The organism is Sphingomonas sp. GlSt437 (assembly GCF_048015635.2).
Lineage (GTDB): Bacteria > Pseudomonadota > Alphaproteobacteria > Sphingomonadales > Sphingomonadaceae > Sphingomonas.
The window spans coordinates 57,672-170,295 of sequence record NZ_JBPGYA010000002.1; the positions used below are offsets into that span (position 1 = coordinate 57,672).

111 protein-coding genes, 2 tRNA genes and 1 pseudogene (2 of these 114 only partly in view) are annotated in these 112,624 nt (G+C 64.6%); 49 read left to right on the forward strand and 65 right to left on the reverse strand.

Annotated features, from left to right (window positions below):
• The 7 genes in view from ACLB0R_RS09755 to ACLB0R_RS09785 are tightly spaced (at most 29 nt apart) and all read right to left on the reverse strand, a layout consistent with a single transcriptional unit that may run on beyond the window.
• Positions 1-2,370, reverse strand: the 5' portion of a protein-coding gene (locus tag ACLB0R_RS09755) for a DEAD/DEAH box helicase family protein (protein ID WP_416643872.1). Its footprint begins 210 nt before the window's first position; only the first 2,370 of its 2,580 coding nucleotides appear in the window; it begins with the start codon at positions 2,368-2,370; the stop codon falls past the left edge of the window.
• Positions 2,371-2,384: 14 nt separating this feature from the next.
• Complete coding sequence (locus ACLB0R_RS09760; RefSeq protein ID WP_434953831.1) at positions 2,385-2,726, reverse strand: hypothetical protein; 342 nt, start codon at positions 2,724-2,726, stop codon at positions 2,385-2,387.
• A 29-nt stretch (positions 2,727-2,755) separates the two neighbouring features.
• Positions 2,756-4,315: an Eco57I restriction-modification methylase domain-containing protein gene (locus tag ACLB0R_RS09765; RefSeq protein WP_416643870.1), complete on the reverse strand. Its 1,560-nt coding sequence runs from the start codon at positions 4,313-4,315 to the stop codon at positions 2,756-2,758.
• A complete protein-coding gene (locus ACLB0R_RS09770) occupies positions 4,312-4,515 on the reverse strand; it encodes a hypothetical protein (RefSeq protein WP_416643869.1) in 204 nt (67 codons plus the stop codon). Before ACLB0R_RS09770 ends, ACLB0R_RS09765 begins: the two co-directional genes overlap by 4 nt.
• Positions 4,512-5,402 carry a hypothetical protein gene (locus ACLB0R_RS09775; RefSeq protein WP_434953832.1) on the reverse strand — a complete coding sequence of 297 codons (891 nt, stop codon included), beginning with the start codon at positions 5,400-5,402 and terminating at the stop codon, positions 4,512-4,514. Before ACLB0R_RS09775 ends, ACLB0R_RS09770 begins: the two co-directional genes overlap by 4 nt.
• A 6-nt stretch (positions 5,403-5,408) precedes the next feature.
• Entirely contained in the window at positions 5,409-5,744 is a 336-nt protein-coding gene (locus tag ACLB0R_RS09780) for a HigA family addiction module antitoxin (protein ID WP_416643868.1), read from the reverse strand.
• A 9-nt stretch (positions 5,745-5,753) separates the two neighbouring features.
• A complete protein-coding gene (locus ACLB0R_RS09785; RefSeq protein ID WP_416643867.1) occupies positions 5,754-6,044 on the reverse strand; it encodes a type II toxin-antitoxin system RelE/ParE family toxin in 291 nt (96 codons plus the stop codon).
• Between the two features lie 179 nt (positions 6,045-6,223).
• Between ACLB0R_RS09785 and ACLB0R_RS09790 the strand changes: the two genes are divergently transcribed.
• Positions 6,224-6,439, forward strand: coding sequence for a helix-turn-helix transcriptional regulator (locus tag ACLB0R_RS09790; protein WP_416643866.1), 216 nt, complete (start codon positions 6,224-6,226; stop codon positions 6,437-6,439).
• Here ACLB0R_RS09790 and ACLB0R_RS09795 read toward each other — a convergent pair.
• From ACLB0R_RS09795 to ACLB0R_RS09815, 5 genes are all read right to left on the reverse strand, one after another.
• Positions 6,424-7,650, reverse strand: coding sequence for a tyrosine-type recombinase/integrase (locus ACLB0R_RS09795; protein ID WP_416643865.1), 1,227 nt, complete (start codon positions 7,648-7,650; stop codon positions 6,424-6,426). The genes ACLB0R_RS09790 and ACLB0R_RS09795 overlap by 16 nt on opposite strands.
• 186 nt (positions 7,651-7,836) lie before the next feature.
• Positions 7,837-7,913 (reverse strand) — tRNA-Pro (locus ACLB0R_RS09800).
• Positions 7,914-8,044: 131 nt separating this feature from the next.
• Positions 8,045-8,121 (reverse strand) — tRNA-Ile (locus ACLB0R_RS09805).
• A 14-nt stretch (positions 8,122-8,135) separates the two neighbouring features.
• Complete coding sequence (locus ACLB0R_RS09810) at positions 8,136-9,185, reverse strand: polysaccharide deacetylase family protein (RefSeq protein WP_416643864.1); 1,050 nt, start codon at positions 9,183-9,185, stop codon at positions 8,136-8,138.
• A gap of 3 nt (positions 9,186-9,188) precedes the next feature.
• Positions 9,189-11,417 carry a histidine kinase dimerization/phospho-acceptor domain-containing protein gene (locus tag ACLB0R_RS09815; RefSeq protein WP_434953833.1) on the reverse strand — a complete coding sequence of 743 codons (2,229 nt, stop codon included), beginning with the start codon at positions 11,415-11,417 and terminating at the stop codon, positions 9,189-9,191.
• Between the two features lie 233 nt (positions 11,418-11,650).
• On the opposite strand from ACLB0R_RS09815, the gene ACLB0R_RS09820 reads away from it, so the two are divergent.
• Positions 11,651-12,121: an Lrp/AsnC family transcriptional regulator gene (locus tag ACLB0R_RS09820; protein ID WP_416643862.1), complete on the forward strand. Its 471-nt coding sequence runs from the start codon at positions 11,651-11,653 to the stop codon at positions 12,119-12,121.
• Positions 12,122-12,184: 63 nt separating this feature from the next.
• Here ACLB0R_RS09820 and ACLB0R_RS09825 read toward each other — a convergent pair whose 3' ends face one another.
• Positions 12,185-13,543 carry a hypothetical protein gene (locus ACLB0R_RS09825; protein ID WP_416643861.1) on the reverse strand — a complete coding sequence of 453 codons (1,359 nt, stop codon included), beginning with the start codon at positions 13,541-13,543 and terminating at the stop codon, positions 12,185-12,187.
• 283 nt (positions 13,544-13,826) lie between these two features.
• Here ACLB0R_RS09825 and ACLB0R_RS09830 point away from each other — a divergent pair, with 283 nt between their 5' ends.
• The 8 genes from ACLB0R_RS09830 to ACLB0R_RS09865 all read left to right on the forward strand — a co-directional run bounded on the left by ACLB0R_RS09830 (position 13,827) and on the right by ACLB0R_RS09865 (position 24,123).
• The gene (locus ACLB0R_RS09830) at positions 13,827-14,222 is read left to right on the forward strand and encodes a hypothetical protein (protein ID WP_416643860.1); all 396 of its coding nucleotides are present in this window, start codon (positions 13,827-13,829) and stop codon (positions 14,220-14,222) included.
• Between the two features lie 141 nt (positions 14,223-14,363).
• A complete protein-coding gene (gene gyrA, locus ACLB0R_RS09835; protein WP_416643859.1) occupies positions 14,364-17,096 on the forward strand; it encodes a DNA gyrase subunit A in 2,733 nt (910 codons plus the stop codon).
• Positions 17,097-17,123: 27 nt separating this feature from the next.
• Positions 17,124-18,302: an aspartyl/asparaginyl beta-hydroxylase domain-containing protein gene (locus ACLB0R_RS09840; protein WP_416643858.1), complete on the forward strand. Its 1,179-nt coding sequence runs from the start codon at positions 17,124-17,126 to the stop codon at positions 18,300-18,302.
• A gap of 21 nt (positions 18,303-18,323) precedes the next feature.
• Positions 18,324-18,671, forward strand: coding sequence for a DUF952 domain-containing protein (locus ACLB0R_RS09845; RefSeq protein ID WP_416643857.1), 348 nt, complete (start codon positions 18,324-18,326; stop codon positions 18,669-18,671).
• Between the two features lie 290 nt (positions 18,672-18,961).
• Positions 18,962-20,095, forward strand: coding sequence for a tyrosine-type recombinase/integrase (locus ACLB0R_RS09850; RefSeq protein WP_184107147.1), 1,134 nt, complete (start codon positions 18,962-18,964; stop codon positions 20,093-20,095).
• Positions 20,095-21,867: a site-specific integrase gene (locus ACLB0R_RS09855; RefSeq protein ID WP_184107145.1), complete on the forward strand. Its 1,773-nt coding sequence runs from the start codon at positions 20,095-20,097 to the stop codon at positions 21,865-21,867. Before ACLB0R_RS09850 ends, ACLB0R_RS09855 begins: the two co-directional genes overlap by 1 nt.
• Before the next feature lie 44 nt (positions 21,868-21,911).
• Positions 21,912-23,693 (forward strand): hypothetical protein, encoded by a 1,782-nt coding sequence (locus tag ACLB0R_RS09860; protein WP_240456262.1) that lies wholly within the window; start codon positions 21,912-21,914, stop codon positions 23,691-23,693.
• 58 nt (positions 23,694-23,751) lie between these two features.
• Entirely contained in the window at positions 23,752-24,123 is a 372-nt protein-coding gene (locus tag ACLB0R_RS09865) for a hypothetical protein (RefSeq protein WP_298674892.1), read from the forward strand.
• 172 nt (positions 24,124-24,295) lie between these two features.
• Here the strand turns inward: ACLB0R_RS09865 and ACLB0R_RS09870 are convergent, their stop codons facing one another.
• Positions 24,296-24,940 carry a lysoplasmalogenase family protein gene (locus ACLB0R_RS09870; protein WP_416643856.1) on the reverse strand — a complete coding sequence of 215 codons (645 nt, stop codon included), beginning with the start codon at positions 24,938-24,940 and terminating at the stop codon, positions 24,296-24,298.
• Positions 24,941-25,068: 128 nt separating this feature from the next.
• Between ACLB0R_RS09870 and trmFO the strand changes: the two genes are divergently transcribed.
• A complete protein-coding gene (trmFO, locus tag ACLB0R_RS09875) occupies positions 25,069-26,382 on the forward strand; it encodes a methylenetetrahydrofolate--tRNA-(uracil(54)-C(5))-methyltransferase (FADH(2)-oxidizing) TrmFO (protein ID WP_416643855.1) in 1,314 nt (437 codons plus the stop codon).
• Here trmFO and ACLB0R_RS09880 read toward each other — a convergent pair whose 3' ends face one another.
• Complete coding sequence (locus ACLB0R_RS09880) at positions 26,383-26,874, reverse strand: EF-hand domain-containing protein (protein WP_416643854.1); 492 nt, start codon at positions 26,872-26,874, stop codon at positions 26,383-26,385. It abuts the gene before it with no gap.
• Between the two features lie 67 nt (positions 26,875-26,941).
• Positions 26,942-27,601, reverse strand: a complete 660-nt coding sequence (locus tag ACLB0R_RS09885) for a squalene/phytoene synthase family protein (RefSeq protein WP_416643853.1) — start codon at positions 27,599-27,601, stop codon at positions 26,942-26,944.
• On the opposite strand from ACLB0R_RS09885, the gene ACLB0R_RS09890 reads away from it, so the two are divergent.
• Genes ACLB0R_RS09890 through ACLB0R_RS09900 form a run of 3 tightly spaced genes read left to right on the forward strand, consistent with a single transcriptional unit; the run spans position 27,574 to position 30,109 of the window.
• Complete coding sequence (locus ACLB0R_RS09890) at positions 27,574-28,248, forward strand: TadE/TadG family type IV pilus assembly protein (protein ID WP_434953834.1); 675 nt, start codon at positions 27,574-27,576, stop codon at positions 28,246-28,248. The two genes, ACLB0R_RS09885 and ACLB0R_RS09890, sit on opposite strands and share 28 nt — an antisense overlap.
• Positions 28,245-28,775: a TadE/TadG family type IV pilus assembly protein gene (locus ACLB0R_RS09895; protein ID WP_416643851.1), complete on the forward strand. Its 531-nt coding sequence runs from the start codon at positions 28,245-28,247 to the stop codon at positions 28,773-28,775. The genes ACLB0R_RS09890 and ACLB0R_RS09895 overlap by 4 nt, the downstream gene beginning before the upstream one ends.
• Entirely contained in the window at positions 28,769-30,109 is a 1,341-nt protein-coding gene (locus ACLB0R_RS09900; protein ID WP_416643850.1) for a TadE/TadG family type IV pilus assembly protein, read from the forward strand. Before ACLB0R_RS09895 ends, ACLB0R_RS09900 begins: the two co-directional genes overlap by 7 nt.
• A 19-nt stretch (positions 30,110-30,128) precedes the next feature.
• Here ACLB0R_RS09900 and ACLB0R_RS09905 read toward each other — a convergent pair whose 3' ends face one another.
• The 4 genes from ACLB0R_RS09905 to eno all read right to left on the reverse strand — a co-directional run bounded on the left by ACLB0R_RS09905 (position 30,129) and on the right by eno (position 34,316).
• The gene (locus ACLB0R_RS09905; RefSeq protein ID WP_416643849.1) at positions 30,129-31,502 is read right to left on the reverse strand and encodes a pyruvate dehydrogenase complex E1 component subunit beta; all 1,374 of its coding nucleotides are present in this window, start codon (positions 31,500-31,502) and stop codon (positions 30,129-30,131) included.
• Position 31,503: 1 nt separating this feature from the next.
• Positions 31,504-32,556 carry a pyruvate dehydrogenase (acetyl-transferring) E1 component subunit alpha gene (pdhA, locus tag ACLB0R_RS09910; protein ID WP_416643848.1) on the reverse strand — a complete coding sequence of 351 codons (1,053 nt, stop codon included), beginning with the start codon at positions 32,554-32,556 and terminating at the stop codon, positions 31,504-31,506.
• Positions 32,557-32,683: 127 nt separating this feature from the next.
• Positions 32,684-32,986 (reverse strand): FtsB family cell division protein, encoded by a 303-nt coding sequence (locus ACLB0R_RS09915; RefSeq protein WP_416643847.1) that lies wholly within the window; start codon positions 32,984-32,986, stop codon positions 32,684-32,686.
• Positions 32,987-33,038: 52 nt separating this feature from the next.
• Positions 33,039-34,316: a phosphopyruvate hydratase gene (gene eno, locus ACLB0R_RS09920; RefSeq protein WP_416643846.1), complete on the reverse strand. Its 1,278-nt coding sequence runs from the start codon at positions 34,314-34,316 to the stop codon at positions 33,039-33,041.
• Between the two features lie 145 nt (positions 34,317-34,461).
• Between eno and ACLB0R_RS09925 the strand changes: the two genes are divergently transcribed.
• From ACLB0R_RS09925 to ACLB0R_RS09945, 5 genes are all read left to right on the forward strand, one after another.
• On the forward strand, positions 34,462-34,884 hold the full coding sequence (locus ACLB0R_RS09925; RefSeq protein WP_416643845.1) for a hypothetical protein: 423 nt from the start codon (positions 34,462-34,464) through the stop codon (positions 34,882-34,884).
• A gap of 28 nt (positions 34,885-34,912) precedes the next feature.
• Positions 34,913-35,338: a phage holin family protein gene (locus ACLB0R_RS09930; RefSeq protein WP_416643844.1), complete on the forward strand. Its 426-nt coding sequence runs from the start codon at positions 34,913-34,915 to the stop codon at positions 35,336-35,338.
• Between the two features lie 68 nt (positions 35,339-35,406).
• Positions 35,407-35,736: a hypothetical protein gene (locus ACLB0R_RS09935; RefSeq protein WP_416643843.1), complete on the forward strand. Its 330-nt coding sequence runs from the start codon at positions 35,407-35,409 to the stop codon at positions 35,734-35,736.
• Complete coding sequence (locus ACLB0R_RS09940; RefSeq protein ID WP_416643842.1) at positions 35,729-36,232, forward strand: hypothetical protein; 504 nt, start codon at positions 35,729-35,731, stop codon at positions 36,230-36,232. The genes ACLB0R_RS09935 and ACLB0R_RS09940 overlap by 8 nt, the downstream gene beginning before the upstream one ends.
• Positions 36,233-36,298: 66 nt before the next feature.
• Positions 36,299-36,526, forward strand: a complete 228-nt coding sequence (locus ACLB0R_RS09945) for a DUF4170 domain-containing protein (protein WP_416643841.1) — start codon at positions 36,299-36,301, stop codon at positions 36,524-36,526.
• 9 nt (positions 36,527-36,535) lie between these two features.
• Here the strand turns inward: ACLB0R_RS09945 and ACLB0R_RS09950 are convergent, their stop codons facing one another.
• The 5 genes from ACLB0R_RS09950 to carA all read right to left on the reverse strand — a co-directional run bounded on the left by ACLB0R_RS09950 (position 36,536) and on the right by carA (position 42,722).
• Positions 36,536-37,096 (reverse strand): rhomboid family intramembrane serine protease, encoded by a 561-nt coding sequence (locus ACLB0R_RS09950; RefSeq protein ID WP_434953835.1) that lies wholly within the window; start codon positions 37,094-37,096, stop codon positions 36,536-36,538.
• A gap of 65 nt (positions 37,097-37,161) precedes the next feature.
• The gene (gene greA, locus ACLB0R_RS09955) at positions 37,162-37,638 is read right to left on the reverse strand and encodes a transcription elongation factor GreA (protein ID WP_416643839.1); all 477 of its coding nucleotides are present in this window, start codon (positions 37,636-37,638) and stop codon (positions 37,162-37,164) included.
• A gap of 88 nt (positions 37,639-37,726) precedes the next feature.
• Positions 37,727-40,972, reverse strand: coding sequence for a carbamoyl-phosphate synthase large subunit (carB, locus tag ACLB0R_RS09960; RefSeq protein WP_416643838.1), 3,246 nt, complete (start codon positions 40,970-40,972; stop codon positions 37,727-37,729).
• Complete coding sequence (locus tag ACLB0R_RS09965; RefSeq protein ID WP_416643837.1) at positions 40,972-41,553, reverse strand: DUF6680 family protein; 582 nt, start codon at positions 41,551-41,553, stop codon at positions 40,972-40,974. Before ACLB0R_RS09965 ends, carB begins: the two co-directional genes overlap by 1 nt.
• Positions 41,553-42,722, reverse strand: coding sequence for a glutamine-hydrolyzing carbamoyl-phosphate synthase small subunit (gene carA, locus ACLB0R_RS09970; protein ID WP_416643836.1), 1,170 nt, complete (start codon positions 42,720-42,722; stop codon positions 41,553-41,555). Before carA ends, ACLB0R_RS09965 begins: the two co-directional genes overlap by 1 nt.
• 133 nt (positions 42,723-42,855) lie before the next feature.
• Here carA and ACLB0R_RS09975 point away from each other — a divergent pair, with 133 nt between their 5' ends.
• From ACLB0R_RS09975 to ACLB0R_RS10030, 12 genes are all read left to right on the forward strand, one after another.
• Entirely contained in the window at positions 42,856-43,311 is a 456-nt protein-coding gene (locus ACLB0R_RS09975) for a GatB/YqeY domain-containing protein (RefSeq protein WP_416643835.1), read from the forward strand.
• Between the two features lie 20 nt (positions 43,312-43,331).
• On the forward strand, positions 43,332-43,661 hold the full coding sequence (locus tag ACLB0R_RS09980; RefSeq protein WP_416643834.1) for a hypothetical protein: 330 nt from the start codon (positions 43,332-43,334) through the stop codon (positions 43,659-43,661).
• A complete protein-coding gene (dnaG, locus tag ACLB0R_RS09985) occupies positions 43,658-45,538 on the forward strand; it encodes a DNA primase (RefSeq protein ID WP_416643833.1) in 1,881 nt (626 codons plus the stop codon). The genes ACLB0R_RS09980 and dnaG overlap by 4 nt, the downstream gene beginning before the upstream one ends.
• Complete coding sequence (gene rpoD, locus ACLB0R_RS09990; RefSeq protein WP_416643832.1) at positions 45,538-47,571, forward strand: RNA polymerase sigma factor RpoD; 2,034 nt, start codon at positions 45,538-45,540, stop codon at positions 47,569-47,571. The genes dnaG and rpoD overlap by 1 nt, the downstream gene beginning before the upstream one ends.
• Positions 47,572-47,702: 131 nt before the next feature.
• Positions 47,703-48,614, forward strand: a complete 912-nt coding sequence (locus ACLB0R_RS09995; protein WP_416643831.1) for a hypothetical protein — start codon at positions 47,703-47,705, stop codon at positions 48,612-48,614.
• A 120-nt stretch (positions 48,615-48,734) separates the two neighbouring features.
• Complete coding sequence (locus ACLB0R_RS10000) at positions 48,735-49,424, forward strand: DUF6975 family protein (RefSeq protein WP_416643830.1); 690 nt, start codon at positions 48,735-48,737, stop codon at positions 49,422-49,424.
• Between the two features lie 96 nt (positions 49,425-49,520).
• On the forward strand, positions 49,521-50,381 hold the full coding sequence (locus tag ACLB0R_RS10005; protein WP_416643829.1) for an AAA family ATPase: 861 nt from the start codon (positions 49,521-49,523) through the stop codon (positions 50,379-50,381).
• The gene (locus ACLB0R_RS10010) at positions 50,374-51,372 is read left to right on the forward strand and encodes a hypothetical protein (protein WP_416643828.1); all 999 of its coding nucleotides are present in this window, start codon (positions 50,374-50,376) and stop codon (positions 51,370-51,372) included. The genes ACLB0R_RS10005 and ACLB0R_RS10010 overlap by 8 nt, the downstream gene beginning before the upstream one ends.
• A 28-nt stretch (positions 51,373-51,400) precedes the next feature.
• Positions 51,401-52,723 (forward strand): glycoside hydrolase family 1 protein, encoded by a 1,323-nt coding sequence (locus tag ACLB0R_RS10015; protein ID WP_416643827.1) that lies wholly within the window; start codon positions 51,401-51,403, stop codon positions 52,721-52,723.
• Positions 52,724-52,727: 4 nt separating this feature from the next.
• Positions 52,728-53,159, forward strand: a complete 432-nt coding sequence (locus ACLB0R_RS10020) for a hypothetical protein (protein ID WP_416643826.1) — start codon at positions 52,728-52,730, stop codon at positions 53,157-53,159.
• Positions 53,131-54,021, forward strand: coding sequence for a DUF817 domain-containing protein (locus tag ACLB0R_RS10025; RefSeq protein ID WP_416643825.1), 891 nt, complete (start codon positions 53,131-53,133; stop codon positions 54,019-54,021). The genes ACLB0R_RS10020 and ACLB0R_RS10025 overlap by 29 nt, the downstream gene beginning before the upstream one ends.
• Positions 54,022-54,069: 48 nt before the next feature.
• The gene (locus tag ACLB0R_RS10030; protein ID WP_416643824.1) at positions 54,070-54,630 is read left to right on the forward strand and encodes a CHAP domain-containing protein; all 561 of its coding nucleotides are present in this window, start codon (positions 54,070-54,072) and stop codon (positions 54,628-54,630) included.
• A 3-nt stretch (positions 54,631-54,633) separates the two neighbouring features.
• Here the strand turns inward: ACLB0R_RS10030 and ACLB0R_RS10035 are convergent, their stop codons facing one another.
• A complete protein-coding gene (locus ACLB0R_RS10035; RefSeq protein WP_416643823.1) occupies positions 54,634-56,112 on the reverse strand; it encodes a methyl-accepting chemotaxis protein in 1,479 nt (492 codons plus the stop codon).
• Positions 56,113-56,212: 100 nt separating this feature from the next.
• On the opposite strand from ACLB0R_RS10035, the gene ACLB0R_RS10040 reads away from it, so the two are divergent.
• Positions 56,213-57,391 carry a vWA domain-containing protein gene (locus tag ACLB0R_RS10040; protein ID WP_416643822.1) on the forward strand — a complete coding sequence of 393 codons (1,179 nt, stop codon included), beginning with the start codon at positions 56,213-56,215 and terminating at the stop codon, positions 57,389-57,391.
• A 239-nt stretch (positions 57,392-57,630) separates the two neighbouring features.
• On the opposite strand, the gene ACLB0R_RS10045 is transcribed toward ACLB0R_RS10040, so the two are convergent.
• Genes ACLB0R_RS10045 through ACLB0R_RS10055 form a run of 3 tightly spaced genes read right to left on the reverse strand, consistent with a single transcriptional unit; the run spans position 57,631 to position 60,516 of the window.
• Entirely contained in the window at positions 57,631-58,779 is a 1,149-nt protein-coding gene (locus tag ACLB0R_RS10045; RefSeq protein ID WP_416643821.1) for an aspartyl/asparaginyl beta-hydroxylase domain-containing protein, read from the reverse strand.
• A gap of 7 nt (positions 58,780-58,786) precedes the next feature.
• Positions 58,787-59,983: an exo-beta-N-acetylmuramidase NamZ family protein gene (locus tag ACLB0R_RS10050; protein ID WP_416643820.1), complete on the reverse strand. Its 1,197-nt coding sequence runs from the start codon at positions 59,981-59,983 to the stop codon at positions 58,787-58,789.
• A complete protein-coding gene (locus ACLB0R_RS10055; protein WP_416643819.1) occupies positions 59,980-60,516 on the reverse strand; it encodes a DOMON-like domain-containing protein in 537 nt (178 codons plus the stop codon). Before ACLB0R_RS10055 ends, ACLB0R_RS10050 begins: the two co-directional genes overlap by 4 nt.
• Positions 60,517-60,569: 53 nt before the next feature.
• Here ACLB0R_RS10055 and rimO point away from each other — a divergent pair, with 53 nt between their 5' ends.
• From rimO to ACLB0R_RS10070, 3 genes are all read left to right on the forward strand, one after another.
• On the forward strand, positions 60,570-61,907 hold the full coding sequence (gene rimO / locus ACLB0R_RS10060; RefSeq protein WP_416643818.1) for a 30S ribosomal protein S12 methylthiotransferase RimO: 1,338 nt from the start codon (positions 60,570-60,572) through the stop codon (positions 61,905-61,907).
• A 69-nt stretch (positions 61,908-61,976) separates the two neighbouring features.
• Complete coding sequence (locus ACLB0R_RS10065; protein ID WP_416643817.1) at positions 61,977-62,984, forward strand: hypothetical protein; 1,008 nt, start codon at positions 61,977-61,979, stop codon at positions 62,982-62,984.
• A gap of 45 nt (positions 62,985-63,029) precedes the next feature.
• A complete protein-coding gene (locus ACLB0R_RS10070; RefSeq protein WP_416643816.1) occupies positions 63,030-64,418 on the forward strand; it encodes a leucyl aminopeptidase family protein in 1,389 nt (462 codons plus the stop codon).
• A gap of 48 nt (positions 64,419-64,466) precedes the next feature.
• On the opposite strand, the gene ACLB0R_RS10075 is transcribed toward ACLB0R_RS10070, so the two are convergent.
• Positions 64,467-65,333 (reverse strand): OmpA family protein, encoded by an 867-nt coding sequence (locus tag ACLB0R_RS10075; RefSeq protein WP_416643815.1) that lies wholly within the window; start codon positions 65,331-65,333, stop codon positions 64,467-64,469.
• Between the two features lie 165 nt (positions 65,334-65,498).
• Positions 65,499-66,242 carry a triose-phosphate isomerase gene (tpiA, locus tag ACLB0R_RS10080; protein WP_416643814.1) on the reverse strand — a complete coding sequence of 248 codons (744 nt, stop codon included), beginning with the start codon at positions 66,240-66,242 and terminating at the stop codon, positions 65,499-65,501.
• 130 nt (positions 66,243-66,372) lie between these two features.
• On the opposite strand from tpiA, the gene ACLB0R_RS10085 reads away from it, so the two are divergent.
• The gene (locus ACLB0R_RS10085; protein WP_416643813.1) at positions 66,373-68,334 is read left to right on the forward strand and encodes a peptidylprolyl isomerase; all 1,962 of its coding nucleotides are present in this window, start codon (positions 66,373-66,375) and stop codon (positions 68,332-68,334) included.
• A gap of 6 nt (positions 68,335-68,340) precedes the next feature.
• Positions 68,341-69,837, forward strand: coding sequence for an anthranilate synthase component I family protein (locus tag ACLB0R_RS10090; RefSeq protein ID WP_416643812.1), 1,497 nt, complete (start codon positions 68,341-68,343; stop codon positions 69,835-69,837).
• A gap of 4 nt (positions 69,838-69,841) precedes the next feature.
• Here the strand turns inward: ACLB0R_RS10090 and ACLB0R_RS10095 are convergent, their stop codons facing one another.
• Positions 69,842-70,315 carry a hypothetical protein gene (locus tag ACLB0R_RS10095; RefSeq protein ID WP_416643811.1) on the reverse strand — a complete coding sequence of 158 codons (474 nt, stop codon included), beginning with the start codon at positions 70,313-70,315 and terminating at the stop codon, positions 69,842-69,844.
• Positions 70,316-70,503: 188 nt separating this feature from the next.
• On the opposite strand from ACLB0R_RS10095, the gene ACLB0R_RS10100 reads away from it, so the two are divergent.
• From ACLB0R_RS10100 to lexA, 8 genes are all read left to right on the forward strand, one after another.
• Positions 70,504-71,580, forward strand: coding sequence for an alpha/beta fold hydrolase (locus ACLB0R_RS10100; protein ID WP_416643810.1), 1,077 nt, complete (start codon positions 70,504-70,506; stop codon positions 71,578-71,580).
• Between the two features lie 43 nt (positions 71,581-71,623).
• On the forward strand, positions 71,624-72,208 hold the full coding sequence (locus tag ACLB0R_RS10105; RefSeq protein ID WP_416643809.1) for an anthranilate synthase component II: 585 nt from the start codon (positions 71,624-71,626) through the stop codon (positions 72,206-72,208).
• A gap of 114 nt (positions 72,209-72,322) precedes the next feature.
• Entirely contained in the window at positions 72,323-73,303 is a 981-nt protein-coding gene (gene trpD, locus ACLB0R_RS10110; protein ID WP_416643808.1) for an anthranilate phosphoribosyltransferase, read from the forward strand.
• Positions 73,303-74,091, forward strand: a complete 789-nt coding sequence (gene trpC / locus ACLB0R_RS10115; protein ID WP_416643807.1) for an indole-3-glycerol phosphate synthase TrpC — start codon at positions 73,303-73,305, stop codon at positions 74,089-74,091. The genes trpD and trpC overlap by 1 nt, the downstream gene beginning before the upstream one ends.
• Positions 74,088-74,555 (forward strand): cyclic pyranopterin monophosphate synthase MoaC, encoded by a 468-nt coding sequence (gene moaC, locus ACLB0R_RS10120; protein ID WP_416643806.1) that lies wholly within the window; start codon positions 74,088-74,090, stop codon positions 74,553-74,555. The genes trpC and moaC overlap by 4 nt, the downstream gene beginning before the upstream one ends.
• A gap of 29 nt (positions 74,556-74,584) precedes the next feature.
• Positions 74,585-74,998: a GFA family protein gene (locus ACLB0R_RS10125; RefSeq protein WP_434953861.1), complete on the forward strand. Its 414-nt coding sequence runs from the start codon at positions 74,585-74,587 to the stop codon at positions 74,996-74,998.
• The gene (locus ACLB0R_RS10130) at positions 74,995-76,182 is read left to right on the forward strand and encodes a molybdopterin molybdotransferase MoeA (protein ID WP_416643804.1); all 1,188 of its coding nucleotides are present in this window, start codon (positions 74,995-74,997) and stop codon (positions 76,180-76,182) included. Before ACLB0R_RS10125 ends, ACLB0R_RS10130 begins: the two co-directional genes overlap by 4 nt.
• Before the next feature lie 57 nt (positions 76,183-76,239).
• Complete coding sequence (gene lexA, locus ACLB0R_RS10135) at positions 76,240-76,917, forward strand: transcriptional repressor LexA (RefSeq protein WP_416643803.1); 678 nt, start codon at positions 76,240-76,242, stop codon at positions 76,915-76,917.
• Here the strand turns inward: lexA and ACLB0R_RS10140 are convergent.
• Positions 76,829-79,069 carry a ComEC/Rec2 family competence protein gene (locus ACLB0R_RS10140; RefSeq protein WP_416643802.1) on the reverse strand — a complete coding sequence of 747 codons (2,241 nt, stop codon included), beginning with the start codon at positions 79,067-79,069 and terminating at the stop codon, positions 76,829-76,831. The two genes, lexA and ACLB0R_RS10140, sit on opposite strands and share 89 nt — an antisense overlap.
• An 86-nt stretch (positions 79,070-79,155) precedes the next feature.
• Here ACLB0R_RS10140 and gltX point away from each other — a divergent pair, with 86 nt between their 5' ends.
• The 3 genes from gltX to ACLB0R_RS10155 are packed head-to-tail and all read left to right on the forward strand — an operon-like array spanning position 79,156 to position 82,102.
• Entirely contained in the window at positions 79,156-80,610 is a 1,455-nt protein-coding gene (gltX, locus tag ACLB0R_RS10145; protein ID WP_416643801.1) for a glutamate--tRNA ligase, read from the forward strand.
• Between the two features lie 17 nt (positions 80,611-80,627).
• A complete protein-coding gene (locus tag ACLB0R_RS10150; protein ID WP_416643800.1) occupies positions 80,628-81,911 on the forward strand; it encodes a citrate synthase in 1,284 nt (427 codons plus the stop codon).
• Positions 81,911-82,102 carry a hypothetical protein gene (locus tag ACLB0R_RS10155; RefSeq protein WP_416643799.1) on the forward strand — a complete coding sequence of 64 codons (192 nt, stop codon included), beginning with the start codon at positions 81,911-81,913 and terminating at the stop codon, positions 82,100-82,102. Before ACLB0R_RS10150 ends, ACLB0R_RS10155 begins: the two co-directional genes overlap by 1 nt.
• A 24-nt stretch (positions 82,103-82,126) precedes the next feature.
• On the opposite strand, the gene ACLB0R_RS10160 is transcribed toward ACLB0R_RS10155, so the two are convergent.
• The 5 genes from ACLB0R_RS10160 to ACLB0R_RS10180 all read right to left on the reverse strand — a co-directional run bounded on the left by ACLB0R_RS10160 (position 82,127) and on the right by ACLB0R_RS10180 (position 86,468).
• Positions 82,127-82,318: a hypothetical protein gene (locus ACLB0R_RS10160; RefSeq protein WP_416643798.1), complete on the reverse strand. Its 192-nt coding sequence runs from the start codon at positions 82,316-82,318 to the stop codon at positions 82,127-82,129.
• Between the two features lie 56 nt (positions 82,319-82,374).
• Entirely contained in the window at positions 82,375-83,781 is a 1,407-nt protein-coding gene (locus ACLB0R_RS10165; RefSeq protein ID WP_416643797.1) for a PAS domain-containing sensor histidine kinase, read from the reverse strand.
• Positions 83,778-84,893, reverse strand: a complete 1,116-nt coding sequence (locus ACLB0R_RS10170) for a DUF2336 domain-containing protein (protein WP_416643796.1) — start codon at positions 84,891-84,893, stop codon at positions 83,778-83,780. Before ACLB0R_RS10170 ends, ACLB0R_RS10165 begins: the two co-directional genes overlap by 4 nt.
• 35 nt (positions 84,894-84,928) lie before the next feature.
• Complete coding sequence (locus ACLB0R_RS10175) at positions 84,929-86,110, reverse strand: hypothetical protein (RefSeq protein ID WP_416643795.1); 1,182 nt, start codon at positions 86,108-86,110, stop codon at positions 84,929-84,931.
• A 64-nt stretch (positions 86,111-86,174) separates the two neighbouring features.
• Positions 86,175-86,468: an Hpt domain-containing protein gene (locus tag ACLB0R_RS10180; protein ID WP_416643794.1), complete on the reverse strand. Its 294-nt coding sequence runs from the start codon at positions 86,466-86,468 to the stop codon at positions 86,175-86,177.
• Between the two features lie 98 nt (positions 86,469-86,566).
• Here ACLB0R_RS10180 and ACLB0R_RS10185 point away from each other — a divergent pair, with 98 nt between their 5' ends.
• Positions 86,567-88,912: a hypothetical protein gene (locus ACLB0R_RS10185; RefSeq protein WP_416643793.1), complete on the forward strand. Its 2,346-nt coding sequence runs from the start codon at positions 86,567-86,569 to the stop codon at positions 88,910-88,912.
• A gap of 6 nt (positions 88,913-88,918) precedes the next feature.
• Here the strand turns inward: ACLB0R_RS10185 and ACLB0R_RS10190 are convergent, their stop codons facing one another.
• The 27 genes and pseudogenes from ACLB0R_RS10190 to efp form a co-directional block, all read right to left on the reverse strand.
• The gene (locus ACLB0R_RS10190) at positions 88,919-89,197 is read right to left on the reverse strand and encodes a DUF1467 family protein (protein WP_416643792.1); all 279 of its coding nucleotides are present in this window, start codon (positions 89,195-89,197) and stop codon (positions 88,919-88,921) included.
• Between the two features lie 154 nt (positions 89,198-89,351).
• Positions 89,352-90,989, reverse strand: coding sequence for a ribonuclease J (locus ACLB0R_RS10195; protein WP_416643791.1), 1,638 nt, complete (start codon positions 90,987-90,989; stop codon positions 89,352-89,354).
• 143 nt (positions 90,990-91,132) lie between these two features.
• Entirely contained in the window at positions 91,133-91,915 is a 783-nt protein-coding gene (locus ACLB0R_RS10200; protein ID WP_416643790.1) for a type III pantothenate kinase, read from the reverse strand.
• A gap of 11 nt (positions 91,916-91,926) precedes the next feature.
• Positions 91,927-92,712: a biotin--[acetyl-CoA-carboxylase] ligase gene (locus ACLB0R_RS10205; RefSeq protein ID WP_416643930.1), complete on the reverse strand. Its 786-nt coding sequence runs from the start codon at positions 92,710-92,712 to the stop codon at positions 91,927-91,929.
• Between the two features lie 8 nt (positions 92,713-92,720).
• Complete coding sequence (gene nuoN, locus ACLB0R_RS10210) at positions 92,721-94,166, reverse strand: NADH-quinone oxidoreductase subunit NuoN (protein WP_416643789.1); 1,446 nt, start codon at positions 94,164-94,166, stop codon at positions 92,721-92,723.
• Complete coding sequence (locus tag ACLB0R_RS10215) at positions 94,166-95,692, reverse strand: NADH-quinone oxidoreductase subunit M (protein WP_416643788.1); 1,527 nt, start codon at positions 95,690-95,692, stop codon at positions 94,166-94,168. The genes nuoN and ACLB0R_RS10215 overlap by 1 nt, the downstream gene beginning before the upstream one ends.
• Positions 95,689-97,737, reverse strand: a complete 2,049-nt coding sequence (nuoL, locus tag ACLB0R_RS10220; protein WP_416643787.1) for an NADH-quinone oxidoreductase subunit L — start codon at positions 97,735-97,737, stop codon at positions 95,689-95,691. Before nuoL ends, ACLB0R_RS10215 begins: the two co-directional genes overlap by 4 nt.
• A 7-nt stretch (positions 97,738-97,744) precedes the next feature.
• A complete protein-coding gene (gene nuoK / locus ACLB0R_RS10225) occupies positions 97,745-98,050 on the reverse strand; it encodes an NADH-quinone oxidoreductase subunit NuoK (protein WP_416643786.1) in 306 nt (101 codons plus the stop codon).
• A 70-nt stretch (positions 98,051-98,120) separates the two neighbouring features.
• Entirely contained in the window at positions 98,121-98,732 is a 612-nt protein-coding gene (locus ACLB0R_RS10230) for an NADH-quinone oxidoreductase subunit J (protein WP_416643929.1), read from the reverse strand.
• A 175-nt stretch (positions 98,733-98,907) separates the two neighbouring features.
• Positions 98,908-99,393, reverse strand: coding sequence for an NADH-quinone oxidoreductase subunit NuoI (gene nuoI / locus ACLB0R_RS10235; RefSeq protein WP_416643785.1), 486 nt, complete (start codon positions 99,391-99,393; stop codon positions 98,908-98,910).
• A complete protein-coding gene (locus tag ACLB0R_RS10240) occupies positions 99,390-99,932 on the reverse strand; it encodes a hypothetical protein (protein WP_416643784.1) in 543 nt (180 codons plus the stop codon). Before ACLB0R_RS10240 ends, nuoI begins: the two co-directional genes overlap by 4 nt.
• Complete coding sequence (gene nuoH, locus ACLB0R_RS10245; RefSeq protein ID WP_416643783.1) at positions 99,932-101,056, reverse strand: NADH-quinone oxidoreductase subunit NuoH; 1,125 nt, start codon at positions 101,054-101,056, stop codon at positions 99,932-99,934. The genes ACLB0R_RS10240 and nuoH overlap by 1 nt, the downstream gene beginning before the upstream one ends.
• 136 nt (positions 101,057-101,192) lie before the next feature.
• A complete protein-coding gene (gene nuoG / locus ACLB0R_RS10250; RefSeq protein ID WP_416643782.1) occupies positions 101,193-103,208 on the reverse strand; it encodes an NADH-quinone oxidoreductase subunit NuoG in 2,016 nt (671 codons plus the stop codon).
• Between the two features lies 1 nt (position 103,209).
• Positions 103,210-103,683: a hypothetical protein gene (locus ACLB0R_RS10255; protein ID WP_416643781.1), complete on the reverse strand. Its 474-nt coding sequence runs from the start codon at positions 103,681-103,683 to the stop codon at positions 103,210-103,212.
• A gap of 252 nt (positions 103,684-103,935) precedes the next feature.
• Positions 103,936-104,559: a hypothetical protein gene (locus ACLB0R_RS10260; protein ID WP_416643780.1), complete on the reverse strand. Its 624-nt coding sequence runs from the start codon at positions 104,557-104,559 to the stop codon at positions 103,936-103,938.
• On the reverse strand, positions 104,556-105,860 hold the full coding sequence (gene nuoF / locus ACLB0R_RS10265; protein WP_416643779.1) for an NADH-quinone oxidoreductase subunit NuoF: 1,305 nt from the start codon (positions 105,858-105,860) through the stop codon (positions 104,556-104,558). Before nuoF ends, ACLB0R_RS10260 begins: the two co-directional genes overlap by 4 nt.
• A gap of 21 nt (positions 105,861-105,881) precedes the next feature.
• Complete coding sequence (locus ACLB0R_RS10270) at positions 105,882-106,040, reverse strand: hypothetical protein (RefSeq protein ID WP_416643778.1); 159 nt, start codon at positions 106,038-106,040, stop codon at positions 105,882-105,884.
• Between the two features lie 4 nt (positions 106,041-106,044).
• Positions 106,045-106,269, reverse strand: a complete 225-nt coding sequence (locus tag ACLB0R_RS10275) for a hypothetical protein (RefSeq protein ID WP_416643777.1) — start codon at positions 106,267-106,269, stop codon at positions 106,045-106,047.
• The gene (locus ACLB0R_RS10280; protein ID WP_416643776.1) at positions 106,266-106,934 is read right to left on the reverse strand and encodes a complex I 24 kDa subunit family protein; all 669 of its coding nucleotides are present in this window, start codon (positions 106,932-106,934) and stop codon (positions 106,266-106,268) included. The genes ACLB0R_RS10275 and ACLB0R_RS10280 overlap by 4 nt, the downstream gene beginning before the upstream one ends.
• Positions 106,935-107,057: 123 nt before the next feature.
• Entirely contained in the window at positions 107,058-108,293 is a 1,236-nt protein-coding gene (locus ACLB0R_RS10285; protein WP_416643775.1) for an NADH-quinone oxidoreductase subunit D, read from the reverse strand.
• Positions 108,294-108,413: 120 nt separating this feature from the next.
• A complete protein-coding gene (locus tag ACLB0R_RS10290; RefSeq protein WP_416643928.1) occupies positions 108,414-108,779 on the reverse strand; it encodes a cupin domain-containing protein in 366 nt (121 codons plus the stop codon).
• 11 nt (positions 108,780-108,790) lie between these two features.
• Positions 108,791-109,402 (reverse strand): annotated as a pseudogene (locus ACLB0R_RS10295) (NADH-quinone oxidoreductase subunit C); the annotation flags it as partial.
• Positions 109,395-109,943, reverse strand: a complete 549-nt coding sequence (locus ACLB0R_RS10300; RefSeq protein WP_416643774.1) for a hypothetical protein — start codon at positions 109,941-109,943, stop codon at positions 109,395-109,397. The pseudogene ACLB0R_RS10295 and the gene ACLB0R_RS10300, both read right to left, overlap by 8 nt.
• Complete coding sequence (locus ACLB0R_RS10305) at positions 109,940-110,479, reverse strand: NuoB/complex I 20 kDa subunit family protein (protein ID WP_416643773.1); 540 nt, start codon at positions 110,477-110,479, stop codon at positions 109,940-109,942. Before ACLB0R_RS10305 ends, ACLB0R_RS10300 begins: the two co-directional genes overlap by 4 nt.
• On the reverse strand, positions 110,470-110,856 hold the full coding sequence (gene ndhC / locus ACLB0R_RS10310; protein WP_416643772.1) for an NADH-quinone oxidoreductase subunit A: 387 nt from the start codon (positions 110,854-110,856) through the stop codon (positions 110,470-110,472). Before ndhC ends, ACLB0R_RS10305 begins: the two co-directional genes overlap by 10 nt.
• Positions 110,857-111,176: 320 nt before the next feature.
• Positions 111,177-111,989 carry an inositol monophosphatase family protein gene (locus ACLB0R_RS10315; protein WP_416643771.1) on the reverse strand — a complete coding sequence of 271 codons (813 nt, stop codon included), beginning with the start codon at positions 111,987-111,989 and terminating at the stop codon, positions 111,177-111,179.
• A gap of 149 nt (positions 111,990-112,138) precedes the next feature.
• A protein-coding gene (gene efp, locus ACLB0R_RS10320) for an elongation factor P (RefSeq protein WP_416643770.1) crosses the window boundary here: on the reverse strand, positions 112,139-112,624 show its 3' portion. The gene runs 78 nt beyond the window's last position; only the last 486 of its 564 coding nucleotides appear in the window; the start codon falls outside the window, past its right edge; its stop codon occupies positions 112,139-112,141.

The following is a 112,624-nucleotide window of genomic DNA, read 5'->3' on the forward strand; positions in this document are numbered from 1 at the left end:
CAGGAACAGCTCCGGCTCGATCTTGGTGATCACGTCCACCAGCGTATTCTCACGAAAATCGGTCAGATACATGAAGGCCGGGATGCGGGTGGCGAACTTGATCAGCTTTTCCTGAATCTGCTTTCGCTTCGATTTGTATTCGCGCTCCTCGTCGCTCAGCTCTTTCTTCTCGGCCTTGCTCAGGTCGCCATCCTTGGCCTTCTTCTTGAGTTCCTTGACCTTGTCGCTCTTGTTGATGATCGTCTCAATCACATTGTCACCAAGCGCGCGCCAGCCCTCGATCCGTTCGACCGCCGCCATCGCTTCGGGATTGTCGAGCACACGGCGGAGCGTGTCGTTATCGACATTAACCAGCATCGCCGATTCCCACTTGCGGGCCAGCAAGGTCGCCGACGTGCCCGCCATCGCGATGTCGAGAATGCCCCCGGCGTCGATCTGCATCATGTTCGCGCCGTCATAGGCGAGCACCGGAAGGAACGAGACCAGGTCGCGTACCGCGTTTTCGGGGTTCGGCTCGCCAGGCGACAGCCCGATGCCATATTCGGAAATCTGGCGCAGCGCCCGCGTGGGCGCGAAGTCGAACACGAAACACACCGGTTTCAAAATGTCCTCGCGGGCAGGATCGTCGCCGTCCGGGTTCTTGATCGACCACGGCGACTGCACGCGGAACGCTGCCTGGAAATAGGTTTCGGGCGATTTCAGATTACGCAGCATCAGGATCGACGACCATTGCGGCACGGTCACGCCTGTGGTCAGTTTTCCGCAGGACAGCGTGATGGTCTTGCTTTCGAAGCCGCTGCCGATCGCCTCGCGCACTGGCGGTAGCGCCTCAAGCCCGATCCCGGCTCCGGTCCCGGCTGCAACGATCACATCATAATCGTGCCAAAAGACGTTCTGCCGCTCTTCAAGCAAATTGGCCATCGCCTGACAAGCCGCGACATTGGGCAAGAACCAGAAGGCGTGATTGAGATAGGGCAGCAAGCGCGTATCCGAATAGGGCAATGGCGGCCGGACGCCGGATTTCAGGCTTTCAAGCGAGCGGGGCGCGTCCGGGGCGTTGCGGATGACGTTCAGCCACTTCTGCACCTCGTCCTTGTGCTTGAAGTTCGCCAGCACCCCGGTGCCGGTTGCTGCGAAAAACTCGTTCAGGTCGAACTCGTCGAACTGGCCGCCGCTGGCGATAGTGGTGATCTCGTCGGGCACCTTGTAGGTCAGCAACCGCATTTGAGGCAGCGCGGCATAGGGATTACGCTCGCCGGGATGGGCGGCGTCCCATTCCGCCCGCGCGCGCTGTTCGTCGGTGTAGGTCCAGTTGAAAATTTGCTCCTCGATGAACTCACCGGTGGCGAGCGCCTTGAACGGGGTGCCGGACAGATAAAGGTAGGCCCGCGTGGTGATCGGCAGAAACTCGGCTTCGGCCTCGGACAGTTCGCCAAGGTCTTCGTTCACAACCTCCAGCTCGCCCGCATATTCCAGCTTGGTTTCTGCCTTGGCGACCGCTGCCTCTTCGCCCTCGAACAGCTCTTTCGCGGTATCCCGCCAGGCACCGAAATGATATTCATCGAACACAACCAAATCCCAATTGATCGTGTGAATCCATTCGTTGCGCGGCTTGATGTTGCCGGTCGCGTCCTTGCCCAACAAATCCTGAAATGATCCGAAATAGACGAGCGGCTTGTCCTTCGGCACGCCGCGCGGGTCGCCGCCCGTATTGCGGGACAGATACTGCCAGCCATCGAAATCCCGGTGGTTCTCAAGGTCCGCCGCCCAGGCATCTTCGACCGCTGGCTTGAACGTTACGACCAGCACGCGCTTGGCGGCGAGTTTCTTGGCAAGCTGATAGCTGGTGAAGGTCTTACCGAACCGCATCTTGGCGTTCCACAGGAAGCGCGGCACGGCCTTGGCGTCCTGATCCCAGCGCGATCGGTAATAAGCATAGGTCTGCTCGACCGCTTGAGCCTGTTCCGCGCGCATGGGAAAATCGTCGTAGTGCGTGCCGGTGAAGCGAAGCCCGCTTTTCAGCTCGGCGATCGCGGTTTTCACATCGGCGGGCGAACAGCGCATCCATTCCCGCGATGCGCCGATGACGACATTTTCGAAACCTTTTTGGATCAGCCGTTGGCGCACGTCGCTATCGCGAAACGCGCTGCCATCCTGGCGCTCGGCAAGGTCACTGATGTGCAGCGTATAGGCCTGTTGCATCTGCCCTTGGCTCTGGCGGATGCGGTCGTTGACGTCCTCCTGCGTCGTCTGCCCGACCTTGATCAGCCCGGCATAGGCGGCAGGCGGATCGTTCGGCGTCCATGCATAGATGCGCAGCCGCGCTTCTGGCTTAGGCGTCAGAATGCCGTCGATGGTAGGCTTGTTCATTTTCGCTGCGACTGTCAGCTTATGCCAAGGCAGAGGCCGTGATCCTCAACGAATGCCCACCACAGCTTCTTTGAGTTCACGCGAAAACGGTAATTTTGTCCTTGATAGGCCTTGAGCGAGTTTTCCACGTGATAGCCTTCCACCGCGAGTGAAATGGCCATGCCGGGGTCGTTGAAGTAAACGCGCAACTCCGCGCCCCATTTGTTGGGCTGATTTTGATAATGAACCGGATTGCCTGTCGTTACGGCTTGACCCGTCGCGGCTTGGTATCGCTGCTCAAATTTTGCCTGGGCGCGAGGAGCGACCTCTGCCTCAAGCAATAAGCCATGCGTTCCCTGGATTGCATAATTGGACATCATTCACCCCCCAATTCGGACGACCAGCTTCAAGCGAAGGGTCTTATCTTCAAATCAATGAAGCTAATCTCTTCATCAGTGAGACCAAAACGAAGAGCGAGCGCACTGTCAGTCCAAGTTTCATTCATGTCGAGCACAGGAACAAAGTCATACGCCGACTTGGTTAAATGGTGCGAATAAATGAATTGGGAAACGAGAAAACGGAAAAACTTTGTTTTCATGTATTCGATAAGATTTCTAGCGTGCTCCTCTGATTCATACGCTCCAATGACGAGATACGTCTCGGTGCATATCATACCTGGTGGCATCACATCGATTTTCGAAAAGACCTTCCTTCGTCCGTCTTTTCCGGGGTTTCCGGCGTGATCGTATGCAACGTAAGAGGTAATGACCTTCCACTTATCAATTAAGTCGATACCTACGGTGATCTGGTCACGCTCATATGGCCCCTCGCCCTTTTCCCATCGAAGAACCAAATCTCCACTTTTCAATGGCCGGGCATTTGTCGGTAAGCCAAACGGCTTTCTGCTCGAAACTTGCTCGCTCATCATGCTTGTCGAGGCAGCAAGGACTTTACGGATAATCGGAACAGCAGCGCTATGTCGAACAAAAGTCGGAAACTCATCCAACTTGCGCTCAGCTTGGCTTTCGAAGGAGTCGCCAACAATGTTGGTGACGGTGCAAGGACCGCGCTCGTCTCTATCCCATAGAAAGTAACAAACGCCCCCAGCCAGATCGACTCCCGGAAACGCATCGGTCGCATTTTCAAAATCTACGAGTTTCCGCAGCCGGTCGTCGCCAAGCATTTCCGATCGAAAATCACCTAATCCCTTACCGCCTCCAAACCAACGTGAGGGCACGACCATAGACAGAAAGCGCGGCTCAAGCTGTTTCGCTTGAGCAATGAATTTCTGATAAATCGGAGAAGCGCTTACTCCGTGCCCGCCATCATTCAACTGATATGGTGGATTTCCAATTATTACGTCGAAATGCATTTTTCCTCCAAACAGTTGGCCTAGGCGCTGCCTGACATCGTCGGCGTGGATAAAAGCGTAAGCATGGCTTTCTTGATCATCGCCACGGTCGAATGCACTTTCGTTTGCGCCGCAAAACTTACACCTGCCGCCAGACCAGGTATGCTCCAACCGCTCGAACCAAATATTCCCATCATCATCGTCAAAGCTCTTGGCCACCGAATGCGGGCCGGTCGCGTGTTTCGAGCAATAGAGGCTCCGTCGCGCCAGCAGGCTGGTCAGCTTCGTGATGGCGATGCCGAACACCTGTTTTGTCAGGATGTGATCCACGCGGGTTTGCAGGTCCGGGATTTCCGTCTCAAGGCCCGCGATCAACCGCTTGGCGATCTCGCGCAGGAACACGCCTGATTTGGTGCAGGGATCGAAGAACGTGACCTTGCTATCCGCCCATATGTTTGCGCCGCCATTTGCCGCCGCCCACGCCTCTGCCAGCGTATCGAGCATCCGACCTGCAAATTCCGGCGGGGTGAAGACCTCGTCATTCGACAGATTGGCAATGCAACTCAGCACGTCGGGATTGCGCCCGGTAAGGATGAAGCGCGCCTGTTCCGTCATACTTGGCCTTCGCGTAGTTGCTGCGCAGAAATGAACACCGTCTTGCCACTAAGAACGACGACGATACCAGTGTCTGTTTCGATCGCTATTCGTCGGGCTTCTGCAGCGGCTCGCTTTAGAGCCTCAAGTGCGCCGCGCACAAATTCGGGAACGTCCGCCGCCGAAATGTCGCCGATTGGTGCGTTAACAGGATTACTCATCCGTTGCCATCCGCTGCCGCCAGCTCCGCCACCCGCATCGGCGGGTAACTTTCGACGGGCTGGAAAATCTCATGGCTCCCAAGATGCGCGAACAGCGTGCGTTCTTCGCGGAACGAGGACATGCCGGTGAGCACATCAAGCCGGAAATCACGGCGCTGGAACTTGCCCTTGCCGATATAGCCCCATTCGACGATCGTGATCGGGCCGCCGTCCGCATTCTTCATGGTCATCGCGTCGCCGTGGATCAGGTTCAGCGACAGGACGTGACCAGCGGCGCGATACAGCTCATCCTGTTCATCGAGCCGCAGATACTGCGCGAACACCGCGAGCATGTTGGCGCGGCATTCGACGATGTTGTCCGCCAACAGCTCGATCCCGTAGCAGCAGGTGAGCGCCAGCAACGCGAAGTGGCGCTTATCGAAATCGCTCTTGCCGTATCTGGCCTCAACGGCCGCCAGCTTGCGTTGCAGGATCGGCACAAGGAAATTGCCGCTGCCACAGGCGGGTTCAAGAAACCGGCTGTCGATCCGTTCGGTCTCGCCCTTGACCAGATCGAGCATCTTTTCGACCAGCCAGGGCGGGGTAAACACCTCGCCATGATCGGCGACGCGCTTCTTCGATTTGATCAGCTTGTCGGATTTGAACAGCGGTCCTTCGTCGCGAATGGCGTCGAATTCGGGTTGCTGCGGTTTGATGCCGACTGGTTCTACGGTCCGGCCAATCCGGTGAATGGTTTCAAGTGACCGGATGACGTGGGCGGGCGGCTTCGCTCGGCCATTTTCCCATTCACATACCAACTCGGGCAGCACGCCAAATTCCGTTGCGACATCGGCAACGGACAGCCCGGCTTCCATGCGGCATGTCGCGAATGTCGTGGTGTCGCTCATGCTGCCTTACAGCGTCGCAGCCGTGCTGGCGTCGTTCGGCAAACCCTGGAAACGCATCACCTTTATCTCCCCCTCGCGCTTACGCGCCTGGGCGATGTCATAGCTGTTCTGCATCCGCATCAACGTGTCCATCGACACGCCGAACGCCTTCTCGATCCGCAGCGCCATTTCGGAGGAAAGCTGCGAATGCTCGTTGAGCAAGGTCGAAAGCGTCGCGCGGGTAACACCTAGCGCCTGTGCTGCCGCCGTCACCGACAGGCCCAGCGGCTCGATAATCTCGGACTTCACGAACCCGCCCGGATGGGCCGGGTTCTTCATGCGGATTCCTGCAATCGCGCTCATGGCCAGCTCCTAATGGTAATCTTCATAGTCGAGGTCGATGATCTCGATCTCTTCCCGGTCGATCCGAAACGTCATCCGCCAGTTCTTCGTCACAAACAGGCTCCAGGTTCCTTTGCGGTCGCCGGTCAGCATATGCGCTTTCCAGCTCGGCACAGTCCGCAGTTCCTCTTCGCGCTCCATGTCCTGGAGGAAGGAAACGATGCGCTGAACCTTGGCAACGACGGCGGGCTGCAACCCGCTGGCGTCATCTTCCTCGATGAAGCGCCGCAACCCTTTGTGGATCACGTTCCTGATTCGCATCGCTTCTCCTACTGATTTCGGCGTTCGGCGTCAAGTGACGCTATACAGGCAATCCCGCCGGATGCACTTATCTCTTCGCTGCACTTCGATGCACCAGAAATGTCCTTTTCGTGCAGCGTGAAATGGCAAAGATTGTTCGCAGGGGGTGCCATCGACACGCAAGCAATGGAACCACGAACATGCCCGAACCAGACCGTATCATTCGCCTCAAAACCGTCCTCGACCGGACCGGCCTGTCCCGCTCGACCATTTACCGCAAAATCGCCGAGGGGACGTTTCCGCCGCAATTGCGGATCAGCGTCAACGGCGCTGGCTGGAGCGAGGCGGAAATCAACCGCTGGGTGTCCAATCCGGCGGCCTACCGCCCCGCATCGGCCAATCACCTGGCCGCCTGAACGTTGCCGCTCAGGCCTGCCTTCTCGGCGCGCTCGAGATAATCGGCCCACCACTGCATCATGATGCGCCGGTGGGCCAGATATCGGGCTGAGTTGTAGGCCGCGCGAACGCCGCGCGCGACATGCGCCAACTGTACCTCGATCCAATCCGGTTCAAACTCGCCGGACTCGTTCAGCACGGTGCTGGCCAAGCCGCGAAAGCCGTGAACGGTCGCCTTGCCGCGCAACCCCATACGATAGAGGATGTCGAGCATCCGGTTCTCGCTGATCACGTCGCTCTTGCTGGTGGCGACGGGGAACAGGAACTTGCCCAGCCGGGCATTGCCAGCGGTCCGAAACACGTTTGCGGCCTCGATCTCCTTGAGCAGGGCAACAGCCTGTCGCGACAGTGGCACTAGGTGCTCGCTCCGCATCTTCATTCGGTCGGGGGTTATCCGCCAAAGCGGCTGATTGCCGTCCAGCCCTTCAATCTCGTTCCAGGTCGCAAAGCGCGTCTCCTGCGTCCGGACCATCGTTAGCATGGTCCAGCGCAATGCCAGATGACTCATCCGCATCCCTTCGTCCTGCGCCAACTTGGCGAAGAACTGGGGCAGGTCGCGCGCATCGACCCTGGCCCGGTGCTTGACCGGTGCCGGACGCATCATTGCGGGCGCAATGTCACGGCTGGGGTCACTCCGGCACCGCTGTGTCGCGATCCCATAGCGGAAGACTTCGCCGACGTGATTTCTGATGCGATGGGCCATTTCAACCGAACCGCGCTGCTCGATCTTGCGCAACTCGGTCAGCAGCATCACCGGGTCGATGTCGCCGATTGGCACGGAGCCTAGCCCCGGAAAAATGTCCTGCTCCAGCCGGGTGCGGGTGATCCGCGCATATCGCTCGGACCAGACCTTCGACCGGGTATGGAGCCATTCGCGAGCGACGATCTCAAATGCGTCCTGGCCCTTTGCCGCCAGCGCTTTCTTTTCGGCTTTCCGGATGGCGCTCGGATCGCGTCCCTCCAGCAATTGTCCCTTGACCTCATCGCGCCACTTGCGCGCGTCCGCCAATTTCACAATCGGATAAGGTCCGCCAGAAAGCAGGTTTTGTTTGCCCGCATATCGATATGTCAGACGCCAGAGCTTTTTGCCGTTGGGCATGACGAGGATGAACAAGCCTCCGCCATCGGCGTGCTTGGTCGGTTTGGGTCCAGCCTTCAGGCTGCGGATCATTGCATCGCTAAGCATGCAGGTAACTTAGCGCAATGGAGGTTCAGCACCAAAATTCCTACCCACAAATTGCAGGTAACTGGTGAGATTGGCTGAAATCGCTTGAAAATGGATGACCCAACTAAGCAATTGAAAATAAACGTCTTTCAGGACATTGTGCGCAAAACTGGGACGTGCTGGGAAAGAAAATGGTCGGGGAGACAGGATTCGAACCTGCGACATCTTGCTCCCAAAGCAAGCGCGCTACCGGGCTGCGCCACTCCCCGACGCGGGGGGACCCTTAGGGGAGTGAGGAAGGGATAGGCAAGCAGCTTTACAAACCACCCCCGGCGTTCGCTTCGCTCACTTGGGAATTTTCGGCACGCCCGTGCCCCGCACGGGCTCTTCGGCCGAAAATTGGTGGGCCCGGCAGGACTTGAACCCGCAACCTAGCCGTTATGAGCGGCCAGCTCTAACCAGTTGAGCTACAGGCCCACGCCGCGCGACGGTTAGCCGAGCCGCCCCGCCCCAGCAAGGCCCGCATCCGCCGCGGCGATCAGCGCATCGAGCCCGATCGGCGCGATGCCGAGCCGCGCCATCAGCGCGAAAGTGGCGTCCCACCATGCCCAGAATGCCTTCAGGTCAGCGGCATCGCGGACATAAGGCGTGTGCCCTGGCACCAGCGACGGCGAGTGGAACGAAAAAGCGAGCACGCGCACCCCCTGCCCCACCGCCACCCGGATCGCTTCGAGCGCATCGGCAATCGGCATGCCTTCAGGCGTCAGCGCGATGCGGGAGGCGAGGCCTGTTCGAGCCAACAATCCGCGCGCGGCCGGAACGGCGGAGGCAGCGCGATAGAGCGACGGCGCTTGGTCGCCCAGCAACCCCGTGAACACCGTGGTCAGCGGCAGCTCGATCACCCCGCCGGCCCGATCGGCCCAATAAGCGTGCGGCCCGACATCGCGGAAATCGGGGCCACCTTCCGCCAGATAGTCGTGCCCCGCGCGCACCGAGCTATCCAGGCGATAGCCGCGCGATGCCAGCAGCCGGAGGGTATTCGGGCCAATACCATAACGACCGGCGCGATACGCCGTTGGTCGCTTGCCGAACGCGGCAGCAATCGCCTCGGTCAATGCATCGAGCTTCGCTGCCTCCAGCGCTTCGGGCAGGTTACCCGGGAAACTATTGGCCGGCGTCACTGCCTCGTCAAACGGCGGATTGACCCAGGGGTGGAGCTGCGTGCCGATCGCGCTTTGGGGGTGATCGGCCAGGATTGTCCGGATCAGGTCGATCGCGTGGGGGTCGGTTGCGACCGGGTGATCGACGATCATCGCCCATGGCGCCCCCCAGCCGGCAAAGCGCCGCGCCGCATCGGGGAGTGCCGCGACCGCCGTCGTCGCCCGATTGTCGCGTGACAAAGGCTGGCGCCAGTCAAATTCCTCCTCGGTATCGACGAAGATCAGCGCGCGCGTGCCGAAATCGGCAGGCCAGGCGATCAGCGCGTCGCGCGCCGGCGGCGCAACGCGATGGCCGCGCGGCGTGGTTGCCCCCTCGCTCACCGGTCAGTTGGTCGTTGCCTGTCCCATGCCAAGCCTTACGGCCGCCGGCAGCCGCAAAGTCAAGCGGTCGGCGGCGATGACGAGCGCACCGCCCAGCTCGGTCGCCAGGTTGCGCACCAGCCGGAGCGCAAACCCTGTACCCAGCAAAGGCGCACCGCTATCCTCGCCCAGATCGGCATCGGCGGAGAGCAGCGCATCGCCTTCAAAGCCGGCGAGCGCCTTGGGCCGATCGACCATCAGCGTCACGGTATCGATCCCCTCGCGCGCCGCAGTGATCATCACCGTTTCGTCCGCGCCGCCGGCCGCGACCATCGTCGCAATCAGCCGCCCGGCGAGCCGCTCGACCGCGCGCTCGTCACCCTCGACCTTGATGCCGGGCTCGGCGAACAGCGAAATCTGCACGCGACGCAGCGTCGCCAGCGGTCGCAAATCCTCGACGACCTGCGCGAGCATCGGCGCCAGATCGACGCTTTCCGGCCGCAAATCGAGCGCATTCGAATCGAGCCTTGCCGCCGTATCAAGATCGTCGATCGCGCCGAGCAACCCCCTCGCCTGATGGCGGATATTGCCGGCATAGTCGCGATAAGGCGCCGGCACCGGGCCGAGCAGCTCGCCCTCAATCATCTCGGCGAAACCGGCAATCGCGGTCGTCGGCGTGCGCAATTCGTGCACGAGCTGGCGCACAGCATCGGTGCTCGGCGTGCGGTGGCGGACCGGCTCGGCGCTCTCATCGACGCGCGGGCGCCGCGCCGTGCCGCGATAGCCGGTAAACCGCCCCGTCGCGCGATCGAACACCGGGATACCCGAAATGCGCCACTGCCCCGCCGCGCTCGACAAGCCATCGACGACGAGTCGCGCATTGGCGAAGCCCGCACGGCGGCGAAAGGCCCCGGTCGCCGAGCCATCGACCTGGGCGCCGAGCGACTGCGTGCCGTCGAGCGGCATCCCGATCAACGCCGCGCGCGCGACACCGGCAACCCAGCGCACCACGCCGCGCGCGTCGGTTTCAAAGCTGAAATGCTCCGCCTGCGCCTCATCGAGCTCCTGCGCCACATCGTTGGCGGGCAAGCCATCGGGCTCGTCGCGATCGCGCTGGAACGCGTCGATCCGCGCGACGATGTCGGCAATCTGGAAGACGCCTTCGCCAGTGGTCGGCGGCGTTGGTTCAGTTGGCGCAGTGGGGACTTCGACCAGGGGTTGATCGGCGGAGGGCTTGGGCTCGGCCACGATACGCCCGAGTTCAGGGACGGCGACACCGCCCAGCGCGACACCGGCGAGCGCCACCAGCGCGTCGTTTTCGGCGACCGGCGGTGCTGTTGCTAATTGTTCCTTCGCCGGAGTCGGCGCGGCCTCAGCAGCGGGTTCAGTCGCCTCGCTGCCGTCACCGCGCTCCGTTGGAAAAATGTCCGACCGCGCGACGATGCTCCCCAGGCCAAAGCTGCGCGGTGCCGCGACGCGAAACGACCGAACCGCGACCACGGCGCCGTCGCCCGGCTGCGGTGTGGGTTGCGACGCAACCGGCGGGGCTTGCGGCGCTTCGGCGAGCGGCGCCGGTTGCGCTTGGGGAGGTGCCGGCGTGTCGATGGGAAGCGGCGGACGAGCGGCGAGCACCTCGCGCCAATCGATGCTCAATACTGGCGCGGGCGCGGCCGGTGGTTCAGCGGCTTCAGGCGCGGCATCCGGCTGATCTTCCGAAGGCTCTTGGGCAACCAGCGCTACCGGTGCTTGCTCTCCGCCATCATGAACGGCGCTCTCAACCGCCGTCTCTGCTTCGGCGGGAGCTTGCTCGTTCGGCGAGGCAGCCTCCGCCACCTCGACGGCAGGCTGCGGCTCAGGCGTAAGTTCAACCGGCGGCAACACAAAGTCGCTCGGCCCATACGTCTCGAGTGCGCGCGTTACCGTCGGCCCCAGGTCCCGGCGATGGCGCAGGATCGAGCGATTCGCCGACGGCATTGCCGGCAGAATCGCGACCCATTCATTGGGCATCAGCCGCGCGATGCGCAGCACGGGCGCCGCGATGGACAACTCGTCTTCCGCAAACAGCCGAACCAACGCGGCCGGCGGCGTGGCGAACGCCAGCGCCCGGGCGCTTGCCGCGCGGACCGGCGGCGGCACTTGCGCGCGAATCGCCCGCAGGCGCTCGATCGCTTCGGGAGTCGCGGGCACGCGGCGGCGGCCGATCAGGTCAACCAATTGTCGCCAGGCCGACTGCACCCCGACCGGTGACGACATATCACCCGCGAGCACGGTCTCCAGACTATCGTCAAAACGCAAAACCGGTGCCCCGCAAACGCCAACGTGCCAACCACATCGGCAACGATTTCTTAACCGCGATTTGGGGGTGCGGGAACGACCCTTTTCGGCACGTCGCAATGTGGGACAATTGCGTTCGATCGCAACTATATTATGGTGGGTTAGGACAGGTTGAGCGAAAAGTTCGCTCCTGTGCAGGAGTATGACGCGCAATGGCGCTGGATCGAATCGATCGACAGATTCTCGACCTGCTTCAAGAAGATGGCCGGATGACCAATGTCGATCTTGCCGAGCGCGTGGGGTTGACTGCGCCGCCCTGCCTGCGCCGGGTGCGGGCGCTGGAAGAAGCCGGGATTATCAAGGGCTATCATGCCCGCCTCGACCCCGGCCAGCTCGGCTATCCGATCACCGTTTTCGCGATGGTCAGCCTGCGCAGCCAGGCCGAAGCTGACCTCGCCGCGTTCGAGGATCATGTATCGCGCATTCCCGAAGTGCGCGAATGCCACATGCTGAATGGCGAGATCGATTTCATCCTGAAAATCGTCGCCAGCGACTTGCGCGCCTTCCAGGATATTCTGACGACGCACCTCACGCCCGCGCCCAATGTCGCCAGCGTCAAGACTTCGCTGACGATCCGCACCGCCAAGGCATTGCCTGGCATTCCGGTGGTCGCGCAGGGCTAGAAGCGGCACCAATGAAAAAGGGGGCGCCTAGGCACCCCCTTGATCATCGTCCGGTCGAGAGGCTCAGCTCGCGGCAGGTGCCGGCGTGTCGAGCCAGGTTTCCCAGAAACCGGCAATTTCCTTGCGCGGGCTCGACGTGATCGAGTCGAACGCAGTCTTGGCGCCGGCCTTGTCGCCGCCGCGAGCGAGCGCGATGCCCAGGTGCATCGTCACTTCATCATTATCGAGGAAGTGCCGCTTGGTTGCGGTCCCCGCCGACTTTTCGAACGGCTTGGACAGGGCAAGGCGATAAAATTCGGCCGCCTTGGCGTAATCGGCGCGACCGAGATAGCTGTCACCCACCTGCGCCGCAAGGTCGCCGGTCTTGGACGCGCGCGCCGCAGCTTCCTGCGCCGTCAGCGGCTTTTCGAGGCTTGCTCCGGTGGTCGATGATCCCTTGAGCATTTTGGCGAGCTGGTTGCCCGCGGGCAGCTTGCCGTTCTTGGTGCCTTCGTCGATGACCGACAGCGTCTCGCCATAAAGGCCGAGATCGTCGGTCTTCTGGGCATAGTCGTTATAGTCGTTCTCGTCCGCGAGCGCGCCGGCGGCACGCAGCAAGCGCAGCAGATCAAGCTGCTGGCGGGCGTCGAGCTTGACCGACGGCGCAACCGAGCCGGCATAGACAGCAATCGCCGCACGCCAGTTGACCGGGGTCGGATAAGCCTTGACCAGCTTCTGCGACCAGACGACCGACTGCGGACCGGCTTTCTGCTTCAGATATTTGGACAGGATGTAGCGATACCAGGTATCGGGCACCGGCTGGCCGCTCGCGCCCCGCGCATCGATCAGCTTCTGCAGCTCGGCCGCCGCGCCATCGGTGTCGCCGCCTTCCGCCTTGGCTTTCATCACGAGCAGGCCGATATCGGGATTGGCGCTGCCCGCATCGCGAGCGCGCGAATAGTCGGCGGCTGCCTCGGCGTATTTCTTGCCGTCATAATACATGCCGCCGCGCGCTTCGAGGAACTTGGCCTTGTCGGCCTGCGGCGTGCGCGGGTTGTCGATCAGCTTGTTGATCGCGGGCAGCAGTGCCGCTTGGCCAGCCGCGAACTTGTTGGGGTCATTGCCCGAAGCTGCCCTGAGCTTGGCCTGCTCGATCCCAAGGTGAAGCTGCGCGGAGATATAGTTGTCATCATCGGTTTTCGCGGCCGCATCGGCCTGGGTCAGCGCGGCATCGGCGCCGGCCAGATCATTTGCCTTGAGCTTGTTCTGCGCATCGATCGCGCCCTTCTGGAACTCGGGCGTCAGCTTGAGCGGCGCGGCCTGGCCAGTCGCGGCGGCATCCTTCTTGTCGTCCTTCTTCGCCATAGCCGGCGCTGTGACCATCAGGCCGCCCGCGCCCATCGTCAGCGCCGCGATGAGCGCGGCTCGGGTAACTTTGGTCATAGCGTAAATCTCTCCTCGGAAACGGGTGGCCCCCGCCATGCCGACGCCATAACCGGCGCCGATGGGCGGTTCAAGCATTGCTCGGTCGCAGTTGGGCGACCCGCGCTGAACGGGGATTGAATGGAGGCCGGACCGATTCATCCCCAGCGAAAAGCACCCGACCTGAATCACGACGATGACGGACGTTGCCCGAGCGGATATAAGCGCGCCACGGCGGCGGGGAGTTTGCCGTCCGGGACAAAGTAAGCTCCGTTTATCGGGAGCAATCAAGAGGATGGAAGCGATGAACAAATTGCTGACGCTGAGCCTGACGGCAGCCGCCGCGGCGATGACCCTGACCCCGGCGCTCGCCGCCGATCCCAAGCCCAAAGCGACCCCGGCCGTGAAGACGCCCGCCGGCAAACCGACGGCCAAGCCCACTGCGAAGCCAACCACCAAGCCAACGCCCAAGCCGACCGTGAAGCCGACAGCGACTCCCACCGCCAAGCCGACGGTGAAGCCGACGCCGACTCCAACCGTCAAGCCGACGCCAGTCGTCAAGCCCACCGCGACGCCCAAGCCCAAGCCGAAGCCCACCGAGACTGGCCGGCTCGTCACTACGACAACCAAGACCGGTAAAACGATCACCTATAATTGCGACAAGGCCGGCAACGCCAACAAGAAGGCGTGCAAGAAATAAGCTGACCATTCGGGCAGCGAACTGTGGCTGCCCGACCTGACGCCCCCTCGCGCGTACGCGTGCGCGCGAGGGCTGGCGCCCCGAAGGACGATCGGCTAGACGCGTCATCAGACCGTAACATCAGCCGAAAGCACCACCGACTTGACCGACGAGACTCTGCTCGCCGACCCTTCTGACATTACCCCCATCTCGATCGTCGACGAGATGCGGACGAGTTATCTCAGCTACGCGATGAGCGTCATCGTCGCGCGCGCGCTGCCCGATGTGCGCGACGGCCTGAAGCCGGTGCACCGCCGCATTCTCTACGCCGCGCAGGAAGGCGGCTATGTCGCCGGCCGCGCTTATCGCAAGTCCGCGCGTCTCGTCGGTGACGTGATGGGTAAATACCATCCGCATGGCGACAGCTCGATCTACGATGCCTTGGCCCGCATGACGCAGGACTGGTCGATGCGGCTGCCGCTGATCGACGGTCAGGGCAATTTCGGTTCGATGGATCCCGATGCGCCGGCGGCGATGCGTTATACCGAGGCGCGGCTCGCCCGTGCCGCCTCCGCGCTGCTCGACGATATCGATAAGGATACCGTCGACTTTCAGGACAATTATGACGGCTCCGAAAGCGAGCCGACCGTGCTGCCCGCGCGCTATCCCAATCTCCTCGTCAATGGCGCCGGCGGCATCGCGGTCGGCATGGCGACCAATGTGCCGCCGCACAATCTGGGCGAAGTGGTCGATGCCTGCCTCGCGCATGTCGACCGCGCGGTCTCGGGCGAAGCACCGCTGACCACCGAAGAATTGCTCGAGATCGTCCCTGGCCCGGATTTCCCGACCGGCGCGATGATCCTGGGCCGCTCGGGCTGCCGTTCGGCGTACGAGACCGGGCGGGGCTCGATCATTGTCCGTTCACGCTACAAGATCGAGGAAGGGCGCGGCGACCGGCGCTCCATCATCCTCACCGAAATACCCTATCAGCAGGGCAAGAACGCGCTGGTCGAAAAGATCGCCGAGGCAGTGAAGGACAAGCGCATCGAAGGCGTCAGCGACATTCGCGACGAATCGAACCGGCTCGGCGTTCGCATCGTCATCGACCTGAAGCGCGACGCGACCGCCGATGTGGTGCTCAACCAGCTGTGGCGCCACACGCCGGCACAGCAGAGCTTCCCGGCCAATATGCTCGCCATTCGCGGCGGCCGGCCGGAGCTTTTGAACCTCAAGGACATTATCGACGCGTTCGTGAAGTTCCGCGAGGAAGTCATCACGCGGCGCTCCAAGTTCGAGCTCGCCAAGGCGCGCGACCGGGCGCATCTGTTGCTCGGCCTGGTCATCGCGGTGACGAACCTTGACGAAGTGGTGCGCATCATCCGTGGCTCGGCGAGCCCGGCGGAAGCGCGCAATGCCCTCCTCATGCGCGAATGGCCCGTCGCCGAGATCGCTCCCTATATTCGCCTGGTCGAAGCGGTCGAAGCCGAAGTGACGGGCGACGTCTATCGCTTGTCCGACCTCCAGGTCCGCGCGATCCTCGACTTGCGCCTCCACCGCCTGACCGCGCTCGGCCGCGACGAGATTGGCGACGAGCTGAAGACGCTCGCCGCCTCGATCGAGGAATTGCTCGCCATCCTCGCCGACCGGGTGAAGCTCTACGCCGTGCTGCGCCAGGAATTGGTCGAGGTGCGCGACGCCTATGCCACGCCACGTCGCACCGAAATCGCCGCGGCCGCCGACGGGATCGAGGACGAAGACCTGATCGAGCGCGAAGAGATGGTCGTCACCGTCACGATGCAGGGCTATATCAAGCGCACCAGCCTCGACACGTTTCGCGCGCAGAAGCGCGGCGGCAAGGGCCGCGCCGGCATGGCGACCAAGGAAGAAGATGTCGTCACCAATCTGTTCGTGACGAGCACGCACACGCCGGTGCTGTTCTTCTCCACCCATGGCCGTGTGTATCGCATGAAGGTGTGGCGCTTGCCTGAAGGCGGCCCGGCAACGCGCGGGCGGCCAATGATCAACCTGCTGCCGCTGGCCGATGGCGAGACGATCTCGACCGTACTGCCGCTCCCCGAGGATGAGGCCGAATGGGGCGCGCTCCACGTGATGTTCGCGACCGCCAAGGGATCGGTGCGGCGCAACAGCATGGATGCCTTCACCAACGTGCCCAGCAACGGCAAGATCGCGATGAAATTCGAAGGCGAGGATGCCGATGACCGGCTGATCGGCGTCGCGCTGCTCGACGCCGGCGACGATGTGCTGCTCGCGACGCGGCAGGGCAAGGCGATCCGCTTCCCCGCCGACGATGTCCGCGAATTCCAAAGCCGCAATTCAACCGGCGTTCGCGGCATCAGCTTGCGCGACGGTGACGAGGTGATCTCGCTCTCCATCCTGCACCGCGTCGGCGTGAAGGACCAGGACGAGCGCGAGGAATATCTCCGCTTTGCGCCGTGGAAGCCCGACCGCGACGGCCAGATCGGCATGACGCAAGCGCGCTACGAGGAGCTTGCCGCGCGCGAGCAGTTCATCCTCACCGTCTGCGCCAATGGCTATGGCAAACTCAGTTCGGCTTATGAATATCGCCGCACCGGGCGCGGTGGCCAGGGCATCGTCAACATCGACAATATCGCCCGCAACGGCCCGGTCGTCGCCAGTTTCCCGGCGGTGCCGGCCGATCAGCTGATGCTGGTGACCGACCAGGCCAAGATGATCCGCATGCCGCTCGACAGCCTGCGCGTCATCGGCCGCGGATCGGCAGGCGTGCGGCTGTTCGATGTGGCAGATGATGAGCATGTCGTCAGCGCCGCGCTGATCGGCGATGCGGGTGAAGACGGGGATGAGGGCGACGAGGGGGTCACCAATGGGGATAGCGGGGGTCCGGACGCCTCATAAGCGTCGCCGCCAGCCAAGTGGTGCGCGGTGGCGCTGACGCACGCCGCCGCCGACGCCCTGGCGCGCGAGGGCATTGCCGCGCTGCGGGCGGGGCAAGGCGCGCTGGCTGCGGAACGTCTCGAGCAGCTTCATGATGCGCCGCCGGACTTTCCCGCGCCCTGGTTCCCCCTCGCCCAGGCCTATCGGCTGACGGGCGACGCCGCAGCGGAGGAAAAAGCGCTCGATCACCATTTGCGGATCGAGCCCAACCATCTCCCCGCGTTGCTGATGATGGGCGACATCAAAGCGCACAAAGGCGACGACCGCGCCGCAACCGCCCATTATCAGACGGCGCTCGCCCTGGCGGAGCGGCAAGAATCGACGCCGGCAGCGCTTCAACCGATGCTCGACCGGGCGATCGACTTTGTTGCTCAGGCGCAATCGCGTTTTGCCGACCATCTCGCTCGGTCGCTTAGCGATGTCGGGCTTGCCGATGGCCGAGGCGGGGCGCGGCTGCGCCAGTCGATCGATCTGCTGCTCGGCCGATCGACGCTGTACCTGCAGCAACCCCTGGCATTTTATTTTCCCGGCCTGCCGCAGCGCTATTTCTACGAGCGCGACGAATTCCCGTGGCTGGCCGAACTCGAAGCAGCCACGCCGGCCATCCGCGATGAGCTTCATGGTGTGATGAGCCGCGATACCGAGACCTTCACGCCCTATGTCACCGGCCAGCCTAACCGACCGCCGCCCGCCAACCCCTTGCGCGACGATCATCGCTGGGGCGCCTACTACCTCTGGAAGAATGGCGAGCTTCAGCCGGATGCCGCTGCGTCCTGCCCCGCTGCCGTCGCGGCGCTGGGCGGTGCGCCGCTCCCGGTGATCGCTGAGCGATCGCCGATGGCATTATTCTCGCGACTGGAGCCCGATACGCATATCCAGCCGCACCACGGCTTGCTCAACACGCGGTTGATCTGCCACCTCCCGCTTATTGTCCCCGGCGATTGCGCGCTGAGAGTGGGCAGCGAGACGCGCGAATGGCGCATGGGCGAAGCGCTGATCTTTGACGATTCGATCGAGCATGAAGCCTGGAACCGCAGCAACGCGACCAGGGTCGTGCTGCTGTTCGAAATCTGGCGTCCCGAACTGTCGCTGGAGGAGCGCGCGGCATTGACGCGTCTCTTCGAAATGATCAACGGCTATCAGGCCATGCCCGTCGACGCTGGCTGATCGCCCGCCAGAGGAGCCATGATGTCCATTTCGATCGCCCATAAAATCCTGACTGCCGAGCAATGGGCATCGTTCCAGGCCGCCGGCAGCTTCACCGGCGCGCCGATCGATCTGGCCGATGGCTATATCCACCTCTCCACCGCGGATCAGGTGACCGAGACCGTCGACAAGCATTTCGCCGAGCAAAGCGGCTTGTGGATCGCGGCGGTCGATCTCACCAAGCTCGGCGACGCGGTGAAGTGGGAAGTGTCGCGCGGCGGCGCGCTTTTCCCACATCTTTATGCGACCTTGTCGATGGACGCGGTGATTGCGGCAACGCCACTGGAGCGGGACGACAACGGGAAGGTTCGCTTGCCCGGCGCGGCGTAACGCCTGACGTCGCGCACGCTGTCCTACTGCCGCGCTATGCCATAATGTCGCGCGCGCTCGTTCCTATCGTCGATGCCGCAGTGTCGGAGACCTGAAGCACTCGATCGCCCCCGGCCAGTTGGACACCGCCGCATCAGTGGGAACATTCGGGTTAGGTCCTGCCCACAGGATGTCCTTTCTGTCCTTTCAGGGCTATCCAGAAGGACACCCTGCACAGGCCCCACTCTCCTTCTTCGCCGAATGGGGTGGGCCCGAGGGCCCACCCCATTCGGCAGCGATCGAGGAGAGGTATGGCGGAGTTGTTGTTCTCGGCAGAAACGTTCAGGCCCGATGGCTCATCGGTTCTGGGCGTGCCGATGCTGCTCGACGCGAAAATGCGACTGATCGAGCCGGCCTGTGCCTGGCTGATGCATGTCGCGCTGGTGCGTGGGCGGACGCGCAGCCCCGAGACCTGGCGCACCTACGGCGAAGCGCTCTATGACTGGTGGCAGACGATTGAGGCGAATGACTGGCGCTGGGACAGTGTCGGCTCTGGTGAGATCGCAGCATACCGGGACAATATGTTGCATCCACCTGATGACGACGAAAAGCCGCTGGCGCGCAGTACGATCAATGGCCGGTTGCGCACCATCGCCCGGTTCTACCACTGGTGTGCCGGGACCGGCCTGATTGATCGAACGCCGTTTACGGCAAGCGACGTCGCACTGTCGCGAAGCCGCCCGCCAGGCTTCTTCGCTCATATCGATGCGAGTGGCGGCCGCGAGCGCGTCAACGAGCTGACCGTGCGCCATGTGACGATGCTGCCGCGTCCGCTGGCGCCGTCGGCGATCCGGCGGATCATAGCGGAAATGCCGGTCAGGGACCGGCTCGTTGTCGAATGGGCGGTCACGACCGGGATAAGGCGCATGGAGATCGCCGGGTTGAAACTCCGCCTTCTTCCGAAGGCCTGCGCCGAACCGATGATGCCGGTGCGAATCGACGCAACAAAGGGCGGAAAAGCCCGCGTCATCTATCCGCCGCCCACGCTTCTGGATCGGACGTGGGCTTATGTGCGGGAGGAGCGCGCCGTCACGGTTAGAAAAATGCAAGCTCGCGCTGGGCCCACTGACCCTGACGCGCTGTTCCTGACCGTAAGGGGGCAGCCGATGACGCCCCGGCGGGTTGGCGCGATGTTCAAAGCGGCGGCAGACGGCGCAGGCGTACCGGCGACGTTCCATGCGCTGCGCCACACGTTCGCGGTAGCGATGCTGAGGTTCCTGCAGCGCGAGGCACAAACCCATCCGGACCTCAATCCGCTGCTCGCGCTGCAGGTGTTGATGGGGCACGCCGATCTTGCGACCACAGCGATCTACCTCCGCGTCGTCGCAACCGACCTCTCGATCATCGAATCCTCAGTCGATGATCTCTATGCGGCACTGCTGTAGTGGCACGCCGCCGGAAGAATTATCGGGTCGCACCATCGCCGATCCCGCTGATCAGCGAGCCCGGTACGCTCGTCGTCAACTTCGTACAAGCAGACGGCACGCTCAAGCGTTCGTTCGATTTTACAATGTTCGGAAAAGTGCCGATGGCGGCCGAGCTGGCGCTGGCGTTCCGACATCATCTTGGCGACAAAGCAGCGTCAACTCGCATCAGCACCTATCGTCGGCTTCCCCTGTGGTTCTCGTTCATCAAGGAACATGATGATGCAATCACGTCGATGCGTGACGTCGATACAGCGGTGCTGCGCGCGTTCATCGCATCGCTCGATACCAAACCCTGGGTGAAGGCGACGAGACATGGGGCATGGTCGTGCATCAAGCAGTTGATCGCATGGTTGCAGCGAAACCGGCCCGAGCTGACCCACTCCGACCTTGATATCCCGTTCAACGCCTTCCCACGCAAGAATGCCGAGACACCGCCTCGAGCGGTGCTGAGCCGAAACGAGATGGAGCGCGTGCTAGCCGCAGCCCGCGCCGATATCACTGCCAGCTGGGCGGTGTTCCAGGCTGGGTGCGCGGCGCTTGCGCGCCTCGACCGTGCCGCGATCGCGGCTGAGGACGATCTGGCGCGGCTTGATCTGGACGATATCGGGGTTCTGCTTGCGATAATCTGCGATCGGTTCGGCGGGATCGTGCCACCGACGCGGGTGATGTCGAAGCCGGGAGCGAAACTGTGGCGCCTTCACTTCGCGATGCTGCGCCATGGCGCCAATCTGAAGGTGGCGGCTCATCTCTACATGATGCCGGAAACGATCGTGCCCTACATGATCGCGATCGGCGCGCAGACCTACGCCAATGCCGAAGCGCTGCGCTTGCTTCGTCGCGACTGCATGAGCGAGCACCTCCTGCTTGACGGCCGCGTGCTCGTCACCTGGAGCAAAGGGCGCTCGAGCCGCGAACAACGGCGCAGCTTCCTCAAGGATAAGAGCTTCTCGGTCCCGACGTTGATCGAGCAAGTGCTGGCAATGACGGCTGCGCTCATCCCGCATGCGCGGCCCGAGGACCGGGACCGCCTGTTCCTGATCGACAATATGAACAGCTCGCGGATCGTCGGCGTGATACCGAACTATCTGGTATCGGCGCATGTCCGGCGCTTCGTGAAGCGTCACGATCTGCGAGACGATCTGGGCAGGCCCTTGCAACTGAGCATCGCCGCGCTTCGGGCATCTGGGCTGACGCTGGCGCATGAGAGGCTGGGCCATGATATCCTGAAAACCCAGGCGCTGGCGAACCATGCGACGCCGGACACCACGCAGCGTTATGTGGATCGGCCGCTCGTCCGACAAGCCCAAGCCATCGCCGTTGGCGCCTTGCAGGCCCGGTTCGTCGAGATCGTGCGGGGGGAGCCGGATGCGGAAATACCCGAACAGCCTGACGTCGACGTTCGCCGTGCGTCGGCCTCGGGCTTCATCTGCGCCGATCCGATGGGTGGGGCGGCGGAAGGCCAGCGTGCGGGCCAACTCTGCACGGCCTGGCTGGGGTGCTTCACCTGCCAGAACGCGGTCATCCCGCTCGATGTGGAGATGCTGGTTCGGCTTAACGCGACGCGATCGGCGCTGATCGACGCGCGAAACGGGATGGTGCCGGGTCGTTGGCGGCTGCTCTATGCCCCCAAACTGGAGATCCTCGAACGCGATATTCTGCCGCGCTTCCCGGACACGCTGCATGATGCAGCGGTCGACCGTGCGCTGCCCGTGCTGCCGCCGATCGAATGAGCGTGCGGCCACAAACGAGGGCGGGGGCGCCGGCCTGGGAAGATATGGCCGTCTCGCCCTGGAGCCGATTCGGCGACGACGAATGGCGCCTCGACATCAGGACGTCGGGTCGCCGCGCCGATCAGAACCGGCTGCGCTGGGTCGTTGCGATGCCAAAGGATGCGAGGATCGGCATCGGGGAGCGCGCGGCCCTGATCCATGCCGCGAAGCACTTCCTCTGGTCGATGCGCGTCGATCCGCCAGCGGGACGAAAGCGATCATCGCTCGCGTCGCTTCATATGAAAGGCCTGATTCTGCGCACGCTGATCGGGTGGATGGCGATCGAGGGGCTGCGCCGCTTCTCCGACATCGACCCGAGCGCTGTCGATCGCCTGTGCGTTTGGTTGCGCGGTCGTCCCGCCCGCAATGGAAAGGCGCGGGTCAGCCCAAGCACGGTGAGCAACTACCTGCTCGCCATAAAGGATCTCTATCGGCAAAGAACCAAGCTGAGCGATGCTCCGCGCGTCGATCCGCTGCCGTTGGACACGACCTTCGAGGCGGCGGGCGTCACGCGCGCGACCAAAGGGACAATCCCGTTCATCCCGGATGAGGTCGCCGTCGCGATCCTTGGCGAAGCGTTGCGCTGGGTGGAGGAGCATGGCGAGACGATCATCGAGGCTGAAACGATCCGCTTACGAGCCAGGGCCATCGGCCTCGCTACCGGCATCTCCCGCCAAGCCTCCTACTATGTGCGCAGGGCGCTGCGGCAAGCGCATCTGACGGGACCGCTGGGGGACAAGTTGGATGGCGCTTACGCCGTCCGTCACGCCGCATGCCACCTCGTCGAAGCCTGCTACATCGTCATCGCGGGCTTCGTCGGGATGCGGGTGAGCGAGATCCTGTCGATGAAGGTCGGGGCGATCGAATACCGCCCGATCGGCGAGACCGGCGTGGATCAGGCCTATGTGGTGGCGCGGTTGTTCAAGACGGTAGACCATCCCGAGGGGCGGGAGGAACGCTGGGTTGCCCCCGCGCCGGTGGTGCGGGCCGTCGATCTGCTCGAACAGCTGAGCGCCCCGCTGCGTGCCGCGTCGGGACGCGATGAAATCTTCCTGGTCAAGAACACGCAATATGGCGAGATCGTGCCGGTGACCCACATGCACATCGGTTGGCGGATCAACGACTTCGCGCGGCACGTCGGCGTGCCCGAACATGAAGGAAAGCCTTGGTCGTTCAGCACGCACCAGTTCCGCAAGACCTTCGCTCGGTTCGTGGCACGGCGGGATCGATCACAGCTTCTCGGGCTGGCCGAGCACTTCAAGCATGCGTCGGTCGCGATGACGGCCCGAAGCTATGTGGGGAACGACTTCGATCTGCACGGCCTTATCGACCATGAGAGCCGCGCCGAAACCGCCGCAGCGCTCGATCAAATGCTGACCAGCAAGCGCCTTGGTGGCCGGATGGGGGAGCGTATCGTTGCCGGCAATGTCCGGTTCCGCGGCCGTGCCGGTGAGCAGGTCCGGCGCGACTATATCGCATTTATCCTCGCGGAGACCGATCTCCGGGTGCATGCCTGCGATTATGGCTGGTGCGTGTTCCAGCAGGAAACGGCGCGCTGCGGCGGTGAGGCCGGGCCGAGCGAAGCCGGGAGGGCGCCAGCGGTGTGCCTGTCGTGCGCGAATATGGTCGTTGAGGAGCAGCATGCCGGCTACTGGCGAGATCGGCGTGCGCGCAATGCTGCCCTGCTTCCCCGAGCCGGAGCGATGACAGCGGCGGTGCTGACCGAGGCGATCGAACAGTGCGACGGCGTGCTGGCAAAGATCGGAGGGCAATATGAGGGGAACTGATGCGTTGCGCCGATCTGACGCGGTCGCAAGGAGCTACCGGGCTGCACTCGCCAGACTTGTGCGCGGCGAAGGGCGGCATGCCGATCATGCTGGGCGCGTCGTGCGGATCAGCCCGGCTTCGGTCGCGCGCGAGGCTGGGCGTAGCCGCAATCCGCTCTACACGACCCATCGCGACATCCTCGACGAGATCGAGGCGGCGGCGGGTGGCCCAACACCGGCGACCGATCTGGCAGCGCGCATCGCCGAGCTTGAATCCGATCTGGCGGACCTGAGGGCAGCCGCGCGCCGTCATGCGGAAGAGAAGCGTCTTTTGGCGAGCGAGAACCTGACGCTGCTTCATCGCGCGAGGACGGCCGAGGACCGGCTCGCCGGCAGCCTACGGCGGATGCCGGACGCACCCGCCGCAATCCCAATTACGCCGCAGCGCTGAGTTGCAGCGCCGGCTGCTGTGCGTGCATCCAGTCGACCCCCGCCTGGGCTTTGCTCGCCGCAGTGAAGATGGCGGAGGTATCGTTCTACAGCACCCTCGCCCGCGCCGCCCGCGACAAGGACACTTGCGATGTTACCTACTTCATGAACATTCGCGCCGAGAATGCCGATCTTCAGGCCACCTTGCCCCGCCGCAGGCTGCCGACAACGCCGATCGCAATCATCGCCTGGCCCGCGAAATAGAGCGGCCAGATCAGCAGCCCCGGAACCACCGAGTCGCGCAACGGGCCGAGCCGCGCGAAGATCAGCAGATCGCTGACCGCGAAGAACAAGGCGCCGCGCGATACCAGCTTGCGCGGGAAACGACTGACCCACGCGCTCGCGGCCATCGCGCCAAGGCCGGTCGCGTAAAGCGCGATGCCGGGCGCCGCCGACCGGTCATCGGGGAACAGAAAGGCGAGCAGCGGAATGATCAGCAGCCGCCCCAGCGCGATCGGTGCCAAATCCCAGAAGGGAGCGGCGCGGCGGTGGCGCAGGTAGAAAGCCGTCGCCAGCACATGCCCGGCAAGGAACGCCAGCGCGCCTGCCGTGAGCCCGACCGCTTCGATCAGTACGTCGCCGAGCGCGCCCAGCGCCAGCACCACAGCGAACCAGCGCCCCTCGCTCCCCGGCGCCGACAGGAGCGCCCAAAGCGCCAGCAGGCCAACGCCTGCGCCTTTCCAAGCGATGATTAGCGAACCATGCGGCAACAACCGCCACGCGACGAAATAGCTGATTCCCGCCAGCAACGCCGCCGCCAAGACCAGTCCGCGCGTCATGATCATCCCTTGCGAAGCCCACCGCCTCATCGTCAAAGCCGCCGAGCGACGCAAGGCGTTTGGCGGCTCGATTGGCGATGGGTGTCCCGGTTTTGCCCTCAAGCGCCCGGCCCGCTATCAGCGCCGCGATGACACATGACATTCACATCATCGGCGGCGGGCTCGCCGGCTCCGAAGCCGCCTGGCAATTGGCCGAAGCCGGTTTCCGGGTCCGGCTCTCCGAAATGCGCGGCAGCGGCGACATGACACCCGCGCATCAGACCGATGGCCTCGCCGAGCTCGTCTGCTCGAACAGCTTCCGCTCCGATGACGCGGAGAACAACGCGGTCGGCCTGCTCCATGCCGAAATGCGCGCGCTGGGATCGCTGATCATGCGCGAGGGCGACAAGTATCGCGTGCCCGCGGGATCGGCGCTGGCGGTGGATCGCGATGGTTTCTCGGATGGCGTGACGGCATCACTAACCCGGCATCCCAACATCACCATCGTGCGCGAGCGGGTCGATGCATTGCCTGAGGGGCCAGCGATCATCGCCACCGGGCCGCTCACCGCACCGGGCCTCGCCGACGCGATCGGTGCCGCCACCGGCAAGGATCAACTCGCCTTTTTCGATGCGATCGCGCCGATCGTCCACCACGACAGCATCGATATGTCGATCGCGTGGATGCAGTCGCGCTGGGACAAGACCGAGACCAAGGATTACATCAACTGCCCGATGGATAAGGACCAGTATCTGGCCTTCCATCAGGCGCTGCTCGACGGCGAAAAGACTGTCTTCAAGGAGTGGGAGAACGTCCCCTATTTCGATGGCTGCATGCCGATCGAAGTGATGGCGGAGCGCGGCGTCGATACGCTGCGCCACGGCCCGATGAAGCCAGTCGGGCTCGACGATCCACGCACCGGGCGCTGGCCCTATGCCGCCGTGCAGCTGCGCCAGGACAATGCGAGCGGCACGCTGTGGAACATCGTCGGCTTCCAGACCAAGCTGAAACATGCCGAGCAGGTGCGCATCTTCCGGATGATTCCGGGCCTGGAAAAGGCCGAGTTCGCGCGGCTCGGCGGGCTCCACCGCAATACCTTCATCCGCTCGCCCGAACTGCTCGATGCGACACTGCGACTGAAATCGCGGCCGCACATCCGCTTCGCCGGGCAGATCACGGGGTGCGAGGGCTATGTCGAAAGCGCCGCGATCGGCCTGATGGCCGGGCGGTTCGCGGCGGCGGAGCTGGCCGGGCGCACGCTGCCCTCGCCGCCGCCCGAGACCGCGCTTGGCGCCTTGCTCGCCCACATCACCGGTGGCGCGGTCGCGGAGACCTACCAGCCCATGAATGTCAATTTCGGGCTGTTTCCGCCGATCACCGGGCGCACCAAGAAAGCCGACCGCAAGAAGCTTTACACCTTGCGCGCCCGTGATGCGCTCGCCGGGTGGCTCAGCGCCGCCTGACTATTGCCCCTCGCCGCCGGCATCGTCGTCGCGCTGAGGCGCGGCGCGATCGGCGGGCGGGCAGCCACGCGGCCGGCGCGTCTTGCGCTTGACCTTGGTGGTCGCGAATTCGGTGGGCGTCAGGCTGTTGTCGTGATTGGCATCGGCAGTGGCGAATTTGGCTTCGGTTTTCGCCGCCCATTCGTCGAACTGCAGCACGCCATCATGATTGGTGTCGAGCTTGGCGAAGGCCTTGTGCCGCGCGAGCAGATATTCGGTGCGGGTGATCTTGCCGTCGCGATCCTTGTCGTAGCGGTCGAAGCGCTTCTGCTCGCGCGTCCGCGCCGTCGCTTCTGGAACATCGTCGGGCAACGGCTCCTCGGCCGATGCGGCGGCAGGCGCTGCGGGCATGGCCGGCAGCGGCTTTTGCGGCGCCGCAGTCCCGCGAAACATCAACACCGCCGCGCCTGCGAGCAGCAAGGCGCCGATCGCGCCTACCAGATATCGCCACATTGCCAGCCCCCGCCGCGAGTCCCCGAATGCGCATCAGGCTATCCCATCCCAGCCCGATCGCAAGGGCTTAGCGGCCGGTGAGGCGCAGCAACAGCATTCGGGCGACCCGCACCGGCTCGCCCTGGCGCTCAAGGTGATCGGCCCCATGCCGCGCATCGCGCATCGCCAGCACCGCAAGCGCGCCGAGCATCCGGAGCTGCTTGGGCCAACGGGTCGCGATCCCGGCCGCCATGATCAGCCGTGCCGATTCGATCGAGCGCTCCGCCGCCCCGGGCGAACCGGCATGGCGAGCATGGTCGATGAGTGCCCAAATCTCGCCGGCGATCGATACCTGCCGATCGGCCTCCTCGGCCAGCAATTGAGCAGCCAGCCCGAACAGCCCCGCGCCGCGAGACGCAATCACGGCAGGATCGACCGCCTCATCCCCGAGCACCGCTTCCCACCCATCGACCAGCGCCGCCAGTGCAGCGCCCGAGACGCCGGCGCGCACTACCGTTGCCGCCAGCGCTTGGAGCAGCGGCTCCCCCGGCGGTGGCGCAGCGCCAAGCGCGTTCAGCGCATCACGCCACCAGGCAAGCCGGAATTGTGTCGCCATAACTTCCCGCTTGCCGCGCGTGATCTCCCCCAGCCGCGCGTCGAGCGCGAACAGCGCGGCCAGCCCCGCGCGCGCCGCCGGCCGCGCATAGCTGATCGCCAGCCGTGTCTCAGGGTCCGGCACAAGCAGCATGTTTAGGCTTTCTTAAGGAGGCACATGGCATGGCACTTTCGTTAGGGCTCAAGAAAAGGTGGGACGTGAAGCGCATCCGGACCATGGGATGCAAGACCAGTGTACGCCATTGGCGACACATGTCCTCTCGCTTTGCGGTTGATCGCCGCGCGTCGACCGCGCTGGAATTCGGCCTTGTCATCACCCCGCTAGCCGCGCTGATGGTAGCGATCATCCAGGTGGGCGCCGTCTTCTTTGCCCAGCAAACGCTCGAGACGACAGCCGAAAAGTCGGTCCGTCAATTGCTGACGGGCAAAGCGCAGACGGCGAATAACGGCGCCGGTATGACGGCGAGCGACTTCAAAACGCTCGTCTGCTCAAAGCTTCCCAGCTTTATGAAATGCTCGAATGTCATCGTCGATGTTCAGACGGTGAGCAATTTCAGCAATGCGACCACGAGCCGCCCGACCCTCACCTACGATGCGAACGGCAACATCACCAACAACTGGCAATACGCGCCCGGCGGTCCCGACTCGATCAACGTCGCGCGGATCATGTACATCTGGAATACGCAGCAAGGCCCCTTGGGCTTCGACTTGTCGACGATGTCGAACCAACAGCGCCTGCTCGTCGCAACGCAGGTGTTCAAGGCGGAGCATTATCAATGACCCGGCGGCTGTTTCGCGACGAGCGCGGGATTGCGCTTGTCGAATTCGCGCTGTCAGTGCCGCTGCTGCTGCTCATGTTCATCGGCAGCTATCAGCTAACCGATGCGATTTCCGCTTATCGCAAAGTCACGACCGCCACGCGCGCGATTGCTGATCTCAGTTCGCAATACACCACCGTCAGCAACAGCGACCTGGACAATATCCTCGCCGCCAGCCAGCAAATTATGGCGCCTTATAAATACGCGAATGCCAATTTGGTGATCGTTCAAGTCACGATTGACGGCTCAGGCAATTCGACGGTTTGCTGGAGCCGCGGCCTGAATGCCACCCCGCCAACAAAAGGCACCGCCTTCACCATTCCCAGCGCGATGAAAGTGAACGGCACATATCTGTTGGTGGCACAAACAACCTATACCTACACTCCTGTCGCCGCGACCAGTCTCATCGGTACCATTCCGATGAAGGACCAGATCATCTTGAGTCCGCGACTGTCGGCAGCGGTAACCAACACGGATCAACCATGCTGAAAGCCCCCATCTCATGGCGCTCCATGCGGCGCGCACTTCGCACGCTTCGCCGGAACAAGCGCGGCAATGTGTTGATGCTCATGGGGTTTTCGATGATCCCGCTCACGCTGGCGGGTGGCATTGCAGTCGATTATGCCGATGCCGCGCGGTTGCAGACCAAGCTCAATGCCGCGGCAGATGCGGCGGCGCTTGCCGCCGTCAGCCAGCCGATGATGAAGCAGAATGCCACCACCGCGCAGAACACGGCCATCGCCAGCTTCAATGCTCAAGCCGCCAATATCCCCGGCCTCACGTACAATAGCTCAAACCTGACCGTTACGGTGACGGATACGGGCGTAACCAGCATCACGCGCGTCGCCACAGTGACCTATACAGCTCAGTCGAAAAACTTCTTCGGCGGGTTGATCGGCATGACGCTGACGCCGATCGGCGGCACGTCGACGGCGCGCACGGATGCGGCCCCCAATATCGATTTCTATGTGCTGCTCGATACGTCGGGGTCGATGAACCTTCCAGCGACCTCCGCCGGCTTGACGCAGTTGACCAACATAACTGGCGGCTGCGCGTTTGCCTGCCACTCGACCAACGACGCCACCGCGACGGATGCGAATGGTAACACCAATGACTATTACGGCGTGGCAAAATCATACAATATTTCCTTGCGGAGCGACGAAGCAAAGACCGCAATTCAAAATATGATGTCGCAAGCATCGTCACTCAGCAGCAGCAATCACGCCAAATATCGTGCGGCAATGATGTCTTTTGCAGCGCTGAGCCCGCTTGCCACCAACTCTTTCAAAACATTGCAATCGCTGACCAGCAACCTCTCAAATGTATCGACCGCGGCGGGCAACGCACCGGTCTCGCTCTACTATCAGAATAATTGCCCCACATATTATTATTGCAACAATGACACCGACACTGCCAGCTCTGATGCTTTCACGCGGATGAATCTTCTGATCCCAACGCCTGGCAAGGGAAGCAACACGCCCGGCGACACCCCGCAGGCCATCATGTTCGTGATCACGGACGGCATGCGCGACGAAGCTCGTCCAACCGGGGCGCCGGAAGTGGCATTCGATACGACGCTGTGCACCACGCTTAAGTCGCGGGGTATCGGGATTGCGATATTGTATACTGAGTATCTGCCAGGCTCGCTGTCCGACAGCTGGTCGCAAAACAACGTTGGGCCCTATCTGAACCAGGTCGAACCCGCGCTGCAGAATTGCGCGACGACCGGGCTTTATTACAAGGTGACGACGAACAGCGACATTTCGGCCGCGCTATCAGCCCTGTTCCAGAAAGCCGTCTCAACTGCTCACCTGACTAATTGAAGTCGGGTGGGCAGCCGGATCAGCGGTTGCACACCTTCTTGACCGCCGCGACGACCTTGGCGACGTCGATCAGCGCCAGCTTTTCGAGATTGGCGGCATAGGGCAGCGGCACGTCTTCGTTCGCGACGCGGAGCACGGGCGCGTCGAGATCGTCGAACCCTTCCTCCATGCAGATCGCGATGATTTCCGAGGCGATTGAGCAAGTCGGCCACCCTTCCTCGACCACGACCATGCGGTTGGTCTTGGCGAGGCTCGTCAGTACCGCCACCTTATCGAGGGGGCGCAGGGTGCGCAGATCGATCACTTCGGCATCGATCCCCTCGCCGGCCAGCGTCTCGGCAGCCTCCAGCGCAATGCCGACGCCGATCGAATAGCTGACGATCGTCACGTCCTTACCTGCCCGCATCGTCCGCGCCTTGCCGATCGGCAGCACGAAATCGTCGAGCTTGGGCACGTCGAACGAGCGGCCGTAGAGCAGCTCGTTTTCCAGGAACACCACCGGATCTTCGCTGCGGATCGCCGCCTTGATCAAGCCCTTGGCATCCTGCGCGTCATAAGGCGCGATGACGATCAGGCCCGGGACGCTGGCGTACCACGGCCCGTAATTCTGGCTGTGCTGGGCGGCGACGCGGCTCGCCGCGCCATTGGGGCCGCGGAAGACGATCGGGCAGCGCATCTGGCCGCCCGACATGTAATTGGTCTTGGCCGCCGAATTGATGATGTGGTCGATCGCCTGCATGGCGAAATTGAAGGTCATGAACTCGACAATCGGGCGCAGGCCGCCCATCGCCGCGCCGGTGCCGACGCCGGCAAAGCCATATTCGGTGATCGGGGTGTCGATCACGCGCGCATCGCCGAACTCGTCGAGCAGGCCCTGCGTGACTTTGTAGGCGCCCTGATATTGCGCGACTTCCTCACCCATCACGAACACGCGGCCATCGCGGCGCATTTCCTCGGCCATGCCGTCGCGCAAGGCTTCGCGGACCGTCTGGCGGATCATCTCGGTGCCGGCGGGGATTTCGGGGTCGGCGGCGTGTACGACCGGTGCCGGCGCAGCGGCGACAGGTGCGGGTGCCGGCGAAGGAGCCGGAGTCGGGGCGGGCGCTGGCGCTGGAGCGGCGGCGGGCGCGGGTGCTGGGGCGGCGCTCTCCCCTTCCCCGATCAACGTCGCAATCACAGTGCCGACCTTCACATTGTCGGTTCCCTCGGCGACCAGAATTTCGCCGATCGTGCCTTCGTCGACCGCCTCGAATTCCATCGTGGCTTTATCGGTTTCGATCTCGGCCATGATGTCGCCGGACTTGACCGTGTCGCCGGCCTTCACCAGCCATTTGGCCAGCGTGCCTTCCTCCATGGTAGGCGACAGCGCCGGCATCTTGATCTCGATGGCCATCTCAATACGTCTCCACCAGCACGTCCGTATAGAGTTCGCCGGGCTCGGGCTCGGGCGTGCTCTCGGCGAAATCGGCGGCTTCGTTGATCTGGCGGCGAATATCCTGTTCGATCGCTTTCAGCGCGTCTTCCTTGACGCCCATATCCTCAAGCAGCTTTTTGGCGTGGTCGATCGGGTCGGACTTGTCGCGAACCGCCTGCACTTCGTCGCGGCTGCGATATTTGGCGGGGTCGGACATTGAATGCCCCCGGTACCGATACGTCTTCATCTCGAGGATGATCGGCCCCTTGCCGCTGCGCACCCAGGCCAGCGCTTCCTCCGCCGCACCGCGACAGGCCAGCACGTCCATGCCATCGACCTGGATACCGGGGATGCGGAAGCTCTCGCCGCGCCGGTACAGCTGATCTTCGGCCGACGCCCGATTGACGCTGGTGCCCATCGCGTACTGATTGTTTTCAATAACGTAGATGACGGGCAGCTTCCACAGCTCGGCCATGTTGAAGCTTTCGTACACCTGGCCCTGGTTCGCCGCGCCGTCGCCGAAATAGGCAAGGCATGCACCGCCATCGCCCGAATATTTATGCGCAAAGCCCAGCCCCGTGCCGAGCGACACTTGCGCGCCGACAATGCCGTGGCCGCCATAGAATTTATGCTCGACGCTGAACATGTGCATCGAGCCGCCCTTGCCCTTGGAAATGCCCGCCTGGCGCCCTGTGAGTTCCGCCATCACGTCCTTAGGCGGGATGCCGCACAGCAGCATATGACCGTGGTCGCGATAACCGGTGATGACGCTGTCCTTGTCCGACAGCGCCGATTGGAGCCCCACCGCGACGGCCTCTTGGCCGATATACAGATGGCAGAACCCGCCAATCAGCCCGAGCCCGTACAGCTGGCCGGCCTTTTCCTCGAACCGGCGGATGAGCAGCATCTGCTCGTAGAATTTGAGCAGCTCCTCCTTGGTCGCCTTATAGAGCTGCGGCTCGTCGGGTCGTTCGCGATTGGGGAGCGACGGCGCCGCCACATGGCTGGCTGCTTTTGACGGTGCTTTGGCCACGGGGCGGGAAACCTCGTTTTTCCTAAGGGGAGCAGGAAGCTGGGCTATAGGCGCAGTCGCGTCGCGAGCGCAATCCGTGCCGCAAGCGGCGGACGCGCACATACGAATGCAATCGCCGGTACTGGCGTCAGCGCTTCTTAAGCGGAACGATCATCTCGTCGGGATGGACGACGCCGAGCTGCTTGTGCGCCAATTCATCGACCATATCGGGGTCAGCATGGCGTGGGTCGAGCAGCCGCACTCGGTTCTGCAGCACCGCCTGGCGCTGGCGGAGCTGAGCGAGTTCGACCTGTTTGCGCGCCAGCTCGGCCTTGTAGTCGCCATAAGCGAGAATGCCGTTGGGGCCAGTGACCGCATAAGCACCGAAAAAGCCGATCACGCTCAGCCCCAACGCCGGCGGACCAGCGCGGCGCAGGATGGTACTGAGCATCGTCGAAGCGGCCATAGCGTCTTGTGAATCAACGCGACTCGCGGATCAAGCTCTATTTTTTGCGAAGAATCGATCGGCCTGCGTAACGAGCGACCTCGCCAAGCTCCTCCTCGATGCGGATGAGCTGGTTGTATTTCGCCAGCCGATCCGAGCGCGCGAGGCTCCCTGTCTTGATCTGCCCGCAATTGGTCGCGACCGCCAGGTCAGCAATCGTCGCGTCCTCGGTCTCGCCCGAGCGGTGCGACATGACGGCGGTGTAGCCGGCGCGGTGTGCCATGCTGACCGCCGCCAGCGTTTCCGTCAGCGTGCCGATCTGGTTGACCTTCACAAGCAGCGAATTGGCGAGCCCGCGCTCGATGCCGTCCGCCAGCCGCGCCGGATTGGTGACAAACAGATCGTCGCCGACCAGCTGGACCTTGCTCCCAATGGCATCGGTCAGCGCTTTCCAGCCCTCGAAGTCGTCCTCGCTCATCCCGTCCTCGATCGAGAAGATCGGGTAGCGCGCCGCGAGATCGGCGAGATAACCGGCCATTTCGGCAGGGCTCAGCACCCTGCCCTCGCCGTCGATATGGTAGGCGCCGTCCTTGAAGAACTCGGTCGCCGCGCAATCGAGCGCGAGCATCACGTCGTCGCCGGGGGTGTAGCCCGCCTTCTCGATCGACGACATGATGAAGTCCAGCGCATCGGTCGTGCTGGCGAGGTTGGGCGCAAAGCCACCTTCGTCGCCGACCGCCGTCGCCAGACCCTTGTCGTGCAGCGCCTTCTTCAGCGTGTGGAAAATCTCCGAGCCGCACCGCACCGCGTCGAACAGCGTGTCCGCGCCGACCGGCACGATCATGAATTCCTGGAAATCGATCGGGTTGTCGGCATGCTGGCCGCCATTGATGATGTTCATCATCGGCACCGGCAGGACATGCGCGGAGACGCCGCCGACATAGCGATAGAGCGGCAACCCGCGCGCGTCCGCCGCCGCTTTCGCGACCGCGAGGCTGACCCCCAGAATCGCATTCGCGCCGAGCCGGCCCTTGTTGGGCGTGCCGTCGAGCGCGATCATCGCGGCGTCGATCTCGCCCTGGTCCTCGGCATCCATGCCCAGCACCGCGCCGGCAATCTCGCCATTCACCGCGTCGACCGCGCCCTGCACGCCCTTGCCGAGCCACGCCGTGCCGCCGTCGCGCTTCTCGACTGCCTCGTGCGCGCCGGTCGACGCGCCCGACGGCACCGCCGCGCGACCGAAGTTGCCATCCTCCAGCAGCACGTCGACTTCCACGGTCGGATTGCCCCGGCTGTCAACAATCTGGCGGCCATGGATGTCGATGATTGCGGTCATGGAAGGTTGCTCCTAGATTTGGGTGCGGTGCGGCAAACCGGCGCCCCCTTATCCGCTCCGGCGCATCGGAGCAATTCGGGTGGAGCGGCGGAACCCGCTGATGATCGTGACCGTTGATGGGGCACGATAACGAACGAGGTTCATCATGGTCGACGACAACATCACCGACGCCGCGAACGAAGCACCCAAGGCCGCTGCCGACGCGGCTGAAAACCTGAAGAGCACCGCCAGCAAGCTCGGCAAGCAGGCGGCCGATACGGCGCGGAATTATGCCGACCAGGGCAAGGTGCGCGCCACCGGGGCACTTGACGAAGTGTCGCGCCTGATGGGCGACGCCGCCACCACTGTCGATGAGAAGCTCGGCAGCGAATATGGCAAATATGCCCGCACCGCCGCCGATACGATCTCGGGTTGGTCAGAGCATCTGAAGAGCAAGGAGCTCGACGATTTCGTCAACGACGCGCGCGACTTGGTGCGCAAGAGCCCGGCCGTCGCAATCGGCGTGGCGGCGGCGCTCGGTTTTGTCGTCGCGCGGCTGATCCGCTCGGGCACCGACGATCGCGCCTGACGGGCAGGACGTGCAAACCGGGGGCGCCGTGACCGACAATGACGAGCCAGATAGCGCGGCGCCCTTGGCTTCGGCTGAGCACGCCGCGCCAGACATAAGCGCCTCGGGGCCCGTCCAGCCCGCGGACGACAGCTTTGTCGCCCTGTTCACGCGGCTGGTTGATGACGTCGAGGATTTCGTCCGGGCGGAAGTCCAGCTTTATCGCGTCGAGCTGTTTTCGCGCCTCCGGGAAGGGCGGACGGCAATCATCCTGATCGCGGTGGCGTTTTTCCTGGGGCAGGCAGCACTTGTCGCCTTGCTCGTGGGGTTGGTGGCCACGTTGCGCGGGCCGCTGGGCCCGGCGGGAGCGACGGCGGTAGTCGTGCTTGGCGCGCTGGCGATTGCGGCGGTGTTGGGCTGGGTTGCCATGCAACGGCTGCGCGATGCGACCAAGATCAAGGATCGTCAGCGATGACCCAGAATCGCGACGTCGCGCTAGCCGCGGCAAAGTCGAAAGCGGCGCGTGAGCGGCTGACGGCAACGATGGTCGACATCCAGCAGCGCCTCCGGCCCGGCGTGCTGCTGCGCGAAGCGGTCGAGGACATGCGCCATACCGGCCTCGATCTGTTGAAAACCAGCCTTGCCAAAGCGCGCGATAATCCCGGCCCCCTGCTCGGTATCGGTGCGCTCGTCGCGGCTTATCTGTCGAAAGATTTTCTGGCTGGAACGGCGCCGCATAACCGGGATGGTGCCACTGATCACGCGCCTCCGCCCGATGCTGCGCAGCCGGCAATTGCCAAAGCCAAGCCGAAAGCCAAGCCCAAGACAAAGAAGGCGAAACCCGCCAAGTCCAAAGGATCCTCCGATGACTGACGAAACGACCTCCGCTCTCCCGGTCGAGCCCGCACCCGCCGGCAATGCCGTTACCCGCGTCGCACGCACCGGGATCGACACCGCGCGCAACGCCGCGCTCGAGGCCGCAGAGAAGACCGCTCAGGCGATCGAGGGCAATCCGGTCGCGGTGCTCGTCGGGGGGTTGACCGTTGGCCTGATCGCCGGCGCCTTGCTGCCGCGCGCCAAGACCGAGGCCGAGGTGCTGCGCCCGGTCGGCGCGAAGCTGAAGGAAGGCGCGACCTACGCCGTTAAGGCAGCGCGCGACGCGGGCCTCGCCGAACTCGCCGCCGCCGGCATCAGCCGCGACGCGGTGCGCGAGCAAATCAACCGCCTGATCGACGCGGTCGGCCACGCCGCGACGCGCGCGGGCGAGGCAGCAACAAGCACCGCCGGCAAGGCAACGGACGAGGTAAAGGCCGCGACCGCCAAGGTGGCGAAAGCCGCCAAGGCCAGCATCGACGACGACGCGAAATAGGGTCTGGCAGGTGATGGCCGGCGCGGTATAGGCGAGCCAACGCCTCTTCGCGCAAGGACTTTACCGGTGAGCAAGCTCCATCTCGTTTTCGGCGGCCGCGTCAGCGATCCGCAGACGCTCGATTTCGACAATCTCGACACGATCGAAATCGTTGGCATCTTCCCGGATTACAAAAGCGCCGAAAAGGCATGGCGCGCGGCAGCGCAGCGCACGGTGGACGATGCCGAGATGAAATATGTGGTGGTCCATCTCCACCGGCTGCTCGAGCCCGATGTCATTGGCCCGGTGAGCTGACCGCGCCGGTCAGGCCTTGCGATAGCGCCAGGCGAGCAGCGGCCGCGCCAGCGCGACACCGGCTACCAATCCGCCCAAGGGGTTGATGATGGTCAGCGAAAATTCCATCCCGCCCGATGCCATCATGAAGCTCAGCTGGACGATCAGCCAGAGCAGCGCGAGCGCGCCAATCTGTTGCACGCGCGAATAATGCCGCGCGACCGGAATGACGCTCGGCACGCCGTAAAGCATGAAATACGCGCCGATGATGGCAAATACCGCGGCATCAGCGCCGGCTGTCGGGATCAGCGACCAAGGAGTGAGCAACGTGCGCGCCAGTGCGCCGGCATAAGCACCGACAACGAAAAGCGCGATTAACCCGCCCGCTCCCAGCGAACGCTCGACGAACCGCCCCGCGATCAGCAGAAAAATCAAATCGAACACGGTGTTGACGATATTGCTGACCAGGAATTGCGAGATCACCGGCGATAGCCAAATCGCCGGATCCTGCCAGCCGCCCGCCAAAAACAATCCCGGCGAGAAGACAAACGGGATCGCTACGCCAGCGATAGCGAGCGCGAACGTCGTCACCGCGGCAAAGAAAGCGAAAGCGACCAGCGCGTCGGTCGTGCGCCCTCGCGGGAGATCGATACCGTTCAGATGAATTCGACCTTCGAGACGAGATAATAGCGATCGCCCGCCGGCACCGACACCTCGACTTCGTCATCCACCTTGCGACCAATCAGCGCGCGGCCGATCGGCGAATTATACGAGATGCGGCCGACATTGGCATCAGCTTCGGCCTGGCCGACGATCTGGTAACGCACCGGCTTGTCGTCCTCGTCTAGCAACGTCACCGTCGCGCCGAACACCACTTTGTCGCCCGACAGCGAGGTGGGATCGATGATCTGGGCTCGGCTCAGCTTGTCCTCCAGATCGGCGATCGACGCTTCGATCTGGCCCTGGCGCTCCTTGGCGGCGTGATATTCGGCGTTTTCGGACAAGTCGCCATGGGCGCGTGCTTCCTCGATCGCATCGACGATCAGGGGGCGCTCTTCCTTCAGCCGCCGCAATTCCGCGGCGAGCTTGTCATAGCCCTCCTTCAACATCGGCATTTTTTCGACCGTAGCCATTACCCGCGTCCCTTTATTCCCTAGAAAGATCATTGTCGGCTCGCTTCCTGTCGGAAGCCGCCGTGCGCGCACATCGTGATGTCGGGGGTCAGTTGTGCGACTGGTGATAATAGGATTGCAGCGGCCGCACTTCAAGGTCGCGCGAGGCGCCAGCCGAGATTGCCCGTGCCGCTTCCAGGCTCGCTGGTGCGGTGGTGAAGTACGGAATTTTCTGCCCCAGCGCATTGGCGCGGATCGGCTGCGAATCCTTCAGCGATTGCCAGCCTTCGGTGGTGTTGAAAATGAGATCGATCCCGCCGTCCTTGATCCGATCGACGATGTGCGGGCGACCCTGCGCAACCTTGTTGATCCGCTCGACCGGCACGCCATGCTCCGCCAGATAGTGTGCGGTGCCGCCGGTCGCGACGATTGCGAAGCCGGCGTCGACCAGCATCCGCGCGGCGGGCAGGATGATCGGCTTGTCGCCGTCCTTCACGCTGATGAACACCGCGCCGCCCGACGGCAGCACGGTGCCGGCGCCGAGCTCCGCCTTGGTGAACGCCTTGGTGAAATCGGGATCGATGCCCATCACTTCGCCCGTAGACTTCATTTCGGGGGACAGCACCGGATCGATGCCGGGGAAGCGATTGAACGGGAAAACGGCTTCCTTCACCGCATAATAGCCGATGTTGCGGTCGATCTTCGGTAAATCCGCAAGCTTCTCGCCCGCCATCACCCGCGCCGCGATCTTGGCGATCGGCGCACCGATCGCCTTGGCGACGAACGGCACGGTGCGGCTCGCGCGCGGGTTGACCTCGATCAGGTAAACGACGCCGTCCTTCACCGCGAACTGGATGTTCATCAGCCCTTTGACCTTGAGCGCGCGCGCCAGCGCATCGGCCTGGCGCTCGATCTCGGCGATCACCTCGCCGGGCAGCGAATAAGGCGGGATCGAGCAGGCGCTGTCACCCGAATGGACGCCGGCTTCCTCGATATGCTGGAGGATGCCGGCGACGACGACATCGGTCCCGTCGGCAATCGCATCGACATCCACCTCGATCGCGTCGCGCAGATATTGGTCGATCAAGACCGGTGCATCGCCAGAGACTTGCACGGCAGTCTGGATATATTCTTCGAGCTGCGCCCGCCCGTCGACAATCTCCATCGCGCGACCGCCGAGCACATAGCTCGGCCGCATCAGCACCGGATAGCCGATGCGCTCTGCGACGGCGACTGCCTCGTCGCGGCTGCGCGCGATGCCGTTGGCGGGCTGCTTCAGGCCAAGCTCGGTCACCAGCGCGGCAAAGCGCTCGCGGTCTTCGGCCAGGTCGATCGCATCGGGGCTAGTGCCGAGGATCGGGATGCCGGCATCCTCCAGTGCCTGTGCCAGGTTGAGCGGGGTTTGCCCGCCGAACTGGACGATCACACCGACGAGCGTGCCCTTCGCCTGTTCGGTGTGGAGGATTTCGAGCACGTCTTCCGCCGTCAGCGGCTCGAAATAGAGGCGGTCCGAGGTGTCATAGTCGGTGCTCACCGTCTCCGGATTGCAGTTGACCATGATCGTCTCGAAGCCGGCATCGGCCAGCGCGAAACACGCATGGCAGCAGCAATAATCGAACTCGATCCCCTGCCCGATCCGGTTCGGTCCGCCGCCTAGAATGACGATCTTGCGCTCCGCCGTCGGCTGGCTCTCGCACTCAGGCTCGCCGAAGCTGGGGGCCTCGTAAGTCGAATACATATACGGCGTCTTGGCATCGAACTCGGCCGCGCAGGTGTCGATGCGCTTGAACACCGGGCGCACGCCCAGCGCATGGCGGCGCGTGCGGACATCGGCTTCGGTGGTCGCGGCCAGCGCGGCGAGGCGCTTGTCGCTGAAGCCCATCGACTTCAACCGGCGCAGGCCGGCGGCATCATCCGGCAGGCCGGCCTGAATCACACCCCGCTCGGCGGCGATAATCTCGGCGATCCGCTCAAGGAACCACGGGTCGTATTTGGCGATCGCGTGCACCTCGGCAACGGTGAACCCCTCGCGCAGCGCCTGCGCCGCGACGAGCAGCCGGTCGGGCGTCGCCCGCGCCAGCGCCGCCTCGATTTCCGCACGCGGTGCGCCCGCCAGCGCGCTGACCTCGTCAAAGCCCGACAGCCCCGTTTCCAGCCCGCGTAGTGCCTTTTGCAGCGATTCATGGATGTTGCGGCCGATCGCCATCACTTCGCCGACTGACTTCATCGCGGTCGACAAGATCGGCTCGGCGCCCTTGAATTTCTCGAAGGCAAAGCGCGGGATCTTGGTGACGATATAGTCGATCGTCGGCTCGAACGACGCGGGCGTGGCGCCCGTGATGTCGTTCATGATCTCGTCGAGCGTGTAGCCGACCGCCAGCTTCGCCGCGACCTTGGCGATCGGGAAGCCCGTCGCTTTCGACGCCAGCGCGGAGGAGCGCGAGACTCGCGGGTTCATCTCGATGACGATAAGCCGGCCGTCTTTCGGGTTCACCGCGAACTGCACGTTCGACCCGCCCGTCTCGACGCCGATCTCGCGCAGGACCGCAATGCTGGCCGAGCGCATGATCTGATATTCCTTGTCAGTCAGCGTCAGCGCGGGCGCGACGGTGATCGAGTCCCCCGTATGCACCCCCATCGGGTCGATATTCTCGATCGAGCAGACGATGATGGCGTTGTCGGCGCGGTCGCGCACGACTTCCATCTCATATTCCTTCCAGCCGAGCAGCGATTCCTCGATCAGCACTTCGGTGGTGGGTGAGGCATCGAGCCCCTTGCGGACGATTTCCTCGAATTCCTCGCGGTTATACGCGATGCCGCCGCCGGTGCCGCCCAGCGTGAACGAGGGGCGGATGATCGCGGGCAGGCCGGTGCGCTCCAGCCCGGCCAGCGCTTCCTCCATCGTGTGCGCAATCGCCGAGCGGGCGGATTCCAGCCCGATCTTCTCCATCGCGACCTTGAACTTCTGCCGGTCCTCGGCCTTGTCGATCGCCTCGGCATCGGCGCCGATCATCTGCACGCCGTATTTTGCCAGCGTGCCGTCGTTGAACAGCGCGAGCGCGGTGTTGAGCGCGGTCTGCCCGCCCATCGTGGGGAGCACCGCGTCGGGCCGTTCTTTGGCGATGATCTTGGCGACGATCTCCGGCGTGATCGGCTCGACATAAGTCGCATCCGCCAGCTCGGGATCGGTCATGATCGTCGCCGGGTTGGAATTGACGAGGACGATGCGATACCCTTCCTCACGCAAGGCCTTGATCGCCTGCACGCCCGAATAATCGAACTCGCAAGCCTGGCCGATGACGATGGGTCCGGCGCCGATGACGAGGATGGACGAGATGTCGGTGCGTTTGGGCATTATTGTTCCTGATCCGGTAGACCCAAAGCCTGTTTCTCATTCGGATGAAGAGGCGCTCCGGTCATCAGCCGAGCTTGAAGATGAAGTGTTGTTGCTATGTCCCGCATCGCACGCTGTGAGTCCTGAAGAAGCGCGTCTCGATATGACGACCCACTCGAAGAATATGCCTGGGTCTGAAGGTCGGTTTCCCTGATTTGTAGCCCGACGTCACGGGCTATCTCATACACCAAGCGTGTAATCTTGGTGGCAACATTATTACCGATGGCCTGTTGGTTCTCTGGTGTCGGGATCGCATTGGCGGCATCAACAAATTCACGATACGCCTGCTGCACAGCTACCGACTTCGCAAATTCAATCGGAACCAAGTTGATTGCGGTTGAGAAGTTAGGATCGGCAGGCAGATGCCGCGTAGCCAAAAAAGTTCTTAGAATTGTTATCTTTCTTTCGTAACGCCGACGGCGACTGTCGATCCACAAAGTGACTAAAACGGCTACGACGGGTCCGAGCAGCAGGCCCAAGAAGTTAAACCACTCCCCCAGCTTCAAACCTAGAACAACTGTGTCAGGTGCTTGAGGATGCATTATATGCGCTCCATCATCCCCACAAACCGCTCGAACAGATAGAAGCTGTCCTGCGGGCCCGGGCTGGCTTCGGGGTGGTATTGCACGCTGAAGGCGGGCTTGTCGGTCAGTTCCAGCCCCGCGTTCGATCCGTCGAACAGCGAGACATGGGTTTCGCGGGCGTTGGGCGGCAGGCTCAGCCGCTCGACCGCGAAGCCGTGGTTCATGCTGGTGATCTCGACCGCGCCGTCGGCCAGCCGCTTGACCGGGTGGTTGGCGCCGCGGTGCCCCTGGTGCATCTTGGCGGTCTTCGCGCCGACCGCGAGGCCGAGCAGCTGGTGGCCAAGGCAGATGCCGAACAGCGGCTTGCCCGCATCGAGCACGTCGCGGATCACCGGCACCGCGTAATCGGCGGTCGCGGCGGGATCACCGGGGCCGTTCGACAGAAACACGCCGTCGGGGTTGAGCGCCATCACCTGCTCGAAGCTGGCGATGGCAGGCACCACCGTCACCCGCGCGCCGGCCTTCACCAGGTTGCGGAAGATGTTGCGCTTGGCGCCGTAATCGATGGCGACGACATGGGGGCGGTCGGCATCGTCGCCCTCGCCCGCATGGCCCCGCCCCAAATGCCATTCGCCGCCATGCCAGTCATATTCGCTTAGCACGGTCACATGCTTGGCGAGGTCCATGCCCTCCAGCCCCGGCCAGGCGCGCGCCATGTCGAGCAGCGCGGGGATGTCGAACCGGCCCTCCGCCGCATGCGCGATCACGCCATTGGGCGCGCCATTCGCCCGAATCCGCCGCGTCAGCGCGCGGGTGTCGACCCCCGACAAGCCGATCCGCCCCCGCGCCTTCAGCCACGCATCGAGATGCTGGGTCGAGCGGAAATTGCTCGGGTTGGTCACGTCCTCGCGCACCACCATGCCCAGCGCGTGCGCATCGTTCGCCTCGACATCCTCGTCATTGGTGCCGACATTGCCGATGTGCGGAAAGGCGAAGTTGATGATCTGCCCGGCAAAGCTCGGGTCGGTCATGATTTCCTGGTAGCCGGTCATCGCGGTGTGGAAGCAGACCTCACCCACCGCCGCGCCTTCCGCGCCGAACCCACGCCCCCAGATCACCGTGCCATCCGCCAATACCAATACGCCCGTCGATCCTTCGGGCACAGGCATGGGCTTGGCGTCGGCCATTGATGGGGGCGCTCCGGTTAAGGGTCTGGCGATGTCGCTAAGGCGCCGCTGCTAGAGGCCATGGCCGCCAGCGTCAATCTGTTAAAACGGGCGAGCGGCGACTATCTTGGCCGATCACCATTTGGGGCAAGCAATGATTCGCGACGACATCAAGACCGCGCTCGTCACCGCCATGAAGGGCGGCGACAAGGCGACCACGGCCGCCATCCGCCTGATCCAGAGCGAGATCAAGAACCGCGACATCGAACTGCGCACCGGTAGCGCGCCCGCCGACGATGACGCCGTGGTCGTCGAGGTACTGCAGAAGATGGTGAAGAAGCGCCGCGAATCGATTGAGCTCTATGTGAAGGGCGGCCGCCAGGAACTTGCCGACGCTGAAGCAGCGGAAGTTGCGGTGATCGAGCGCTTCCTGCCCCAGACGCTGAGCGACGACGAAACCCGCGCGGCGATCGAGGCGATCAAAGGCGAGCTCGGCGCGAGCGGCATGAAGGACATGGGCCGGGTGATGGCCGAGCTGAAAGCGCGGCATGCGACGCAGCTCGACATGAGCAAGGCAAGCGCGCTGGTGAAGGCGGCGCTGGCGGGGTGATGGCGTGGTGGTCGCGCTGGATGAAGGCTTGGCGCCAGCCGATCACGCTTGCCGCGAGCGCTGACGGTTTCGAACTGCGCAAGGGGACGCAATCGATGGCGATCGCCTGGCGCGATATTGTCCGGGTGGTCGCGTTCAAGCGCGATATGATGACTGTGGACAGAATGTGCCTTGCCTTCGAAACGGCCGATTTCGCGATCGAGGTCGATGAGGAAATGCCGGGCTATCTGGACTTTACCGAGGCGATGAACCGCGCCTTGTCGATCAGCCCCGAATGGATGCTGCGCGTGATGTTTCCGGCATTCGCGACCAACATGGAAACGATCTTCGAGCGGGCGCCGGTCGCGTGACCTTAACGCCGCAATTCCTCGACGAACTCCGCGCGCGCACCTTGCTCTCCGCGCTCGTCGGCAAGTCGATGAAGCTCACCAAAGCGGGGCGCGAATATAAGGGCTGCTGTCCGTTCCATAACGAGAAGACGCCGAGCTTCTACGTGAATGACGAGAAGGGCTTTTATCATTGCTTCGGCTGCTCGGCGCATGGCGATGCGATCCGCTGGATGACCGATCAGCGCGGGCTGCCGTTCATGGATGCGGTGAAGGAGCTCGCCGCATCCGCCGGCATGGAGGTGCCCGCGCCCGACAAACGCGCCGCAGAAAAAGCCGAGCGCGCCAAGGGGCTTTACGAGGCGATGGAAGACGCCGCGCGCTGGTTCGGCGAGCAGCTGAACGGCCTGGCGGGTGCGGAAGCGCGGGCGCTGCTCGAGAAACGCGGCATCACGGCGGAAACCGCGCGCGCGTTCGGCATGGGCTATGCGCCCGATGCGCGCGGCAAGCTGCGCGCGGCGCTGAAGGATTATGGCGACGCGCTGCTCGTCGAGGCCGGGCTGCTGATCCAGGTCGACGACAAGGAGCCTTATGACCGCTTCCGTGGCCGGCTGATGATCCCGATCCGCGATCCCCGCGGGCGGGTAATCGCGTTCGGCGGGCGGGTGATCGGGGATGGCGAGCCCAAATATCTCAACTCGCCCGACACGCCGTTGTTCGACAAGGGCCGCACGCTCTACAATCTCGATCGCGCCGCCGCCGCCAGCCGCAAGGCCGGGCGCGTCATCGTCGTCGAAGGCTATATGGACGTGATCGCGCTGGCCCAGGCGGGCTTTGGCGAGGCAGTCGCGCCGCTCGGCACCGCGCTGACCGAGGCGCAGCTCGAGCGGCTGTGGCGGCTCGCCGACGTGCCGATCCTGTGCTTCGACGGCGACGGCGCTGGCCAGAAAGCGGCGATCCGCGCCGCTCACCGCGCGCTGCCGCTGCTGGGGCCGGGCCGTTCGCTGCAATTCGTCACACTCCCCGGCGGCATGGACCCCGATGACCTGATCCGCGTCAAGGGTCCGCAAGCGATGGACGGCGCGCTCAAAGAAACACAGCCTTTGGTCGAGCGGCTGTGGCAGTATGAGCTCGCCGCCGCCCCCCTCACCACGCCCGAGGAGCGTGCCGGGCTCAAACGCCGGCTGAGTGATCTTGCCAAAAGCATCGCCGATCCGTCGGTCCGCGCCGAATATCTGAGCGACTTCCGCCAGCGCTTCGACGCGCATTTCGCCGCCCCGCCCCGCGCCACGGCCGAGCGTCGTCCGTTCACCCCTCGCCGCCCCGGCGAACGCTGGGCACCGCCACCGCCAGCCGGCGGTGATCACCCCGCCGCGCAAGGCATTCGTGCCGCCGGCATCGACCCGGTGCTGGCCAAGGCAGTGCTCGCCGGCCTCATCCGCCATCCCGCCGAAATCGCGCGGCATGTCGAGGTGCTCGGCTCGTTGCGGATGGCAGGCGGCGCGCTTGGTCGGCTATTCGCCGCCGTCATCGATGTCGCGCTCGAAGATCGGGCGCTTGATAGCGCGCGCCTCGTTACCATATTGGGACTTTCCGGATTCGATCAGATTGCGGCGGAGCTGCTTCGGGCCGATGCGACCGCATATACGTTCAACAAGGCAATGGCCGATCCCGACCGGGTTCGCGCCGATCTCGATGAAGCGATTGCGATCCTGGTTGCGCGGCCTGAGGTCGATGCGGCCCTGGCCGATGCAACCGCGGCGCTCGCTCAGGGTTTCTCCGATGCGGCGTTCGCGCGGCAAGTGGCTTTGGTCCGCGAGTCGGAAGCATTGAAGACACGGCTTGCAAATCTGGTCCAGTCGAACGAAGACGCAAAAATTCTAGGTACCGAGGGCAATTGATGGCGAAGGTGAACGGCAGCGAGGGCGACGAACCGATTGAAGGTGGCGACGCCCCGCTCATCGACCTCAATGACGCGACGATCAAGAAGCTGATCGCCCGCGCCAAAAAGCGCGGCTACATCACCGTCGACCAGCTCAATGAAATGCTGCCGCAGGACCAGATGTCGACCGATCAGATCGAAGACATCATGTCGGCGCTCAACGAAATGGGCGTCAACGTCGTCGAGAATGAGGATGCCGGCGAAGACGGCGACGCGGAGGAGCAAAGCGACGACGAGGTCGATTCGCCCGACGCCGCCGACGAGACGGTGCCGTCCATCGAGACCAAGAAGAAGGAAACCGTCGATCGCACCGACGATCCGGTGCGCATGTATCTGCGCGAAATGGGCGCGGTCGAGCTTTTGAGCCGCGAAGGCGAGATCGCCATCGCCAAGCGCATCGAGGCCGGCCGCGATACAATGATCCTCGGGCTGTGCGAAAGCCCGCTCACCTTCAACGCGATCATCGCCTGGTCGAACGCGCTCAACGAAGGCACGATGCAGCTGCGCGAGATCATGGACCTGGAAGCGATGCTCTCCAAGGATCCCGCGCCCGAGAGCCTGACCGATGACGAGGAGGGCGACGGCGAGATTTCCGAAAAGAATGCCGGCCCTTCGTTCAAGGAAGAGGAAGAGCCTGAGGAAGCGCCCGCCGACGCCGAGGACGACGAGGAGTCGATGACCGAGCGGCGCACGCCGCGTCCGTCCGACGATGATGACGAAGACAACACGCTCAGCCTCGCGCAGATGGAAGAGCAGCTGAAGCCCCAGGCGCTCGAGCGCTTCGCCAACATCACCTCGATCTACCGCAAATTCGCCAAGACGCAGGAGCAGCGGCTCGATGCGATGTCGGGCGGTGCCGATTTGTCGGCAGCCGAAGAGCGCAAATACCAGAAGCTGCGCGAGGACCTGACCGCCGAGGTCGAGAGCGTCCAGTTCCACCAGTCGAAGATCGAATATCTCGTCGACCAGCTCTATTCGTACAACCGGCGCCTGACCGCGCTGGGCGGCCAGATGCTGCGGCTTGCCGAGCGCCACAAGGTCAACCGCAAGGATTTTCTCGACCGTTATGTCGGCCATGAGCTTGACGAGAATTGGCTGGCGACGGTCGGCGGGCTCGACAAGAAATGGGCAGCCTTCGTCAACGCCGAAGCCGACGCGGTCGAGCGCATCCGCGCCGAGATTGCCGAGATCGCGCAGCAAACCGGCATGTCGCTCGGCGAATTCCGCCGCATCGTCAACATGGTGCAGAAAGGCGAGCGCGAGGCCCGCATCGCCAAGACCGAGATGGTCGAGGCCAATCTGCGCCTCGTCATCTCGATCGCCAAGAAATACACCAATCGCGGCCTGCAGTTCCTCGACCTGATCCAGGAGGGCAATATCGGCCTGATGAAGGCGGTCGATAAGTTCGAATATCGCCGCGGCTACAAGTTCAGCACCTATGCGACGTGGTGGATCCGCCAGGCGATCACCCGCTCGATCGCTGACCAGGCGCGCACCATCCGCATCCCGGTCCACATGATCGAGACGATCAACAAGCTGGTGCGCACCAGCCGCCAGTTCCTGCACGAGCAGGGCCGCGAGCCGACGCCCGAGGAAATGGCCGAGCGGCTCTCCATGCCGCTCGAGAAGGTCCGCAAGGTGATGAAGATCGCCAAGGAGCCGATCAGCCTCGAAACGCCGATCGGCGACGAGGAGGATTCGCACCTGGGTGACTTCATCGAGGACAAGAACGCGGTGATCCCGGTCGATGCGGCGATCCAGGCGAACCTCAAGGAAACCGTCACCCGCGTGCTCGCCAGCCTCACCCCGCGCGAGGAGCGCGTGCTGCGCATGCGCTTCGGCATCGGCATGAACACTGATCACACGCTCGAGGAAGTCGGCCAGCAGTTCAGCGTGACGCGCGAGCGCATCCGCCAGATCGAGGCCAAGGCGCTGAGGAAGCTCAAGCACCCGAGCCGCAGCCGCAAGATGCGGTCGTTCCTCGATCAGTGAGGGTCCGCGTTCTGCGGTGGCTTTGAGAGTTTACTCCAAAATGGAGTGAATAAGCGAGGCAGGCCTCAAAACCTCCACCGGAACGGCGTCATCCCATTGCGTGGCGCGGCGAGCACCCGTTTAGTCGGGGTATGAACAGCACGACCTCTCTCGCCGCCGACCCTGCAGAAGCGCAGATCGTCACCTCGTCCGATCTCGTTCGCCATTTCGGCGTCTGGCAGGAGCGCGCGGCACGCGCACCGGTCTACATCATGCATCGCGGTCGGCCGCGCCATGTGCTGACCTCGGTCGACTTGATGGATGTGCTTTGCCGGCCGCACGACTCGGCGCACCAGCATGATCGGCGGAGCACGATTGCCGCCTTGCTCGATATCACCGCGGATACGTTGATTGTCGTTGACGCGCTTGGCGAGATCACCGGGCTGAGCTTGCCGGCGCGGGTGCGCTTCGGCGCCGAGGCGCGCGTCGGCGCGGCTATTGACCGGCTCCTGGCGCCGGGCTCGGCGGCGCAGCTTCACAGCGCTCTGCTGCGCACCCGGCAAAGCGGCGAGCCGACGACGCTGTCGGTCACGACGGCCCGCCATCCCGACCGCGAGTTTGAGGTCGAAATCGCGCCGCTCGGGGGCAGCACGCTGCTCCGCGTCGTTGACCTGACGCACGAGGAGGAACTGGTCGCGACGCAAGGGCGGCTGCAAGCGATCGAGCGCGCAATGAAGGCGGTGGCGACGGTTGCGAGTGCAACGGTCGATGTTCAGGGCAATCTGGTCGACGCCGCCGACGCCCTGCAATCGCTGACCGGCTTGGGCGAACCCGCGCTCGCCAATGCGAGCTTCGTCTCGCTGTTCGACACCGCCAGCCGCGCCCGCATTGCCGAAGCGATGGATGCGGTGATCAGCCGCCGCCATACCCAGCTGGTCAGCGCAACTCTGCTGGTCAATCGGGGCGAGGCGTTGGGGGTGACCGTGGCGATGGCCCCGCTCAGCTTTGGCAGCGCGATCAATGGCATGACCGCGGTCATCGTCGCGACACCGCCAAGCGCCTGACAGCCGTTGAGAGAGGCTTAAGCGCGCATAAACCCCGTCTTTACGTCGTTCGTATAAGCCCCTGTCGAATAAGCGCGTTTCTGCCGGATTGGCCGGCAAGACCAACGCGACGGACGGGGCATGGCAAACGGCATGGCGGTGGAGTTCGGCGATAAGGCAGTGGCAAGCGGTTGCTGGGCAACCGTGTCTGCGCTGGCCGATGCCGATGGCAGCGCCCGGCACCCGCTCGTCGCCACATTGCTCCGCCCGCGCACGCCGATGCGCACGCCGGCGCGCCTGATTGCCGATGCCGTCCACATGATCGGCCTGCTTCATGGCCGTCACCCGGGGGTGATCGATCACGCCGCGGTGCGCGCCGAGGCTGGCGAGATGCGCGACTGGCTCTCCCTTGCGGCCGAAGCTTTTGCAGCCGAGCGCGGCTATCTCGCGCGACTCGTCTCGGCCGTGGGGCCGATGCCGTCAACGCCGGGCCAGGCGGAGAGCGAAACGGCGGTCGCGGCACAGCGCCACGCGCTCGATATGCTCGGCGGATCGGACCGCAATGGCTGCGCCACCGGCGCGGCGCTTGGCATCATGCTCGATTGGCCGGCGATCCGCGCGGTGCTGGATACTGCGGCTGAGCGCTTCGGCGTTCCCGTTACCCAATCCGCGCTGCCGTCGCCCGACCACGCGACCGGCCAGATCGCCGGCGCCAGTCCCTCGCCTTCAGTCGAGCGTGCCGTCGCGTTTGCCGTCCAGCAGGTCCTCGCTCAACATCGCGCGTTATGGGGCCTGATCGAGAGCCGCGCCTCCGCACGCGGCGATCTCTAAAATCATCGCAGACCGCGCCGGCGACAAGCGCTTGCGCTTCGCCCGATTATCCTTCTATTCCGCAAACCCGATATTCGAATTTCATGAAGGTGGCGGATGCAGCGTTTCGAAGGCACCAGCGATTATGTCGCGACCGATGATTTGAAGGTCGCGGTCAATGCCGCCGTCACACTGCGCCGCCCGCTGCTGGTGAAAGGCGAGCCCGGCACCGGCAAGACCGTCCTCGCGCATGAAATCGCCAAGGCGACCGGCGCGCCGCTGATCGAGTGGAACATCAAATCGACCACCAAGGCGCAGCAAGGCTTGTATGAATATGACGCGGTCGCTCGCCTGCGCGATGGCCAGCTGGGCGACGAGCGCGTCCACGACATTTCGAACTATATCCGCAAGGGCAAGTTGTGGGAGGCGTTCACCAGCCCCCAGGTCCCGGTGCTGCTGATCGACGAAATCGACAAGGCCGATATCGAGTTCCCCAACGATCTGCTCCAGGAGCTCGATCGGATGGAATTCCATGTCTACGAGACCAAGGCGACGGTGAAGGCTGCCGAACGTCCGATCGTCGTCATCACCAGCAACAACGAGAAGGAATTGCCTGACGCGTTCCTGCGCCGCTGCTTCTTCCACTACATCAAATTCCCCGATCGCGAGACGATGCAGGCGATCATCGACGTCCACTTCCCTGGCATCCAGAAGATGCTGGTCAGCAAGGCGATGGATATCTTCTACGACGTGCGCGATGTGCCGGGCCTCAAGAAAAAGCCCTCGACCAGCGAATTGCTCGACTGGCTGAAGCTGCTGCTCAACGAAGACATGCCGCTCGAGGTGTTGCAGAACCGCGATCCGACCAAGGCGATCCCGCCGCTGCATGGCGCCTTGCTCAAGAACGAGCAGGACATCATGCTGTTCGAGCGGCTCGCCTTCATGGCGAAACGCTCGGGGTCCCGCCCGAATGGTTAATCACGTCGTACCAACGCTGGGTCGCCTGCAAAGCGTTGATATAAAGACGATATGGACTTCGGAGCCACATTCGTTCGATCCGTGGCTGACGCAGCCAGATAATCTTCAATTTCTGGCCGACGCGCTTGGTCTTTCCCCCGGTCTGGAAGTGGTACAGACACAAGCTTCGGTCGGGCCGTTTGCAGCAGACGTCATTGCCCAAATCATCGGCACCGACCACAAGGTCGTGATAGAAAATCAACTCGATAAGGCCGACCACCGCCATCTTGGCCAAGTGCTTACTTACGCACAGCACTTTGATGCCCGGATCTGCGTATGGATAGCCGCCCAAATCTGCGATGAACACCGGGCCGCCGTCGATTGGCTTAATCGAGTCACGAACGAGGGATATGCTTTTTTTGGTGTGGAGGTGAGAGCGGTAAAGATAGGTAACAGCGACCCCGCACCGCTCTTTGACGTGGTCGCAAAGCCTAACGCCTGGTCGCGCGTCGTCACTACATCAACTGCGACAGGAGATGTTGTCGGTGTTGCCAGCGGCGACAACGAAGAATACTGGGCAGCCTTTCAAGAGCGTTTAACAAATGCCGACCTGCCGATCCGTCAGGTAACGAAACCGCTTCGGCAGGGACAATATTGGATTCCGGTCGGTCTAGGCTCTGTTGCCTATCTCTGGGCATATCGAAGCCAGGGGAAAAGCCAATTTATTCAGGCTGGAATGTCCTTATATGGAGAAGACGGGGCTTATTCTTGGTCCCGCCTGCGGGAAAGCGAATCCGAAATTCAGTCGCTGTTCAATGCTCCGCTAAATTGGCTTGGGAATGACAAAGGGACGGCGTTCCACATTCAGTTTGGCCGATCAGCGATAAAGGATAGTTTACAAGGCTGGCATGACCAGCACGAACTTCTCTTGGGTGAAATCGCGGCGCTCAATAACAAGCTGGTACCGAGGTTAAAGGATATTTTGGCCGAACGCCGCGCTCAAATAGATTGATCTCAGCAGGCGTCAGGAGGAGGAAACGATGACCCAGACGCCCGACCTATCCCGACGCACCCTGATCGGCGGTGCCGCCGGGCTTGCCGTCGCCACGATTGCGCCGGCCGCGTGTGCAGCGCCCAAAGCCGCCAAGCCCCTCCCCAAGGGCTTCCTGTGGGGCACCGCCACCGCCGCGCACCAGATCGAGGGCAACAACGTCAATTCGGACTTCTGGCTGGCCGAGAACGTCAAGCCGACATTGTTCCAGGAGCCCTCGCTCGATGCGTGCGATGCCTATCATCGCTATGCAGAGGATATCGCGCTGGCGGCGAAGCTCGGCTTCAACACCCACCGCTTCGGCATCGAATGGGCGCGGATCGAGCCCGAACCGGGCCGGTTCAGCATCGCCGAACTCGATCATTATCGTAACGTGCTGGAGGCGTGCCACGCACATGGCCTCGCCCCGGTTGTCACTTATAGCCATTGGACGGTGCCGCGCTGGTTCGCGGCGATGGGCGGGTTCGAGCATCCCGACAGCCCTGCCCTGTTCGGTCGCTTCGCCGATCGGCTGACGCGGCATTGCGGCGACTTGATGCACCTCGCCTCGACCTTCAACGAGGCGAACGTCGCGCGCGTCGTGCAGCTGCGGCCCGAGGCCAAGCTGTTCAAACCGCTGGTCGAGAAGATGCTGGCGGCATGCGCCAAGGCATCGGGATCGGACCGCTTCGCCTCGGTACTGTTCGCCGATCTCGACAAGAGCGAGGCCAACAAGGTCGCCGCGCACCGCGAGGCCGTGAAAGCGATCAAGGCGGCGCGCGGCGCGCTCCCCGTCGGCGTCACGATCAGCATGACCGAGATCCAGGGCGAAGGCGCCGGCAACAAGGCGGCCGAGGTTGAGGCCGCGCTCTACGGCCCCTGGGTCGGCGAGGCGCAGACAGCGGATTTCGTCGGCGTCCAGACCTATACCCGGCTGCGCGTCGGCGCCGATGGCTTGCTGCCACCGCCCAAGGGCGCGGAGCTGACTGCGGCGGGCTATGAGTTCTACCCGGAAGCGCTCGCCGCGACGATCCGCTGGGCGGCGACGCACATCAAGCGGCCGATCTTCGTCACCGAAAACGGCATCGGCACCGACGACGACACCCGCCGCATCGCCTATATCGACCGGGCGCTCGCCGGCGTCCGTGCGTGTATCGTCGACGGCATCGATGTGCGCGGCTATATCCATTGGTCGCTGATCGACAATTTCGAGTGGGTGTTCGGTTACAAGCAGCGCTTCGGGCTGGTCTCGGTCGATCGTACGACCTTCAAGCGCACGCCGAAGCCAAGCGCCTTCCATCTCGGCGCCATTGCTCGCGCCGGCAGGATTTGAGCGCATGATCGCCCTCGCCCTCGCACTGATCGCGATCATCGGCATCAGGCTCTCGCCCGATGCGTTCATCAGCCGCCTTGTCGATCGCTGGCTGGTCCGGCCGATCGCCGGCTATCTCAACAAGCTCGACCGGCGCCACCTGATCTTCGTGGTGCTGATCCTGCTCGTCATGTTGACTGCCGGCGAGTTGCTCGCCGCCTTCGGGCCGCTCGATGCCGGGCTAATCTTGATGTGGGATGTCGCGAGCTTCGCCGATGCGATCGCCGCGACGGTGCTGGCGGCGTCGATCATCCGCCTGAAGCCGATCGTGGCGCAGCTGCGGCTTGTCGTCTCGCGCTGGCAGCCGCGCCGTCGCCAGCGCCGCGACCGGTCCGGCGCGACGACGATCCGCGCGGCTAATGACGAGGATGGGCCAGCCCCCGCCCTTGCGGCCTGAGCCCCGCTCCCCCGGCGCGACGCGCTTCGCGCGAGTCCGCGCGGCACTGGAGGCCGCGCGGCCGACCAGCGGCGCGCCGGCAGTGCTCTACGAGTTCGCGGTGTTCGTCTTCAAGCAGGGCTGGGCGTGCCTGTTCGGCGCCTTAATGCTGGCGCTGCTCCTCGCCACCCATTTCCTTTACCCCGCCGGCGCCCCGCTCGCGCGCTACGATTTCCTGACGATCTGCGCGGTCGTCATCCAAGTCCTTATGCTCGCCTTCCGCCTGGAAAGCCGCCGCGAAGCCGTGGTCATCCTCGCCTTCCACATCGTCGGCACGGTGATGGAGCTGTTCAAGACCGCGCATGGCTCGTGGCTTTACCCCGAGCCCGGCGTCCTCAAGATCGGCGCGGTGCCGCTGTTCAGCGGCTTCATGTATGCAGCAGTCGGCAGCTATATCGCGCGGGTGTGGCGGATCTTCGATTTCCGCTTCACTCGTTATCCGCCGCGTTGGGCGACCGTTGCGCTGGCGGCCGCGATCTACGTGAATTTCTTCGCGCATCATTGGCTGCCCGACATCCGGCTTGGCTTGTTCGCGCTGACGATCCTGCTATTCGCGCGAACCCGAATCTATTTCGCGCCCGTCGCCATGCCGCGCTGGATGCCGCTGCTGCTCGGCTGGCTGCTCGTCGCGCTGTTCATCTGGTTTGCCGAGAATATCGGCACCTTCTCCCACAGCTGGCGCTATCCGGGTCAGGCGGATGCGTGGTCGCTGGTGCCGATCGGCAAGATTGGTGCCTGGTATTTGTTGATGATCATCTCCTTCGTCCTTGTATCGCTGGTGCAGCGCCCGCAACCGCCCGACGCCGGGTTATCGCGCGATTAACGATAGGCACCAACGCTTTGGCGAAGGGCACGATGGCATTGATCAACGATGCGCGGTCGCTTCCTGCTTTCCCTCACGCTCGCCACAGCGCTGGCCGCCGCCGCACCGGCCACGGCGCAATCGCTGCTCGATTATGTCGGCGAATGCGTGCCCTTTGCCCGCGCTGCCTCCGGCATTCAGATTTTCGGCGATGCCTGGACGTGGTGGGACAAGGCCGAAGGTCATTATCAGCGCGGCTATATCCCCCGGCGCGGCGCGGTGATCGTGTTCGCCCGAACGCCACGCCTCCCGCTCGGCCATGTCGCCGTAGTGAGCCAGGTCGTTGATCCGCGCGTCGTGATGGTCACTCACGCCAATTGGTCGCACGTGAATGGCGAGCGTGGCCATGTCGAGCAGGATGTGACGCTCACCGACACCTCGCCCGACAATGACTGGAGCGAAGTGAAAGTCTGGTACCGCGACATGGACGGGCTCGGATCGACCACTTACCCGATCTACGGCTTCATCTACCCGGCGGCGATCAACGGCACGCCGCGCGCGCGGGCCAATCCCGAACTGACCGGCGAGCAGCCGGACGAAGTCGGCGCCCTGATCGACGCTTACCGCTAAATCTCAGGCGGCTTTGCGTTCGCTCATGGATCGCATCGACGCCAGGCTACGCTCGAGCGCGCGCGCATCGATGCCATTCGCGGCCGACATGTCGTCGACATAAGCAAGCTCGTAATTGCCCCAGCGCCGCCCGGCAAAGAACAGCGGCACGAACACATTCTTGAGCGGCAGGAATTCGTTATTGCCCAGCGTCATGCGGTAGCAGCTGAGCATCGCGGGCGCGGTGCTGTCGACGGCGCGCTGGGTCGCATCGTCGAGCCCCATCTTGCGCCGGTTGCGGCACCAGGTGTTGTTCCACTCGGGGTCGGCGCCTTGCGGCTGCGACCGTAGCGAGAGGTGCGTCGGCAGATAGCCGGTAATGTCGCTGATCACGCAGCCGATCGAGCGCGCCGTCTCCGTCATCACCCGATCGAGGATCGGGCGGATATGCGCGTCGGCAAAGCCATTGAACCGCGTCGAGAATTGCTCGGGCGAGGTGCCCGGAATCAGCTGATAATCGAAGTCGAACACGTCGTCCGCGCTGATTCGCCCCGCCGCGATGGCGTTGTCGACCAGGGCGGTGATTTCCTTCGCAACTTCGATTGCCTTGTCGAGATAGGGCGTATCGTCGATCTCGACACCGCTCGCGGCCAATTCGTCGAGCATCAGATTGCCGGCGCTTTCCAGGCCATCCAGCCGGCGGCGTGCCTCGCGCAGCGCCTCGCCGTTCTGCCGCGTCGACCGCGCCGACGCGGCCATCTCGACCTGCACGACCGCGATGCTCGATTGCATCTGCTCGGTCGATCGGCCGATGCCATCGGTCTGCTCGTCGACCAAGGTCACGATCGAGCCGATATCCTCCACCGTCTGCTCGATCGCCGAAATATTGGCGCGAGCGACTTCACTTTCAGCAACGCCACGCTCGATCGCGGTGCCAAAATGCTCGGCCTCGCGCGCCAGTCGCGTCACGGTTTCGTCGATCGCTGCCGTGGCATCTCGGGTATTCTGGGCGAGCTTCTTCACTTCGGTCGCGACCACCGCGAAGGCCTGCCCTGCCTCCCCCGCGCGCGCCGCCTCGATCGCGGCATTGAGCGCGAGCATGTTGGTCTGGCGCGCAATCCCGCCGATCAGCTGCGAAACCTGTTGAACCTGGCCCAACGCATCGCCAATCCGCGCCATGCCGTCGGCAAGCTGCTGGACGAGCGTCGTCAGGTCCTGAAAGCCCGTCACCGAGCCGATGATCGACGCGCGACCATGGTTGAGCTTGTCTTTCACTTCTTCGGACAAGTCGCGCGCGCGCTCCAGCGCAGCGGTGACGCCTGCCTGATCATGCGCCAATTGCGCCGCCACTTCATCAAAGCGGTCGAGATCGGCGATGGTCTGGTCCATCCGCTCGGAAATCAGCGAGACATGGCCGCCGACATCGGCGCAATCGATAACGAGCGAGCCGCAGCGACGCGCCACGCTGCGCACCATCGAATCGACCACCACGGCATTCTTCATCGAACGACGATATCCCCGTTACCGATCCTCCAGCCCTAATCGGCAAAGGCTAACCGTCGATTAACTTTGCGCCAGCGCGCGGGCGCGATAGAGTGATCGCATGTTCTTCAACTTTCTCGACGAGCTTCGCGCCGCCGGCATCCCCGCCAGCCTGAAGGAGCATCTGCTGCTGCTGGAAGCGCTCGACCGCGATGTGATCGACCGCACGCCTGAGCAATTCTATTTCCTCTCGCGCGCGGTGTACGTGAAGGACGAAGGCCTGCTCGATCGCTTCGACCAGGTTTTCGCCAAGGTCTTCAAGGGGCTAGCCACCAGCTATGGCGTCGAGACGGCGGACATCCCGCTCGACTGGCTGAAGGCCGTCGCCGAGAATTATCTGACGCCTGAAGAGATGGAAGCGATCAAGTCCTTGGGCTCGTGGGACGACATCATGGAGACGCTCAAGCAGCGGCTCGCCGAGCAGGAGAAGCGCCACCAGGGCGGCAACAAATGGATCGGCACCGGTGGCACCAGCCCCTATGGCAATTCGGGCTATAACCCCGAAGGCGTGCGCATCGGCGGCGAAGGCAAGCAGAAGCGCGCGCTGAAAGTGTGGGACCAGCGCGACTTCAAGAATCTCGACAACACCAAGGAGCTCGGCACCCGCAACATCAAGATCGCGCTGCGCCGCCTGCGTCGCTTCGCGCGCGAAGGCGCGGCGGACGAGCTCGATCTCGATGCAACGATCGAAGGCACCGCGCGCCAAGGCTGGCTCGATATCCATATGCGGCCCGAGCGGCACAATGCGGTGAAGCTGCTGCTGTTCCTCGACGTCGGTGGCTCGATGGACCCATTCATCAAGCTCTGCGAGGAGCTGTTCAGCGCCGCGACCAGCGAGTTCAAGAACCTCGAATTCTTCTACTTCCACAATTGCCCCTATGAAGGCGTGTGGAAAGACAATCGCCGCCGCTTCAGCGAGCGTACCCCGATGTGGGATGTGCTCCACAAATATGGCCACGACTATAAGCTGGTGTTCGTCGGTGATGCGTCGATGAGCCCTTATGAGATCACCCACCCCGGCGGCTCGGTCGAGCATTTCAACGAGGAATCGGGCGCGGTGTGGCTGCACCGGCTGACCACCACTTACCCCGCCGCGGTGTGGCTCAACCCGGTGCCCGAACAGCAATGGGGCTATTCACAAAGCGTCCGCATCATCCGCGAGCTGATGACCGACCGCATGTACCCGCTGACGCTGACGGGGCTCGACGACGCGATGCGCGAGCTGACGCGCAAGCGGTAACGCTGGCCGTTTGATCGAGATCAAAGCCAGTGACGGCGATGATCGGCAAGCTGCCTCCACAACCGACGGAGGCCCAAATGCCCAGCGATCTTTTTGTTATCCTCGTCATCACCGCGATGGCGGCGTTCATGCTGACGCTTGGCGTGGTCAGCATCACTGATCGTGATCGCCAGCACACCGCAGACTGAGTGGTATGCTTTCGCCAAGGTTCCGTAAGGTCGTTGATCGGGCGGAACCGCTCAGGCACCGTATGAATCGATCCCTTCGAACATATGGGCGACCGCCGCTCGCTCGGCGGCGTTGAGTTCGGGGCGCCAGATGTCAAAGATCAGGACCACCCGGTCCTCGTCGCTGTCGTTCCACGCTTCATGCTCGATCGTATCGTCGAAAATCAGGAGCTTGCCGACTTCCCACTGGCGAGTTTCATTGCCAACCCGAAAACCGCAATTTGGCGGCACAATCAGCGGCAAATGACAAATCAGCCGGGTGTTGATCTGACCGGTATGGGCCGGAATTCGCGCGCCCGCTTGCAACAGCGAAAACATGATTGTCGGCGCGCGCACGGTGATCCGACACAGCGGCACGTGCTGCATCGCTTCCCAGGTCCGTGGCGCCCGGGCAGCGACGCTCTCGAAGAGGTGGCCGTTTTCGAACAGATGGAGCGTACTCCACGCCGGGTTGTCGTTCAGGCCATGGAATTCGCGGCGCGGGCGATCGGTCGATGACACCAAATAAGGCCGGAAACCCTGTTTTTCGGCAAGCAGCGCGGTCAATTCGGATCTTATATCGTCTGTGATCGCTTCCAGAGCGGGCACCCAATCGAATTCTTCCCGCTCATAGAATTGCCGTTGCGGCAGCTCCGGGAAATAATAAGCGAGCGGCTGCTGCTGATAAATCTGACGATCGCCGAACAAGATATCGAGCGACTGGGAAAAGCGTGAACTCGCTTGGCGACCGGACGTCCCGACCCATCCCTCAAGATGTTGCCGATAAGCGGTGGACGCCGCACTCAACGCTTGCCGGACGCGATCAAGCTCGGCGGCGAGATCAGCCGGAAGGCTTTGGCCCTCCGCCAGTTTAACGGCTCGATCGTGGAAACTCGCGCCCGCCCGATCTTCTCCAGCACGCAGACGGCAATCGCCTTTTTGGATCAGAGCGGGGATATTATTGCCATCGCGGCGAAGGACTTCGTCCACCGCCGCTTCCTCTGCGATAGGGTCGTTGGTTGCCTTGCAAGCCGCGGCCAGCAGCATCCAGATTTGTGCATTGGCGCGCCCCGTCGCCGTCACTTGCTCCAGCGCGGCGCGGGCTTTTGTCGCATCGCCTTGCTGCAAGGCGGTGGCACCTGCGCGAACCAGTTCCTGCAACCGAGACAGATCGTCGTTCATTGGGGGCTCAATAGATCAGCCAGGGTCGCCGGGCATCCTGCCAAGCGTCTTCGTCGGTCATGGCGAGTGCGTCCAGGTCGCCCGGCTCGGCGTCGGCGTCGTCGACCCACTCGCGCAATCCCGTGCCGCCATTGATCACGTCGATGGCAAGCTTGCCGAACTCATACTCGTACGGAAAGTCACGCCACAAATCGTAATCGGGGTAAAGCCGCCGGATCGCCTTGAACGCGAGCGCTTGCAGCCGCCAGGGCTTGAACGCCTCGTGGCCATAGAAGCCGCCTTCGGCATGGATATGGACGCCGTTGCACAGCTGGCCGACATGCTTGTGAAAGGTCGGCTGGAACCAGATGTCACGCAGCGCGCACCCGGCCAGCCAATCGGGCGCCAGGCGCTGCATCTCGGCGATCACGTTGCGGGCAACGATATCGGGCGCGCCGAACAGTTCGAGCGGGCGCGTCGTCCCCCTGCCCTCGCTCAGCGTCGTGCCTTCGAGCATCACCGTGCCGGGATAGGCGCGCGCCATGTTGAGGTTGGGCGCGTTGGGGCTGGGGTTGATCCATAAGCGATCGTCGGGCCAGCCAAAGCCGGGCGCGGCGTCCGGCGCCCAGCCTTCCATCGCAATGACGCGATAATCGATATCGAGCTTGTAATGATCGATAAACCAGTGGCCGAGTTCGCCCAGCGTCAACCCATGCCGCATCGGCATCGGCCCGGCGCCGACGAAACTCTCCCAGCCCGGGCGCAACGTCAGCCCCTCGACCGGGCGACCGATGGGATTAGGGCGATCGAGCACCCACACCGCCTTGCCATGCTCGGCGGCGGCTTCGAGCACGTAGAGCAGCGTCGTGATGAAGGTGTAGATGCGCGTGCCCAGGTCCTGCAGATCGAACAGCAGGACATCGAAGGTGCTCATCGACTGGCCGGTCGGCCGCCGCACTTCGCCATACAGGCTGAACACGGGAATACCGTAGATGGGATCGGTAAAATCGGGCGATTCCATCATATTGTCCTGCAAGTCCCCGCGCACGCCATGCTGCGGGCCGAAGACGGCGGTGATGTTAAGGCCGCTGGCGACAAGCGCATCCAGCGAATGCGTTAGGTCCGCCGTCAGCGAGGCGGGATGCGCGAGCAGCGCAACACGCTTGCCCTCCAGCGGGCGGCGCAGCTCAGGTTCGGCGAGGAGGCGGTCGATACCGAAATTCATACGCGAGGTGGTGGCGGCAGCCTCAGCGTAAAGCAATCCCGATTGTGGAAATCTGGATTACCAGGCGGGTGAGCAAGCGCGAAGTAATTGCGGCTGCCGTCGAGCGTTTCGATCACCGCGCTCAAGCCCACTTCCCATTCCAGTGCCGGATCGAGTTCGGGCAAGCTGAACCCCGCCATCACGGTAGTGATTGACTGGTAAGTGAGGAAATACCAGTGCGGCGATCCGCCTGCCCGGCGCATCCCTGATCGGTAGCCGTCGAAATAATAGGTCGCCCAGCGACGCGACGGCGACAGGTTGATCTCGACATAACTCTCATGCCCCGGGATGCCCGCAAAGGCCTCAAAGCAGGTATGCTTCCATAGCTCGTCGCTGAATCCCTTCGGCAGTTCTGGCGGCCAGCGTACTTCGTCCCGCCGGCCCACCGCCCGGAACGAGCAATTGATCCCAAAACGATCGCGATCCGCGGTTACCAGCACATCAGTAATCGCATCGGACGGATTGGCGGGGTGCGGTACCAGGCTAAGGTTCATGCGACATACCCTAGGCAATACCCAGTGACATCGCTACATGCCCGCGAGCTCCAATGGCCACCATCCTCCCCTCCTCGCCCAAGATCGGCATGGTGTCGCTTGGCTGTCCCAAGAATTTGGTCGACAGCGAGCGCATCCTGACCAAGCTCCGGTCCGACGGCTACGAAATGTCGGGCGATTATGCCGGCGCCGATGTGGTCCTGGTCAACACCTGCGGCTTTCTCGATTCCGCCAAGGAGGAATCGCTCGAAGCGATCGGCGAGGCGATTGCCGAGAATGGCCGCGTCATCGTCACCGGCTGCATGGGCAAGGAAGCCGAGGTAATCCGCGCGCGCTTCCCGGATGTGCTCGCGATCACCGGCGCCCACGAATATGAGCAAGTGGTGGGCGCGGTGCACGAGGCGGCGCCGGTGCCGCCCAACGCTTTCCTCAACCTCGTCCCCGAAAGCGGGCTGAAGCTCACCCCGCGCCATTACAGCTATCTCAAGATTTCAGAGGGCTGCAATCACCGCTGCGCCTTCTGCATCATCCCGCAATTGCGCGGCGATCTGGTCAGCCGCCGCCCCGACGCGATCCTGCGCGAGGCGGAAAAGCTGGTCGAAGCCGGCACGCGCGAGCTGCTCGTCATCAGCCAGGACACCTCGGCCTATGGCGTCGACATCCGCGACCAGAGCCGCGTGTGGCGGGGGCGCGAGGTGCGGCCGCATATGACCGATCTGGCGGCGGCGCTCGGTGATCTTGGGGCGTGGGTAAGGCTCCACTATGTCTACCCCTATCCGCACGTCGACCAGGTGATTCCGCTGATGGCCGAGGGGAAGGTCCTCCCCTATCTCGACATTCCGTTTCAGCATGCCAGCCCCAGCGTACTCCGCGCGATGCGCCGCCCGGCCAACGAGGCCAAGGTACTCGAACGCATTCAGCGCTGGCGCGACATCTGCCCCGATATCGCGATCCGCTCGACCTTCGTCGTCGGCTTCCCCGGCGAGACCGAAGCCGATTTAGAGTATCTGATGGACTGGCTCGCCGAAGCCCGGCTCGATCGCGTCGGCGCCTTCCGCTTCGAGCCGGTCGAGGGCGCGCCCGCCAATGCGCTGCCCAATCCGGTGCCGGAAGAAGTCAAGGAAGAGCGTTACGCCCGGCTGATGGCGCTGACCGCGCGCATCTCCGCCGAAAAGCTCGCCGCCAAGGTCGGGCGCGCGATCGACGTCATCATCGACATGGTCGATGCCGAGAGCGGCGGCGCCACGGGGCGCAGTAAAGCCGATGCGCCAGAAATCGACGGCGAGGTCCATCTGCGTGACGCAGGCCATCTGGCGGCGGGCGATATCGTCCGCGTCAGCGTCGAGGATGCGGACGAGCACGATCTGTTCGGGGTGCCGCTCGCCGGTTGAACGCTTGCCAGGGCAAAATCTCGCTAATCGCGATGGCGCGCGACACACAGCGCCGTTAACCATACTGCCATGGGATGGGGGCGAGTCTGGCGGGGGACGCTGGCGGCGATGGCGGTCGGCCTCGCTATGCCCGCCCATTCGCAGACTAGCGCTCCCGCGCCCCACCTCGCCGATCCGCTGTTCGATCCCGCCGCTGATGCCGCGACCCGCGCCCATGTCGACCCGCTGAGCGTCGACACCGCCGATTTCGCCCGCGCCCGCGATCCCGAGCAGTGGCGCGGGCTGACGGTCGAGCGCATCGGCTTGATCGATGGCGCCATCGGCTGGCGATTGTGGCGCATCGCCAACCGCACGCGCTTGAGCGGCCCGCTCTGGGTTATCCCGCATGACGACGAGAATGCGAGCTTCGCCGCCGCGTTGATCGCGGTCAGGGGATGGGGCGGCGTGGTGATGGCGGTCGACGCCGGCGCGCGCGATGGCGGCTATGCGGCGCGCTTCAACCAGCAAGGCGGCGCGGGGCCGGCGGTCGACCCCAACCGCGTCTTCGGCAGCGCGCAACCGGCCTACACCGCCGCGATGCTCGCCGATCGCGCGACCGCCAACCGGCTGGTCGTCGCGCTCCATGCCAATGCGCGCGGCTATGATCCTGCGCTGCCGCGCTGCCCAGGCGAACCGCTGGTCGAACGCGGCAGCGGCGACATCTCGATGGCGCTGTGCACCGAGCGGATGACCCCGCGCCGCCCGCACCGGCGGCTCTGGCCGTTCGACGATGACGATACCCTGGCGCTGATCCCGCACTTGACCGCTAGCGCCCAGCCCTCGCCGAGCTGGTGCGAGCGACGGCTGGCCACCGCCAATTTCAACCTGGTCGATGAAGCCGTGCCGTTCAGCGATGGCTCGCTCTCCAATTATGCCGCACTGCACGGGCTCGCCTACGTCAATTTCGAGACGCGCGATCGCGGCAATGACGGCGCCGGGCTTGTCGAGGGGCGGACGCGACTGATCGCGATGGTCGATCGCGCGATGGAGCTGTGCGCGCCGATCCCCAGACTGGAGTTGCGCACCCGAAAGCGTTGACGCGGCGGCGAGACAAAGCCCGCCGGCTTCTGGTAAGGTCGCGGGATGACCGATTTCGCCAAGCTCCTGATCGCCGACAAGGGCGAACCCGCCCGCTCCATCGATGTCGTCCACCCTGACCGGTTTGCCGATTGGCTGAACGCGCAGCCGCCGCGCACCCGCTCGCTGCTCGCGGCGCAGAAAGTAACGGGCAAGGCCGGCAACCGCGCCATTCTGCCCGGCGATGCGCCGGAGGATTGGTCGGCGCTGCTCGTCTGCGACGAGGCGGAGGGCGCGCCGTGGCGGATCGCATCGCTCGGCGAGACGCTGCCGGCCGGCACCTATCGGTTGCGCGAGGGATCGGTCGGCGGATCGGGGCTCGGTTGGCTGCTCGCTCAACATCATTTCAACGCTTACCGCAAGGACGGCGCCACCGAAGGCGCGCGCGTCTTGCTGACCAGCGACCCCGCGCGCATCGACGAAACGGTTCGCCTCGCCCGCGCCGTTGCCAAGGTGCGCGACCTCGTCAATCTCGGTGCGTCCGACATGGGGCCCGCCGAGCTCGAAGCCGAAGCCGCCGCGCTCGCCAAGGCGCACGACGCGACCCTCACCGTCACGCGCGGCGATGCGCTGGAGCAAGGCTATCCGATGATCCACGCGGTCGGCCAGGCAGCGACGCGCGAGCGCGCGCCCCGGCTGATCGAGCTCGACTGGGGCAATCCGGACCACCCGCGCGTCGCGATCATCGGCAAGGGCGTGTGTTTCGATTCGGGCGGTCTCGATATCAAGCCCGCCGCCGGCATGCGGCTGATGAAGAAGGACATGGGCGGGGCGGCGCACGCGCTGGCGCTTGCCGACCTCATCATGGGCCTGCGCCTCAAGGTGCGGCTGCACTTGCTGATTCCGGCGGTCGAGAACGCGATTGCCGGCAACGCCTTCCGCCCCGGCGACGTGCTCAAGACTCGCGCGGGCCTGACGGTCGAGAACACCAACACCGATGCGGAAGGCCGGCTGATCCTGGGCGACGCGCTGACCAAGGCGGGAGAAGCCAAGCCCGGCCTGATCGTCGATTTCGCGACGCTGACCGGTGCGGCGCGTGTCGCTTTAGGCCCCGATCTCCCCGCCGCCTTCGCCAATGACGAGGCCCTCGCCACCGAAGCGCTCGCCGCGGGCGACGCCGCGCATGACCCGCTGTGGCGCCTCCCACTGTGGGACGGCTATGACGAGATGCTCAAATCCGACATCGCCGACCTGATCAACGCGCCCGACAGCGGCTTTGCCGGCACGATCACCGCTGCGCTGTTCCTGCGCCGCTTCGTGCCCAAGGACACGCCGTGGCTGCACCTCGATACCTTCGCGTGGCGGCCGACCGCCAAGCCGGGCCGACCCAAAGGCGGCGAGGCGCTGGGCCTGCGCGCGGTTTGGGCGCTGCTCAAGGCGCGCTACGGCGGATGATGAGCGGGGCGTGGAGCACTTCGCCGCTCCTTGCCCCGCCCGAGCGGATCACATCCCGTCGACGCTCTTGCTGACGAGAACGTTCACCGCGACACGCCGGTTCTGCGCCTTGCCCTGCGGCGTGTCGTTGCTCGCCAGCGGATCGGCCTTGGCCATGCCGGTCGGCGTCAGCACGCGATACGGCTTCCAGTGGCAGGCCTGCTGGAGGTAATTGATCACCGCGCCGGCGCGCTTCTCGCTCAGCGCCTGGTTGAGTTCGTCGCTGCCGACCGAGTCGGTGTAGCCGACAACGAGGAGCAGCGCGTTCTCATTCGCCTCGGCAGCGGTCGCCGCCTGGCATAGCTCGGTCTTGGCCCCCGGCGAGAGGGTCGCCTTGCCGGTATCGAAATAGACGTTGGTCGTGCTCTTGATGTTGTACTTGTCGATGTCACCGAGCCGGCCGCGCAGCGCCGCTGTCGCCGCGGTCTGCTCCTCAAAGCCCTGCGCGGTGCCGTTGTGGATCATCGTCGCGGTCTTGAAATCGCCGTTGCGGAAGGTGACTTCGCTCGCCACCAGACCATCGGCCGACTGCAGCGTCTTGACCGTGACGGGCAGCCCGTTGAGCAGCGCGTCGGGACCAAGCTTGCTGCCGCCGCCGAACAAGCCGCTGCTGGCTTTGATGCGGGTATCGTTAGCGAGCGAAATGATCGTGCTCGTGCCGTCGGGCGCGGTCACCTTCAGCTTATCGGCATGGCGCGCGGTGATCACGCCCTTGATCTCGGGTCCCGGCCCGGTCGGTTGATGGTCACGCTCGCCGGTGACGACGATCGTATTGGGCGCATCCGGCTGCTGTTGCGCGGCGAGGCTGCTCGAGGCGAGAGCGATAATCGGCGCGGCGAGCAGGAACGATGTCGGTAATCTGACAATGGTGGACATGCGGCCACTCCTTCGATGGTAAAATCTCAGGCTTGATTGATTACACCCGCCTTGCTCTCCCATGAACATCGTTAACGACGGATCGTGATATTTGGCCGATCAGACGCACCGCTCGAATGTATCGGGCGGTTTTGGCGGTAATTTCGGTGGCGCGGGGCGCCGATTTCAACGCATCGCCGCTTCGATAATCGGCACGAATTTGGCGGCAGTTAGGCTGGCGCCGCCGACGAGCGCACCGTCGACATTGTCGACTGCCAGGATCTCTCCGGCATTGGCGCCGGTCACCGATCCGCCATAGAGAAGGCGAATGGCATCCGCCGCGTCGCCAACCAGCGAGCGAAGCTTGGCGCGCGCAATGGCGTGGATGTCGCCGATTTCGTCCATCGTCGGGGTGCGGCCCGTGCCGATCGCCCAGCGCGGCTCGTAAGCGATCGTCAGCCAATCACCGGAGGCCGCATCGGGCACCGATTTCTCGATCTGCGCCTGGACGACGCGCGCGGCGCGGCCCGCATCGCGCTCGGCCTCGGTCTCGCCGACGCAGAGGATGACGCTGAGACCGTGGCGATGCGCGGCGTCGGCCTTGGCCCAGGCATCCTGGCTCGTCTCATGCTGATCGGCACGCCGCTCGCTATGGCCGACGATGGTGAAGCGCGCGCCGGCTTCGACCAGCATCGCCGCCGACAAGCAACCCGTGTGCGCGCCATGATCGGCGTGATGCACGTCTTGCGCCCCGATCGCGAGCGTGGGCACGCGGGCATGCGCCGGGGCGATCAGCGTCGCCGGCACCGCCACCGCGACGTCGACATCGGGGTGCGCGGCAGCGGCGGCAGCGATCGCATCGAGCTCGGCAAGCGCGGCCAGACTGCCGTTCATCTTCCAATTGCCCGCGATCAGCTTGCGGCGCGCCATTGCTCGCTCCCCTTCCATATCAAGCGCGCCGCGATAGCAGGCGCCCCGCACAGCACAAGGTTGATGCGCCGCTTATCCCGGCGTAAGGCGGCGCTTCTCATTCCACTACCGCCATGGTTCCGTCACCCACATGCTGAGTTTCTTTCGCCGTATCATCTATTCGCGCATCGGGGCCGGTGTCGTGATTGCCGGCCTTATCCTGATCGCGCTGGCCTTTGGCCTGAGCGATATCACCGGCCTGCGCAGTGCCGCGCTCGGCGGCCGGCCGACAGGCGATACCCTGGTGACAGTCGGCCGCTACACGCTGTCGCGCGATGATCTGCGCAAGACGATCGACAATGAGTTGCAGCGCGTGCGCCAGCAGCACCCCGAAGCAACCACCGCGGAATTCGTCGCCGCCGGCGGCTTCGACACCGTGCTCGAGCGGATGATCGACGGCCTCGCGATGCGCGCTTTCGGCGAGCAGGCGGGCATTGTGATCGGCAGCAAGGCGATCGACGGCCAGATCGCCAGCATCGGCGCCTTCAAGGGCCCTGACGGCAAGTTCGACAAGACGCGGATGGATCAGGTGCTCAACGCCCAACGGGTGAGCGTCGCCGATCTGCGCAACGATATCGAGCGCGCGGCAGTCAGCCAAACGCTTGCCGCGCCGCTGCTCGGGGCGTCGCAAGTGCCTGACAAGCTTGCCTTGCCCTATGCCGGGCTGCTGCTGGAGCGGCGCACGGGCTCGGTCGGCTTCGTGCCGGCCGCCGTCTTTGCCAAGGGGATCACCCCGACCGATCAGGACATCGCCCGGTGGTACGCCGCCAACCAGGCGCGCTATATGGTGCCCGAGCGTCGCGTGCTTCGCTATGCAATCGTCTCGCCCGACAGCGTGAAGGCCGCCGCGACGCCGACCGAAGCGCAGATCGCCGCTGCCTACAAGGCGAAGGCCGCCGATTATGCCGCGCGCGAAACACGGACGCTGTCACAAGTCGTCGTCGCCGACAAGGCGAGCGCCGACGCGCTGGTCGCCAAGGTGAAAGCGGGCACCGCCATCGATGTCGCGGCAAAGGCAGCAGGTCTGGAAGCCGCGAAACTCGATAAGCTCGACAAGGCGACCTATGCCGGCCAGCAAGGCGGCGACGCGGCGAACGCGGCATTTGCCGCCGCACACGGCGCGGTGGTGGGGCCTGTCAAAGGCGGTCTCGGCTGGCTCGTCATCCATGTCGATGCGGTCGAGCAGGTCGCGGCCAAGTCGCTTGACCAAGCGCGGCCCGAGCTCGCCAACGCGCTGCTCGCCGAAAACAGCGCCGCTCAGCTGCTCGATATCCGCAAAAAGATCGACGCCGCGCTCAACAGCAATGCGACCTTTGCCGAGATCACGGCGCAGCTGCATCTGACTCCGGTCGCCACCGCGCCGATCACCGCCGATGGGCGCGACCCGGCCAAGCCCGACGCAAAGCCCGATCCCCAGCTGGCGCAGGTCGTCCAGGCCGGCTTTGGCGGGCAACCAGGCGATGCGCCGCAGCTCGTTCCGGTTGGCGCCGGCGGCGGTTTTGCCCTGGTCGGCGTCGACCATGTGATCGCTGCCGCACCCGCCCCGCTCGCCGACGTCAAAGCGCGGGTAACCGCCGACATCGTCGCCGATCGTGCCGGCCTGGCCGCCGCCAAGCTCGCCCGCGCGATCGTTGCCAAGGTCGATGGCGGCGCGTCGCTCAGCGCGGCGATCCAGGGCAACGGCGTCACTTTGCCCGCGACCAAGCCGATCGATGCCAAGCGCGCGCAGCTCGTCGCGCTGGGTGAGCGCGTGCCGGCACCGCTCGCTCTGCTGTTCTCGATTCGCGCCAAAACGGCGCGCGCCTTGCCGTCGCCCGATGGCCAGGGCTGGTACATTATTTATCTCGACACGATCACCCCGGGCAGCGCGCAAGCGTTGCCGGCCGTCGTGCAGGGGATGCGCCGCGACATCGGCCGGTCGCTGGGTGACGAATATGTCGCCGAGCTGGCGCTGGCCGCGCGCAAAGTGGTGGGCGTAACGCGCAATGCCGATGCAATCGCCAAGCTCCGTGCCGAGCTGTCAGGCGCTTCCGGCACCGCGCTCCAGCCCTGACCGCCGATGATCGAGGGCATCGACGCCGCCCGAGCAGCGCTCAGTGACGGCCGCCCCGCGCTGGTCTGGCAGCGGCTGGTGGCGGACACCGAAACGCCGGTCGCTGCTGCCCTCAAGCTAATCGAGCCGGGGCGCGGCGATTTCCTGCTGGAATCGGTCGAAGGCGGCTCGGTGCGTGGGCGGCACAGCTTGATCGGCCTGGCGCCTGACCTGGTGTTCCGCGCCGAAGGCAACGCCGCCGAGATCAACCGGCACTGGCTCACCGATCGCGACGCCTTCGTTGCCACCGCCGAGCCCACACTCGCCGCGCTGCGAACGCTGGTCGGGCAATGCCGGATGGACGTGCCCGCCGCGCTTCCCCGCGCGCTCGCCTGTCTGGTCGGCTATTTCGGCTATGAAACGGTGGGGCTGGTCGAGCGGCTGCCGCGCGCGGCCGCGCCAGGCATCGGCTTGCCCGACATGATGTTCGTGCGGCCGACGGTGATCCTCGTGTTCGATCGCCTGGCGGATGCGCTGTTCATTGTCGCACCCGTCTGGCCGGACGGCGGCGCCCACGGCGTCGAGCGCGCGGTGGAGCGGATCGAGGCAACCGCCGCGCACCTCTCGACCGCGCCGCTGCCTGCCCCCGTGCGCGGCGATCCGCTGGCGGTTGAGCCGCAACCGGTGCTGAGCGCGGACGCCTATCGAGCCATGGTCAAGCGCGCCAAAGAGTATATCGTCGCGGGTGACATCTTTCAGGTGGTCCTCGCGCAGCGCTTCACCACGCCCTTCCCGCTGCCGTCGTTCGAGCTTTACCGCGCGCTCCGGCGGATCAATCCCTCGCCGTTCCTATATCACCTCGATCTGCCCGGCTTCGCGCTGACCGGGTCGAGCCCAGAGATCCTCGTCCGCGTCCGCGATGGCGACGTGACGATCCGCCCGATCGCCGGCACCCGCCCGCGCGGCAAGACCGCCGCCGAGGACGAAGCGAACCGCGCCAGCCTGCTCGCCGATCCCAAGGAACGCGCCGAACATCTGATGCTGCTCGATCTTGGCCGCAATGATGCTGGTCGGGTGGCAGCGGCAGGATCGGTGCAGGTCACCGACAGCTACATGGTCGAATTCTACAGCCATGTGATGCACATCGTCTCCAACGTCACCGCGCGGCTCGACGACAAGCATGACGCGATCGAGGCGCTGTTCGCAGGGTTCCCCGCCGGCACCGTCTCGGGCGCGCCCAAGGTCCGCGCCTGCGAGATCATCGCCGAATTGGAGCCGGAAGTGCGCGGCGCTTATGCGGGCGGCGTCGGCTATTTCTCGCCCGATGGATCGATGGATTCGTGCATCGTGCTGCGCACCGCGATCGTGAAGGACGGGGTGATGCACGTCCAGGCCGGCGCGGGCATCGTCGCCGATAGCGACCCCGATTACGAGCAACGCGAATGCGAAGCCAAGGCCGGCGCGCTCTTCTCCGCCGCGCGCGAGGCGGTCGCGCGCGCGGCAGACGCCGGCTTCGGCCAATAGGAAATCAGGGGACGGGCTGGCCGTTCTTGCGCGCCAGCGTTTCGGCGGTCCACTGCTCCAACAACGCGCGGGTGCAGCCGGTCTGGCCGCCCGATCCGACGGTCGAGCACGTGCCGGGCAGACCGGCGGCTCGACGGCCGACATCGTCGACAACCTCGGCGCGCGTCGCCCAGGACCGATTCGCCGCCGTCGGCTCGGATTGGCGCAGATCTTTGGGGATGCGATAGGGTTCATCCAGCGCCCCGCACACGACGATTTCGTCACCCTTGGCCGGCGGGCAAGCTTGCCCCGCCTGCAGCAACACGCTGCGGATACGCTTGGTCGAGGCCGTGACGGGGCGATTATCGTCGGGCTGGCTGGCGTGAATGGTGTCGCCATGATGCTCGATCACCGGCGCATCGGCGGGTGCCGGCTGGTCTTGCGCGATCGCCGCCGCAGGAGCCGTGGCAAGCAACAAGGCAATCATCAAGCGCGTCATCGAAGCGACCTCCTCATTGGCCATTGGCATTCAGTCGCCCCGGTGCGTGCGAGGCCGCAGATGGAGCGAATATCGCTTCGCAAGCGAACCGGCACAAGGCTGTGCATGACGATTTTCAGCGGAAATGCCAGAAAAACGACCGGAAGGAGCGATTGACCGCTCTCAGGCCAGTGATAGTCTCCGCCGCCATGATCCAGCGCCTCCTCAAAACCGCCATCGCCGCTCTCCTTTTTGCCGCAAGCCCGCTCGGTTCGCTCGCGCATGCCGCAGCCCCAGCCGCGGTGGAAGCCGACTTCGTGACTCACGACGTGACCTTCGGATCCAGGGAGCATCTCGATACGGTCCGCATCCATTACCGCACGATCGGCACCCCCCACCGCGACGCGCACGGCGACATCGACAATGCGGTGATGATCCTGCACGGTACCGGCGGATCGGGCGCCAATTTCCTGCAGCCCTATTTCGCCGACGAGCTCTACGGCCCGGGCCAGCCGCTCGATGCCAGCCGCTATTTCATCATCCTGCCCGACAATGTCGGCCATGGCGGATCGACCAAGCCCAGCGACGGCTTGCGCATGGCCTTCCCGCACTATGATTATGGCGACATGGTCGCGCTCCAGCACCGCTTGCTGGTCGATGGGCTGGGCGTGAAGCGGCTGAAGCTGATCCTCGGCACCTCGATGGGCTGTATGCACGCCTTTGTCTGGGGCGAAACCTATCCCGGTTTTGCCGAACATCTCGCGCCCTTCGCCTGCAACGCCGTGGCGCTGGCTGGGCGCAACCGGATGTGGCGCAAAATGGCAATGGATGCGATCCGCACCGATCCCGCCTGGAATGGCGGCAATTACACGAGCGAGCCTGCCGCCGGCATCCGCACCGCCGCCGATCTGCTGATCATCGCCGGGTCCAACCCAATCGCGCTCCAGACGCAGTTCCCGACCGTCGCTGGCGCCGATGCGGCACTCGACCAGGCTTTTGCGCGCGCCAGCAAGTTCGACGCCAACGACGCGCTCTATTATCTCGATGCCTCGCGCACGTACGATCCCTCGGCCGCGCTGGAGAAGATCACGGTGCCGGTGCTCTGGATCAATTCGGGCGACGATTTCATCAATCCGCCCGAGCTAGGCCTTGCCGAGAAAATGGCGAAACGCATGCCACGCGCGCGCTTCGTCCTCATCCCGGCAAGCGCCGACACGCACGGCCATGGCACGCATAGCTGGGCGAAATTCTGGAAAGCCGATCTCGCCCGCCTGCTCGCCGAATAGCCCCTTTGCGCTTGGGCGATCGCGGCGCTAAGGCGGCGCGCTCATGATCCTCGTTATCGACAATTATGACAGCTTCACTTGGAACCTGGTCCACTATCTGATGGAACTGGGCGCTGAGGTGCGCGTGGTCCGCAACGATGCGCTGAGCGCCGCCGATGCGCTGGCGAGCAATGCGCACGGCTTCCTGATTTCGCCCGGCCCCAAGACGCCCGACGACGCCGGCGTCTCGCTCGATCTCGTCGCGGCGTGTGCCGACGCCGGCAAGCCGTTGCTCGGTGTGTGCCTCGGCCATCAGGCGATCGGCCAGCATTTCGGCGGGCGTGTCGTGCGCGGCGGACTGATGCACGGCAAGACATCGCCGGTGCGGCATGACGGCACCGGGCTGTTCGAAGGCCTGCCCTCCCCCTTCACCGCGACGCGCTATCATTCGTTGATCGTCGAGGACGCGCCCGCCGAGCTGATCGTCAACGCCGCCGCCGATGACGGCTCGGTCATGGGCTTCCGCCACGCGACGCTGCCGATCCATGGCGTGCAATTTCACCCCGAAAGCATCGCGACCGAGCACGGCCATGCGATGCTGGCGAATTTCCTACGGCTTACCAGCCTGCCCGTGGCGGAGCGGGTGTGAGCGAACGTCTCTTTCGTCACCCCGGCCTTGAGCCGGGGTCCAGCTTCTTCGAGCGCTGGATAGCAGCGGGACCCCGGGTCAAGCCCGGGGTGACGCGTAGGATTTAGCGGCGGAATGATGCTCCCCGACCCTATCCACCCGCTCTCACGCGAGGCAGCGGCACAGGCGTTCGCCGATATCCTCGACGCACGCGCCAGCGAAGACGCCATCGCCGCGTTCCTGATAGCGCTGACCAAGCGCGGCGAGACCGCCACCGAAATTGCCGAGGCGGCACGGGCATTGCGAGAGCGGATGATCACCGTCGCCGCGCCGCCGGGCGCGATCGACGTGTGCGGCACCGGTGGCGATGGCCACCACACGCTCAACGTCTCGACTGCGGTCGCGTTGGTCGTCGCCGCGTGCGGTGTGCCGGTCGCCAAGCACGGCAATCGCGCCGCCTCGAGCAAGGCCGGCGCGGCCGATACGCTCGAAGCACTGGGCCTTAACCTCGATCGCGCCGGCGCCACCGCAGAGGTCAGCCTGAACGACATCGGCATCGCCTTCCTGTTCGCGGCCAATCACCACCCGGCGATGGCGCGGATCACGCCCATTCGAAAGCGGATCGGCCGGCGCACCATCTTCAATCTGATGGGCCCGCTTGCCAATCCCGCCCGTGCGACACGCCAGCTGATCGGCATTGCCCGTCCCGATTTCGCGCCGACCTATGCCGATGCGCTCGCCCAGCTCGGCACCGAGGCGGCGTTGGTCGTCTCGGGCGACGAAGGGCTCGACGAACTGTCGGGGGCCGGCGCCAGCGTCGCGATCGGTATCGGCGCGATCAGCTTTCCGACGCGGGTCGTGCCCGAGGATGCCGGCTTGCCGCGCCACCCGATCGCCGCGGTCCGGGGCGGCGACGCGGCCTATAACGCCGCCGCGCTGCGCCGCTTGCTGGCTGGCGAGACCGGCCCCTATCGCGACGCCGTATTGCTCAACGCCGCCGCCGCGCTGATGGTAGCGGGCGAAGCCGCAACGCTGGCCGAAGGCGTCGAGGAAGCCGCCGAGGCGATCGACAAGGGCCTTGCCAAGGCGCTGCTCGACTGCTGGATCGCTTTTTGATGGGCACGATTCTCGACCGCATCCTGGAAACCAAGCGCGCCGATGTCGCCGCGCGCAAAGCATGCACCTCGCTCGGCGATCTCGAGGCGCAGATCCGCGCGCAGACGCCGCCGCGCGGGTTCAAGGCCGCGCTTGATCGCCGCGCCGAAACCGGGCCCGCACTGATCGCCGAAATCAAGCGCGCCAGTCCGTCCAAAGGCCTGATCCGCGAGGATTTCGATCCGCCCGCGCACGCGCGCGCCTATCAGGCCGGCGGCGCAACCTGTCTTTCGGTGCTGACCGACGAGCCGTGGTTCCAGGGCTCGGACGACGATCTGATCGCGGCCCGCGCGGCGGTGTCACTCCCCGTGCTGCGCAAGGATTTCATGGTCGATCCCTGGCAAGCGCATGAGGCGCGCGCGATCGGCGCTGATGCGATCCTGCTGATCATGGCCGCGCTCGACGATGCGGCGTTGGCCGAGATCGAGGCGGCTGCGACCGATTGCGGTCTTGATGTGCTCATCGAAGTGCACGATGCGCGCGAAATGGAACGCGCGATGAAGCTCCAATCGCGGCTGATCGGCGTCAACAACCGCGATTTGCGCGATTTCAGCGTCGATTTCGCGCGCACCTTTGAACTCATCGCCAAAGCGCCCAAGGGGTGCACCTTCGTCGCCGAAAGCGGGCTTTCGACGCGCGCCGATCTCGACAGCATGGCAGAGCACGGCGTCCGCTGCTTCCTCGTCGGCGAGGCGCTGATGCGCGCCGACGATATCGAGGCGGCGACGCGGGCGCTGCTCGGGCAATGAGCGAGCTGACCCATCTCGACGCGACCGGCGCGGCGCGGATGGTCGATGTCGGCGGCAAGGCAGAGAGCGCGCGCGAAGCGGTTGCCGAGGGCCGCATCAGCATGTCGGCAGAGGCCGCGCGCGCGATCCGCGACGGCGCCGTCGCCAAGGGCGATGTGCTCGCCACCGCGCGCATCGCCGGCATCATGGCCGCCAAGCGCACCGCCGAGCTGATCCCGCTCTGCCACCCGCTGCCGCTCGACCGGGTGACGATCGAGCTCGCGGTGGACGATGAAGGCGTCACCGTCACCGCGACCTGTGCTTGCACCGCCCGCACCGGCGTCGAGATGGAAGCGATGACCGCCGCCAGCGTTGCGCTGCTCACCATCTACGACATGGCCAAGGCGGTCGATAAAGGCATGACGATCGAGCATGTCCGCCTGCTCCGCAAATCGGGCGGCAAGTCGGGCGACTGGCAACGTTAGGCCCCGACGCCTCCCCCACTGAGACGCCGCTGGTCCGCGTCGCGCGGTGTCATTGCGGCGCACTCTCCGCAACCACTACCGGCGAGCCGCGCAAAATCTCGATGTGCCATTGCCGCGATTGCCAGCGCCGCACCGGTAGCCTGTTCAGCATCGCCGCCTTCTTCGCGCGCGACGACGTCGTCACCGCTGGCGGCAACGCCGTGTTCGAGCGGCCATCGGCGAGCGGTCATCCTGTCGCTTTCCATTTCTGCCCGGCCTGCGGCACCAGCCTGTGGTGGGAAGCGCGCCGACTGCCCGAGCTGATCGGCATCGCCGTCGGCGCTTTTGCCGATCCGGATTTTCCCATGCCCGAGCAAGCCGTCTGGGCCGTGGATCGCCACGAATGGCTGGCTCTGCCGCCCGATATGCCGCTTCACGAGCGCAACCCGGTGCGCAACGGATGAGCGGCGGCCTGATTTCGGTCGCCGAGGCGCAGGCGCGGCTGCTTGCGATGGCGACGCCGGTCTCGAGCGAGTCCGTCCCGCTCCGCCAGGCCGCCGGGCGCCGGGCAGCCGAGGACATCATCGCCAGGCGCACGCAACCCTATACCGACCTCTCCGCGATGGACGGCTATGCGATCCGCTATGCCGATTTGCCGGGGCCGCTTACCCTGATCGGCGAAAGCGCTGCGGGGCATCCCTTCGCCGGCACGATCAACCCCGGCGAGACGGTGCGCATCTTCACCGGCGCGGCACTCCCTGCCGGCGCCGATACGGTGATGGTGCAGGAAGAAGTGCGCGCCGATGGTGCGGCCATCGCGCTCATCGGCGAAGGGCCACCGCGCCAAGGCGCCAATGTCCGCCGCCGCGGGCTGGATTTCAGCGCTGGTGACGCACTCGTCGCGCGCGGCGAGCGGCTGACGCCGGCGCGGATCGCGCTCGCCGGCGCCGCAGGCCATGGCGCGCTCGCCGTCAACCGCCCCATCCGCGTCGCGCTGATCGCGACCGGTGACGAGCTCGTTCCCCCCGGAACCGACGCAGCCGAGGGCGCACTCCCCGAAACCAACGCGGTCATGCTGGCCGCGTTGCTGGCCGATCTGCCGGTCGAAATCAGCGACCTCGGCATCATCCCTGACCGGCTCGACGCGCTGACCAAAGCCTTCGCCAGCGCCCATGCCGATCTGATCGTGACGACCGGCGGCGCCTCGGTCGGCGACCACGATCTGGTGCGCCCGGCGCTGCAGGCAGCGGGCGGCGCGATCGATTTCTGGCGGATCGCGCTCAGGCCGGGCAAGCCGATGCTCGCCGGCACGCTCGGGGACGCGCTGGTGGTGGGGCTTCCGGGCAACCCGGTCTCCGCCTTCGTGACCGCCCAGCTTTTCGTCCGCCCGCTGATCGCGGCGCTGGGCGGCGCGCGCGATCCGCTACCACCGACGATGACCGCGACGCTCGACAAGCCGCTTCCGGCCAATGACAAGCGCCAGGATTATCTGCGGGCGCGCGTCGATCAGGGGCAGGTCAGCGTGGCGAAAGTCCAGGACAGTTCGATGCTGCGCGCGCTCGCCGCTGCCAATTGCCTCGTCATCCGCGCACCGCACGCCCCCGCGGCCGCTGCGGGCGATCAAGTACAGATTTTACCGATCGCTTGACTTCGCGAATCATGTTTCCTAAACGTTCGGCGTCCGTTCTGGGACGGAGGAACACGAATGCTCACGCGCAAGCAGCACGAGTTGATCTGCTTCATCGATGACCGCTTGAAGGAAACCGGCGTCTCGCCCTCGTTCGAGGAAATGAAGGAGGCGCTTGACCTCAAATCCAAGTCGGGCGTGCATCGGCTGATCAGCGCGCTGGAGGAACGGCAATTCATCCGCCGCCTGCCCAACCGCGCCCGCGCGCTCGAAGTGCTGCGCATGCCCGAAAGCGGTCGCGGCGGCGCTGCAGTCAAGGCGGCGAGCCCGTCGGTACCCGCCAATGTCCGCGCCATGCCGCAGCCCGCCAACGACGTGATCGAAATCCCGCTGCATGGGCGGATCGCGGCGGGCTTGCCGATCGAGGCGTTCGAAAGCCATGCGAGCCTGGCGGTGCCGGCCGCCTTGCTCGGGTCGGGCGAGCATTATGCGCTGGAAGTATCGGGCGACTCGATGGTCGATGCCGGCATTCTCGATGGCGATTATGCGCTCATCCGCCGCACCGAAGTCGCGCGAGATGGCGAGATCGTCGTGGCGCTGATCGACGAGATGGAAGCGACGCTCAAATATTTCCGCCGCGAAGGCGCGATGGTGCGGCTCGATCCGGCTAATCGCGCGTACGATCCGCAGCGATACGAGCCGGGTCAGGTCCGCATCCAGGGCAAGCTCTCGGGCCTGCTTCGCCGCTACGATTGATCGGAATGACCGGCGGCGCGCGCCAGGGGTGCGCGTCGCCGGGATGATTGACGGTGGCGATGCGGCCATCGGCCAAGGTGATCGAAATGCCGCCGGTTTGGGCGAGCACGGGCCGATCGAGCTTCAGCCAGCGCGGCGTGCAACCGCGCGGCAAGCGGCGATCGCTGATGACGATATCGGCGGCAGCACAGGCCGGGATGAACGCGGCCCAGGGCACGGGATAGGAACTGCGCGTCGCCAGCACGCGCCACGTCCGGCCGCCGCGCTTGATATCGGCGATACACAAATCCTGGCTGCACCGCGCTTCCGGCTGGTCTGACAGGAAATCGGGATCGTCGATCGTGCCGCCAATCTCGGCGAGCATCGCCTGGGTGTAATCACCCGCACGATCGCGCAGCATCGCGATACCACCATGCGCATCCCGGATAGCGACGTGGCGTCCATCGCCCGTCACCAGCACATCCGGCGCCGGCGTCAGCAACGCCCAGGCCGCGCCGACCAGCGCCGGTGCCAGCCCAAGCAACCGCCAGCGCGTGCGCCACAGCCCAAGCCATAGCAACCCCGCCATCATCAGCGCGAACGCGCCCCACGGCATCGATGGCAGCGCCGCAACCGCGCCCGGCAGGCCAGCAACATAATGCGCGATCCACAGCAGCAGATCGATCGCCTTGCCCGTCGCCCACCAGAAAGGCGCGCCCAGCCCCACCGCATCGGCCAGCAACGCCAGTGCCTCGGCCGGCATGATGACAAAGGTGGTCAGCGGAATGGCGACGATATTGGCGACCGATCCGTACAGCCCGGCGCGATGAAAATGATAGACGCTGATCGGCGCAAGCACCGCTTCGACGACGAGACCGGTCAAGAGCAGCGACGCGACCTCGCGCCCCTGCCGGCGCCACCACGCCTCCTCGCGCTTCATCAGCCAGCCCCGCACATGCGGCTCGTCGTGCAGCGCAACGATCGCGGCGACGGCAGCAAAGGAGAGCTGGAAGCTCGGCCCCGCCGCCGCTTCGGGCACGGTCAGCAGCACCGCGACCGCGCCGGCGGCAACCAGCCGCAGCGTCATCGCCTCGCGCCCCAGCATCAAGGCGGCGAGCACAAGCAGCGCGGCGACGCACGACCGCACCGTCGGCACCTCGGCGCCGGTCAACAGCGTGTAGCCGATCGCGGCGACCGCCCCTGCCCCCGCCGCCACCATCGGCAACCGCACCCGCAACGCCAACCACGGGAACAGCGCGAGCAGGCGGATCACCAGCACCATCGTCGCGCCGACCGTCGCGGTCAGGTGGAGGCCGCTCACCGACAACAGATGCGCGAGGCCCGCGCGCCGCATCGCATCGGCGTCAGCCAGCGGGATCGCGCCCTGATCGCCCGTTGCCAGCGCGGCGGCAATGCTGCCCGCCGGCCCCGGCGCGCTCGCCTGGATATGCGCCGACAGCGCCTCGCGCACGCCGTTCAGCCAATCCCAGGCGGACGAGGTCGTGCCGCGCTTGACCAGCTCGACCGGACCGAACCCCCGCCCCGTCGCGCCAACGCCATCGAACCACGCGACCTGCGCATAATCATAAGCGCCAGGCAACGCCGGCGGGGGCGGCGGCAGCAGCCGGGCGCCGAGCCGGATCACCGCGCCATCGGCCAGCCCTGCCGGCACATCCGCCATCTGCAGGTTCACGCGCAGATGCGGCGGCAGCGTCGAGACTCTGGCGGGCTTACCCTCCCCGTCCGCCAGCAACCGCACCGGCGCCAACCGCAGCCGCACCAGCCCGCGCGGCGGCAGCGGCTCGATCCGCTCGACCCGCGCCTCCAGCCGCACGATCGTCGGCCCGGCCAACACCGGACCACGCACCCATTCCGCTCGCGCCCAGAGCATCGCCAGCCCCAGCGCCGTCGCCAGTGCCGCCATGCCCAGCGCGCGCGGCGCCCGTCCCCCGCCCGGCAAGGCCAGCCCGATCAGGCCAATCCCGCCCAAGCCAGCCAGCGCCAGCGACCAGTCGCGCGGATCAGGCAGCAGCAGCCACAGCGCCACGCCCGCGCATTGCGCGACCGGCAACCACAGCACGAGTTGATCGCGCTCCGCCTCCAACCAGCTTTCCAAGGCACGATATTCCCCGCCCAGCCATCGGCGCCCGATTTGAAGCGGCGCGAGCCCCATGCTAGGGGCTTCCGTGGCTGAACTGGCCATCTGGTTTAACCCCCCACGGTTTCGCCAAGATATCAACTTATTGGGAGCAAGCGCGGTTGAGCGCAACCATAGATCCCGCCGCACCCGCCGGCGCCGCCATCGTCACGCGTTTCGCGCCCTCGCCGACGGGCTATCTCCATATCGGCGGGGCGCGCACCGCGCTGTTCAACTGGCTGTTCGCCCGCCACCATGGCGGCAAGTTTCTGCTGCGCATCGAGGATACCGATCGCGCGCGCTCGACCCAATCGGCGATCGACGCGATCCTTGATGGCATGCGCTGGCTCGGCCTCGATTGGGATGGGCCTGAAGTCTATCAATTCAGCCGCGCCGCGCGCCATGCCGAGGTCGCCGAGCAGCTGCTCGCCGCCGGCCACGCGTATAAATGCTTCGCCACGCCTGAGGAATTGGCCGAGCTGCGCGCCGCGCAACAGGCCGCGAAACAGCCGATTCGCTATGATGGCCGTTGGCGCGACCGCGACCCGGCGGAGGGCGGCAATGCGCCCTTCGTGATCCGGCTCAAGGCGCCCCGCGAAGGCGCGGTGACGATCGACGATCAGGTCCAGGGACCCGTGACGGTCAACAATGCCGAGATCGACGATTTCGTGCTGCTCCGCTCGGACGGTACGCCGACCTATATGCTCGCGGTGGTCGTCGATGATCACGATATGGGCGTCACCCATGTCATTCGCGGCGATGATCACCTCAACAACGCGTTCCGCCAATTGCCGATCATCCGGGCGATGGATGTCATCGAGGGCGGTTGGCCCGACCCTGTCTATGCCCACATCCCGCTGATCCACGGCGCGGATGGGGCCAAGATGTCAAAGCGGCACGGGGCCACGGGCGTCGACGCATACCGTGGCGAGCTCGGCATCCTTCCCGAAGCTCTTGGCAATTATCTCCTCCGCCTCGGCTGGGGCCATGGCGACAACGAGATCATCAGCCGCGAGCAGGCGATCGCCTGGTTTGATCTCGCCGGTGTCGGCAAATCACCAAGCCGGTTCGATCTGAAGAAGCTCGAGAACCTCAACGGTCATTATATCCGTGAGGCTGATGATGCGCGGCTTGCCGATCTGGTCTCTCATCGTCTCGACCCCGCGCCCGATGCCGATCAGCGCGCGCTCATCGCCCGCGCCATGCCGGTGCTCAAGCCGCGCGCGGCCAATCTCATCGATCTGGCCGATGGCACCCGCTTTCTCTTCGACGTGCGCCCCCTCACCATCGAGCCCGACGCCGCCGCGCTTCTCGCTGGTGATGCACCCAAGTTACTCACGGCTGCACATGCCGCGCTTGACGCCACCAATGGCTGGGATACGGAAGCGCTGGAAGCAGCGATAAGGCAGGTTGCGGAACAGGCAGGCGTCAAGCTGGGGGCGGTGGCACAGCCGCTCCGCGCGGCGCTGACCGGTCGGCGGACATCGCCTGGCATTTTCGATGTGCTCGCCTTGTTAGGGCGAGAGGAAAGCCTGGCTCGCATCGCCGATCAGATGGCCGTGACCGAAACGAATTGAAGGAAGGAACGCACGCGATGACCGACACCGCCAAGCTCAGCATCGACGGCAGCGATTTCGATTATGAGGTCATTTCCGGGTCGGTCGGCCCCGAAGTCGTCGATATCCGCAAGCTCTACGCGCAGACCGGCGTGTTCACTTTCGATCCCGGCTTCACCTCGACCGCGAGCTGCGAATCGGCGCTGACCTATATCGATGGGGATGAAGGTGTGTTGCTCCATCGCGGCTACCCGATCGGTCAGCTCGCCGAGCATTCGAGCTTCATGGAAGTCTGCTATCTGTTGCTGAACGGTGAACTGCCGAGCCAGCAGGGCCTCGCCGATTTCAGCCACACCATCACCCGCCACACCATGCTGCACGAGCAGCTGATGACCTTTTATCGCGGCTTCCGTCGCGATGCGCACCCGATGGCGGTGATGTGCGGTGTGGTCGGTGCGCTCAGCGCCTTTTATCACGACTCGACCGACATCACCGATCCGCACCAGCGCATGATCGCGAGCCATCGCCTGATCGCCAAGATGCCGACGATCGCGGCGGCGGCGTATAAATATTCGGTCGGCCAGCCCTTCATGTATCCCAAGAACTCGCTGAGCTACACCGGCAATTTCCTGCGCATGACCTTCGGCGTGCCGGCCGAGGATTATGAAGTGAACCCGGTGGTCGAGCGCGCCCTCGATCGCATCTTCATCCTGCATGCCGATCACGAGCAGAATGCCTCGACCTCGACCGTGCGGCTGGCCGGCTCGTCGGGCGCCAATCCGTTTGCGTGCATCGCGGCGGGCATTGCCTGCTTATGGGGCCCGGCGCATGGCGGCGCCAACGAAGCCGCGCTCAACATGCTGCGCGAGATCGGCACGCCCGACCGCATTCCGCATTATATCGAGCGCGCCAAGGACAAGAACGATCCGTTCCGCCTGATGGGCTTTGGCCACCGCGTTTATAAAAACTATGATCCGCGCGCGACGGTGATGCAGCAGACGGTGCGCGAAGTGTTCAAATCGCTCAATGTCACCGATCCGGTGTTCGAAACCGCGCTGCGGCTCGAGGAAATCGCGCTCAACGATCCCTATTTCATCGAGAAGAAGCTGTTCCCCAACGTCGATTTCTATTCGGGCATCATCCTGTCGGCGATCGGCTTCCCGACGACGATGTTCACCGCGCTGTTCGCGCTTGCCCGCACTGTCGGCTGGGTGGCGCAGTGGAACGAGATGATCTCGGACCCCGCGCAGAAAATCGGTCGCCCGCGCCAGCTCTACACCGGGCCGGTGCAGCGCGACTATGTCCCGCTGAGCCACCGCTGATGGCCCGCGCCGTCACCGCCATTATTGGCGTCCTCGCGCTGCTCATGGGCCTGCTCTGGGTCGGCCAGGGGTTGGGCCATATCCATTGGCCGGCGAGCAGCTTCATGCTCGACCAGCGACCCTGGGCCGTGCGCGGCGCGGTCCTCGCTGCGGTGGGACTGGCCGCGATCTGGTGGTCGCGGCGGCGTTAAGGCGCGCCGCGACCGGTTAAATTCTCAAGCCGGCTTGGCGCCTTTGGTCGTGCAGCTGACAAACTTGCCGTTGAGGCGGCATCGCGTTGTCTTCACGGGCTTGGGCGGCGGGCATTTGATGAACTTGCCTTTGGCGTCCTTGCACGGCGCCGCGAGCGCCGCAGGGGCGCCCACTGATAGCGCCAGCATCGTGGCGGCGAGAATTGCCTTACGCATCACTGCTCTCCCAGACCGTTTTCGGTGCGAGCAGCCTAGCCCCGCGGGCGGGCGCGTCAATCGCCGTCAGTGTGGCGGTAGGGCAGCGTGAAGACGAAGCGCGCGCCCATGCCCGGCGCGCTGTCGACGGTGACGTCGCCGCCCATCGCGCGCGCCAGGCGGCGGGCGATGTAGAGGCCAAGGCCGCTGCCGCCCGCTTCCTGCGCATCGACGCGCTCGAATTTCTCGAAAATCCGCTCCTGATCCTCGATCGCGATGCCGCGCCCCTGATCGGCAACGATCACCGCCGCGCGATCGCCATCGCGTTCGGTGCGCAGCCACACCATGCCGCCTTCGGGCGAATAGCGCACGGCATTGCCCACCAGATTGACCAGCACTTGCAGCGCGCGGCGGAATTCGCCGGTGGCGGGCAAGGCGTCGATCTCGGTCGGCTTGTCGATGCGGACATTGGCGGCCGTCGCCCGCACCGCGAGCAGTCCCGCCGCGCGCCGCGCGACATCGGCCATGTCGATCGGTTCCGGGGTGGTCGCAAAATCGGGCCGCTCGATCGCGTTCAAGTCGACGAGATCGTCGATCAGCCCGAGCAGATGGCGCCCGGCGGTCGCGATGTCGCTCGCATAATCGGCATAATCCTGGCGGAGCGGGCCTTCCGATTGCGCGCTGATGCTGTCGGCATTGGCGATGATCCGGCCGAGCGGCGCGCGCAGCGCCTTGTCGAGCCGGCCGGCAAAGGCATCGGGCAGCGCGGTCGCCGAGCCCTCGGCGCTTTCGGGCAGCAACTTGTCGCGCGGCTGGCGCGCTTCTGCCATCATGGTCGCGCCGAAAAAGCCGGTAAAGCCGCCCGACGCATCGAAGCGCGGTGTCGCGCTCAGCCGCACATCCTGGCTGCCGATGCGCAGCCGCGCCGGCTGATTGTCGAACCGCTCATGCGTCGCGAGCGCGTTGAGGATCGGGAAGTCGCCGGCATCATCCTCGCCTAGCGCGAACAGCTTGGTCAGCGGCTGGCCGATCAGCGCGGTCGAATCGAAGCCATGGCGCGCCCCGGCGCCGACCGAGATGTAGCTCAATTTGAGCGCGGAATCGGTTTCCCACACCCAGTGCGCGGCGGTGCGGACGAAATCCATCGCCCGGTCTTGCTCGCTTGCCGCCGGTGCCCAGGCAGCGCGCGCGCGCCAGCCGGTGATGTGGAGCGTAACGCCGCCCTCCTCGCCCTCGGGGATCGCGCGGACCCAGAGTTCGACGTCCTGATCGCCATCCGCCGCGATCACCGAGCGCGACACGAGAATGCCGAGCCGCTTCGCCAGCCGCGCCAGCGTCGCGAGCTGCGGCACCGCGATCGGTGCACCAATCGCACCGCCCGCGCGCCGGTTGAGGTCGTTCAAGCGCGCATCGGCTTCGACCAGCCGGCCCTGCGCGTCGACGCGCCCCGTGGCGGGCGGAAAGCGCGGATCGATGACGTTCATGCCGCTTTTCCTCGCACCAGCGCACGCGCGGCGGCGCGGAAATCGGGGTGGCGCTTGAGCGGCACCATTGCCAGCCGCGCGTCCGCCGGATCGATCGCACCGATCGTATCGAGATGATCGGCAAAGCCGTCGAGGTCGCGACGCGGATCGGCTTCGCACAGCACCAGCCCGATCCGGGCGATGGCGTCGCGCGGCAAGCCGAGCGCGCGCGCGGCGATCCACAAGCGATCGGCAACGGGATCGATCACCATCTCGCGCGCCAGATCATAATCGATGCCGAGCGCATGCGCGATCACCGCGATGAACAGCGGCAAGCGCCGGTCGCGCAAGGTTTCCGTCGCAAGATCGGCGAGTTCAGCCGGCGTCGCGTCGATCGCGGCGGCAAGCTGGACCGCAGCGGCCTCGACACGGTCGCTCTCGTCATGCGCGGCGAGGCTGCGCAGCGCGGCATCGGTCAGCACGCGATCGAGCACCGCCTGCGTCGTCGGGGTCAGACCCGACGACAAGGCAGCGATCGCTGCGACGACCGCCCAGACCAGGCGATGGTGCAGCTCGGCCGGCAGATCGGTGCGCACCGGCGCATTGCCTTCAACCGGCGCGCGCCGACGGCCCTCAGCGGCGAGATACGCATTGGCAGCATTGGCGACGATGCCATCGGGCGCGGTCGCCAGCCGAACGATCAGGCTCGCGCCTTCATCGCCCGAGGGGGCTTGTGCGGGCAGCGCCTCGCCGATCATGTCCTGCATCGTCCGCGCGAGCAGTTCGGCAACCAGCTCGGGATCGCCGAGCACGCCCGATCGCAGCAGCAGCGCCTCGACATCGCCCGAGGGATGCGCCAGCCGATCGGCCAGTGCCGCTTCCCCCTGCACGGTCAGCACGCGCACCGCATGCGCGCGAATTTCGCCGTCGAGCGCCGCGATCATGGCCGACAGCGCATTGGCGACTTCGGCGCGGGTGCGGTCGTCGATCCAGAGATCGGCGGGCTCGGCAAGCTGCGAAACCGCCGCTGCCATCCGCGCGGACGCGCGCGCCTCCGCCGCCGCGGCGCGCGCGAGCAGCTGGCCGACACCCTGATGGGCGCCCTCGACAATGTCGTCCGCGTCGATCGACATGGCACCCGGGATACGAAAAGGCGGTTAACTTCGCGCTAAGCCTGGCGACGCAGCGCCTCGATCGCCGCGCCGAGCGATAATGCCGCATAGAGGGCCCCGATGCCAAGCCCGATCACGCCCTGCCCCAGCCAAATAAACGGGACAAGCAGCAGCGGATAGGCCGCGGGCGCGCCCCACCAGCTGCGGCGCGGGCGGGCGTCGGCGGCGCGCTCGGTCAGGCCGGCAAGAACGACCAGCGCCAGCGCGAGGATCACCGCGCTTGCCGTGCCCGCCGCATCGCTCAAGCCACGCCCGAGCAGCATCACCGCCGCCGCCGAGCCGCCAAGCAAGCCCGCCGAGGCGAGCCGTGCCTGATCGATCTCGTCGCGCATCCAGGCAAGCACGCCCGCCAGCATCATCCCGAAATCGGCGAGCACCACCAGCGGCATGCCGATGCCGCTCCACCGCCACGCGAGCAGCACCAGCCCTGCGACCAGCACCGCCGCCGCTCCACCGGCCACCGCGAGCGCGCTCCAGCCCCGATCGATCAGCATCGGCAGAATGCGCCGCGCAACGGGCCCCTGAACATATCGGTCGATCCACGCCGCTCGGCCCGACACATGCGCCGACACCAAAGCCTCGTTGCGCGCCGCCAGCCGCCGCGAATCATGCTCGACGCCATGGCCGGCGGCGACCGCATCAGCGGGGAGCGGCAGCTGCGCCGCGCCGTTCTGCGCGGTGACCCTCAACAGAGTGGACGCAAAATCATAGTCGCCCGGCAGCGCCGCGACATCGGCGAGCCGCGCCACCCCGACCCGCGCGACGCCCGCCCAGATCGCGTCAGCACCTACGCGCTCGAGCCCCGGTAACGCCGCCGCGTCGCTCGTCACCAGCAGCGCGTCGTCGCCTTCGACCGCGAACGGCGCAATCACCTGATCGGTCGTCACCAATCCGTCCGCCAGCACCAGCAGATGCGCGAGCGGATGCACCTTGTCCGCCGCCTCGCGCGCCGATCGCACTGCATCGACCGCCAGCCCGCGCCGCGTCAGCCGATTGATCGCGCCGAGCAGCTCGGGCGTCAGCCGCGTCACGACCACCAGCAAATGCCCCGCTCCCGCCGCGACCAGCAGCCGCGCCTGGAACTCGATCAGCGTCGCGCCGCCAAAGGGCAAGGTCGCGGCGAGGTGATCGGGCCGGTCGACGGCGTCATCAGTCGCGAAAATCAGGCCGGTAAGCATGGCCTTTGGCTGTTAGGCGGTTCGGTTCGACTTGGCAAAGGGCGCCAGCCGCGCCGCCGCCCGCTCAGCCGCGCGGCATCACCCGGCGCAAGCGCTTCAGGCACTCCGCATCGCCCACCGGCGCGCGATTGGCCGCATCCGCTGCCGCCATCAGCCGGATCGCGCCGAAGCTCGCGGCCAGGCTCTTGAGCTTGCCGGTCGCGGCTTCCCAATCCGCCTGCGTCGCGGCCGCTTCCACCGCCGCGAAATCGCGCAGCGCGCTTTCGCCGAACGCCAGGCGCAACTCGGCGATCAATTGCGGGTCGTCGCCCACCGCCGCTGCCAGAGTCGCATCGATCGCGCCGGGATCATAAGCCATCCGTTCGCGCTAGCGCCTGCCGGTTAACGCCGCGTTATGCGCGCCCGATCACCAAGCTATTTGCTTTGAGTGCGACGATTTCGTGATAAACAACGGCCATGACAGGGGGATCGCGCATCATCGACATCCGCAACCGGGGCGGCAAGGAGCGGACGCCGGTCGATCTCGGTCCCATCGAGGCGACCGAACCGGCCATGGCAGCAGACGAGCCTCTTGACCTCGATATCCCGGTCGCCGCCGAAGCGCCGGCGGTTGCCGAGGACGATATCGAGGCGCCGCGCCGCTCGCCGTGGCGGATCATCGGCCCGGTTCTGGCGGTCGGCGCGTCGCTCGGCTGGCTCGGCGGTATGGTCGCGCTGATCGGCCCGGCCAACATCGCCGCCCTGCCGCCGGTATCGCTCGCCGAGTTGATCGCGGCCTTGTGCGTGCCGCCCGCGCTGATCGGCGTGCTCTGGCTGCTCGCGATGCGCACCAGCGCGGCCGAGGCGCGGCGGTTCGGCGATGTCGCTGCCGCGATGCGCGCGGAAGCCGCCGTGCTCGAGCGGACCGTCTACAACCTCAACCGCCAGATCGATGCCAATCGCGTGATGCTCGCCGAGCAGACCACCGCGCTGATGGCGATGGGCGACGCCGCAGCCCAACGGCTGACCGCGATCAGCACCGGCATGGCGCACGAAGTCGCCAGCGCCAATGATCAGGCCGCGCGGCTGACCGACGGCATCACCGCCGCGCAGGCTAGTCTCAGCGTTCTGCTCGCCTCGCTTCCCCGCGCGGTGGGCGAAGCAGGCGAGATGAAGCAATCGATCGAGACGGCGGGCCTCGCCGCCTCAGAGCAGGCCGCCGCGCTCGACGCGCAGATCACCGCGCTCACCGATCGCGGCCGCGAGGCCGATGCGCTTGCCAGCGGCGCGGCGCAGAAGCTTGCCGCGCACATTGCGCGGATGGAAGCGACCAGCGAAACCGCCGGCGCGCGGCTCGAAGCCGTCACCGCGGATATGTCGGCGGCAGTCGATGGCCTGCTCGGCCGCACCGCCAACGCCGTCGACGAAGCGCGCAAGGGCATCGAGGCGCAGGGCGACGCGATGCTGGCGATGGTCGAGGCCAACCAGGCGCATCTGTCGCGCGCCTCGACTGAATCGGTCGATGCCCTGGCGCAGCGCATCGACCTGATCGAGGCGGCGATCGATCGTGTCGCGGCAAGGATCGCGGCTCAACGCGACGCCAGCACGGCGTTGGTCGAGGTGGTCAGTCGCGATTTCGACGGGGTCGAAAACAAGGTCGCCGCTTTCCACGCCCAGGGGCTGGAGCGCACCCAGATGCTCGCCGCCTCGATCAGCGCGCTCGGCGGCTCGGCCGATGCGATGACCGAATCGCTGCGGCTGGGCGAGGACATGGCGCGCCGCGTCATCAACACCGCCGAAGACCTGCTGACCAGCATGGACGCCGCCGCGCGCGAGATCGACGAGACATTGCCCGAAGCGCTCGAACGGCTCGACGCGCGCATCATTGACAGCCGCAAGGTGGTGAGCGCGGCCAAGCCCGAACTGCTCGCGCTGGTAACAGCCGCGGAAAGCACCCACGATGCGATCGAGGCGATCGCGCAGGTGCTGACCAGCCAGCGCCAGACGCTCGATCAGCTCACCGCGACGCTGCTAGAAGCGCTGCGCAGCGGCGAGGACAAGGCGCGCGTGCTCGGCCAAGCGATGGACACGACGATCACCCGCGCCAACGACTTTGCCGAAAGCGCCGCGCCCCGCCTGGTCGAGGCGATGATGCGCGTGAAGGACACCGCCAATACCGCTGCCGAGCGCGCGCGCGAGACGCTGGCGAGCGTCATCCCCGATGCCGCGAGCTCGCTCGAAATCGCCAGCGCCCAGGCGATGCAGCGTGCGATCAGCCATGGCGTCGAGCGCCACATCGCCGAGATCATCCAGGCGACCGACGCCGCCGTTGCCGCCGCGACCCGCGCGTCCGAGCGGCTCTCAAGCCAGATGATGACGATCGCCGAGACCACGGCGATGGTCGAAAACCGAATCGAAGAAGCGCGTGCCGAGCGCGACAAGGCGGAGACCGAGAGCTTCGGCCGCCGTGCCTCGCTGCTGATCGAAGCACTCAACTCGGCCTCGATCGACATCGCCAAGACCTTCGCCAGCGAAGTCTCGGACAGCGCCTGGGCCGCCTATCTGAAAGGCGACCGCGGCGTCTTCACCCGGCGCGCGGTGCGGCTACTCGACACGACCGAAGCGCGCGAAATCGCCAAGCTCTACGAAGACGACGCCGCCTTCCGCGAGCAGGTCAACCGCTACATCCACGATTTCGAAGCGATGCTGCGCGCGATCCTCGCGCAGCGCGATGGCTCGCCGATCGGGGTGACGCTGCTCTCGTCGGACATGGGCAAGCTCTACGTCGCCCTCGCCCAGGCCATCGAGCGGCTGCGGGCCTGACCGGCGTTACTCGATCGGTTTGTTGCCGCCGAAAAAGTCGAGCATCTCGGGCTGCAGCCAGCCGAAATGGTAGTTGAGCAGGAACAGCGCGAAAATCGCGGTCGCCAGCACGGTGACGCGCAGCGCGATGCGGCGGCCGTCAAAGACATGCGGCGCGCTCTCCGCTTGGCCCGGCACCTTCGCCGCGCCGGCCTCATCCGCGGTGCGCACGCCGAAGGGCAGCACCAGGAACACGCAGAACACCCAGATCAGGAAATAGATCGCGATCATCGACTGGATTTTCATGGGTGCGCCCTGACTTGGTCCTCGCCAAATTTCCCGTCATCCCAGCGAAAGCTGGGATCGCCTGCGGCCAACGGCCCCAGCTTTCGCTGGGGCGACGCCCTATACGCCGCGCCATCTGTGCGGCAGCGGCAGATAGACCAGCAGCCGGAAAACATTACGCCTCGATCAGCAGCACGTCGACCACGGGCTTCTTGCCCGTCCACTTGGTCGCCACCCGGCGCACCGCGACGCGCAATTGCTCGCGCAGTTTCTCGCGATCCTTGGCGCCGCCTTTCAGCGTCGAGATAGCGGCGGCGGCCACTTCATCCAAGAAATCGTCGCGATCTTCCTCCACCGGCACGCCCTGCGCGCGCACTTGCGGCGTACCGAGCGCCCGACCGCCGCGATCAAGCGCGACCGCGACCGACATTTGCCCGTTCAGCCCCAGCTTGCGCCGCTCGTTGATCGTGCCGCCATCGGCGGGCAGAATCACATCGCCATCGAGCACCAGCCGGCCGACCGGCGCATGGCCGATCTTCTGCGGCTCGCCCGGCGCCAGGCGAACGATATCACCATTGGCCTGCACCACGGCCTGCGGCACGCCTTCCGCCAGGGCGAAGCGCGCCTGCTCGGCCATGTGCCGCACCTCGCCATGCACCGGCACGATGATCTCGGGCCTGATCCATTGGTACATCTGCGCGAGTTCCGGCCGGCCGGGGTGGCCGGAGACATGGATGTGCGCCTGCCGCTCGGTCACCATCGCCACACCCTTGGCGGCAAGCGCGTTCTGGACGCGGCCGATGGCGATCTCGTTGCCCGGAATCTGCTTGGACGAGAAGACGACGGTATCGCCCGCATCGAGCTTGATCGGGTGGCTGCCCTCGGCAATGCGCGCCAGCGCCGCGCGCGCTTCGCCCTGCCCGCCGGTCGCGATGATCATTACGTCGCCGGGCTTGAGCGCCATCGCGCCGTCGAAATCGACCACCGGCGGAAAGTCCTTGAGATACCCCGCCGCCTGCGACACGCGCAGGATGCGATCGAGCGAGCGACCCGCGACGCACAATTTCCGCCCGGTCACGCGCGCGACATCACCCAGCGTTTTCAGCCGCGCCGCGTTCGAGGCGAAGGTCGTCACCAGCACGCGGCCCTTGGCCTCGCCCACCACACGCAGCAAGTCCTCGCGGACGCTGCCTTCCGAGCCCGAGGCTTCCGGATTGAACACATTGGTCGAATCGCACACCAGCGCGAGCACGCCTTCGTCGCCAATCGCGCTCAGCACTTCCGGCGTCGCGGGGGCGCCCAGCACCGGCGTATCGTCGAGCTTCCAGTCGCCGGTGTGGAAAATCCGCCCGAACGGCGTGTCGATCACCAGCGCATTGCCCTCCGGGATAGAGTGCGCCAGCGGCACATAGCGCAGCTTGAACGGTCCCAGCTCGACGCTCTCGCCATTGGGAATAACGTTCAACTCGACCGCATCGGCAATGCCTTCTTCCTCGAGCTTGCCGGCAATCAGCCCCGCGGTGAACGGCGTCGCATAAAGCGGCACGCCCAGCTCCTCAGCAAGGTAGGGCAGCGCGCCGATATGGTCCTCATGCCCATGCGTGAGTACGATGCCGAGCAGATCGTCGATCCGCTCTTCGATGAAGCTCAGGTCAGGCAGGATGATCTCGACCCCGGGATAATGCGGATCGGCAAAGGTAATGCCGCAATCGACCAGGATCCATTTCCCCCGGCAGCCATAGAGATTGGCGTTCATGCCGATCTCGCCCGAGCCGCCGAGTGCGAGGAAAATCAGTTCTTCAGAGGGTGTCACGTTTGGTTTTGTTCTTTCAGTTGAAATAGTGTCCGGTACCGCCGCCCCTTAAACCGTCACCCCAGCGCAAGCTGGGGTCGTTTGCAAAAGGTCGGGCGGGAAGCCAGCGACCCCAGCTTGCGCTGGGGTGACGGCGATAGATCTCATTCTTTATGGGCACGATCCCACAGCATCGCCAGCCCCTGAATGGTCAAATCGGGCTCGATCGCGTCGAAAATCGTCGTGTGTTTCTCGAACAGCACGGCGAGGCCGCCCGTCGCGATCACCTTGACCGGGCGGCCGACCTCGGCCTTCATCCGCGCAACCAGGCCCTCCATCATCGCGACATAGCCCCAATAGATGCCGATATGCATCTGGCTGACGGTATCGCGGCCGATGACCGAGTTGTTGCCGCTCGGCGCCTCGATCGCGATGCGCGGCAGCTTGGCCGCCGCCGTCACCAGCGCATCGAGCGACAGGTTGATGCCCGGCGCGATGATGCCGCCTTTATAGGCGCCAGTGAAATCGACGATGTCGAACGTCGTCGCGGTGCCGAAATCGATGACGATCAGGTCGCCGGCATGGAGGGTATGCGCGGCAATGGTGTTGACCGCGCGATCGGCGCCGAGCGATTGCGGCTCCTTGACGTCGATCTCGATGCCCCAGTCGACTGGCGGCTGGCCGGCAATGAGCGCAGGCCCGCCGAAATATTTGCTCGCCAGCACCTGGAGATTGTGGAGCGCGCGCGGGACGACGGTGGCGATGATGACGCCAGTCACGTCTTTGCGGTCATGGCCTTCGAGCGCCAGCAACTGGCTCAGCCACACCGCATATTCGTCCGCGGTGCGGCGCGGATCGGTCGCAATCCGCCAGCGCGCAACGATCTTGCGGTCCTTGACCAGCGCGAAGACGACATTGGTGTTGCCGGCATCGATGGCGAGCAGCATTTGGGGGCTCCTCAGAGCAGGAAGACATCGCCGGCGTGAATGACACGGCGCGTGCCATCCGCCAAGCGCAGGATCAGCGCGCCGTCGGCATCGAGGCCCTCGAACAGCCCCTCGATCGCTTCGCCATCGGGGAGCCGCGCGGTCAGCGCTGTGCCAGGGGGATGCGCGCGGCCTAGCCAGCGCTCGCGGACCGGCGCCAGCCCCTCGCCGCGCCAGCGGGCGAGCCATCGGGCGAAAACTTCGGCGAGCGTCTCAAGGAATGTCGCGGGATCGGGGGCGGCGCCGTAAGCGGCAAGGCTGGTCACCGCGCGATCGAGGCCATCGGGGTGGTGCGCCAGGTTGATACCGATACCGATGACCACCGCGTCGCCGGCGTGTTCGAGCAATATGCCCGACAGCTTGGCACCGCCGAGCAGCACATCATTGGGCCATTTGATCTGCAAGACGCCCTCACCCTTCCCATCGCTGGCGCGATGGGCCCCTTCCATCTCCCGACGGGAGAGGGAGGGAGCGCCGGAGGCGCGGAAGGGTGAGGGCGCTGGCAGATACACCCGCACCGCCTCCTCCACCGCCACCGCCGTCAGCAGCGCCAGCGTCGCGGCAGGCGGATCGCTTGGCCGCAACCGCACAAGCGTGCTCGCATAGAGATTGCCGGCCGGCGACACCCAGTGCCGCCCCTGCCGCCCGCGCCCCGCCGTCTGCCGCTCGGCGCGCAGCCATAGTCCCTCGGGTGCGCCCGTTGCCGCAAGCACGACAAGATCGGCATTGGTCGATCCGGTTTCGGCAATCGTGCGGATCGTCGCCGTCAGAACAGCGCCTTCGCTGCCCACAGGCTCCAAGCGCCCAGCAAGGGGATGGCAAGATAGCCGACCGGCGACAGCACCAAAGTCGCCGCCGCGATCAAGCCACCCTCGACCGGGTTCTCGACCGGACGAAACGCCGCCGCCGCTTCATCGAAATACATCGTCTTGACGATGCGGAGATAATAATAGGCGCCAATCACCGACGCAGCGATGCCGAGCGCGGCATAGACGAACAGCCCCGCATCGACCGCCGCCGAAAATACCGCGAACTTGGCGTAGAAGCCGAACATCGGCGGGATGCCGGCGAGCGAGAACATCATCACCATCAGCGCGAAAGCGAGGCCCGGCCGCGTCCGCGACATGCCCGACAGGCTGGCGATGCTTTCGACCGGGTGGCCGTCCGCATCCTTCATCTGCAGCACGACGAGGAAGCTGCCCAGCGTCATCACGACATAAATGGCAAGGTAGCTCAGTACCGCCGCCACGCCCTCGCGCGTGCCCGCCGCCAGCCCGATCAGCGCGAAGCCGACATTGTTGATCGAGCTGTACGCCAGCAGCCGCTTGATATTGCTCTGGCCGATCGCGCCCGCCGCCCCGAGCACGATCGACGCGAGCGAGGCGAACACCACGATCTGCCGCCAGTCGTGCAGCGCCGGGCCCATCGCCTCGACCGCGAACCGCACCGTCAACGCGATCGCCGCGACCTTGGGCGCCGAGCCGAAAAAGGCGGTGACCGGCGTCGGCGCGCCTTCGTACACGTCTGGCGTCCACATGTGGAACGGCACCGCACTCATCTTGAACGCAAGGCCGGAGAGCATGAACACCAGCCCGAAGGTCAGCCCGATCGAATGCGCGCCCACATAAGCCCCGGCAATCGCATCGAACAAGGTCGTGCCTGAAAAGCCATAGACCAGGCTGATACCGTAGAGCAGGATGCCGCTCGCCAGCGCGCCGAGCACGAAATATTTGAGGCCCGCCTCGGCCGAGCGCTGATCGCGCCGCATGAAGCTCGCCAGCACATAGGCCGCCAGGCTCTGCAGTTCGAGACCGACATAGAGCGTCAGCAAATCGCCCGCCGACACCATCATCCCCATGCCCGCCGCCGCGAGCAGGATCAGCACGGGATATTCGGGATGCAGGTCATCGCCTTCGGTCGCCGCGAAAAAGCCCGGCGCCATGATGATCGCGACCGCCGCCGCACCGAAGATCAGCACCTTGGCAAAAGCAGCAAAGCCATCCGCGCGATAGAGCCCATAGAAAGCCTGCCCGCCGCTCGACGCCGCCCCGCCCAGCGCGATGATCGCGCCGATCAGCGCCGCGACCGATGCCCAGCAGACCAGCCGCGTCACGCCCGCGCCGCCCCAGGCGGCGACCAGCATCAGCGCCAGCGCGCTCAGCGAGAGCACCAACTCGGGCAATGTCATCAGCAGGTTCATCGTGTAATCCATCAGCGCGCCTCCGCCGCGGCAACGCTGACGGGTCGCGCCATGCCGGGCAGCGGCTGCGAGTCGCCCGGCGGCCGCGCGCGCTCGACCCGCGCAGCCAGCCGCGCCGCATCCTCGTGCATCGGTTTCAGGAAGCTGTCGGGATATATCCCCATCCACAGCACCGCGAGCACGATCGGCGCGAGCAGCGCGACTTCGCGCAGCGACAGATCGGGCATCACCTTGGCATCATCATGCACCAGCTCGCCGAAGATGATGCGGCGATAAAGGTAGAGCATATAGGCCGCGCCCAGGATGATGCCGGTGGTGCACAGCAATGTCGCGACTGTCGAGACCTGATAGGTGCCCGCGAGGCTTAAAAACTCGCCGACGAAACCGCTGGTCCCGGGCAGCCCGATCGACGCCATGGTGAATGCCATGAAGAACAGGGCGTAGCGCGGCATGTTGATCGCGAGGCCACCATAGCGGCTGATCTCGCGGGTATGCAGGCGATCATAGATCACGCCCACGCACAGGAACAACGCGCCCGAGACGAGGCCGTGGCTCAGCATCACGATCATCGCGCCTTCGATGCCCTGGCGGTTGAACGCGAACAGGCCGATGGTGACGATCGCCATGTGCGCCACGCTCGAATAGGCGATCAGCTTCTTCATGTCGGACTGCACCAGCGCGACAAGGCTGGTGTAGATCACCGCAATCGCTGACAGCCCCAGGATCAGCCACACCAGGCTCGCCGAAGCTTCCGGGAACATCGGCACCGAGAAGCGCAGAAAGCCATAGCCGCCAAGCTTGAGCAGCACGCCGGCCAGAATCACCGATCCCGCCGTCGGCGCCTGCACATGCGCGTCGGGCAGCCAAGTGTGGACCGGCCACATCGGCATCTTGACCGCGAACGATGCGAAGAACGCCAGCCACAGCCAGGTCTGCGCATAGACCGGGAAGTCGTGGTTGAGCAGCTCGGGGATGCTCGTCGTCCCCGCTTCGTTGGCCATCCACAGCATCGCGATCAGCATCAGCACCGAGCCGAGCAGCGTGTAGAGGAAGAATTTATAGCTCGCGTAAATCCGGTTCGCGCCGCCCCAGATGCCGATGATGAGATACATCGGGATGAGGCCGGCTTCGAAGAAGATGTAGAACAGGAAGAGGTCTTGCGCCGCGAAGGTGCCGATCATCAGCACTTCGGTAGCGAGGAACGCGGCCATATATTCGGGCACGCGATTGGTGATCGCGGTCCAGCTCGCGCCGATGCAGATCGGCATGAGGAAGACGCTCAGCATAATCAGCATCAGCGAGAAACCGTCGATGCCGAGCGCCCAGTTGAAGCGGCCGAACAGCGGCGCGAACTCGACGAACTGCCATTGCGGCCCGCCGATATCGAACTGCGCCCACAGCGCGACGCCGAGCACGAAATCGACCAGCGTCGCCGCCAGCGCCAGCCACCGCGCGCCATTGGCGCTGACGAACAGGCAGCCGACTGCCGCCAGCGCGGGCACGGCGAGCATGACGGAGAGGATGGGAAAATCGGTCATTTCACCAGCGCCCATGTCACTACCGCGGTCAGGCCGATCAGCATCACGAACGCATAGCTATAGATATATCCCGTCTGGAGGCGCGCGGCCATGCGGCTCCCCGATTGCACCACGAAAGCCGCGCCATTCGGCCCGAAACGATCGATCGTGCCTTCGTCGCCCGTATGCCAGAACAGCCGACCGATCGCGAAAGCAGGGCGGACGAACAGCAGGTCGTACAGCTCGTCGATATACCATTTGTGAAACAGGAAATCGTAGATCGGCGCGAACGTCGCCGCGACTTTGCCTGGCAGCGCCGGGCTGCGGACATAAGCCAGCCACGCGCCGTACAGCCCGAGCAGCATGACGATCGCGGTCGACAGCTTCACGCCGGTCGGCACTTCATGCGTCGCGTGCGCCAGATGCTCGCGGAAGGCGATCGCGCCTTTCCAGAAATCCTCGCCCGCCGTCGGCTCGATGAAATAGCCGTGGAAGACGAAGCCTGCCGCCACCGCGCCGATCGACAGCAGCAGCAACGGCAGCAGAATCGTCCACGGCCCCTCATGCGGGTGATAACCCGCAGTGCCGTCGCCATGCGCCGCCGGATGATGGCCATGATCATGCGCGGCATGGCTATGGTCGCCATGGCCATGCGCGTCATGCACGGCATGCTGGATATGCTCGGAGCCCGCCCAACGCGGCTCGCCCCAGAAAGTCAGGAACATCAGCCGCCACGAATAAAAGCTCGTCAGCAGCGCGACGATGATGCCGGTAATCGACGCCCCCGTCTGCCCCGCCGCCCAGGCGCCCTCGATGATCGCGTCCTTCGAGTGGAATCCGGCAAAGCCGATCGCCAGCTCATTGCCGAAAACCGCCGGCAAGCCGACCCCGGTGATCGCCAGCGTCCCCGCCATCATCGTCCAGAAGGTGATCGGAATGTGCTTCCGCAAGCCACCGAAGAAGCGCATGTCCTGCTCATGGTGCATCGCGTGGATCACGCTGCCCGCGCCCAGGAACAGCAGCGCCTTGAAAAAGGCGTGGGTGAACAAGTGGAACATCGCCGCGCCATAAGCGCCGCAGCCCGCCGCAAAGAACATATAGCCGAGCTGCGAGCAGGTCGAATAAGCGATCACGCGCTTGATGTCGGTCTGCACCAGTCCAATCGTCGCGGCGAAAAAACAGGTCGCGGCGCCCACCGTCATCACCACGCTCAGCGCGACCGGGCTCAGCTCGAACAGCGGTGACAGCCGGCACACCATGAACACGCCCGCCGTCACCATCGTCGCGGCGTGGATCAGCGCGGAGACGGGCGTCGGCCCCTCCATCGCGTCGGGCAACCAGGTGTGCAGTCCCAATTGCGCCGATTTGCCCATCGCGCCGACGAACAGCAGCAGGCAGATGACCGTGATCGTATCCGCACGGAACCACAGGAACCCGATCGTCGAGCCGCTCAGCCCCGGCGCGAGCCGCAGAATTTCCGGGATCGACGTCGTGTTGAACACCAGATACGTCGCAAAAATGCCGAGCATGAAGCCCAGATCGCCCACCCGGTTGACGACGAATGCCTTGATCGCGGCGGCATTGGCGCTGGGTTTGCGGAACCAGAAACCGATCAGCAAATAGCTCGCCAGGCCCACGCCTTCCCAGCCGAAGAACATCTGGATGATGTTGTCGGCGGTCACCAGCATCAGCATCGCGAAGGTGAACAGCGAGAGATAGGCGAAGAAGCGCGGCTGGTCCGGGTCTTCCTCCATATAGCCCCAGCTATAGAGGTGGACGAGCGCCGAGACGCTGGTGACGACGACCAGCATCACCGCCGTCAGCGCATCGACCCGCAACGCCCAGTCGACGCTGAGCGTGCCCGAGTGAATCCAGCTCAACACCGGCGTCACGCTCGGTTGCGCGCCGCCGCCGAGGTACGAAATGAAGATCGGCCAGCTAAGCGCACACGACACCAACAACGCGCCCGTCGTCAGCAGCTTGGGCAGCGTGGCGCCGAACGCCCTGTTGCTCAGCCCCGCGATGATCGCGGCGAGCAGCGGCAGGAAAACGATAAGCTGGATCACCGAATGATCACCCCTTCATCCGGTTGACGTCATCGACCGAGATCGTGCCGCGGCCGCGGAAATAGATGACGAGAATGGCAAGCCCGATCGCCGCCTCACCCGCCGCCACGGTCAGCACGAACATCGCGAATACCTGGCCGACAAGATCACCGAGATAGGCCGAGAAGGCGACGAGGTTGAGGTTCACCGCGAGCAGGATCAGCTCGATCGCCATCAGCATCACGATCAGGTTTTTGCGATTGGCGATGAGGCCGAGCACGCCCATGCCGAACAGGATCGCCGCGACGACGAGATAATGGGTAAGGCCGATCATCTTACACCTCGCCGAATGTGCAGGAACACCGCCGGTCCAGCGATCAGCAGAATCATGAGGAGCCCCCGGATCACAGCTCCACTCCCACGCCAACCGGCTGATCGACCTTGCGCACCGCATCCTTCGGGCGACGCGCGACCTGGCGGGCGACATTCCGCGCGCGCACGCCGCCGCGCTGGCGATGGGTCAGCACGATCGCGCCGATCATCGCCACGAGCAGCACCAGCCCGGCACCCTCGAACAGATAGAGGTAGCGGGTGTAGAGCAAGGTCCCGATCGCCTCGATATTGGGCTGGGCTGGCTGCGCCGGCGCGATGCGGCGGCCAAGATCGATGCCGCCCGCGCTCCACGCGCCGATAGCGATGAAGATTTCCGCTGCCAGGGCGATCGCGAAGATCAGCCCGATGCCCGCATAGCGCACGAACCCGCTGCGCAGCTCGGCGAAATCGATGTCGAGCATCATCACCACGAACAGGAACAGCACCGACACCGCGCCGACATAGACGATCACCAGCAGCATCGCGATGAACTCGGCGCCGACCAGCACCATCAGCCCGGCGGCGTTGAAAAAGGCGAAAATCAGCCACAGCACCGCGTGCACCGGGTTGCGCGACGTGACCGTCAGCGCCCCCGACAGCAGGACGAGGCCGGCGAACAGGTAAAAGGCGAGCGTCTGGATGATCACCGCGCTACCTCGCCGCCAAATTCACCCTGCACCCGAGCCACACCCGTCACCCCAGCCCCGACTGTCACCCCAGCGAAAGCTGGGGTCGCGAGCCACATCGGCCGCCCGTAGCGCGAAGCGATCCCAGCTTTCGCTGGGATGACGTGAGAGGAGTCGATCATCGCGCGCCCGCCTACCGATACGCCGCGTCGGCGGCAAGGTTCGCCGCGATCACGCTTTCCCACCGATCGCCATTCGCCAGCAGCTTGGCCTTGTCGTAGATCAGCTCCTCGCGCGTCTCGGTCGCAAATTCGTAATTCGGCCCTTCGACCACGGCATCGACCGGGCACGCTTCCTGGCACAGCCCGCAATAGATGCACTTGGTCATGTCGATGTCGTAGCGCGTGGTACGGCGGCTGCCATCGTCGCGCGGCTCGGCTTCGATGGTGATCGCCTGCGCCGGGCAGATCGCCTCGCACAATTTGCACGCGATGCAGCGCTCCTCGCCATTGGGATAGCGGCGCAGCGCATGCTCGCCCCGGAAACGCGGCGAGATCGGGTTCTTCTCGTACGGATAGTTGATCGTCGCCTTCGCCTTGAAGAAATACCGCAAGGTCTTCAGGTGCGCACCGATGAACTCGTAAAGCGTATAGGATTTGATGAATTGAGCGACGCTCATGATCCGGTCCTTGCGGGTGTATTCTTGGACGTTTCACAAACGCCCGTTGCCAGTTCCTTCGGAAACTTACCAATAGACTGGTAGTAATTTGAAAAAAACCGAAAGCTTTTTAGAGGGTATAAATTGATCGTAATTTCATAGGGTGATTTTGAGCGATCTAAAACTTGCGGCCGTACGCCAAGATCCTTGTACTTTAGGATCTGAGAAACAAGATACTGTTGCCCATTAATAGAAACCGGAAAATCGTTGATAATCTCGAAAAAGCTATAGTCCTCTTTCCAATTTTCCGAATATTCAGCTTTATTACGGATCAATTTTATGTCCGCTTCATTATTAGGCGTAAGGTCGACTAACACGCTACCACCAACGCCCATCACACCATTTAATACAAAATCAATTGAGCGATCAGGGACACTTGGCCCTGCAACACGGCATGAAAACGCCAGATCCCTCACAGCTATGTTGTCGCGAGCTTCGGCCCGTCGAATGCTGTCTATGACAATTTGTCCGGCAAGCGCCGCTAGTAGAGCGAATGACATTAATTCGCTCCCCCCACGCGGGTCCACATCAGGAACCCGGATACGATGAACACCCACAGCAGCGACATCGGCAGGAACACCATCCAGCCCAGCCGCATCAGCTGGTCATAGCGGTAGCGCGGCACGGTCGCCTTCACCCAGCTGAACAGGAAGAAGAAGGCGCACATCTTGATGAACAGCCAAATCAAGCCAGTCGACATATAAGGCCCGAAATGCGTGCCAAAGAGCCAGTTCCACACGTCTGCCAGCAGGGAGACGTTGATCTGGTAAAGCGGCGCCCAATCCAGCGGCGGCAGATACCCGCCCCAGAACAACGTCGCGTTGAGCACGCACATCAGGATGACATTGGCGTACTCGCCGAGCCAGTAGAGCGCGAACGCCATCGACGAATATTCGGTCTGGTAGCCGGCGACGAGCTCGCTTTCCGCCTCGGTCAGGTCGAACGGCGCGCGCTGCGTCTCAGCGAGGCTCGAGATGAAGAACACCACCGCCATTGGGAACAACAGCGGGTTGAACGCAAAGCCGTTGACCGGCAGCCAGGCAAAGCCCCAGACATTCTTCTGCGCTTCAACAATGGTTTGCAGGTTGAAGCTCCCTGCCCACAGCACCACCGAGATCAGCACGAAGCCGATCGCGACTTCGTAAGACACCATCTGCGCCGCCGCGCGGATCGCCGAGAAGAACGGGTATTTCGAGTTGGACGACCAGCCCGCCAGGATGATTCCATAAACGCCGAGCGAACTCGCCGCGAGCACGTAAAGCAGCCCGACATTGATGTTGGCCAGCACCACGCCCGCATCGAACGGCACCACTGCCCACACGATCAGCGCGACCGTGAAAGTGATGATCGGCGCCATCAGGAACAGGCCCTTGTCGGCGCCCGACGGGATGATGGTTTCCTGCAGGAACACCTTCAGCCCGTCCGCGAACGACTGGAGAATGCCGAACGGCCCGACGACATTGGGCCCCTTGCGCAGCGCCATCGCCGCCCAGATCTTGCGGTCGGCGTAAATGATCAGCGCGACGGCGAGCATCACCGGGAAGGCGATGAGCAGAATGTCGATCAGGGTCCAGACGAACCACGACCAGCCATAGCCGATAGTGGCGGAGGTCCAGGCGGTCATGCGCTCACCTCACACATCGTCACCCCGGCGATTTTCGCCGTCACCCCAGCGAAAGCTGGGGTCGCTTGACATGGGGCCGGGTTATTGAAGCCAGCGATCCCAGCTTTCGCTGGGATGACGAAGAAGGACAACCGCATCACTCCGCCGCCTCCGCAAACTCTTGCCCATGGAGGATTTCCGCCGAGCAACGCTGCATCGTTGGGCTGGCGCGGCAGATAGCGTTGGTGAGGTAGAAGTCCTTGATCGGATAAGTCACTTCGCCCTCGCCCTTGGCGTCGAGCGCGGGGGGCGCCCAGTCGAAGGTCTTGAGACCCAGCTCACCCAGCAGCGGCGTGTCCTTCGCCATTTCGGCGCGCAGCTCTTCCAGTGTGTCGAACGGCAGCGGCTTGCCGAGCACGGCGGAGAGCGCGCGGAAGATCGTCCAGTCCTCACGCGCGTCGCCCGGCGGGAAGACGGCGCGCTCGCCGCGCTGGACCCGGCCTTCGAGGTTCACCCAGGTGCCCGATTTCTCGGCATAGCTCGCGCCCGGCAGCACCACATCGGCGTGGTGCGCGCCTTTGTCGCCATGATGGCCGACATAGACTTTGAAGCTCTTGGCGAACGGCCAGAAATCGACCTCGTCGGCGCCCAAGAAAAACACCAGCTTGGGCTTGGCGGCGACCACATCGGCGATCCCGCCCGGCTGCGCATAGCCGAGCATCAGCCCCCCCATCCGCGCCGCCGCCATATGGACGACGTTGAAGCCATTCCACGCACTGCCATCCTCCAGCGTGCGGAAGAGATTGTACTTCTTGGCAAGCGCCAGCGCCGCGCCATGGCCCGATTTGAGCGCCGCGCCGCCAACGATCACCATCGGTCGCGCGGCATTCTTGAACGCCTCCGCCGCCGCCTCGGGCAGCTTGCCGAGCACCGACAGCGCATTGCCGAGCCATTCGACCTTGTAGGTCAGGTCAATCTCGGGCCCGATCGCGAACACCTTGGCGCCGCGCTTGATTGCCTTGCGCACCCGCGTGTTCACCAGCGGCGCTTCCCAACGCAGATTGGTGGCGACGAGCAGGATTACATCCGCCCGCTCGGTACCCGCAATCGTCGTATTGAAATTGACTGCCGCCAGGCTGGACACATCATAATCCATCCCCGTCTGCCGCCCTTCGAGCAGCGACGAGCCCGCCTGCGCGAGCAGCGCCTTGGCCGTATACATCGTCTCGCAATCGACCAGATCGCCCGCAATCGCCGCGACGCTCTTGCCCGCCTTCACCGCCGCAATCGCCGCGAACGCCTCGTCCCAGCTCGCCTCAACCAGCTTGCCGTCCTTGCGGATGAACGGCCGGTCGAGCCGGCGGCGCACCAGGCCATCGACCGCGTGGCGCGTCTTGTCGGTCGCCCATTCCTCGTTCACATCGTCATTGATGCGCGGCAGGCAGCGCAGCACCTGGCGCCCGCGGCTGTCGAGCCGGATATTGGTGCCGACCGCGTCCATCACGTCGATGGTCAGCGTCTTTTTGAGCTCCCAGGGCCGCGCCTCGAACGCATAGGGCTTGCTGGTCAGCGCGCCGACCGGGCACAGATCGACGATATTGCCGGAGAGCTCGCTGGTGACGGCATGTTCCAGATAGCTGGTGATCTGCATGTTCTCGCCGCGCCCGATCGCGCCGATTTCCTCGACGCCGGCCACTTCCTCGGCAAAGCGGACGCAGCGCGTGCACTGGATGCAGCGCGTCATCACCGTCTTGACGATGGGGCCCATATATTTCTCGGTGACCGCGCGCTTGTTTTCGTGGAAGCGGCTGGCGCCCCGGCCATAAGCGATCGACTGGTCCTGCAAGTCGCACTCGCCGCCCTGATCGCAGATCGGGCAATCGAGCGGGTGGTTGATGAGCAGAAACTCCATCACCCCTTCGCGCGCATTCTTGACCATCGGCGAGGCAGTGAAGACTTCCTGATTGTCGGCAGCGGGCAGCGCGCACGACGCCTGCGGCTTGGGCGGCCCCGGCTTCACTTCGACGAGGCACATGCGGCAATTGCCGGCGATCGACAGCCGCTCATGATAGCAGAAGCGCGGAATCTCCTTCCCCGCCGCCTCACACGCCTGGAGCACGGTCGCCCCGGCGGGAACCTCGATCTCGATGCCGTCTACTTTGAGTTTAGGCATGTCAGCTACCCGTAGTCTTGTTTGAAGCCCGCGCCGCGACAAGCCGATAAGCCGAGATCGCGATATGCGCGCGCAAATCCGGGATGTTCATGTGGTAGGCAATGTCGGTCGCGGTGCAGGCGGACAGCGTGTCGCCATAAGCGAGCACGGCCTCGCGCTCGCCCGTCGAGTCCCGCTCGCTGCGGAGCAATGTCGCGGCCTTGCCTGGGTCGGCGTTGACGAGACACTCGCCATAAGCGTTGACGAACGCGCTGGAATCGAGCCCTGTTTGCGGACGAACAGGCGCCTTCGGCGGCACCGCTGCCAGCTGATCGATCAACTTGGGTTCATGATCAAAAAGAGCAGCTGCCAACTCACCATAGAAAATATCTTGCCGAACGGAGAAAGCTTGCTTGTCACGCAGACAGGAGGAGTTGCCATCGATCAACGTCTCTGCCGCCCTGACCTGCTGCGAAGAGTACATCGGCTTGGTCAACAAATCCGCCGAAGCGCGCGCCGCATAGCGGACAAAGCACTGCGCTGATCGAGCAAATTGCGACCGCTGCGTGACCAACGCGTCCTTGGCCTCGACAGGCTGACCGTAACACGCGCCCAATGCCACGAGCGCGACGAGCCTCTTGCCCAAGTCCCTCACTCCGCCGCCTCCATCATCGGTACCGCGATCCTGCACGCTATAAGCACGGTGGCGCCGGCGGGGACCTCGACCTCGATGCCTTCTACTTTGAGTTTAGGCATGAGGGCGCTCCGGCAATAATGATGAGCCGTAAAGATAAATCGCGGAAGCAAGATGCGTGCGAAGCTCGTCGTAACCCATGTGATACGCAACGTCTGTTGGGATGCACTGCCGGTGCAGTTCGCCGAATGCTTTGATCGACAATGTTTCTTCAGTTGAGCCCTCTACAGTGTTGAGCACTGCAAGAGCGCGCGCCGGTGCCGCTTTGACCAAACAAAGCGCGTAAAGATCGAGCACTTGGATAGCATTTGTACCCATGGGCGGACGAACTGGAGCAGTGTCGGCTTGGGTAGCAACGGCTTTGGTTAACTCTACTCTTCGTTTGAGCATTGCTTCGGCCGCAGATCCACGCATCGCTGCAATGTTGACCCGGTAAGAGCCGATCTTATTCAAGCACCCCTTATGGTAATACATGAGATCCAGAGCCAATTTGCTCTCTTCTGTGCTTCCCGGCGTTGTTTGCAGCAGCCGCTCGACTGTGCCCCCACCGACCTCAGCTAGGCATTTGCCGATATGGGCAATCGCATCCCGTTGATACTTCGTCCATTCAGGTGGCGGCGCGGTCGGTTGGTCAAAGCCGAGCAGAGCAGCAAGGACAAGAAGGAATCCCAAATTCACTCCGCCGCCTCCGCCATCGCGTGCGCCGCCTCGCCCTGCTTCTCCGCAATCCGCCGCTCGATCTCGGGCCGGAAATGGCGGATCAACCCCTGGATCGGCCACGCCGCCGCGTCGCCCAGCGCGCAGATGGTATGGCCTTCGACCTGTTTGGTGACTTGCTGGAGCATGTCGATCTCGGCGACCTCGGCATCGCCGGTGCGCAGCCGCTCCATCACCCGCCACATCCAGCCGGTGCCTTCGCGGCAGGGCGTGCACTGGCCGCAGCTTTCATGCTTGTAGAAATAGCTCAGCCGGCTGATCGCGCGGACAATGTCGGTCGATTTGTCCATCACGATGACAGCGGCAGTGCCGAGGCCGCTACCCAGCGCCTTCAGCCCGTCAAAATCCATCGGCGCATCCGTGATCTGCGCCGCCGGCACCAGCGGCACCGACGAGCCGCCGGGGATGACCGCCAGCAAATTGTCCCACCCGCCACGAATGCCGCCGCAATGCTCCTCGATCAGCTGGCGGAACGGGATGCTCATCGCTTCCTCGACCACGCACGGCTTGTTCACATGGCCCGAAATCTGGAACAGCTTGGTCCCGCGATTATTCTCGTTGCCGAAGCTCGCGAACCACGCCGCGCCGCGCCGCAGGATCGTCGGCGCGACGGCGATGCTCTCGACATTGTTGACCGTCGTCGGGCAGCCATAAAGCCCCGCGCCCGCCGGGAACGGCGGTTTCAGCCGCGGCTGGCCCTTCTTGCCCTCGAGGCTTTCGAGCATCGCGGTTTCTTCGCCACAGATATACGCGCCCGCGCCGCGGTGGACGAAAACGTCGAAATCATAGCCCGATCCGCACGCATTCTTGCCGATCAGCCCGGCGTCATAGGCTTCGGCAACGGCGGCAAACAGCGTTTCGGCCTCACGGATATATTCGCCGCGAATGTAGATGTACGCCGCGCTCGCCCGCATCGCGAAGCCCGCGATCAGCGCGCCTTCGATCAGCTTGTGCGGATCATGCCGGATAATCTCGCGGTCCTTGCAGCTGCCGGGCTCGGACTCGTCGGCGTTGATGACGAGGTAATTGGGCCGGCCCGGCTTGGGCTCCTTGGGCATGAAGCTCCATTTGGTGCCGGTCGGGAAGCCCGCCCCACCACGCCCGCGCAGGCCCGATGCCTTGATCGTATCGATGATGGCATCCTGGCCGATGTCCATCAGCTGCCTGGTATTGTCCCAATCGCCGCGCGCACGCGCGGCGGCCAGGTTCCACGGCTGGAACCCGTAGACATTGGTGAAGATGCGGTCCTTATCAGCGAGCATCACAGACTCCAGCAGCGAGCATCAAACCCCCCGCCCCATCAACCGCTCGGCGAAGCGATAAGCGACGACCGCGACGACGACGGCCAAGCCCAGCACGATCAGCCCGAAGGCGATCTTCACCAACGCGACCAGCACGAAGATGAGCAGCAGCGCCGCCAGAATGCCGATGATGATCGTCATGCCCTCACTCCTCCACCAGCTCGAGCCGCTGCTTTACCCGGCGCATGTCAGTCTTCAACGTATCGACACTGTGTTGCAGCGCGGCGAGATGCGCGTCGATGCCAAGCAGACGCTGATCAACGGCGGTCAGGCGCAGCGATTGGTTCAGCTGTTCCTCGCGCAACTCGCTGATCTCGACCCGGATCGCCTTTAGCATCTCGGTGATGAAGCGCTCGCCGTCGACGGTCATGCCCATTCCCCCCGATAATCGTGGTTCTCGGTGACCATGTCCTTGAGCGACGTCGGTCCGCCCTCCGGGCAGCTGGCCCGCCTGCCAATCGTCGAGCCCGGCGCGGGCGCCTCGCCGCGCGACAGCGCCCGCAGGATCGCGGTCGTGCGATCATAGTCCAGGTCCTCGAAATTATCGTCGTTGATCTGCACCATCGGCGCATTGGCGCAGGCGCCCAGGCACTCAACTTCGGTCAGCGTAAACAGCCCGTCCGCCGTCGTCTTGCCCTTGGCAAGGCCATACGCTTTGCACGCCGCCAGCACGTCGTCGGAGCCCGCGAGCAGGCAAGGCGTCGTGCCGCAGACCTGAACGTGATAGCGGCCGACCGGCGCCAGGTTGAACATGGTGTAGAAAGTCGCGACCTCGAAGATGCGCATGTACGGCACGCCGAGCTCGCGCGCCACGAACTCGATCACCGGCACGGGCAGCCACCCTTGCGTGTTGGTCTCCGCCCCCACTTGCCGCTGCGCAAGATCGAGAAACGGCAGCGACGCCGATTGTTCGCGCCCCTTGGGGTAGCGCGACAGGATTTCCCGGGCCTTCTCGGCATTCTCCGCCGTCCACGCGAAATCACCCCAGCGCGCGCGGGTTTCGGCTTCGTCGGGGATGTGGGGGGTGTCAGCCAAAGATAGATACTCCGTCACCCCGGACTTGATCCGGGGTCCCGCTGCCTTTCGACAGGGCGACAAAGAAGAAGGAGAAGCGGGATGCCGGATCAAGTCCGGCATGACGGTTGCGAGATTGTCCACTCACCGATCACACTCCCCGAACACCACGTCGATCGCGCCCAGGATCGCGGTGGTGTCCGCCAGCATGTGGCCCTTGCACATGAAGTCCATCGCCTGGAGGTGGCTGAACGCGGTCGGGCGGATCTTGCAGCGGTACGGCTTGTTGGTGCCATCCGAGACCAAATACACGCCGAATTCGCCCTTGGGGCTTTCGGTCGCGACATAGACTTCGCCGGCGGGCACGTGGAAGCCCTCGGTGTAGAGCTTGAAGTGGTGGATCAGCGCTTCCATCGATTGCTTCATCTCGGCGCGCTTGGGCGGCACGACCTTGCGGTCGTCGCTGGCGATCGGACCTTCGGGCATCTCGCTCAGGCATTGCTTCATGATGCGCGCGGACTGCCGGACTTCCTCGACGCGGACCATGAAGCGATCATAGCAATCGCCGCGCGTGCCGACCGGCACGTCGAACTGCATGCGGTCATAGACGTCATAGGGCTGCGACTTGCGCAGGTCCCACGGGATGCCGCTGCCCCGGATCATCGGGCCGGAGAAACCCCAGCGCACTGCGTCTTCCCGGCTCACCACCGCGATATCGACATTGCGCTGCTTGAAGATGCGGTTGTCGGCGACCAGGCTGATCGCATCCTCGAACAAGCGCGGCAGGCGGGTGTCGAGCCAGTCGGCAATGTCGGTCAGCACCTTCAGCGGCACGTCCTGATGGACGCCGCCGGGGCGGAACCACGCCGAGTGCATCCGCGCGCCCGAAATCCGCTCGAAGAAATTGAGGCAATCCTCGCGGATTTCGAACAGCCACAGGTTCGGCGTCATCGCGCCGACATCCATCACATGGCTGCCGAGGTTGAGCGTGTGATTGGAAATGCGCGTCAATTCGGCGAACAACACGCGCAGATATTGCGCGCGCAGCGGCACTTCCAGATCGAGCAATTTCTCGACCGCGAGCACGTAAGAGTGCTCCATACAGAGCGGCGAGCAGTAATCGAGGCGATCGAAGTAAGGCAGCGCCTGCAGATAGGTCTTGTATTCGATCAGCTTCTCGGTGCCGCGGTGCAGCAGCCCGACATGCGGATCGACGCGCTCGACGATCTCGCCATCGAGCTCCATCACGAGACGAAGCACGCCGTGCGCGGCAGGGTGCTGCGGGCCGAAATTGATCGTGTAGTTCTGGATTTCGAGATCGCCGACTTCGGGCTTGTCGGCATCGAGGTGACCTTCCAGCTGGTCAATCACGTCAGCCATGCGCCGCCTCCTTTCGCACCCACGCTTCCCCGGCGAAGGCCGGGGCCCAAAGGGGCAAGCGCTGGAAAGCTGGGCCCCGGCCTTCGCCGGGGAAGTGGTTTTGGGTGCGCAAACCGATCATCACAGCACCTCCAGCGTCGCGCGCGTCATCGCGGAAGGGTTGAGACCCGTATTCGGCTCGCCCTCGCGGTCGATCAGCAGGATATGCGCTTCCTCCGCCGCGAACGGCCGGTGCTCGGTGCCCTTGGGAACAACGATCATCTCGCCGGCGCGCAGCGTGCGGACGCCGTCGCGAAACTCGATGCCAAGCTCGCCCTTTACCACGAGGAACAGCTCATCGGTATCGGCATGCGCATGCCAGGTGAAGTCGCCCCGCACCTTGGCGAGCCGCAGCTCGTTGCCATTATAGCCGCCGATGATGCGCGGGTTCCAATGGTCGGCAAAGGCGCTCAGCTTGTCGGCGATGTTGACCACGGCAGGCGCCATCACTTGCCCTCCGCCTTTTCGTCACCCGGCAGCGTGTAATCAGTGCCTTCCCAGGGCGAAGTGAAATCAAAGGTGCGGAAATCCTGCGCGAGCTGCACGGGCTCGTACACCACGCGCTTGGCGGTTTCTGAATAGCGCAGCTCGACATAGCCGGTCAGCGGGAAATCCTTGCGCTGCGGGTGGCCGCGAAAGCCGTAATCGGTCAGGATGCGGCGCAGGTCGGGATTGCCCTCGAACAGCACGCCGTACATGTCGTACACTTCGCGCTCGAGCCAGCCCGCGACCGGCCATAGCCCGGTGATCGACGGCACCGGTTTTACCCCGTCGGTCGTCACCCGCACGCGCAGGCGGTGGTTCCGCGTCAGGCTGAGCAGGTGATAGCAGACGTCAAACCGCTCCGCGCGCTCGGGGTAATCGACGCCGGCGATTTCCATCAGCTGCTGATAGTCGAGGCCGGGGGTATCCCGGAGCAGCGTCATCGCTTCAGCCAGACGCGCGCGATCGATGGTCAGCGTGATTTCGCCATGCGCGTCGAGCGTCTCGACGATGAGGTCGCCAAGCGCGGCGCGAGCGACATCGATCACGCCGTCATTGTCGGCATAGCGGGGGGCTGGGCTATGCATGCCCGAATGCCCCGGAACACCACGATACCAACGGGGATCGATAATCCGGATCCTTCTCATTCAGCGCAGCAAAACCTCCCGCCAGATCAACAATGCAGAAAAGCTCAGCATATTCATCCGGCTCGCCGTTATCGAAGAACAGTTTTGCGCGTACGACCTCTTCATCCATCCGCCGCGGATCACCGCTCAAGGCGACGGCCCGACACACGATCTCGCGCGCAAACGAACTTGCTCCCGGCAGACCAAAGTAATTCCGCCATGTTGCCAGCAAAGCGTCGCTTTTCGCGCCAACCGTCAAAAGCGTCAGCTTGCCCCACCAGAAGCCCAGCTCTTCCTGAACATTTTCCACCCGCTGATACCGCCAATCATTCGCGCGGGAGACTATGGCAAGCCCAATCGGCCGACCGTCAGCCACGGCCTCGATCGTTAAGGTATTACGATCTGAAAACAGCGCTTGACGCTTTGACACGACTTCAAAAGAGAGGTCGCACCACGGCTGGTTGCCGTCGATCGCTTCCAAATTACAAAACGCGTCGATCACCGCTCGATTGTCCCAACCCGGCGGATCTTCCGCTGCAACTGCATGATGCCGTACAGCAGCGCCTCGGCGGTCGGCGGGCAGCCCGGCACATAGATGTCAACCGGCACGATGCGGTCGCAGCCGCGCACCACCGAATAGCTGTAATGATAATAGCCGCCGCCATTGGCGCAGCTGCCCATCGAGATGACGTATTTGGGCTCCGACATCTGGTCGTAGACCTTGCGCAGCGCCGGCGCCATCTTGTTGCACAACGTGCCGGCGACGATCATCACGTCCGACTGGCGGGGGCTAGCGCGCGGCGCAACGCCAAATCTTTCAAGGTCATAGCGGGGCATGTTGACATGGATCATCTCGACCGCGCAGCAGGCAAGCCCGAACGTCATCCACCACAAGGAGCCGGTGCGCGCCCACTGGAACAGCTCCTCTGTCGAGGTGACGAGAAAGCCCTTGTCCGCGATCTCGGCATTGATGTCGTTCAGGAACGCGACATCGGGCAGCTGCGCCTCGCTGTGGGTCGGGGTGAGTTCTACTCCCAATCGAGCGCTCCCTTCTTCCACGCATACGCCAGGCCGAGCGCCAATTCGCCGATGAACACCATCATCGCCACCCACGCCGTCCAGCTCGCCATGCCGCCCAGCTTGAACACGGTGACGGCCCAGGGATAGAGAAACGCCGCTTCCAGATCGAAGACGATGAACAGGATCGCGACGAGGTAAAAGCGCACGTCAAACTGGCTGCGGCTATCCTCGAACGCGGGGAAGCCGCACTCATATTCGGCGAGCTTTTCCGCGGTCGGCTTGTGCGCGCCGGTCAGCCGCGCGACCACCATCGGCAGGAAAACGAACGCGCCCGAAAGCGCCAGCGCCACTCCCAAAAACAGGAGGATCGGCAGATATTGGAGCAGGTCGATCACCAGCTGTCTCGCACATGCGGAATCATCGCCGGGGCTTTAGGACGGTGGTGGCTAGGGGGCAAGGGCCGCTACCGCCGAAAGTCCATCGAAGTGGTGCTTTGTGGGGGGACGGGTTGGCGCAGCTACAACCCTCTCCCCTTGCGGGAGAGGGATACGAAGACTTGGCAGCTTGCTGCCTAGTCGGAGTTGGGTGAGGGGTAAGTCCGGCACTATCGACGGCGCACGTCCCCCTCACCAAGCTCCGCTAGCCGACAAGTCGGCAAGCTGCGCTGTCCTCTCCCTCAAGGGAGAGGAGGTTGGCGCTGCGCACATTCCTGCCCTCAGCGCAACGCCCCCGCCACTGCCTTGTGCAGCCGCGAATGCAGCGCATCATTGGCGGCGAGATATTCGCTGCGCTCGACCATGCGATCGCCGCCGCGGAAATCGGTGACATAGCCGCCGGCCTCGCGCACCAGCAACAGGCCCGCAGCGACGTCCCACAGCTGAAGGTCGCTTTCCCAAAACCCGTCGAACCGTCCAGCCGCGACCCAGGCCAAATCGAGCGCCGCCGATCCCAGCCGGCGGATGCCCGCGACTTCCGGCGCGACCGCCCCGAAAATCCGGCTCCACTGCACAAAATCGCCATGGCCCAGGAACGGGATACCCGTCGCGATCAGCGCATCGGCCAGGTCCCGCCGGGCCGAGACGCGCAGCCGTTGGTCCTGCAGCCAGGCGCCGCGACCGCGCTCTGCCCAGAAGCTTTCGTCAGTCAGCGGCTGGTAGATGAGGCCCGTGGTAATCTCGCGCTTGCCGCTCGCCAGCGGCTCCTCGACCGCGATCGAGATCGCGAAATGCGGGATGCCGTGGAGGAAGTTCGAAGTGCCGTCCAACGGATCGATGATGAAGCGCGGCTTGGCGGGGTCGCCTGCCCGCTCGCCGCTTTCCTCGGCCAGGATCGCCCAATCGGGGCGCGCCCGCGCCAGTTCCTCGATCAGCGTGTCCTCGCAGCGCTTGTCGGCCATCGAGACGAAATCGGCCGGGCCCTTGCGGCTCACCTGCAGGTGCTGGACTTCGTTGAAGTCACGCCGCAACCGCGGCGCCGCCTTGCGCGCGGCGCGATCCATGATGGTGAGCAGGCCGGAATGGGAGGGCATTGGGCAACTTCCTAAGCCCCTACCCTTCAGGGGAGGGGTTGGGGTGGGGTCTGGTTCACGATCCCGTCGCGGGCAAAGCCCGCGCCGTCGGTCGAGCTACGCTCGCCGGCCGGGCGGCGGATTGTGCGAAATAGCAGCGCTATTTCGTCTCAATCCGCGCGCCTAACATAGGTCTGCTCGTACACATCAACCACAATCCGCGTGCCCGCACCGATATGCGGCGGCACCATCACGCGCACGCCATTGTCGAGCACGGCGGGCTTGTAGCTCGAGGACGCCGTCTGCCCCTTCACCACTGCATCGGCCTCGACGATCGTCGCTTCGATCGTGTCGGGCAGCTGCACGCTGATCGCTTCCTCGTCGTACAATTCCATCACGACATCCATGCCGTCCTGCAGGAAAGCCGCCGCATCGCCGAGCAGATCGCGCGGCAGCGTCACTTGGTCGTACGTGTCCTTGTCCATGAAGACGAGCATGTCGCCTTCGGGATAGAGGAACTGGAAATCCTTGGTATCGAGCCGCACGCGCTCCACGGTTTCGGCCGAGCGGAAGCGGACATTGGTCTTGCGGCCGTCGCGCAGGTTCTTCATCTCGACCTGCATATAGGCGCCGCCCTTGCCCGGCTGGGTGTGCTG

Excerpts from the sequence above, each read along its gene's own strand:
- nuoH (WP_416643783.1), bottom strand. The coding sequence starts at position 101,056 with ATGACCGCCTGGACCTCCGCCACTATCGGCTATGGCTGGTCGTGGTTC.
- nuoG (WP_416643782.1), bottom strand. The coding sequence starts at position 103,208 with ATGCCTAAACTCAAAGTAGACGGCATCGAGATCGAGGTTCCCGCCGGG.
- eno (WP_416643846.1), bottom strand. The coding sequence starts at position 34,316 with ATGACCGCAATCATCGACATCCATGGCCGCCAGATTGTTGACAGCCGG.
- trpD (WP_416643808.1), top strand. The coding sequence starts at position 72,323 with ATGATGCTCCCCGACCCTATCCACCCGCTCTCACGCGAGGCAGCGGCA.
- ACLB0R_RS09820 (WP_416643862.1), top strand. The coding sequence starts at position 11,651 with ATGGCGCTGGATCGAATCGATCGACAGATTCTCGACCTGCTTCAAGAA.
- tpiA (WP_416643814.1), bottom strand. The coding sequence starts at position 66,242 with ATGGCGCGCCGCAAGCTGATCGCGGGCAATTGGAAGATGAACGGCAGT.
- ACLB0R_RS09845 (WP_416643857.1), top strand. The coding sequence starts at position 18,324 with ATGTCCATTTCGATCGCCCATAAAATCCTGACTGCCGAGCAATGGGCA.
- lexA (WP_416643803.1), top strand. The coding sequence starts at position 76,240 with ATGCTCACGCGCAAGCAGCACGAGTTGATCTGCTTCATCGATGACCGC.
- ACLB0R_RS09980 (WP_416643834.1), top strand. The coding sequence starts at position 43,332 with ATGAAGGCTTGGCGCCAGCCGATCACGCTTGCCGCGAGCGCTGACGGT.
- rpoD (WP_416643832.1), top strand. The coding sequence starts at position 45,538 with ATGGCGAAGGTGAACGGCAGCGAGGGCGACGAACCGATTGAAGGTGGC.
- ACLB0R_RS09975 (WP_416643835.1), top strand. The coding sequence starts at position 42,856 with ATGATTCGCGACGACATCAAGACCGCGCTCGTCACCGCCATGAAGGGC.
- ACLB0R_RS09815 (WP_434953833.1), bottom strand. The coding sequence starts at position 11,417 with ATGTCGTCACCGGTCGGGGTGCAGTCGGCCTGGCGACAATTGGTTGAC.
- ACLB0R_RS10015 (WP_416643827.1), top strand. The coding sequence starts at position 51,401 with ATGACCCAGACGCCCGACCTATCCCGACGCACCCTGATCGGCGGTGCC.
- ACLB0R_RS10045 (WP_416643821.1), bottom strand. The coding sequence starts at position 58,779 with ATGAACGACGATCTGTCTCGGTTGCAGGAACTGGTTCGCGCAGGTGCC.
- ACLB0R_RS10285 (WP_416643775.1), bottom strand. The coding sequence starts at position 108,293 with ATGGCTGACGTGATTGACCAGCTGGAAGGTCACCTCGATGCCGACAAG.
- ACLB0R_RS10040 (WP_416643822.1), top strand. The coding sequence starts at position 56,213 with ATGTTCTTCAACTTTCTCGACGAGCTTCGCGCCGCCGGCATCCCCGCC.
- ACLB0R_RS10315 (WP_416643771.1), bottom strand. The coding sequence starts at position 111,989 with ATGCCCTCCCATTCCGGCCTGCTCACCATCATGGATCGCGCCGCGCGC.
- ACLB0R_RS09795 (WP_416643865.1), bottom strand. The coding sequence starts at position 7,650 with ATGATCCGCAGCCTGAAGGCTGGACCCAAACCGACCAAGCACGCCGAT.
- ACLB0R_RS09900 (WP_416643850.1), top strand. The coding sequence starts at position 28,769 with ATGCTGAAAGCCCCCATCTCATGGCGCTCCATGCGGCGCGCACTTCGC.
- ACLB0R_RS10175 (WP_416643795.1), bottom strand. The coding sequence starts at position 86,110 with ATGCTTACCGGCCTGATTTTCGCGACTGATGACGCCGTCGACCGGCCC.
- ACLB0R_RS10150 (WP_416643800.1), top strand. The coding sequence starts at position 80,628 with ATGACCGACACCGCCAAGCTCAGCATCGACGGCAGCGATTTCGATTAT.
- ACLB0R_RS09935 (WP_416643843.1), top strand. The coding sequence starts at position 35,407 with ATGGTCGACATCCAGCAGCGCCTCCGGCCCGGCGTGCTGCTGCGCGAA.
- ACLB0R_RS09760 (WP_434953831.1), bottom strand. The coding sequence starts at position 2,726 with ATGTCCAATTATGCAATCCAGGGAACGCATGGCTTATTGCTTGAGGCA.
- ACLB0R_RS10030 (WP_416643824.1), top strand. The coding sequence starts at position 54,070 with ATGCGCGGTCGCTTCCTGCTTTCCCTCACGCTCGCCACAGCGCTGGCC.
- ACLB0R_RS09825 (WP_416643861.1), bottom strand. The coding sequence starts at position 13,543 with ATGACCAAAGTTACCCGAGCCGCGCTCATCGCGGCGCTGACGATGGGC.
- ACLB0R_RS10240 (WP_416643784.1), bottom strand. The coding sequence starts at position 99,932 with ATGTCATTCGCTCTACTAGCGGCGCTTGCCGGACAAATTGTCATAGAC.
- ACLB0R_RS09780 (WP_416643868.1), bottom strand. The coding sequence starts at position 5,744 with ATGAGCGCGATTGCAGGAATCCGCATGAAGAACCCGGCCCATCCGGGC.
- ACLB0R_RS10200 (WP_416643790.1), bottom strand. The coding sequence starts at position 91,915 with ATGCTGCTCGCCATCGATGCCGGCAACACCAATGTCGTCTTCGCGCTG.
- ACLB0R_RS10185 (WP_416643793.1), top strand. The coding sequence starts at position 86,567 with ATGACAGGGGGATCGCGCATCATCGACATCCGCAACCGGGGCGGCAAG.
- ACLB0R_RS10010 (WP_416643828.1), top strand. The coding sequence starts at position 50,374 with ATGGTTAATCACGTCGTACCAACGCTGGGTCGCCTGCAAAGCGTTGAT.
- ACLB0R_RS09830 (WP_416643860.1), top strand. The coding sequence starts at position 13,827 with ATGAACAAATTGCTGACGCTGAGCCTGACGGCAGCCGCCGCGGCGATG.
- ACLB0R_RS09965 (WP_416643837.1), bottom strand. The coding sequence starts at position 41,553 with ATGCATCCTCAAGCACCTGACACAGTTGTTCTAGGTTTGAAGCTGGGG.
- ACLB0R_RS10105 (WP_416643809.1), top strand. The coding sequence starts at position 71,624 with ATGATCCTCGTTATCGACAATTATGACAGCTTCACTTGGAACCTGGTC.
- nuoK (WP_416643786.1), bottom strand. The coding sequence starts at position 98,050 with ATGATCGGCCTTACCCATTATCTCGTCGTCGCGGCGATCCTGTTCGGC.
- carB (WP_416643838.1), bottom strand. The coding sequence starts at position 40,972 with ATGCCCAAACGCACCGACATCTCGTCCATCCTCGTCATCGGCGCCGGA.
- ACLB0R_RS09885 (WP_416643853.1), bottom strand. The coding sequence starts at position 27,601 with ATGCTGCTTGTGCCGGACCCTGAGACACGGCTGGCGATCAGCTATGCG.
- trpC (WP_416643807.1), top strand. The coding sequence starts at position 73,303 with ATGGGCACGATTCTCGACCGCATCCTGGAAACCAAGCGCGCCGATGTC.
- carA (WP_416643836.1), bottom strand. The coding sequence starts at position 42,722 with ATGGCCGACGCCAAGCCCATGCCTGTGCCCGAAGGATCGACGGGCGTA.
- ACLB0R_RS10155 (WP_416643799.1), top strand. The coding sequence starts at position 81,911 with ATGGCCCGCGCCGTCACCGCCATTATTGGCGTCCTCGCGCTGCTCATG.
- ACLB0R_RS10170 (WP_416643796.1), bottom strand. The coding sequence starts at position 84,893 with ATGTCGATCGACGCGGACGACATTGTCGAGGGCGCCCATCAGGGTGTC.
- ACLB0R_RS10050 (WP_416643820.1), bottom strand. The coding sequence starts at position 59,983 with ATGAATTTCGGTATCGACCGCCTCCTCGCCGAACCTGAGCTGCGCCGC.
- ACLB0R_RS09995 (WP_416643831.1), top strand. The coding sequence starts at position 47,703 with ATGAACAGCACGACCTCTCTCGCCGCCGACCCTGCAGAAGCGCAGATC.
- ACLB0R_RS10275 (WP_416643777.1), bottom strand. The coding sequence starts at position 106,269 with ATGACCGTCGACGGCGAGCGCTTCATCACCGAGATGCTAAAGGCGATC.
- greA (WP_416643839.1), bottom strand. The coding sequence starts at position 37,638 with ATGGCTACGGTCGAAAAAATGCCGATGTTGAAGGAGGGCTATGACAAG.
- ACLB0R_RS10000 (WP_416643830.1), top strand. The coding sequence starts at position 48,735 with ATGGCAAACGGCATGGCGGTGGAGTTCGGCGATAAGGCAGTGGCAAGC.
- nuoF (WP_416643779.1), bottom strand. The coding sequence starts at position 105,860 with ATGCTCGCTGATAAGGACCGCATCTTCACCAATGTCTACGGGTTCCAG.
- ACLB0R_RS09905 (WP_416643849.1), bottom strand. The coding sequence starts at position 31,502 with ATGGCCATCGAGATCAAGATGCCGGCGCTGTCGCCTACCATGGAGGAA.
- ACLB0R_RS10270 (WP_416643778.1), bottom strand. The coding sequence starts at position 106,040 with ATGACGATCATCATCGGCATTCTGGCGGCGCTGCTGCTCATCTTCGTG.
- ACLB0R_RS09925 (WP_416643845.1), top strand. The coding sequence starts at position 34,462 with ATGGTCGACGACAACATCACCGACGCCGCGAACGAAGCACCCAAGGCC.
- ACLB0R_RS10055 (WP_416643819.1), bottom strand. The coding sequence starts at position 60,516 with ATGAACCTTAGCCTGGTACCGCACCCCGCCAATCCGTCCGATGCGATT.
- ACLB0R_RS09895 (WP_416643851.1), top strand. The coding sequence starts at position 28,245 with ATGACCCGGCGGCTGTTTCGCGACGAGCGCGGGATTGCGCTTGTCGAA.
- ACLB0R_RS10290 (WP_416643928.1), bottom strand. The coding sequence starts at position 108,779 with ATGGCGCCTGCCGTGGTCAACATCGCCGACAAGCTGAGCGCCTTTGCC.
- ACLB0R_RS10095 (WP_416643811.1), bottom strand. The coding sequence starts at position 70,315 with ATGACGCGCTTGATGATTGCCTTGTTGCTTGCCACGGCTCCTGCGGCG.
- ACLB0R_RS10180 (WP_416643794.1), bottom strand. The coding sequence starts at position 86,468 with ATGGCTTATGATCCCGGCGCGATCGATGCGACTCTGGCAGCGGCGGTG.
- ACLB0R_RS09770 (WP_416643869.1), bottom strand. The coding sequence starts at position 4,515 with ATGAGTAATCCTGTTAACGCACCAATCGGCGACATTTCGGCGGCGGAC.
- ACLB0R_RS10140 (WP_416643802.1), bottom strand. The coding sequence starts at position 79,069 with ATGGGGCTCGCGCCGCTTCAAATCGGGCGCCGATGGCTGGGCGGGGAA.
- nuoN (WP_416643789.1), bottom strand. The coding sequence starts at position 94,166 with ATGGATTACACGATGAACCTGCTGATGACATTGCCCGAGTTGGTGCTC.
- ACLB0R_RS09870 (WP_416643856.1), bottom strand. The coding sequence starts at position 24,940 with ATGACGCGCGGACTGGTCTTGGCGGCGGCGTTGCTGGCGGGAATCAGC.
- ACLB0R_RS09775 (WP_434953832.1), bottom strand. The coding sequence starts at position 5,402 with ATGAGCGACACCACGACATTCGCGACATGCCGCATGGAAGCCGGGCTG.
- ACLB0R_RS10085 (WP_416643813.1), top strand. The coding sequence starts at position 66,373 with ATGCTGAGTTTCTTTCGCCGTATCATCTATTCGCGCATCGGGGCCGGT.
- ACLB0R_RS09850 (WP_184107147.1), top strand. The coding sequence starts at position 18,962 with ATGGCGGAGTTGTTGTTCTCGGCAGAAACGTTCAGGCCCGATGGCTCA.
- ACLB0R_RS10005 (WP_416643829.1), top strand. The coding sequence starts at position 49,521 with ATGCAGCGTTTCGAAGGCACCAGCGATTATGTCGCGACCGATGATTTG.
- ACLB0R_RS10075 (WP_416643815.1), bottom strand. The coding sequence starts at position 65,333 with ATGTCCACCATTGTCAGATTACCGACATCGTTCCTGCTCGCCGCGCCG.
- ACLB0R_RS10130 (WP_416643804.1), top strand. The coding sequence starts at position 74,995 with ATGAGCGGCGGCCTGATTTCGGTCGCCGAGGCGCAGGCGCGGCTGCTT.
- ACLB0R_RS10190 (WP_416643792.1), bottom strand. The coding sequence starts at position 89,197 with ATGAAAATCCAGTCGATGATCGCGATCTATTTCCTGATCTGGGTGTTC.
- ACLB0R_RS09915 (WP_416643847.1), bottom strand. The coding sequence starts at position 32,986 with ATGCTCAGTACCATCCTGCGCCGCGCTGGTCCGCCGGCGTTGGGGCTG.
- rimO (WP_416643818.1), top strand. The coding sequence starts at position 60,570 with ATGGCCACCATCCTCCCCTCCTCGCCCAAGATCGGCATGGTGTCGCTT.
- ACLB0R_RS10090 (WP_416643812.1), top strand. The coding sequence starts at position 68,341 with ATGATCGAGGGCATCGACGCCGCCCGAGCAGCGCTCAGTGACGGCCGC.
- ACLB0R_RS10215 (WP_416643788.1), bottom strand. The coding sequence starts at position 95,692 with ATGACCGATTTTCCCATCCTCTCCGTCATGCTCGCCGTGCCCGCGCTG.
- ACLB0R_RS09880 (WP_416643854.1), bottom strand. The coding sequence starts at position 26,874 with ATGTGGCGATATCTGGTAGGCGCGATCGGCGCCTTGCTGCTCGCAGGC.
- ACLB0R_RS09790 (WP_416643866.1), top strand. The coding sequence starts at position 6,224 with ATGCCCGAACCAGACCGTATCATTCGCCTCAAAACCGTCCTCGACCGG.
- ACLB0R_RS10025 (WP_416643825.1), top strand. The coding sequence starts at position 53,131 with ATGGGCCAGCCCCCGCCCTTGCGGCCTGAGCCCCGCTCCCCCGGCGCG.
- ACLB0R_RS10160 (WP_416643798.1), bottom strand. The coding sequence starts at position 82,318 with ATGCGTAAGGCAATTCTCGCCGCCACGATGCTGGCGCTATCAGTGGGC.
- ACLB0R_RS10165 (WP_416643797.1), bottom strand. The coding sequence starts at position 83,781 with ATGAACGTCATCGATCCGCGCTTTCCGCCCGCCACGGGGCGCGTCGAC.
- ACLB0R_RS09765 (WP_416643870.1), bottom strand. The coding sequence starts at position 4,315 with ATGACGGAACAGGCGCGCTTCATCCTTACCGGGCGCAATCCCGACGTG.
- ACLB0R_RS10070 (WP_416643816.1), top strand. The coding sequence starts at position 63,030 with ATGACCGATTTCGCCAAGCTCCTGATCGCCGACAAGGGCGAACCCGCC.
- ACLB0R_RS10020 (WP_416643826.1), top strand. The coding sequence starts at position 52,728 with ATGATCGCCCTCGCCCTCGCACTGATCGCGATCATCGGCATCAGGCTC.
- ACLB0R_RS10035 (WP_416643823.1), bottom strand. The coding sequence starts at position 56,112 with ATGAAGAATGCCGTGGTGGTCGATTCGATGGTGCGCAGCGTGGCGCGT.
- ACLB0R_RS09860 (WP_240456262.1), top strand. The coding sequence starts at position 21,912 with ATGGCCGTCTCGCCCTGGAGCCGATTCGGCGACGACGAATGGCGCCTC.
- ACLB0R_RS09940 (WP_416643842.1), top strand. The coding sequence starts at position 35,729 with ATGACTGACGAAACGACCTCCGCTCTCCCGGTCGAGCCCGCACCCGCC.
- ACLB0R_RS09785 (WP_416643867.1), bottom strand. The coding sequence starts at position 6,044 with ATGCGAATCAGGAACGTGATCCACAAAGGGTTGCGGCGCTTCATCGAG.
- trmFO (WP_416643855.1), top strand. The coding sequence starts at position 25,069 with ATGACACATGACATTCACATCATCGGCGGCGGGCTCGCCGGCTCCGAA.
- ACLB0R_RS10065 (WP_416643817.1), top strand. The coding sequence starts at position 61,977 with ATGGGATGGGGGCGAGTCTGGCGGGGGACGCTGGCGGCGATGGCGGTC.
- nuoI (WP_416643785.1), bottom strand. The coding sequence starts at position 99,393 with ATGAGCGTCGCTCAATTCATCAAATCCTATACGCTTTACGAGTTCATC.
- moaC (WP_416643806.1), top strand. The coding sequence starts at position 74,088 with ATGAGCGAGCTGACCCATCTCGACGCGACCGGCGCGGCGCGGATGGTC.
- ACLB0R_RS10100 (WP_416643810.1), top strand. The coding sequence starts at position 70,504 with ATGATCCAGCGCCTCCTCAAAACCGCCATCGCCGCTCTCCTTTTTGCC.